The organism is Colwellia sp. TT2012, from assembly GCF_001440345.1.
In the GTDB taxonomy this organism is placed as follows: Bacteria; Pseudomonadota; Gammaproteobacteria; order Enterobacterales; family Alteromonadaceae; genus Colwellia.
This window is the reverse complement of sequence record NZ_LJYX01000017.1, coordinates 230685-346027: the sequence shown is the minus strand read 5'-3', so window position 1 is coordinate 346027 and position 115343 is coordinate 230685. Positions and strand designations below refer to the sequence as shown.

Sequence of the window (115343 nt, the reverse complement as noted above, 5' to 3'; positions counted from 1 at the left end):
ACGTTCACGCATGCTGTTGCTAAATTTTTCCTACCTTATCTATGCGATGTTATATCCGGCATTGTTTCAAACCGTGCTTTGTGCCAAATCGCCTAATGTAGTGGGAAAATCAAGTGAAAAACATATTAAAGAGGGTGAACGCTTAGACGTTAAGTTAATGACTTCAATTAACGGCATTGTCGAAGATGCCCTAAACGATGGCAGTTTAGTACTGCCTTTGAATATGGATGTACAACAAATATGTTTTAGCAATTGGTCTATGGCTTATGGCGCCATCTCATTGCTTTCAGGCGAAGTTGAACAGTGTAGTGGCAGAACAAGTTTGATTGTAGAACGTGAATTATTTAATCACAGTAATTTACTTCATGACGGTATGGGCTGGCAGCCTTTAACAAAAGACAGCAGCCACTGTAACGAACTAAAAATCGCCTTGGATAAATTATTTCCACAAGAGTTGGCGAAAATTAAAGCCAAAGGGCGCGAGCTGAATTTTGATAGTTTTAGCTCGCCGGCTTAGGCAACTAAATACGAATAATGTGCGGTGCATAACCGCATTTTTTTGAACTGTAAGGTGACGATTCGTCATCTAAAAGAATCTTCTTTAATGAAGATAAATTAAGAATATAAGGAGCGTAACAATGAGAGATAAACTCTATAATTTTGTCGGTAAGAATCCATTCTGGGTGATACTTGTTTGTATTACTTTCTCGATAGTAGCAGGCCTAGGAGTACAAAAGTTAGAATTTAAAAGTGACTACCGGGTGTTCTTTAGTGAAGAAAATCCACAGTTAACGGCTTTTGAAACGATGCAAAAGGTCTATGCCAAAAGTGATAATGTTTCTTTTGTCGTGGTACCTAAAGATGGTAATGTTTTTACCAAAGAACATTTAGCTGCATTAAAAAAATTAACCAAAGCCAGCTGGCAAATACCTTATTCAACACGGGTTGATTCTGTCACTAATTTTCAATATAGCTATGCTGAAGAAGATGACATGATCGTTGAAGATTTAGTCATGTCTACTAAAAACTTGACCAGCGAGAAGCTTGAAAAAATAAAGGGAATTGCCATTAATGAGCCTTTGCTGGTTAATAAAATCATCTCAAAAACCGGCCATGTTTCTGTCGTTAACGTTACCGTGCAATTGCCAGGTATTGACCCTATGGCGGAAACACCTGAAATTGCTGCCAGTGTCCGTGCTATTAAAGCGCAGTTCTTAGCTGAGCATCCTGAAGTAGACGTGTATCTGTCGGGTATGATTATGATGAACACCTCATTTGGTGAAGCTTCAATCAATGATGGTACAACACTTATTCCGTTGATGTTTCTTGTGGTTATTGTCACCATAGGGGTATTGCTAAGAACCATTACCGGTACTATCGCCACGGTACTTGTTATCATTATGAGTATTGTTACCACCATGGGACTTGCCGGTTGGTTAGGCTTTTATCTTACTGGACCATCTTCATCAGCGCCAACGATGATAATGACCTTAGCGGTAGCTGATTGTATTCATATTTTAACCTCGATGTTTTATGAAATGCGGCAAGGCGCTGATAAACGTACCGCCATTGCCCGTAGTATAAAAATCAATTTACAACCTATTTTCTTAACCAGTGTTACCACAGCGATTGGCTTTTTAAGCATGAACTTCTCTGACTCACCGCCGTTTAGAGACTTAGGTAATTTAGTCGCTATTGGCGTAATGTTAGCCTTTGTTTTTTCTGTCACAATTTTTCCGGCGTTACTTACCGTACTACCGATACGCGTTAAAATGCACAAAGAAGGTAAAAAAGACATTATGGCGAAATTGGCAGACTTTGTTATTGCCAAGCGAAAACTATTATTACCTTTAACCAGTGTATTTATTATCGTTTCAATAATGTTTATTCCTAACAATGAACTCAATGATGATTTTGTTAAGTATTTTGACGAAACAGTGCCATATCGCGTGGCTACTGATTTTATGCAAGATAACTTATCGGGCATGATGGTTGTTGAAATCTCAGTGAAAACAGGTAAGCCAAGTGGTATTAACGATCCTAAATATTTGCAGAGTGTAAGTGACTTTACTGATTGGTTACGTGATCGTCCTGAAACGGATCATGTCAATACGATTACCGATACCTTAAAGCGTCTCAATAAGAATATGCATGGTGATGATCCTAGTTGGTATAAATTACCCGATAGTCAGGAAATGTCGGCGCAATATTTATTATTGTATGAAATGTCTCTACCTTATGGCTTAGATTTAAATAACCAATTAGATGTTGATAAATCATCCTCAAGAATCGTGGTGACCTTTAAAAATATGACCAGCAACGAGCTGATTAATGTTGAGCAAGACATGATTGCCTGGTTTGCTAAACATGCACCTCAATATGAGGTTGATTTTTCTAGCCCAAGTCTAATGTTCGCCCATATTGGTCAACGTAATATTATTAGCATGCTTATCGGTACCACACTGGCACTTATCTTAATTTCAATTCTATTAGGGGTAGCCTTAAAAAGCTGGCGCTTTGGTTTGATCAGTTTATTACCTAACTTAGCACCGGCGGCGATAGGTTTTGGTATTTGGGGATTATATAGTGGGCAAGTAGGCCTTGGTTTATCGGTTGTTATTGGTATGACTTTAGGCATTGTTGTTGACGATACCGTGCACTTTTTAAGTAAGTATCTTCATGCTAGACGTGATAAAAATGCCAGTCCGCAAGAAGCAGTACATTATGCTTTTGATAATGTCGGACGTGCACTATGGATAACTACTTTTGTACTCGTGGCCGGTTTTACTGTCTTGGCACAATCATCATTTAAAATGAATGCAGATATGGGTTTCCTAACCGCATTGACCATTTTTGTCGCACTTGTGGTTGATTTCTTATTCTTGCCGCCATTACTTATGCTGCTTGATAAAGATAAGAAAAAAGTAACACAAAACGTGGCTGCAGTAGTTGATACACCGATTAAAGCGGCTTAATTACGCCATTCTAAGTAAGTTTATAAGGATTAACTATGTTAACTAAGAAAATATTAATTAGCGCCATCTCAGCGCTAAGTTTAACCCTAGCCTCTAATGCTGCTTTTGCTTTATCGGCAGAAGAGCAAAAAGGCTTAGATATCTCCATGGAAGCCAAAAAACGCGATCTAGGCTGGCAAGACAGTACCGCTGATATGCGGATGTTATTACGTAATAAACAAGGCCAAGAAAGTATTCGCGAGATCAAGATTAAGTCGTTAGAAATTCATGGTGATGGTGATAAAAGCTTAACTATTTTTAATAAACCTCGTGATATTAAAGGCACTGCTTTTTTAAGTTTCTCACATCCGGTTGCTGCCGATGAGCAATGGTTGTTTTTACCAGCATTAAAACGTGTTAAACGTATTTCCTCGCGTAATAAATCAGGGCCTTTTATGGGCTCAGAGTTTGCTTTTGAAGATTTAAGTTCTTTTGAAGTAGAAAAGTACAGCTACAAATATTTAGGTGTTGAAGAGCTTAATGGCTTTACCAACTTCAAAGTTGAGCAATACCCTGTTGATGAAAACTCAGGTTATACTCGTCGTATCGTTTGGCTTGATACTCTAGAGTATCGCATTCATAAAATTGATTTTTATGATCGTAAAAACTCATTACTTAAAACCTTAACCTTTAGTGGCTATAAGCAATATTTAGCCAAACATTGGCGTGCAGATAGCCAAGAAATGATCAATCACCAAAATGGTAAAAGCACCGAGTTAAAATGGAGTAATTATAATTTTAAAACGGGCTTAAGTGACAGTGATTTTAACCGCAATTCATTAAAGCGTGCGCGTTAAGTTGATGTCATTCTCTGTAAATAAAGCGTTTAAAAAACCTTTAAATAAGTCGTCAAGTAAAAAACTTACCTGCTCACTAACGGCGATGGCAGTAGGCGCAAGCTTACTGCTTAGTAACCCTGTTTTTGCTAGTGAGGGAGCGAGTGACGTCGAGTTTGAAGCATCAAGTAATATTGCCATAGAGCAGCGCTACTTTTTTAAAGAGGCGCTTTATCCTGAGCAGTTGCATCATAGTCAAACGTCGCTATCAATAGAGACTGAGCTCTACTGGCAATGGAATGGTGGCAACGATAGCATTATCTTTACGCCTTTTTATCGGCTGGATAGCCAAGACTCGCAACGTACTCATGGTGATATTCGTGAACTGGCTTATGTACACGCCAGTGATAATTGGGAACTGCGTGTTGGCATTCGTAAAGAGTTTTGGGGCGTTACTGAGTTTCAACATCTTGTTGATGTGATTAACCAAACTGATGGTGTTGAAGACTTTGACGGTGAAGATAAACTTGGTCAACAAATGCTTAACTTATCTGTGGTCAATGACTGGGGCATTGTTGATGTGTTTTTACTGCCAGGTTTTCGAGAAAGAACTTATGCTGGTGCAGAAGGGCGTTTACGTGGGCCATTAGTGGTTGATGACGAGAATGTCAGTTATGAATCTTCTGCAGGACAACAACACCTTGATGTGGCTCTACGTTGGGCACATAGCGTCGGCGATTTTGACTTAGGTGCGTATTGGTTTCATGGCACTAACCGAGCCGCGTATTTGAGTCCATCAGCACTAGAGCCCAGCTCGACATTAGTGCAATATTACTCGCAAATGGACCAGCTAGGTGTAGACGTGCAAGCCACCTTAGGTGACTGGTTATGGAAATTTGAGGGCATACATCGCAGCACCAGCTTGGAAGATTTTTGGGCAACACAAGCTGGTTTTGAATACAGTTTCATTGGTGTCTTTGCCTCGAATATCGACTTAGGTTTATTGATGGAACACAGTTGGGATTCACGCGGTGAAGTGGCTCTTGGCGCGCAAGGTTCATTGCTGCAAAATGACTTGTTTTTAGGAGCAAGATTAGCTTTTAATGATATGCAAAGTAGCGAGTTATTAATGGGCATAGGCAGTGATTTAGATCACAATGCCTTTAGTTTCCTTATTGAAGCAAACCGTCGCTTTGGTGCTAATGTTATTGTCAGTGTTGATGTCAGACTGCTACACAGTAATGATGAAAATGACTTACTTTATAGCTTAAGTAATGATGACCATGCGCAAGTATCTGTGGCGTGGTATTTCTAAGCCTCGCTTTATCCTTAACGGAAAGCGCGAATGAATTCCCGCCTACGGTAGGCGGGATTTTAATCGCGCGATTTCTTAATATTTAATCACGCGGTTGCTTAATATTTAATCACGATCAATTACCAATCAAACCATTAATATGTGCAACAACACTTCGCCCTAGTGCACTGGGGGCATAACCGCCTTCAAGCACAGAAACAATTTTTCCTCCACCGTATTTATTGGCGATAACTTTAAGTTCATCGGTGATCCAGCGATAATCCGACTCCGTTAAGCTCACTTGTGAGATATCATCTTCGATGTGGGCATCAAAGCCTGCCGAGATAATGATCAACTCGGGTTTAAACTGGTGTAATGCCGGTAACCAGTGTGCAGTTAACTTTTCTCTGAACTGCTCACCCTTTGTTGTTGCCGCTAACGGGGTATTGATAATTGGTGCGGTATTACTTTCTTCAACTTCAAAGGGGTACAGTGGGTCTTGGTAGCTTGAGCAAAACAGGTAACCTTTGTCATCCTTGGCTGTGGCCATAAAGTGATTCTTAATAATATCTTCGGTGCCATTACCGTGATGGACATCAAAATCGACTATGGCGACGCGTTTTAAACCATACTTTTGTTTAGCGTAAGCGGCAGCAATGGCAACATTATTAAAAAAGCAAAAACCCATGCCTTTATCATGTTCTGCGTGATGACCTGGCGGCCTAGTGGCACAAAATGCCGCGCTTAGGGTGCCCTCCATGACGAGATCAACCGCATCAACCGCAGCCCCAGCGGAATACAAAATAGCGGTCAGTGATTTTGTATTCATTACTGCGTCTGCACCGACGATAAAATTTTCTTCGCCTTTAGCTTCATTGGGCGCATTATCAAAAACAAAATCAATATACTCTTGCGTGTGCGCTAGGGTTAGCAAGCTTTTATCGATAGGCTTTGAGTCAAATTGACGGACGACGTAATCTAAGCCACTACGAATTAATTGGTCTGAAATAGCGGTTAAGCGTTTAGCATTTTCAGGGTGGTGTTCACCCATGTCATGTTCGCCACAGTGGTAGTGGCCTATTATTCCAACTGGCATAACTTTCTCATAATTGTTAGTGACTATTCATCTTGTTGCGCTATGACGCAATTAAGGCGTCAAAAGTACTCATTGACTAACGTCAACTCCGTGCCTTTTCCTTTTACTTGCACCATAGTGCTTAAAGCTGAACAGTCACGGGATATTTAAGTCGTTTAAATTTATATATCAAATAGAGATTAACTTTCTACTGTCTCTTCATTCAGGGTCAGCTTTAAACTCACTTCATCATAATCATCACTGGCTTGACGGACAAAGCCGGAACGTTCAAAGACTTTTAACATAGAGCCATTATCACTGCGTACACAAGCCACTAGGCTATCTAGTTTACGCATCTTGGCGATGGTAATCATTTCACCGAGTAAGGTAGTTGCCATACCGCGGCCACGCAAACTTTCTTTAATAACAAAGGCCACCTCACCACTATTAATACTTTCAATGTAATAATATCGAGCCACGGCCTCAATCGCTTCACCTAAAGAATCTTTCTTGGTAAAGCACAAGGCAAGATCTACATGTTGGTTAACGCTGACCAAGTTACAGGACTTCTCCCGGGTCATCTGGGTAATGTGATGGTTGTAGCGCATCATCAAGGTTTCTTTATTATGGGAATAGAAAAACTCTTGTAACTTTCGCTCATCTGCTGGCGCAAGTGGCCTTAAGATATAATTAATATCGGCAAAATTAAAGCGCTTCATTTCAATTGAGCCTAGTTCAGGTACCGAACTCGGAGAGCTTTCTTGATATTCTGGTACCCAATAATGTTTACGCACATCGGCAAGTAATTTATCCCTAAATTTAGGGTGAGCAATTCTGATCAGCTCTAAGGCACGCTCTCTAATACTCTTACCGCGCAAGGAGGCAATACCAAACTCGGTCACCACATAGGACACATGGCCGCGCGAAGTTACTACGCCGCCACCTTCAGTGATATGGGCAACAATACGAGATATTTTGCCATCTCGGGTAGTTGAGGGCAGGGCAATAATAGGCATACCGCCTTTACTCAGTGATGAGCCACGAATAAAATCAACTTGTCCACCAATGCCGCTGTAAAATTGATAACCAATAGAGTCTGAAACTACCTGACCGGTTAAATCGACTTCAATGGCACTATTAATAGACACCATATTGTCATTTTTAGCAATTTTTACCGGTGAGTTGATATGCTCTGACGGATAAAATTCTATGTGTGGGTTGCCATCAACAAAATCATAAACTTTTTGCGTGCCAATACAAAAAGTCGCTACCGCTTTGCCTTTGTGGTAGGTTTTTTTGCGGTTATTAATCACGCCTTTTAACATCAAATCAACCACTCCATCGGATATCATCTCACTGTGAATACCTAAGTCTTTGTGATTACCTAAATAACGCAATACCGCTTCGGGAATTTTACCTATGCCTATTTGTAAGGTAGCGCCATTTTCAACCAACATAGCAACATATTGACCTATTTGCTCGTTGCGGCGATCCACTTTCGGTGGTTTTATTTGTGGTAGGTCTTGTGCAACGTTTATCCAGGCATGAATTTGATTTACATGAACAAAACTATGGCCATTGGTACGTGGCATTTTCGGGTTTATCTGGGCAATAACATATTTAGCTGCTTTTACTGCGGAAGATACGATATCAACACTCACACCTAATGAACAGTAACCATATTCATCTGGCGGGCTGACCATAATAAGTGCTACGTCGAGGGGTAAAATATTTTCAAGAAATAAGCGTGGCACATCGGAAATAAAACACGGGGTATAGTCACCACGCCCTTCGGCAATAGCTTCGCGAATATTTTTACCACCAATAAATAAACTATTTACTTTAAATAAATCTTTATGTTCGCGCTTGGCCCAAACATTTTCAGAAAGGGTTAAAATATGGACGGTCTCAATATCATGCAAACCCTGACTATTGGCTATTAGGTCATCTATCAAGGCATTCGGTACCGCGGCATTGGAGCCGATAAAGATACGATTACCGGACTTTAAGTAATCACTCCAGTTGACACTATCACGCTGCTCATCTTGTGCTGTCATGAAATTTCCTTGGCTACTTCTTTGCTATAAATGGACTAGGCATTGCTTAGTCTTTGTTTAGGTATTTACCTAGTATGCTCTGATCAATAAGGTATTTATTGATCACTGTCAATTGTGCGTTTGTTAAATGATGAAATAAGTTATAATCAGCTATTTTTTAATTTAATTAATTTTAAATTTTCTTTTTAATATAAAGGCTTAGTTTAGTGTCTGACGGAAAAATTTTTATCATAGGTTTACCCAGAACAGCAACGACCAGTGTTTGTTTAGCCATGTTAGAGCAAGGCTTTAAAACCGCGCATAATGCCTATACTCAAGAATCTTTTTCTCAAGCACAAGTATTAGCCGATACGCCGATTTTTTGTGATTATCAAAAACTGGATAAACACTTCGCCAATAGTAAGTTTATTTACCTCACTCGGTCACCAGAACAATGGTTGCCATCAATCAAGCAGTTATTACAGCGCATGATAGTGAATTTGCAGCGCAGCGATGGCGGCTTTAATCCGCATTTAAAACGTTGTTATCATGAAGTTTTTGCACCATTAACGGCCAATAATATTAACAGTGATGAATTCTTTCTTAGCTGTTATAGCCGTCATCAACAGGGCATTAACGATTACTTTAAAGACAGATCTCAAGACCTATTGACCATAGATGTCAGTGATAAAAACAGTTATATGAAAATGTTAGCTTTTGTTAATATTGATAGTGACAAGGCCAGAGAGGGCGGTTTTAAACAAATTAACCTTGGCGGTAAAGTAAAAGCCTGGCAAGGCCTTAATAACACGTTAAAAGTAGAATCTACTAATAACGGCAAAATTGATAAGCTGCTTTACTAGTAAAAGGTTAATGACTAGCGCGGGATTTATAAAGGTTTTATAGGTAAAGTTTTTTATTAAGCCTTTCTGAGAACATATTTTATTCAGCCAAGTTAGCTTAGCTATTGTAGAGTGAAAAGTTCACAGGTAAAATCACGCCAATTGTATTGAGTAATTTCCATTAAGTAAATATTGTCTTAGAGAGTAGTAAATATGTTTGAATTAAAACACCACACTGGCCAAGATTGGGTTGATGCCGTTATGGCTGACTTTAACTTGTTTTTGCAAGACCATGCTGCAGCCGAGAAGAAAGCTTCAGGTATGGCAATGGCAATGCTGTCTCATTATCCAGACAAAGCTAAATTGGTTCGCGCTATGACTGATTTAGCCATTGAAGAGCTTATTCATTTTAAACAAGTATTAAAGTTACTTGTCGCCCGCGATGTCACCTTAGGTCAAGATAAAAAAGACCCTTACATTAACCAGCTCCGCGCCTTGTTCCGTAATGGCACCAGTTATTTTATGATGGATAGATTACTGGTTGCCGCCGTTATTGAAGCGCGTGGTTATGAGAAGTTTTGGTTAGTTTCACAAGCACTTCCTGAAGGTAAAGATAAAGATTTTTATGTCGCCATTGCTAAGTCAGAAGAAAAGCATAAAAACTTATTTGTTGAGCTGGCGTACGAGTATTGTGACAAAGGCGAAGTTGACCAGCGCTTAGAAGAAATTTTAATTGCTGAAGCTAAAATTTGTGCGGCTCTACCTATTCGCGCAATTCTCCACTAATAGTATTTTATCTTATTTGTGTATCGCCCAATTAAGGCATCTATACCCGTAACCATTCAAAGTGCAGGATTTCAGTGGGAGTTAAAATGACTTTAGGCTAGGTAAATTATTTAAGCATAGTCATTCTATGGTTTGATTATTTAACGCTGAATAAAGTCATTTTAAACCCATCGCAGAAGTGCTTGGGCAACATCACTACGTCGTTACACCTCTTAGTAAGGGAATAACCATTACTACAAAGCTGCGCCTTGTAGTGAAATTGCTCAAGCACTCTGAAACTTGCATCTTGATTGATTACGGGTATTAGATACTCATTGACTCACGTCAACTCCGTGCATTTGCCTTTTAATTGAGCAATACACTTTTAAGCTAAGCCACTATATATGTCTATTAGATTACCGTTTCTTTTGGTTAAATAAAATTGGCTAGGGGTAACTAAGTGCACTAAAAGGAAGTGAATGATAATAAGGGAAACTTCCATAGTTAACTTGATATTAGCGATAAAAGTATAGCTTGCTGATAAGACAATTTGAGCGGTCTTAATTGCGATTATCTGTTTTAGTCGGGTAATACTAGGATCCCTAAGCTCTCTAGTAATTGCTCTTGTTGCCAATGACAAAATTTTACGCCATCAAGGTCCACTCGCCTGATGTTGAGACCATTTAATTCTGTATGTGTTAAGTCGCAACCTTGCATTTGGAACTGCTCCCAAGCATCTTCTGAAAATTCACTGCGGCTTAAATCTGAATTTTTCAGTGACGCACTTTGCAAGTTAGCGCCATGCCAGCGATTTTCAAATAAGTCACACTTCTCAATACGCACACCAGAAAAGTTTGCATAAGATAAATTACATCCGGTGATATAGGCCAAACAAAAATATGACTGACGTGAAATTGTATTTTCAAAACTCGCTTTAACAAAGTTAGCCCCTTTCAAGTCACAAGACCTAAACTCTATGCCTAAGCAATTCGCTCCGATAAAGCTAGCCATAGATAATCTACACTGCTTAAAGCTAGTATCACGTAAGTCCGCATAATCAAATCGGCAGCCCTCAATGCTACCTTGCTCGATAAAGCTACATTCAATAAATTCAACATCGCTTAAATCAGACCTATTAAAATTACATCGATAGAAATTACATTGTTCAAAGCGCATGCCTTGCAAGTCTTGGTTAGAGAAGTCGTGCTCAATAAAGTCTTTTTTAGTTGTCGGCATCATAGCCCTCCAAGTGATAGTGCGTGAAGATTACCACCTAGGTAGTTAAAATAGCCACCAATTTAATACGAGTAAAAACAATGAGTTAAAAGGCACTGAAATAGCCTTTTAAAGGGGGCAAAATGCCATTTTTAGTGCGGTAAAATTATTTTCAGAGATGTGTGATAGATGAAGAAAGTTTACCGATGAAAATAAAGGTATAGGAGCTGAAAAGTGTATGTTAGTTAATTACCTTATCAGAGTGAAAATTATTAACTTCAGAACTTTGTGTTGAAGAGCTCCTTTATATCAAGGTGAAGGAGGTATAACACAGCTGCTAATATAATAGGACTGGTTGTAGAGAGCGATGTAGGCACGATTATTTGCAAAACTGTGGTCAAATAAACTAACATCTAGTTTACTTAACACTAAATTACCTTTTGTGTTTTTGTAAGTTATTGAATTTATGTCTTTATATTTGTGGCGTAACATTTGCTTTATTTGATAGTTAATTATAACTCGTTAACTAATTACCTTTAGTTTACGTTTAGGTTCAAGCTTAGTTAAAACAAGGAAGAGATATGTCAGTAAATCTTGAAGATAGACCCATTGAAACTGTTCGCAGTGAAGTGATTGATCAATTAATCATGAATTATAGTCATGGTGAAATCTCTTATGAAGCATTTGATCGTCGTTTAGACCAAGCGATGGAGTTGGCTAATCATCAAGCACTTGTTGAACTGACCAGTGATTTACCACTTGCTGTTGATAAAGCCTTTGTTGAAAGCAAAAAGCAAGACCTAGCGCCTAATTTTGTTGCTGGTGAAGCAGAAGAAGTGGATACCATGATAAATATATTTAGTAGCAGCAATCGTGGTGGTGCGTTTCGAGTTGCTAATGAGATACGTTATTTTAGTCTTTTTAGTAGCACTAAAATCGACTTTACTGATGCAGTATTTAGTCAGCAAGAAGTGCGTATAAAAATTTTTAGCCTCTTTAGTAGTGATACTATTTATGTGCCGGAAAATATTAATGTTGCTTCTAAAGCTTTTTGTATTTTTGCCAGTATTGATAACTCAGCGCCTAATAATGGCGTTAGCCAGGTAAGGTCAACGACACCAACCCCCACCATTATTATTGAAGGCTTTTCGATATTTAGTAGTGTCAATATCGATTTAAAGCGCTCGATGAAAGAAAAGTTCATCAAGATGGCGGACAGTTTTAAAAAAATGTTTTCGTAATTAGCTAACTGGTTTAGCGAGTGATCATTAATGTGGTTACTGCCTTAATTCATCGGTTTATTGCGAACATATCGGCCATTTTCTAACGTAGAAAAATAGTGTGTTAGTTTTGGATGGCTGATGTCGGTCAAAATATCATCAGGGGCTAAGTTTTGTTCGGCTACATACGTTGAATGTGAACTGCCATGAACTAATACACTATACCAAGGCTTATCTTTTGGCGGTCGAGACTTAGCTACTTGATCATACCAATCATCAGTGAGTTGAAAATTCACATCAACATCGACTATAACGCCACGATATGCAAAAAGTCGGTGTTGAATTAAGTCGCCAATGGAAAACTTTACCTTGGTTATATTTGTTACTTTTCCCATACACTCTTCTCCATGAATGAATTGAGTCGGCTTATGCCAACCTTTAAGGTAATTAATCTATATGAAATATAATCTTTGCCACAGCAAAAAAATTCCATACGGATAAGTTCACGCATTCACAAGTATAGCTAGCATTTATTCGCTTATTCTTTGGCGGTTACTGGCTAAACGGTAGATCTTTATTGCGCCATTCGGTAGCTCCGCCAGTGAGTGAATAAACTTTATTAAGGCCCATTTTTGCTAATGATTGAGCGGCTAAGATTGAACGTGCGTCACTTTGGCAATATAAATAAATATTTTGCTGGGCAAGAGCCTGTAATGGCTCAGCAGTATCAGCAACCCTAGCTAAGGAAGTGATACGCATTTCTAATACACCTCTTGGCATATGAATAGCACCGGGTAACAGACCATTTTCTAATTCGACAGCTTCACGTAAATCAATAATCAGGGGTTGGGTTGGCAACTGTGCATACAGCTCATCACACGTTATTTCCATAATCTCTTTTTTTGCTAGACGTACTAGCTCTTTAACATTAATAAGCATTGTTATTTCCTAAAGGTTAAAACCAGTTAAAAATTGAGTAAGGTTTGTATTAAAATAAAACTCGACATAAGTAGTAGTATTAATGCAAACAACTGACGAATTGTTTTCTGTGGTAATTTCGTAGCTATTTTTTGACCTATTAAGCTGCCAATTGAACCAATGACACTGATCAAGCCGATAACTTGCCAATCAAGGCTTTGGTTAATACCCACCAGTAACTGCTGATATTTTAAAAAACCAACAACAGCATTTAGGCTAATATCACCAAGCTGGTAGCCACCGTACTGGGTAAACCAAACAGCAATACTATCGACCAATTAATCTGTTTCTTGGCCAAGTTCACTATGACGGTAAACAAACTAATAGTACCAACAATAACCAAAGAGCTCGTAATTGCTACTATTTGGCTTTGCTCTAAGCCATAGATGAGCACAGGTATGGTTAAAATGGCACCACCGGAGCCTAGAACGCCTAAACTCAGGCCAATTAATAAAGCATAAATAATAATGAACATTTTTTCTTGCCTTTTAATATCGTATATTGCTAATATACGATATATCATAGTAAGAATACAAGAGAAAATAATCATAATGGTCAATATTAAATCTTTTTATCATGCTTACAGTTCAACAATCAGTTATATCGTTTTCGATAAGCTTGGCGGCCATGCCATTATTATTGATAGTGTCTTAGACTTCTCATTGTCGTCTGGTAAAATCTGGAGTGAATTTGCCGATAATCAAATTGCCTTTCTCAAAAAAAATAAACTCACTCTCGATTGGATTTTAGAAACGCATGCTCATGCTGATCATCTCAGTGCAGCACATTATCTAAAATCTGAACTTGGCGGTCAAACAGCAGTGAGTGCTGGTATTACCAAGGTTCAGCAAACTTTTAAACAAATTTTTAATATTTCAGACCAAGAGCTTTTGGCAACGGGTGATGTTTTTGATGTGCTACTTAGCTCCGAACAGGTGATTAATTTTGGTCAACTAAGTGTATTAGTATTGGCAACTCCCGGACATACCAATGACGGCCTAACTTATTTAGTTGAAGATAATGCCTTTATTGGCGACACACTATTTATGCCAGATGGCGGCACCGCACGTTGTGACTTTCCTGGTGGTGATGCCAGTACTTTATTTGACAGTATTAAGCTTATTCATAACCTACCAGAGGAAACTAAATTATGGGTCTGCCATGATTATCAACCCAATGGTCGGCAGCTAAATTATACCACCACAGTGGCCGAGAGTAAGCGCGATAATATTCATATTAATGGTAAAACATCAAAGGCAGAATTTATTCAGCTACGCCAAAGTCGCGATGAAAATTTAGCCGTACCCGAGCTGCTCTATCCAGCTCTTCAAGTAAATATTCGCGGTGGAAAATTACCAAGTGCGGAGCCGAGTGAACAAGTATTTTTAAAAATCCCCATTAAGCAGAACTTATTCTACCCAGAGAAATAGCGGGAAAAAGTTGACGTGTTATACATTACTATTATTGACTATACAGCGTTATTTAAGCTACTAAAGAGAGACATATGACAGAATTCACCCCCTTAACCGCCTTGTTTGGTGGTGCATTAATTGGTGTTTCGGCACTATTACTATTAATTTTTAATGGCCGAATAGCCGGAATATCCGGCATATTGTACAGCGCAATACAACCGGCTGATAATGACCGATTATGGCGCTGGCTATTTTTGCTTGGCTTAATGCTTGGAGTGTTTTTTGCGATGAACCCGACAACACCATTACCTAGCGATATAGAGGCAAGTTGGCCACTGCTTATTATTGCCGGCCTATTGGTTGGTTTTGGCAGTAAAATTGGCAATGGTTGTACTAGTGGCCATGCTATCTGTGGACTTGGCCGGTTATCACCTCGTTCGATAGTTGCGACAATAATCTTTATGATCACCGCCGCCTTAACGGTATTTATTACTCGTCATATTCTTGGAGCTTAAACGATGAAATTAATGATAGCGTTAATCTCCGGGGTATTATTTGGTGCTGGCTTGACCATTGCACAAATGGTTAATCCAGAAAAAGTACTTAATTTTTTAGATATAACCGGTCAATGGGATGCCAGTTTAGCCTTGGTGATGGCCAGTGCTTTAACCATTTTTGGCAGTGGCTATTTTTTACTGGTACGAACTAAAGACAAACCTTTGCTCGATAAAGAATTTATTGTCTCAAACAACAATAAAATAGATAATCCTTTAATCGTTGGTGCTACCATATTCGGCTTAGGTTGGGGCTTAATAGGAATTTGTCCTGGACCCGCTCTAGCTACTTTACTGACAGGTAACATCAAGTTTTTCGGATTTTTCATTGCAATGCTCATTGGCATGCAAGTCGCCCAAAAAATATCTAAGACCATTGCTAACGAATAACATGAGAAGACAATGACCGATTATAGCCAATTAGAAGCCAATGCTGAAAAAGCAACCAAGCTATTAAAAACAATGAGCAACCAGCATAGATTAATGATTTTATGTGCATTACAGCAAGGTGAATTATCGGTCAGTCAATTAAACGAATTATTCCCTATTGCTCAATCAACACTATCACAACATCTGGCTTGGTTACGCCGTGAAAGTTATGTAAAAACTCGTCGAGACGCGCAAACGATTTATTATGCTTTAGATAGTCAAGCCGTGATCGAAATCATTAGTGTTTTACATAAGCTATATTGTGACTAAGTCAAATAGATATTCATTACTCGATTTTAGCCTTCACTGCACGAACTCTACCTTGGCTAAGCCTAACTCAAGGGGGAACTATTCTGGCTTTTTAAGTCATATGAGGATCGTCATAAATAATGAGAATCTTGTTCAATGGTTTTCTGAGCTGTAGTCAAATTGGGATAATTTTATTGAAGATTTTTCGTCAAGAGTCGTGAGAAAATCACAAAATACTTCACAAATCGCTAGAAAATAATGGCAACTTTGTGGTAACAGTGAGCCTTAGCTGGTAATCAATGACCAATAAAAACAGGTCGCCGCTAAGGACTTCTTGGTGCGCTTTGTTGACATGCCGTAGCGGAGGATCTTAACGACAACTGATAGCCATAAGTTGACATTAGCTTTTGTGAAGTTATGAACATATTTGGGACAATTTCAACCAATATTTACTGCATGTTTGAGGGACTGGTGTAAGCTCAAAGCTGCCTGTAAAAATTCGTATAGGAAGGCTCACTGTTTACTATTTTTCGGTGAAGTTTACGAGTAAAAATCATTCCACCTAACATTCACTTAGATACGAAAATAGACGTTTCATTACCTAGCGGTAATAACTCTAACGGAAGTGAATAGTATTTAAGTTTAACGTCCTCTGTAAGCCTCAAACGAAGCCATTATAGTTTAGGTTTACAAAGCGATAATACACTTGATAATTCAAACCAAATAGGGTTGAATAGCCTATTTTAATAGATTTCCTCTTTATAAAACTATGTAGTGTAGCTGTACGGTTTTTGAGTACTGGGCTAGCTATTGGTTACCTCTTCACTGTATTAATTAGCCGTATCAAAATAAGGAAACTCTCTGCTGTCGTTACAACTCCCCCCTAATTGCTACATTTTGTTACAGATGATGGATCTTGTTACGCCAATATCCCTTGCACATCGACATAATGTAATGACTTTCAACAACGCAGATAAAACCAATGAATAATCTAAAAATAAAAAAACCTCTTATCTCATATTTTCCTTTGGCAGCAATAATTATTGCTGGAGCTAGTTTGTCTAGTGCCAGTTTTGCCAACGATATTAGCTACAGTATCAGAAGTGATACTGAGCAAACAGGTATTACAGAAAACTATTTCGAACTAGGCCTAGTGTATGTTGTGGGCAGTAGCCCATCTTTTGGTGAGGAAAGTAATTGGGCTAATCTCGGTCTGATTATTAATGGCAGTTACACTTGGAACAATTTTTTCATTGAGTCCTATAGTGAAAGTGGCAACGGGCTGGTCGTTGGTTATAACGCAATTAATAATGATAATTGGTCGCTCGATTTAACGGTGACCACTGACTGGTTCCAATCAAACTATGAAAATACCGGCCGCTACCCTGACCTTAACAACAAGGATTATAGTGACCCGTTAACTGTTGGTGGTCGACTAACTGGCTATTTAGGCAATAATATTGTGCAATTTTCTGTCAACCAAGACGCAACAGGTGATCATAATGGCACGACGGTTTCAGCGTTAATTGGGCGAAATTGGCAAGTTAGAAATTGGAATTTCCACGGTATTGTTGGCGTTGAATATGCCTCGGCTAAACTGAATGACTTTTATATTGGCGTGTCAGAGACAAGAGCTGCATCGACTCGTTTCGATTTCTTTGATGAGGGGGCTAGTAGCTATGAAGCAGGCGACAGTGTTAGTTTTAGTACTGAATTTGGAGTAACTTATCCTATTACTGAAGACTGGGTCTTCAGAGTAACCGGCCGAGTTGTTACTATATCAGATGAAATTACCGACAGTCCTTATTATGTCAACAAAGATTCGGTCGCGACATCATTTCGTACCAGTCTTAGTTTTGTATTTTAGGCAGGAACAATAATATGCCTTTTTTTAAAATAACCGTAAAAACGACAGTAAATACAATTGAAATGTCTAAGCTGACACCATGGATACAACTAGCTTTATTGCTGTGCGTTGCATGCTTGTTTATCCCTGGCTCTGCTAATGCCGCAGCAACCCAAGCTAATACTTCAGCAAATAATTCCAGCCAATTAGCTCAGCTAAAAGTAACACCTAAACCTTGTGTTGCACTGCATAAAGGGCAAAAATGTTACCTTGAAGTGACCTTTAGCTGGCAGCATCCAAAAATTAGCAATTATTGTCTGGTAAATACCACCCGCAATCAAATACTTAAGTGCTGGCAGCAACAGGCAACAGGTGAGTTTGACTTTGATTTTCAATCGACCTTAACTAATGACTTTTCTTTACGTAAGCATGACTCAACAGTAGATTTAGCCCAAGCAACAATACCTGTGGCCTGGGTATACAAGTCATCTAAACGGGCAAAATCTACTTGGAGATTATTTTGACGGAAAGAGCTTTGACGGAAACTATTTTTAACGATAATAATTTGTCGCCATCAATTACCGGCAAACATATTATGTTAGTAGAGGACGATATGTCGCTAGCAGAATGGTTTAGCGACTATCTTAGCGAACAAGGTTACTTGGTGACTTTGGCTACCCGAGGTGATATTGCCATTGAACTGATTGAAGCAGATCAGCCTGACTTGGTGATATTAGACATCATGTTACCGGTAAAAGATGGCTTTGAAGTGTGCCAAGCTATTCGGCCTTTTTACCGTGGGCCTATTTTAATGATGACGGCACGAGATCATGAAACTGACGAAGTATTAGGACTAGAGTTAGGTGCTGATGACTATGTGGTAAAACCAGTCAAACCAAGAGTATTACTATCGCGGATAAAAGCGCTGTTACGTCGTGTTTCTTCGCAAGAAACTGTGTCGACAGTCGCACCAGCGGTTACCTCTGAGACGGATGAAAATATACTAAGTTTTGCTAAGCTCACCATCGATGCCAATTCTAGAACAACCACTCTGGCAGGCGCGAAAGTTGCAATTTCTTCGAACGAATTTGATGTCTTGTGGCAACTCGCTCAATCAGCAGATAAGCTTGTTAGTCGCAAAGAACTAGTGATTCAACGCAGAGGTATTGATTACGATGGTTTTGATCGTTCAATTGATATTCTTATTTCAAGAATACGAAAAAAACTGGGTGATGATGCTAGCAATCCGTATCGAATAAAAACCGTCTGGGGTAAAGGGTATTTATTTGTTAAAGGTGCTTGGGAGTAACTTATGCCTAGGAATATACCATGCCAAAACTAACCTTATCGCTATTATTGGTGATATTAGTGGCCGTAATAGGCATGGGCGGAGTATTAGATAACTTATTTAGCCAATATCAGAGCCAAGCAAGCAATCAGTTCGATGAATTATCACCCTATCGCCAATTAGGAAAATCCTTGGCGTTAACCTTGGACAAACAACAAGAGCCTGAGCAATTCATTGCTAATTGGCAACAACAAGATGAGCTTACAGTTACGCTAGATCAACTCGATGATTTCTTTTTACCTGATTCATTAAAACAATCCTTTTACGGTGGCAAACCGCTGGTATTTGAGACTGACAGCAACATATCGATGCACTTTATTGTGCCTTCACAGCAAAAGGTACTGATCTTTAATATTCCTCCTGTTGTAAAAGAAAGTCAAAATAGCGCATTGCAGCTACTGTTAACCGCTGTATTTTATCTGGGTATTTTACTGGTGGTGCTTATTTGGCTCTATCCCTTGATTAAACAATTGAGAAAATTGAGACAAACCACTAAAGCTTTTGGCGAAGGCCATCTACAACAGCGAATTAATGTTAATTCAACGTCTTATATCGCCAGTATTGAAAATGAATTTAATCACATGGCACAGCGCATAGAAACGCTGGTAAGTGATAACAAGCTGCTCAGTGATGCCGTTGCCCATGATTTACGCACACCTTTGGCCAGGTTACGCTTTGGTATTGAGATGCTGCAGGAAACTGACAAAGCAGAGACTAGGGAAAAGTACCAAAACCATCTATCTCGTGATATTGATGAAATGGAACGATTAGTCAGTGTATTACTTAATTATGCGCGCATAGAGCAAGCGATGATGGCGATCGAGCCACAGAGTATTGACCTTAATGTCCTGATCAGCCAGTGCGTTGCTGCAGTATCTGATAGCAATAAGGTCATTAATTGGCATGCTCAAGGCATTGCCATGGTTAACGGTGATGCTAATTACCTGAGCATGTTAATCAATAATTTGCTTGGTAATGCCCAGCAATATGCAAGTAATGAAATTACCCTGAAAATTACCAACACGGCTTCAGCACTGCAGTTTATTATTAGTGATGATGGTCCCGGCATTGCCAAAGAAAAACGCGATGAGTTATTGAAACCCTTTATGCGCGGTGAGCAGGCTCACGAAAAACCAGGTTACGGTATGGGCTTGGCTATTGTCTCAAGAATAGCTCAATTGCATGATGCCAAACTGGTCATTTCTGACTCAGTAGAGCTCGGCGGTGCTGAATTCTGTGTGACTTTCCATGGATAAAAATCTGTAATAAATCCTGTAAAAAAACTAAACTTTACAAAATCCCCTTATGTATTATGCCGTAAGGGACTTTTTTACATTTAATTTTACTAAAAATGACCTATTAACCCTATTAGGCCACCTTTATCTTCATTGGTCTTTTATTATTCTAAACACTTTGTTACAGATGATGGAACTTGTTACGTCTTTCAACTACGCCATTGCTTATAGTTTACTTCTTTAAAAAACTAAAGGAATAAGCATGCAACCGTTCAACAACCTATTTATCGAATTTTTTTGTTTGGTATTGCTGTCTGTAGTTGCACAGTGAATTTGTGCCACCAAATTCGAGGCAAAAACTTACTTTGTATTATATGATGAACGGCGGCTTTGGTGGCTTAGTTGTCTGTCAGGGCAAAGGTAAATCTACTGGCTCTGAACACGGGAAATAGCTCTAAAAGCTATTGATGTTAATGGCCGCTTATGTATCAATAGCGCACCTAATTTTGAGTGATTTCAGCTAATAGATATAGTCCGTTGTGTGGTACTTACCGCCCTTAGCATCTCATTTTAAAAAATTAAAAAATTAAAAAATTAAAAAATTAGTAAATTTCAAATGAAGTAGCCCTTTTGTTAAGGACTTCTTGGTGCGCGTTGAAGACGTTAGCATTTGATCTTTTGCCATATTTTTTCTAATTAATATTTCATGTCATGTTAATTAATCGGCTCAGTAACATCCTATCTTTTATTAAATAATTAGTTGTAGTTGTTTCTAATGCTTTGAATTTGTGGGATATTAATGTAAATTAAATTTTAATTATGGGACGGTCATTATTGAGCCGATTCCATAATAGGCTGTTAGGCGCTTAGTCTGGACAAGGAGTCATTTTGAATATTGGTATTCTTGGTGGAGGTATTGGTGGATTAAGTACCGCTATTGCATTAAAACAAGAAGGGTTCGATGTGTCTGTTTATGAACGACATAGTAAACCCACTGAAATAGGAGCTGGTATTGTATGTTGGCCTAATGCTTCTTTCGTACTTGAACAACTTGGTATTTTGGGTGAAGTTGCCAAGGTGTCAGGTTCGCTTAATTATATGAATCGATTTTCGAATACAGGAGAATCTATAGGCTCATTAAATATAAATGAGCTTAATCGTTTAATGAAATATCCTAGTTATTCTATTATTCGAAAAGATTTGATGAGGATACTGATTCGACGGACGATTGAATTAAACATCAATGTACATTACCAGCATGATGTTACCGGATTATCGGATAATCATGGAAGTACATCTGTTAAATTTAGTAATGGTAAAAGTATTAAACCCGATATCATTATTGGCGCAGATGGTCGTATGAGATCTCTTTCTAGAAAATACGTCAATGGTAGCAATACACCTATCTACCAAGGTTTCATTAATTGGGTTGGTGTCTTTGAAAGTAAATCTGTTAATTTCTCGGATTTATCTGTTTCTGATTATTGGGGGACTGGAGAACGTTTCGGAATTGTTCCAATATCAAACAATAAAGCTTATTGGGCTGGTGGTGTTGTTTCAGAGAAGATGTCTGAAGTAAATCCAAGTAAATATAAATCAGAACTCAATTCACTATTTAGTAGTTGGCCAGATATAATTACTAGAATCATCAATGAAACTCCCGAGTCTAGTATTAATAAAATTTATGTACACGATCATGATCCAATCGATAAATGGCATAAGAATAATGTCATATTATTAGGTGATGCGGCACATTCCCCTTTACCAACATCGGGCCAAGGTGCTTGTCAGGCACTAGAAGATGCATGGCACATTACTAGATGTTTAAAAGAAAATATCAACAATATATCTAAGGCATTTGAACAATTTACTGAATTGAGAAAATCTAAAACATCAGGTATTACCATGGGAGGACGTCAATTGGCATCCTCTATTTTCAATCAAGATGTCGAGTTTTGTAAGCACAGAAACTTAGCGAGTAAAAACACCAATTATCAAGGTGCAGTAATAGGTATGGCAAAGGGATGGTCTAGCGGTTTACCTATCAGCGCTTAACAAGAAAATAAACAGGGACACGTAACGCTTGCTCGGTTCCACTTCGTTTCACATTTTAGCAAGTATTACTTAGCCCGTTATTTTGGTGTTATCGATACAAAATATAATCCGAAACACTGTTTGGCGCTAACTACCTAATGTCCGTTGTGTGGTACTTACCGCCCTTAGCATCTAATTTTAAAAAATTAGTAAATTTCAAAGGAAGTAGCCCTTTTGTTAAGGGCAACTTGGTGGTAAAAGTGATCATTAGAAGTTAATTTCATTTGCGGATTGATAAACTCAAACATAATGCGCAGTCACAAATCATTGTAAATTAATTGTTAAATTTTCTCATCGCATGACGCATTTCTCATTATTTGTGACGATCCACACATAGCCCAGAGCTAGTCTAGGAAAAGTTAACAGCACTTTTATTAGAGTTAATACTCAGTACGTGCTAATAAAAGTGCTATAATAGGTCATACCAGTTGAACCTACATTAGCTTAAGGCTTATTATGCATTTCCTTTCCCGTCGTCTTGTTATGCCCAATGATTTAAATTACGCCAACTCTTTATTTGGCGGTCGAGCCCTTGAATGGATTGATGAAGAGGCCGCTATTTATGCTATCTGTCAATTAGAAACTAATTGTTTAGTGACCAAGCATATTGGCGCAATTAGTTTTGAGTCTGCTGCTATGCAGGGTGATGTGGTTGAGTTTGGCTTAGAGACTAAGAAGGTCGGTCGTACTTCTATTACGGTCACTTGTTTGGTGCGTAATAAAGCCACTAAAAAAACCATTTGTTTGGCTGATGATATTGTTTTTGTACAAGTTGATCCGAAAACACGTTTACCTATTCCTCACGGTAAAACGCTGGAACTATTAGAGCAGCAAACAAAAATAGAAATTAATACCCTTAATATGTAGCATTAGCTTATACATCTCTATTGCTAAGCCCTCAGTCTTGCTAAGTAAGGTGCTTAGCAATACACTAGCCTTATTGTTTACTTTATTATGTCCTGAAATCCTATGTCCTCAGATCGTTTTGGCACCAGTGCCAACTACAAACAACAAGAAAAAGGTTATCGTGACCGAGCATTAAAATTGTTTCCTTGGGTATGCGGTCGTTGTGCGCGCGCTTTTGAATTCTCTAACTTAAAAGAATTAACCGTACATCATGTCGACCACGATCATAGCAACAATCCTAATGACGGTAGCAACTGGGAATTATTATGCATCTATTGCCATGATAACGAACATGATAAATATACTGATCAAGCTAGGTATCAAAGGGAAGTTAAAGCGGGCGATACCAATCAAGATACTGCCACCTATAATCCCTTCGCCGATTTAAAGTCTCTGTTGAAGAAGTAGCACACTAGTTCAACATAGCTTGTTAGCTAAGGTACTGCTCATAGCCTGAAATGCCAAAATAACGAATAGATTTATGCTGTTTGATTTTTTTGGCAATCAACAAGTCACCATAATAAATTTTTACTACTTGTTTATCACCATTGCTGTTAGTTTCATAATCATGTTTACTGTTGAGTCTAAGGTTATCAAACTCAGTTTTCATAATAAGTTTCATCGTAAGTATTCACCTTAACAAGAGAAACAAAGAGTGATGCAGAGCGTTAAAGGTTATTGATATCCTTTTGCACCTGGTAGCCTTCGTCGGTTACTATTTTTTCAAGAATTTGTACTCGTTCATTAAGCGCTTGTATTTCTTTTTTTAACTCATCATTCTTGTCGTCAGTATTGTCATTGTGAGCAATGGTTTTGGCTTTGAATTCAAGATGTTTGTTATACATCTTATATAAAATACCAAAGACCACACAGACAATAACGACCACCATAGTTGTACCACTCATAATCACTTCCTTCTTTATTTATTATTGTTAATGGCTGACGTATTGCTCAGCCGTTATCTTTTTCATCTTAGCAAGTTAATGCTTTACTTGCTCTTGCGCCGATAGCGTTTGCTGATGTTTATGATAAAACGCTAGTACTGCAAAAAGTACCAGGATAAAAGGAATGCTAGTTATCACTACCCAATGCCAGCCGGCATTAAATAACACCCAGCCCGCTAATAGCGAAGCCGCCGCTTGAAAGCCAAATAAAATAAAGTCATTGGTTGCTTGTACCTTATGACGCTCGCTGGCGTGATAACTTTGTGGCAATAAAGAGGTACCAGTTAAAAATAAGAAATTCCACCCAATGCCGAGTAAAATTAGTGCCCACCAATAATGCATCACCTCCTGGCCTGACAATGCTATAAAGGCGACTATGGCATAAATTAATATACCGATAAACATAAGGCCTTTTAACTGCAGGTGTTTGATTAACCAAGGGGTAAACAATGACGGTAGGTACATGGCGGCAATATGGCTTTGAATAACCCATTTTGTCTCTTGTAAGCTGTGTTCTTGCATATGATGCATGCTTATAGGTGTGGCAGTCATTAAATAACTCATCAGGGCAAAGCCGATAGTCGCGGTACAAATGGCAATTAAAAAAATGGGTTGCTTGGTGATTACCTTTAACGGCCTGGCATCACCCACTATTTCATCTTCATTCACTGGCGGGTTTTTGAAGCCTATCATCATCAGCATTGCGCAAAGGATAAGGCTGGCCAGTAATAAAAAAGAGCCAGCATAACCATATGGAGAGCTTAATAAATCTTTACCAACTAATGCCACCTCAGGGCCTAAAAAGGCAGCGAAGACGCCGCTGAGCATTAATATCGATAATATTTTAGGCACATCGTCAGCATGTAAACTACTTTCAATCGCGGCAAAACGTAGCTGTTGAGTGAAGGCACCACCAACGCCAATTAATAAGCTAGCAAAACAAAACAGCTCAAACAGGGCGGTTATCGCAGCAAACATGGCAATAATTGCCGCCATTAAAGAGCAGCTTAAACCGGTATATACGGCAAACTTTCGACCTTTATTTTTAGCTAACATAGCCGCAGGAATAGAGCCTGCGGCAACACCGAGAATCATTAAGGTTAATGGCAGTGTCGCCAGCGAAGGATCGCTGGCCATTTTACTCGATAAAATACCACCAATAAAAACGATAATAGACGACGCTGACATCACTAAGGGTTGAGAGACAAATAACAACCAGATGTTTCTCGGTAGGGTAAATATTCGAGAAAGTATCAAGGCCGTTAACAACAAAAATGCGATAGTGATAAGGATATTCGTTGGCATGTTCTTATCCGTTTAATGTAGGTCCGTTCAATTTGAGTTCAGCTTAAGTTGATATTAGTTTAGTGTAAATCAGCCTAACCAGATTGCAGGGCAAGCAGGGCTTTTATGTCGATTGCTTCGCTATAACGAATCATCGTTTCTTGGTGTTGTTTTCTTGCTAATACCGCCATTCTATCGGCCAGTTCATTACCCTCTATATTGGCATGGGCTTTAACATGGCGAATAGTGATTTTAGTGTGCATGGTTTTATAGAGCGCATAACATTGTTGTACCAGCGCTAAATTTTTGACTTCTTCGCCTTTACCGCGAGTCCAGCCTTTTGCTTGCCAGCCTTTTGCCCACTTAGTGATACAGTCAATTGAATACTTTGAATCAGAGAGGATACAAATGCTTTGCTCTTTATCTTTATCAATAAAGTGCTGTGCTAATTGAAAGGAAGAAAGTAAGCCGTTTAATTCAGCAGTATTATTGGTGCCATTTTTTTCATACAAGCCATAATATAACGAGGTTACTTTACCTTGTTCATAAACGGCAATGCCGGTGCCTGATTTACCTGGATTAGGTGAGCAGGCACCATCACAATAAATTTCAACATCGCTGGGACCATTAGGGCTGATGGTCGCCGTTTTAGTGCTAGTACCTTTGCTGCTACTGGCTTTACGGCTAGAGTTAGGTGCTGTACTGGCAGTCCCCTTGTTATTTAAGGAGCGCTGCATTAACGCTTTGGTATAAGTTGCGGCAAATGCTTGCTCCGCGGCACTTTTCGATTCAAAGCCCATATATTGTGCATCTGAGCGACCAGCAGTATGTTGCTGTACTTCAGGCCAAGTAGTGAAAATGCCGGTTTTTGCACCTTTCCAGATAACGTAGAATTTTTTACTCATAGATTATTTGCTAATTTTTATAAAGGATAAAGACAATTAATGATTAGCATTATCAACAATATGTCAATGCTTAGCTACTAAAAAGTAGAGAGAAGTAGCAAAGGCGGCATCAGCGCCCGACAATATAAAGAGCGTTATGTAAATAGTTAACTTATAAATATTAGTTTCGCTAGCCAGCTAAGCTAAAAACTTGTTAAAATTAGCGCATTATTATTAGCTAAATTAGGATTTTCATGGCGATTAACTGGTTTCCAGGCCACATGCATAAAGCACAAAAAGAAATAAAAGAGATATTACCGCAAATAGATGTGGTGATTGAAGTGTGTGATGCGCGTTTACCCTTTAGTAGTGAAAACCCTATGATCACTGAGATCCGAGGTGATAAACCACTGATAAAGATCCTTAATAAAAGTGATTTAGCCGATCCGGCAATCACCAAAATTTGGTTAGATTATTTAGAATCTCAGCATAATGTAAAAGCGATTGCTTTAACCACGGAACAGCCGAGTGTAGCAAGAAACCTGATCAAATTAATTCGAAAAATGGTGCCGAATAAAGATCAAGAAGGTAAACAAATTAACGCCATGATAATGGGTATACCCAATGTTGGTAAATCCACATTACTCAATACCTTAGTAGGTAAAGCAAAAGCTAAAGTGGGTAATGAACCCGCAGTAACTAAAGGCCAGCAGCGTATTCGTCTTGAAGAAGGTTTATACCTTTTCGATACACCTGGCATGTTGTGGCCTAAAATTTACAATGAAAACTCTGGCTATCGTTTAGCGGTATCGGGTGCGGTGAAAGATACAGCCTTTGAACATGACGATATTGCCTACTTTGCCGCAGAGTACTTACTGAAGAATTATCCTCAACGGCTAATGGATCGCTATAAGCTTGACGAATTACCTGAGCATGAAGAAGACCTCATTGAAGCCATTGGCAGAATACGCGGTTGTGTTAAAAGTGGTGGTCGGGTGGATTTATATAAAGCGTCGGTCATTCTGATCAATGAAATTCGTGATAAAACCCTAGGGCCTATTTCTTTTGAGTTACCAGATATGGTAGTGGCAGAGAATCTGCACTTTGCCGAATTAGAAGAGAAACGCATTGCGGCGCGAGAAGCTAAAAAAACGGCGCGTGGTCGTGGTCGTAAAAACAAACGTTAATATTTTTATATGATGACTTAGTGTTAATGTTTGCACTATCTAGATAGAGTGATTGCAGGGAATACCGCTCTCATTGTTCACTCAATTAGAAGATAAACGCATTGCGTCACGCACACATAGAAGCTAAAAAAACGGCTTGTGGTCGTGGTGGTAAAAACAAACGTTAATATTTTTATTTATAATATTTTGATTCATAAGGTTTTGATATGAGCGAAGAGATACTTTTTACCCTACATCCACAGTTGGCAAAAGATGGTATTGAGTTGGCCGATTTTCCTTTGTCTAAGTTGCTACTGTGTAATGATAGTGCTTACCCCTGGTTTATTTTAGTGCCAAAAGTAGCTGATATCAGTGAAGTGTATCAACTAGATTGGCAACAGCAGCAACAATTACTCAATGAGTCGAGTTTGCTCAGTGAGTTACTTATGCAAGTATTTAGCGGCGATAAAATGAATGTGGCAGCGCTCGGTAATGTGGTTGAGCAACTGCATGTCCATCATGTGGTGCGCTTTAAAGACGATGCTCAATGGCCAAAACCTATTTGGGGGCAACAAGCATTAACGCCTTATACCGATGAAGAATTAACGGCATTAAAAGATAAGTTATTACCACAGTTAGCGGTGATTTTTGCGGAGAAGTAGTTTTACCGGTAAGTCACTTGATTAGATAAGTCATTCTTTTGAGCAGTAAATGTTATTTGTATTCATTAAAACCTCAATAGGCTCAGCGCCTATTGAGGTTTTTTATTAGCAGAAATTAGGTTAATCACTGATGACATCCATGTACTTAAAGCACAGATGTCATGAATGCCAGTTATGCAGCATTGGATGTTTTAGTGATAGGGGTAACATTATCGGCTTTACCTTTAGTCACCTGTGCTAAGGCTTGCGATAAATCGGCAATAAGATCGTCGACATGTTCTAAGCCAACTGAAATTCTGATCAAGCTATCGCTAATGCCAGCTTCTGCTCGCTCTTCTGGTGTGTAAGGTGAGTGGGTCATGGACGCTGGGTGTTGGATCAATGACTCTGCATCACCTAAACTCACCGCAATGGAGAAAAGCTCCATGGCATCAATAAAGGTTGTGCCACCGGTTAGGTCGGTATTTAATTCAAAAGCAATGACACCACCAGCGGCTTTCATTTGTTTACCAATGAACTTGTACCCGGAGTGGCTTTTAAGACCTGGGTAATAAACTTCTTTCACCATTGGGTGTTGTTCTAAAAACTCAGCGACGGTTTGAGCATTGCTGCAATGTCTATCCATGCGAATAGGTAATGTTTTCAGACCTCGGATGATCAACCAAGCATCATGAGGACTGATTGTTGCGCCTATATCTTTCAACGTGGTCATTTTGATTTCGTTAATCATCTCAAAACTAGCACAGACTATACCCGCAACAACATCGCCATGACCATTAAGGTATTTAGTGGCGCTATGGACAACAATATCGGCGCCAAATTTTGCTGGCTGCTGTAATACTGGGGTAAGGAAGGTGTTATCTACTATTGACAATAATTTATACTCTTTGGCAATGGCGCAGATTTTTTCTAAATCTAATACAACTAAGTTGGGGTTAATGGGCGTTTCAAGAAAGATCAACTTGGTATTTTCTTTAATGGCCGCTTTGATATTTTCCGGCTCAGTCATATCGACAAAAGTCACTTCAATGTTGAATTTTTTTAGCATATGACTCATTAAGGCAAAAGAACAACCATAAACCGCTTTCGATGAAATCATATGATCGCCAGCTTGCAAATTGGTCAATAAGGCAGCAGAAACTGCCGCCATACCTGTTGCGGTTGCAGCAGCATCTTCCATGCATTCCATGGCAGCAACACGTTGCTCTAATTGACGGGTGGTAGGGTTGCCTAAACGGGTGTAAATATAACCCTCGCTTTGACCCGAAAATCGATCGCCACCTTGCTTAGCATTATCAAAAATAAAGGTTGAAGTTTGATATAACGGCGTGGCAAGTGAGCCAAATTGTGTATCATCTATTCTGCCCGCATGAATGGCTTTAGTTTCTATATTGCTGCTCTTAAACTTGGTCATAGCTTCTCTTCCTAAATGAGGTGTAATTATTATTATTTTGTTTTGTTTTTTTGTCTGGTTTTATTCTCTTTCAAGGTGAGCAGGGCAAACACAGGTTTGCGAAGTAAGCGGAGTGAATGTTTCACCGTTATAACGCTAACCTAGTCTTGCTCAATGGCACCTAATACTCGTTTACTATTGCCATTAGCCTTGCAACTATACTGCCAACAAATAAAGTCCTTATTTTTCAATGAGATATATTCAGTGCAAGGATAAATAGGTTTTATTTGTAATATTATCATTACAAATAAACTTATTTTTAACGATAATTTTTGGAAATTATTGCTTCAGGCCTTTATTAATAAGGGAATTATGATTTGTACTATTTTTATTACTGTGTCATATTTATAGTACATTCTATTTGTTAACCTGTTTTTTATGCGTATTGTTATTGAATCAAGCGACAGGATTGGTATTTCACAAGAAATATTAGCGGTGTTCGCCCAACAAGCTTGGAATTTAAAAGCGGTAGAAATCACCAGTTGTTTTACCTATCTTTATCTTGAATATGATGAACTAAGTTTGACGCAAATTAAGCGTTGTTTAGCGCATGTTGCGGGAGTGATAAGTGTCGAGTTAATTAACTTGCTTCCTAGCGAGCAGCGAGCCAATCACTTACAAGCATTATTAGACAAGATGCCAGAGCCTATCATTGATGTTGATAGTCAGGGGCTTATTTTAGCGATGAATAAGGCCAGCCATAAACTTATGCCACCAGCCACGGGCGTTAAGCATGATTTTATGGCTACGGATTACTTAGGCAAACCTATTAACACCTATATAGAGCAAATTAGTAGCGCCATGCTGACGAATACCGCAACGAGCCAGGCCATTACTATTCAAGGAAAAGCCTACATTCTTGATATAAGCCCAGTGTTATCGAATTCCGCCACTGACTCGACAGCTAATAAAGGCAAAGAAGTCAACGGCTCGGTATTACTGCTGCGCTCTATGAATACCGTAGGACGACAAATATCTTTCATGCAAAGCCATCAAGAGCATAGTTTTGATAATATTATTGGTCAATCAAAAAGTATTCGTTTAATTAAGGCCCAAGGAGAGCGTTTTGCTGCTTTAGATTTACCGGTATTAATCAGTGGTGAAACAGGTACAGGCAAGGAATTAATTGCTCGGGCTTTACATCAGGCAAGTTCAAGAGCTAAAGCGCCTTTTTTAGCGATTAATTGTTCGGCCTTACCTGAACATTTATTAGAAAGTGAACTGTTTGGTTATGAAAGTGGTGCCTTTACGGGCGCACAAAAAGGCGGTAAACCAGGCTTAGTTGAGTTGGCGGAAGGCGGCTGTTTATTTTTAGATGAAATTGCTGAAATGTCACCCTATTTACAAGCTAAGCTATTACGTTTTTTACAAGATCTGACTTATCGTCGTGTGGGCGGTACTAAGGAGCTGATTGCCAATATTCGTATTATCAGTGCTACTCACCAAAATTTAGCCAAGTTAATTAGTCAAAAAACCTTTCGAGAAGATCTCTATTATCGGTTAAATGTACTCAGTATTGAACTGCCCCCGCTGCGAGAGCGTATTACTGATATGAGCCTATTAGCCAACTTATTTATTGACAATGCCGCCAAACAAGTCAGTCATAGTCAACAAACCAAGCGTGCTAAACCTAAACTTACCGCTTCGGCACTGGCCTTATTACAGAGCTTTGCTTGGCCAGGTAATATCAGGCAATTGCAAAATGTTTTATTTAGCGTGGTAGCCTTAAGTAATGGTGGTGATATTTGTGTTGAGGAATTGTTACCTGTACTCAAAAAACATGCAGGTCATAGTCATGCAGGTAATAGCGAACAAGGCGGTGAGCTAGCTATGGAAGATGTTAAAGATTGGTCAAGTGCACAAGCAGATTTTGAAGCTAAATTACTCGGGCATTTATACCCCTTATTTCCAACGACACGTAAACTAGCAGAGCGTTTAAAAGTATCACACAATAAAATTGCGATGAAGTTAAGGCAGCATGATATTCGATGATCGCTGAGCGAGCTTGATAAACGGTCAACCAATCAAGAGGTATCTGTACTTGTTATTTAGTAACGCCCCCCTTTAAGCAGATAAATTCTTGTAGTTAATAATAAGTAGTAAATATAAATGGCAAAAAAAAGTGACTAATAAAAAATTACAGCATTTCTACATTGCTCAAGAGCAATCCATTTACTTACTCAGCCATAAAGACGCGACTAAGTTAAAACAATGGGTGGAACTTTGTCAGCAGCAATTAAAAGAACTCGGCTTTGAGGACGTTGCTCTGTTAGGTAAAGGGGCGTATGGCTTTGTTTTTTCGGCTATTAAGCGTAAAGGCTCTGTTGAGCAAACACAGCCGGTTGTCTTTAAATTCTCGCGGATTAATTTGCCTCAACATGTGCAAGACCGTTTAGCTGAAGAAGCCGATATTCAAGGTCAACTTAAACACCCACAAATCCCTCATGTGATTGACTACCAAAAAATTAAACGCCAATCTATTTTGCAGATGACTCGGGCCCCAGGCATAGATTTAGAACAATTATCTTTACAAGTTGGCCCTTTATCGCCTGAGTTGGTGGTAAGTATTGCCTTACAATTGGCCGATATATTGCTGTATTTACGTGCAGAAAATAATCATAGGCAGCTAAAACCCATTGTTCATGGCGATATCAAGCCTTCTAACTTGGTTTATGATGAAAATACCGGCAAGGTACAACTCATTGATTGGGGCTCATCAGTGAGTGCACAACTTGATTGTCATCAGCAAAGTACTAGCACTAACGTGATGGAGCTGATGAGCAGTGATTTACAACATAGTAACGCCCGTTTAGGCGATGTCTATTTTATTGGGCCAGAGCAACTTAAGGGCGGATTATCTAGCCCTCGTTTTGATGAGCAAGGCTTAGCGGCAACCTTGTATGCTCTAGCGTCGGGGCAATCATGCCGATATGGTATCAAGGTAATACCGCCAAATGCCTTAGGTTTACCTAAGTTATTGGCGCAAGTGTTAACGGGTATGTTAAGTGACGATAAAAAACTGCGCAACCAAGCCGGGGATTACTTTTTTAATAACCTCAACTACCTCAAACAAGTTGTCTTGGCAGATACACCGACAAAAATTGCCGCCATTGCCCAGATACCTATTTGGGTAAAACCTCAAAGAGAGCACATTGATACGGTAGTGTATGGCTCGCGCAAGTCATTTTTACGAGAGCAAAGCGGTCATGGTAGTTTAGCGGGGATTGATGATGCTCAATTGGATAAATACTATAAAAATTACCTTATGGGTATGGGCGATAATGAAAAAGCTTTTATCGCGGCGTTAAGTCGGCTAGGTAATTTTCCTGTGGTTGGTGGCATTGCCATTCGTTGGGCCAAAGAGGGGGTTTACATTGACTCTAATTTAACCTTATTTGATGAAACACTGAAAGCTTCATTTACCAGTGCGGTAAACAATATTATTTATTTGGCGCAAGGTATATTTCGTATCGGGATCTTTAAAAGTTGTTTATTTAATGCCCGTAATACTTTGCATGTTGAGCGGCTGAGTGAAAGTCAGCCTTTTATTGCGGACAGTAGCCAAGAACTACCCTTTGAAGTAAGTGATGTTGCCGATGTTGATGATATAACCCGATTACACTCCTATTTTGAGGATGGTAAAGATCCCGATGAATACTTATATCTACCCGATGAGTTAATGACGGTTTTAGCCAAGTTGAACTTAATTCATCATACCGGTTGTATTATCTTTGAAATTCTGCCAAAACATTTAAAAATTCATAGTTATTTAATGCTGCTAAACCATGAAAAAGAAGCTGAATTTAAAGCCTGTTTGGCGAAAATTTTAACGTTATTACCTACTATCGATGGTCTTGGTATTTCGGGATTTATGAAATTACCCTATAAAGACACCCGGTTTTTTGAACATATTAGTAGTATGCCAGATAAATTTTATCCAAAAAATCCTAAGCTAAGCAGTAATACTAGTGAGCAACACTGATGTTGAAATACGGTGATCTGCCAGCATGGCTCCTTATCTGGTGATAAAACCGACATCGCAGATTGTGCGGCTTGGCATCAAGATAATTTATCTATTATCAAATTACCCCTATTCAGCAGAGCGGAACCCAGTTGAGCAAGTTGCATGTTATCAGGCATGGAATAGCTTTATACCGGAGGTGTTCAGAGTGATGGAATTATGATCTGTAGACTGGATGAAAATGGGACTTAATTAATGTAATTGGTATAACAGCCCGACGAGCTTATACTTGGAGTTTGATACTGAGGGAATTTGAATTGGTTGCGGGAGCCCTTATCTTATGAAGAGGGAACTAAAACCTGATTTTATACTTATCTCTTTAAAGAAACAAGTTGGTTGCGGGAGCCAGATTTGAGTAGAAAAAGACGACTTTCGGCTATTTACTTATGTTGATAGAGAATACAGCCCGACGTGCTTATGCTTGGAGTAAATACTAAGGATATATATATGAATTGGTTGCTGGAGCCCTTATCTTATGAAGAGGGAACTGACGACCTTCGGCTATTTACTTATGTTGATAGAGAATACAGCCCAACGAGCTTATGCTTGGAGTAAAATACTAAGGATATATATGAATTGGTTGCGGGAGCCAGATTTGAACTGACGACCTTCGGGTTATGAGCCCGACGAGCTACCAGGCTGCTCCATCCCGCGTCCGAATGAACTTCTTAAGATATTAAGAAGAAAGCCTCAAATTGTTTTAATTCTATCTGAAAAGAATTGGTTGCGGGAGCCAGATTTGAACTGACGACCTTCGGGTTATGAGCCCGACGAGCTACCAGGCTGCTCCATCCCGCGTCCGAATGACCTACGTTAAGTAGGAAGCCAAGTTGTTTTAATTCAAACTTAAGAATTTACTTTTTATACTTATCTCTTCAAAAGACAAGTTGGTTGCGGGAGCCAGATTTGAACTGACGACCTTCGGGTTATGAGCCCGACGAGCTACCAGGCTGCTCCATCCCGCGTCCGAATGACCTACGTTAAGTAGGAAGCCAAGTTGTTTTAATTCAAACTTAAGAATTTACTTTTTATACTTATCTCTTCAAAAGACAAGTTGGTTGCGGGAGCCAGATTTGAACTGACGACCTTCGGGTTATGAGCCCGACGAGCTACCAGGCTGCTCCATCCCGCGTCCGAATGACCTACGTTAAGTAGGAAGCCAAGTTGTTTTAATTCAAACTTAAGAATTTACTTTTTATACTTATCTCTTCAAAAGACAAGTTGGTTGCGGGAGCCAGATTTGAACTGACGACCTTCGGGTTATGAGCCCGACGAGCTACCAGGCTGCTCCATCCCGCGTCCGAATGACCTACGTTAAGTAGGAAGCCAAGTTGTTTTAATTCAAACTTAAGAATTTACTTTTTATACTTATCTCTTCAAAAGACAAGTTGGTTGCGGGAGCCAGATTTGAACTGACGACCTTCGGGTTATGAGCCCGACGAGCTACCAGGCTGCTCCATCCCGCGTCCGAATGGTTTAAGTATTACTATTGCTAGCGACACTTAAACAAGCCACAATATTTTACTTCTTATTGCGAGAAGTTTCTTTTAAAGAGGTTACTCCCTGAAAGCGAGGCGTATAGTAAGGATAGTGCATCGATAAAGCAAGCGCTTTTATTAAAATAATACTGTTCGGTTGAATGTTATGCGTTACGAGTAAAAAACAGGCGGTTTAGGCTGGTTAAGGTTAACTTTTGTTTATGTGCTTTGTGTTTGTGTATATAATCGCGCCCATAGTTTACTCTGCCGCTTACTCCGGAAATTCACCATGAAAGAATCCATGCACCAATTTTTAGCTTTAACCTCTCCAGGTATTGAAGTTTTACTGTTTGATGAAATAAAAAACCTCGGCGCCGATCGCGTTGTACAAAAACCGGAAGGGGTTTATTTTCAAGCTTCTTTAGCCTTAGGATATAAAATATCTCTTTGGACGCGCCTTGCTACCCGTATCATGCTTAAACTGGGAGACGGTGAAGCGAAAGATAAAGACGAATTATTCAAAGCGGCCAGTAGTATTAATTGGCCAGATATTTTTGACTCAACAACTACCTTTGCTATTGACTTTGTGGGTTACAGTGAAGAAATTCGAAATAGCCAGTTTGGCGGTTTAACGATTAAAGATGCGATAGTCGATCAATTTAGAGAGCAAGGTTTTGAGCGTCCAAATGTCGATAAAAAATCCCCACAAATTAGTTTCCAAGCTCGACTATTAAGAGACCACATTCACATATATCTTGATTTTTCTGGTCGAGGTTTATTCCAACGAGGCTATCGTGAACATAGTGGCGCGGCACCGTTAAAAGAAAACCTAGCTGCTGCCCTTATCATACGTTCGGGTTGGTTAGCTGATACCAGCAAGCCATTAGTTGACCCTATGTGTGGCTCAGGCACAATTCTAATTGAAGCAGTTTCAATGGCCGCTAAGCAAGCACCAGCACTTAATAGAGCGTCATGGGGCTTTGAATCTTGGTTAACCCATGATAATGACATCTGGGAAGAGCAATTAGCGCAAGCCATAGCAAGTTCGGAACAATCACTCTCTACGCTTAAAAGCGTTAAAGTATTTGGTATTGATATGGATTCACGGGTATTAAAAACGGCACAACAAAATGCCCGTAATGCGCATTTACAGCAGTATATTGAGTTCTCCTGTAAAAACACTAACGACATGAATAACACCTTTGGCGGGCCGGGTACGGTGTTATTTAACCCGCCTTATGGTGAACGTATTGGTGAATTACCTGAGCTAGTAGAAAACTTTGTTTTATTTGGTCAAAAACTTAAAGCGCAGTTTATGGATTGGCGTGTGGCAATATTAACGGCGAACATCGATTTACTCGCCATGTTGAAACTGTCGAGCTTTAAACGTTACAAATTTAAAAACGGCCCGTTAGATTGTCAATTAGCCTTATATAATGTTGATGAAAGGCAAATGGCCAAAGATGCGGTAAACCCGCAATCTGATTTTTCCGAGCAAGACAGCGCTTTTGCTAACCGCCTCAAGAAAAACCGTAAAAACTTAAAGGGCTGGTTAAAATCCGGTGACATTGAAGCCTATCGTATATATGACGGTGATATCCCTGAATATAATGTTGCTATCGATATTTATGGCGAGTATTTAGTGATACAAGAATATGCCGCGCCAAAAACTATTGAAGAACAAAAAGCCAAGAAACGTCTACAAGAAGTTATTTATTGGGCGCCTAAGGTCCTAGGTATTCCTACCGATAAAGTGGTATTGAAAACCCGATCTAAGCAAAAGGGCAGCAATCAATATCAACGCTTAGACAAATCGAAACAATCTCTTACTATTAATGAACATGGTGCCCAGTTTAAAATTAACTTATGGGATTACCTCGATACGGGTTTGTTTTTAGATCATCGAAAAACACGGCAAATTATCGCCAAAAAATCTCAAGGTAAGACATTGCTGAACTTATTTGCCTATACCGGCTCGGTTTCAGTACAAGCTGCTTTGCATGGTGCGTTATCCGTTACCACGGTTGATATGTCAAATACCTACCTTAACTGGGCACAAGATAATTTTGCCTTAAATAAGTTGAGCGGACATAAATATCAATTTATTCAAGCAGACTGTTTAGATTGGTTGAAAAAGAATACCAATAAATATGATGTGATTTTTATTGACCCACCAACATTCTCTAATTCAAAACGTATGGAAGATAGCTTTGATGTGCAACGAGATCATATCGCATTATTAACCGATGCACTGAAGTCACTCAATAGAGGAGGCGAAATATTTTTCACTAATAACAAGCGTAATTTCAAAATTGATTTTGATGCGTTAGATAAGCTGGGCTTAAGTGCAGAGGCGATGTCAGATGTTACTCGTGATAAAGATTTCGCCCGTAATAAACATATTCATAATAGCTGGTCTATTACTAGAAAAAAAACCTAGTAGCAATTATGAATAAATATAATTTATATGGCAGCGAAGGCTGTCATTTATGTGAGCAAGCTTTGGCTCTCTGTTTGGCGGTACTGCCGAGAGAGCAGCTAACAGAAATTGATATTATCGAACAAGATAGTGTTGCTCATGAAACGCAAACCCTGATCGAGTTGTATGGGGTACATATTCCCGTACTCGAAAAGCTAGCGCAAGACAGCAGTAAAAATATTAAGTTGTTTTGGCCTTTTACCCAAGCACAAGTTGAACAATTAAGCCTGTAGCAATTATTAGCAAGTTATTAGAACTTATTAAAAGTTAAGAAGAATTATGGAATTATTAAGAATAGCCAATGGTGAACTAGCCTTTGGCGAAGATAAAATATTAGATAAAGCAGAATTAAGTATACATACCGGTGAACGTATTTGTTTAGTGGGTCGCAATGGTGCGGGTAAGTCTACTTTAATGAAAGTATTAATGGGCTTTCAAAATCTAGATGATGGTCAAATATTAAAGTCTAGCACCATGCAAATGTCGATGTTGCAGCAAGATCCGCCAGAATCATCTGAAATCAGTGTCTTTGATTTTGTCGCTGAGGGGGTAAAAGAAAACGCCGAACTAATTCGCCGTTATCACGCCATAATTCACTTGATTGGTGAAGATCCAAGTGAAAAAAACCTTAACAAGCTAGCCAGGGTGCAAGACAGTCTTGAGCAAGCCAATGCTTGGCAAGATGAACAACGTATTGAGCAAGCCATGAGTACGTTATCGTTAGATCCAGATGCAAGAATTTGCGATTTATCGGGTGGTTGGTTACGTAAAGTTGCCTTGGCTAAAGCCTTAGTCATTAACCCCGATATTTTATTACTGGATGAACCTACCAACCACTTGGATATTGAAAGTGTATTATGGCTGGAGAAATTTTTAAAAGATTTCGGCGGCACTATCATCTTTATTAGCCATGACCGGGCGTTTATTCGTGGTTTATCTACCCGTATTTTAGATCTTGATCGCGGTAAATTGAAAAGCTACCCAGGTGATTATGATTTATATATCGAACAAAAGCAGCATGATTTACAAGTAGAAATGCAGCAAAACTCCTTATTTGATAAAAAATTAGCTGAAGAAGAAGTGTGGATTCGTCAAGGTGTTAAAGCAAGACGTACCCGTAATGAAGGTCGTGTTCGCTCCCTAGAAAAATTGCGAAAAGAACGTACCGATCGTCGTGATGTGCGTAACCAAAATACCATGAATATTACTCAAGGTGAGCGTTCAGGCAAGTTGGTCTTTGAAGCTGAAGACGTCACAGTCGCCTTTGGTGATAACGTTGTTATTGAAAACCTCAATCTACTTATTTCTCGTAATGATAGGTTAGCGTTTATAGGTGCCAACGGTACGGGTAAATCAACTTTGATTAAACTGATCATGGAAACTCAAGCGGCAACCAGTGGTAAAATGCGTTCGGGTGTTAATTTAGAAATCGCTTATTTTGATCAGCATAGAGAAGCTCTTGATTTAAACCTAACCGTGCAAGAAATTGTTGGCGAAGGTAAACAAGAGGTTATGGTAAACGGTAAATCTCGCCATGTATTGGGTTATTTACAAGACTTCTTATTTAGTCCTAAACGTGCTCGTACACCAGTTCGTGCCTTATCTGGTGGTGAGAAGAATAGACTATTACTTGCGCGCTTGTTTTTACGACCTAGTAATTTACTTATTCTCGATGAGCCGACCAATGATCTTGATATTGAAACACTAGAGCTACTTGAAGAAGTTGTTGCAAATTATGCTGGAACCGTTATTTTAGTGAGCCATGATCGTGATTTTGTTAATAACTGTGTCAATACCTGCCTTTATTTTGATGGTACCGGACAGGTAAATCAAATTGTGGGTGGTTATGATGATGTTGATAGTTATCTCGCTTTAAAAGAAGAACAACGCCAAAATATGGCCGATGGCGCGCAACAAAAAACAAAATCAGTAGATGATAAAAGTAAGCAAGAACAAAGTTCGTTGCAAGCCGCGGTTGCTAAGAAAAAACTATCCTTTAAAGATGCTCGTGAACTTGACGCCTTACCCGAAAAAATTGATGAGTTAGAAAAGTTAATTGATTCATTGCAAGCACAAGTGAATGATGCGGATTTTTTTAGTCAAGATGACGATATAACGAAAAAAGTTTTGAACCAGCTGAATGATTGTGAGTCCAACCTCGAGATTGTCTATGCCAGATGGCAAGAGCTTGATGATCAGTAACTTACAATAGGACATCAATTTACTTTAGGGCACGCCTTAAATTTTAGATTTTAACTCGCCTTAACTTAATATAAGTTAAGGCGAGTTAAATAGAACAACCAAAAAGAGTTAATAAGTAGTATGAAGCAATATTCAAAAAATATATTGGTGTTAGCGGTAGCAAGTGTTTTAAGTTTGAGTGCCCTTAGCAATAGCCAGGCAGCTATTTATGAAGTAGTTGAAGTTGATAAAAATGCTGAAGCATACACTGACGGTGGCAAGCTAAATATCAATGGAGAAATGGCTATTTCGGGGAGTAATTCTTATAACTTTCCGGTGCAGTTTGACTACTTAGATGATAATGATTTTAATGATATTGTTTATTTAGCACTTACCCGACATGATTATTACTTTGGTCTTGAAGTAATTGAAGATCTTGATGCCATGAAAGCAGGTGAACCAACGGCCAATGACCTAGCATGGGCTAAGATGTACCTGCAAGAAAGGAATACATCTACTACAAATCCAAATTTCGAATACCAATTTGTTGCCGATGCTGCCGCTATGATTAACCTAGATTCAGCAGATGAAAACATTTCGTCTATTGAAATATGTATATTTGATACCGGATTTGATGGTACTCCATGTGCGGATGTAGTCACACGCTCAACCGTCAATGTTATACAAGGTATTACCGACAGTGGCTTTATCTTTGGTACTGGGTCTGCGCCATATTTACCTATAGAAGGACCCGCCACGGAAAGTGACGGAACTTTTAAAACCCACTGGGTACGTGAACATGGTCAACGTGCTTTCTACATTGACACGACAGGCGAAATAATTGCCGTGGAACCCGATACCACAGAGTATGGTGGTGGTATTTCTGCTCTTTTTGATATGAATGATAATGGTATTGCAGTTGGTTATACTAGTTATAAGTTAAGTGATGCTCGGGTAGAATATATAAATGATACCAGTGGTGGTTGTGCCGACCCCAGTGTGTTAGCTATTATCCCTGAAGAAATTTGTATACAAAAAATTCAAAGTGGTATGTACTATATTCAGGCATTTAAGGCGACAATATCAGCTACAGGAAAGCCGGAAACAGAGCAGTTGGGCTTATTGATTACCCCGCATGCCGATGATGAGCGAGCCTTTTCTAGCCAAGCGTTGGCGATAAATAATCACGATATTGCCGTCGGTTATGCCCATGGTTGGGATGATAGCGATGTCGTAACGCCTGCATCAAATGAGCGTATGACTGGCTCCTATGCGGTACTGTATAAAGATGGCAAGGTGTTAGACTTTAATCAAAAGCATTACTATTTTACTTACGGTAATACTTATCCTTTTTCACGCGCCTATGATATTAACGATAACGGTTTAGTAGTTGGTTATACTCGCGACCCAGATACGTTTGTTAAAAAACTATTTTATGTTGATACTAATGTCGCAGAAAATGAAATGGAAATTATTATCCCAAAAGATTTCTTTACTACCTCAGTAAGTACAGCTTTTTCGGTAAATTCTGCCGGTGTTATCGTCGGTGAAGGGCAAATTGAAACTCATAATGACAGTTCGCAAAATCCGCGTCGAACAGCTGGTTTTATTTACGATACCGCCAGTGACTCGCCAGTGCTAATTGATGTCAATACTCTATTAGCATGTAACTCTAAGTATAACATTCTTAAAGCCAGTGACATTAATGATGCTGGCCAGATCTCAGCTACCGCTATAGTAAAATCTAAAAGTTATGATGCTAAGGGCGTAGCAATACTTGATGACAGCGGGAATCCGGTGATGATAGATGTCGCCCGAGCAGTTTTGCTTAACCCCATAGCGGGTGGTGAAGTTGAAGATTGTGGTTTATTTGAAGATAAAGTTGAAAGACAAGGCGCGAGTTTTGGAGGGATGGTGTTATTTTCACTGTTAGCCGTATTTGGACTTCGTCGGAGGAAGTTCAACAGCTAACGCCTACTAATTATGCTACCGCTAAGTACTGATCTTTAAGTATAAAAAAGCACTCTTTGAGTGCTTTTTTTATGCCGGACGTTTATTCATTTAATCCATTGTATTTTGATTTTTTTGAACTATGCTTAAAGAAGTTGTGCAATATCAGTGAGCGAATGATGTTTACTAGTAAGCAATTATTTATCGCCACTGCTATTGGTATTTCTATTAAGAAGAACCAAGGAGCGTGTATTTATGATGAAGCGGCAAAAACGCGATCGTCAAGATAGGGCACATACAAGAGGTTACCAAGCAGGTATATCTGGTCGTTCTAAGGAACATTGCCCGTACCAAAATGATGCAATAAAGTCACAATGGCTTGGTGGATGGCGAGAAGCCATAGAAGATAAACATCAAGGGCTGTTTAAATAAACAATTGCTTGTTTTATCAATAGCAGTTCAACTGAAATTGAAGTAAATGAATTGAATTGAAAAGTTAAAAAGCCCAGCAAGTTGCGGGGCTTTTTTTAATTTTAATGAGTGTTAAATTATAATTAATATATTACTAAAGCTAGCACTAGCTTGCTCTAAAATTTACTGGTATCAGTAAATAAACCTACTTTAAGATCTTTGGCGGTATAAATTTCACGACCGTCAACACTGACAGTACCGTTAGCAATACCCATGTAAAGTCTACGTTTAATCACGCGTGTGAAATCTATCCTAAAGGTAACTTTTTTATCGGTTGGTAGTATTTGACCGGTAAACTTCACTTCACCGACACCTAAAGCTCTGCCTTTACCTGGACCACCCCCCCAAGACAAGAAAAAGCCAACTAATTGCCACATAGCATCTAAACCTAAACAGCCAGGCATTACCGGATCACCTTTAAAATGGCAATCAAAAAACCATAAGTCTGGCGTTATATCTAATTCGGCTATTATATAGCCTTTACCGTTTTCACCACCTTCTTCAGAAATGGTAACAATGCGATCCATCATTAGCATATTGCCTGAAGGAAGTTTTGAGTTACCTTCCCCAAATAATTCTCCTGTTCCTGCCTTTACTAAATCTTCTTTACTGTATGAGTTTTGTTGTGGCATCGCCATAATAAGCTGAAATCCGATAATATATTTTAGGGAGCTACTTTAGCTTACACTTGTACACTAAACAACTGCGAACAGTTAAAAGAAAAAATTAATTTGTTAGGGTCAAATTAATTAGCTTCCTTGATTACACACTCGTTATGCGTGATTATAGGCTTCTATAGCTAGAGATAAATTGAAACGACATGAAAGAATCTGAGCAAGTGAGTGAACAACCTTTAAAGAAAGTTGCTATGAGTAATGCCGAAAAACAAAAACGTTACCGTGAGCGGCAAAAAGCCCGCGGTTTGCAGGAAATGCGCGGTTATATGTCACCCGAGGCAAAACATTGTTATGAGTTAATCAGTGAACAAACTAATTGGTCTGACAGTGTTATTTTGAGCAATGCCGTTCGATTAACCTATGCCGCTTATAAAAATGGCCAAATAGGCCTGTTAAATAGCTGGCTGAAAAATAATAAGCTCTAAAGCTCGCTAATTTTGTTATGCACCTAGTTGTTAGGCTATCGCGGCAAGTGGTTGGTAAGTGCATTAAAGTACATTTGATGCCTGATCAAGTTGTGCCTCAGTTTGAGCTGATAATAAATTTAATCACATAATTATTCGGTAATATTCAATTGAATAGTCAGCGTTTTCGCTATATTCTTGCTACTTCTCATCTTTAACTAAGGTTGTCTTGCGTGATAAATGTTTTATTGGTTGATGATCATCACCTTGTTCGTGTCGGTATTAGTAAAATTTTAGGCTGCGTTAAGGGATTAAGTGTTATCGGCGAATGTGAAACATGTGAAGATGCAATTAAGTTCTGTCGACAAAAAGAACCTGATGTATTACTCATGGATATGGATATGCCAGGTATGGGCGGTCTTGAAGCGACCAAAAAAATATTACGTTTTGCGCCCGATGTCAAAATTATAGTGTTAACTGCGCATACCGAAGACCCGTTCCCAAGTAAAGTGATGCAAATGGGTGCTGCCGGGTATTTAACAAAAGATGCTGGCCCTGATGAAATGGTTAATGCTATTCGTGCCGTTAATAGTGGCCAACGTTATTTACCTTCTGCTATTGCGCAAAAGATGGCGTTAAGCCAATTTAAATCGGTTGACGATAACCCTTTTAGTTCCTTATCCGATAGAGAGTTACAGATTATGATTATGATAACTCGTGGTGATAAAGTCCCAAATATTTCAGAACATCTGAATTTAAGTACTAAAACGATTAATAGCTATCGTTATCGAATGTTTGACAAGCTTGCTGTTAGCAATGATGTTGAGTTAACGCATTTAGCTATCCGCTATGGCATGATAAAAACAGAAAAGCTATAGATATCCTTAAGAAGCTTAAACTTAATGTCGCCAAAGAATACCGAAAAATTAGCCAGTAAACCACTAGGTCAAAACCCAGCAGCCTCAACTTTTGATAGTGAGGCTTTTTTGCGTGTAGTGACCGAACAAGCGGGTGTCTATCGAATGTATAATAGTCAGCAAGTGATTATTTATGTCGGTAAAGCCAAACAGCTTAAAAAGCGTCTAACAAGTTATTTTCGCAAAGATGTTGGCTCAGTTAAAACACAAGTATTAGTGCAGCAAATTGCCGCCATTGAAGTCACCGTTACCCATACCGAAGGTGAGGCGCTGATACTTGAAAATAACTATATCAAAAAGTATCAACCTAAATACAATATTTTATTACGGGATGATAAGTCATACCCTTATTTACTTATTACCGATCATAAGCACCCTAAGCTAGGCCTACACCGTGGTGGTAAAAAAGTAAAAGGTGAATATTTTGGCCCATTCCCGACGGTTGGCGCCGTTTGGGAAAGCTTACGCTTAATGCAAAAAATATTTCCTATTAGACAATGTGAAGATAGCTATTATCGAGCACGGTCAAGACCCTGTTTACAATACCAGTTAGGCCGCTGCTCAGCCCCCTGCGTTAATAAAATATCGGTTGATGATTATCAAGTGCAAGTGAATTTAGCCAAGCTTTTTCTACAGGGGAAAAGCTCTGCTGTGATTGAACAGTTAGTGACAAAAATGGAATTAGCCAGTAATGAGTTACACTTTGAGCTTGCAGCAAAATATCGCGATCAAATAGCAACATTACGTAAAGTTCAGCAACAACAACATGTCAGCGGTCATATCGCCGAGCTTGATGTTGTCGGCTTATATCGTGATAAATCACAAGTGTGCATACATTTACTCTTTATTAGACAACATAAAATATTAGGCAGTAAAAGCTATTTCCCTACAGTGCCAAATGAAAGTAGTGACAGTGACATATTACAGGCATTTATTGCTCAGCATTACTTAACAAATGATTCACAAAGTCATGGCAAAATCCAAGGTAATATTCCCAAAGAGATAGTCATCAAAGAATCAATTGAACAGGTAGCCGAGTTAGCAGCACTACTGAGTGAACAAGCAGAGTATGATGTTAAAATATCAACAAATACCCGCAGTGAACGAGCTCAATATTTAAAGTTAGCGAGTACTAATGCACAAACGGCCCTTGTTACTCAAACTAGTCATAAAGAGTCTATGCAAGCACGTTTTGTGGCGTTAAATGAAGTATTTGAGTTGGAAAATGGTATTCATCGTATTGAATGTTTTGATATTAGTCATACCATGGGCCAACAAACAGTAGCCTCAAATGTGGTCTTTAACCAAGATGGTCCACTCAAAACTGATTATCGCAGATATAATGTGCATGGCATCACACCTGGCGATGATTATGCTGCCATGGCCTTTGCTTTAAACAAGCGCTATGGCAAATTAAAAGCGAACCCGAGCAACCAGATCGAGCATAATGCTTTAGAAAAATTGCCTGATATTGTCTTTATTGATGGTGGAAAAGGCCAATTGGCTAAAGCCGAAGAGTTTTTTAGTCAGCTGGCATTAACTAGAACGCCACTACTTGTGGGTGTTGCGAAAGGGGAGTCACGTAAACCGGGCTTAGAAACCTTAATTTTGGCAGGTAGCCATCAGCTACTTTCCTTACCCGCGACATCACCCGCTTTACATCTGGTGCAACATATTCGCGATGAATCACACCGTTTTGCTATAACAGGGCACAGAGCAAAAAGGCAAAAGGTCAGTAAAAAGTCTCGTTTAGAGTCAATTGAAGGTATAGGCGCGAAAAAGCGGCAAAGCTTATTAAAATTTTTGGGTGGTTTACAAGAAGTCATACAAGCTGATGTTACCGCTTTAGCGAAAGTACCCGGCATAAGCCATGTATTAGCAGATAAAATCCATGATGCTTTACATGAAAAGTAATAAATCATAGCACCATATTTATTTCCCCCCTCGAAAAATCAAATGAGCTTTTGCTAAGTAAGCCTTTAACCCCTGCTTTTACCTTAACTTGTCATATTCAGCCGTAGCACTGCTATAGCAACTTGTGTAAACTAGAGAAAAATACTTGTAGTGAAAAGTAAATGTGGACAATACCTAACCAAATAACCTTATTTCGGATCATATTGATCCCTATTTTCTTGATAATTTTCTATTTACCACTTTCGTGGAGCCACTTTGGCGCATTTGCTGTTTTTTGGTTAGCTGCGGTTAGTGACATCTTAGATGGCTATCTTGCTCGTAAGCTCAACCAATCTTCTGCGTTTGGCGCATTTTTAGACCCAGTAGCCGATAAACTAATGGTCGTTGTTGCCTTGGTGATGATTGCTCAAGACTACAGCTCATGGCTGGTTTCTGTTGCGGCGATTATTATGATAGCGCGAGAAGTCTTTATTAGCGCCTTGCGTGAGTTTATGTCTTCTATAGGAAAGCGTGATGTTATTGCCGTCTCTAATATGGGTAAATATAAAACTGCCGCGCAAATGCTTGGTATTATGGGGCTCATTTGGCAACCTGATTATGATATTCCGTTAATATTATTTTCCTTGCCTCATGAAGTCATTAATTACCTTTCTTATGGTTTTTATTTTATTGCTACCGTGCTAACGGTTACTACCTGGGTAAGTTACTTTAAAGCAGCTTGGCCTGAGTTAAAGCAGCAATAAACTTTTTTCAAAGACTCGTTTATAACTAAGGGGACGATTAATAAGCCATTTAGTTAAAAATGGAACAAACAACTCGCTTTTTAAGCAGTTAGGATAAAAAGTTAATTTAATAGTTGACTGGAAAATATTTAGATGTAGAATGCGTTTTCGTTGACAGGGAGTCAGCAAGTAAAGTGAAGTTGGCTAAGTTGATGTTACATTCTCTTGTCATTTCTTTTACTGGAATTTGTAATTATTGATTTTTAAATGAAGCGGCTGTAGCTCAGCTGGTAGAGCATCACGTTGCCAACGTGAATGTCACGAGTTCGAGTCTCGTTAGCCGCTCCAATTTAAGTTGAAAAGCAAAATCCATTGATAATGATATCATGGATACATCGTTGACAAAATGGCGGGTTGGCAGAGTGGTTATGCAGCGGATTGCAAATCCGTGTACACCAGTTCGATTCTGGTATCCGCCTCCATTTTGCCCGGGTGGTGGAATTGGTAGACACAAGGGATTTAAAATCCCTCGCCGAAAAGCGTGCCGGTTCAAGTCCGGCTCCGGGTACCATATCATCAACGATAGTTGGGAAGTAAAAAGTAAAGCTCTCATGAAGCGGCTGTAGCTCAGCTGGTAGAGCATCACGTTGCCAACGTGAATGTCACGAGTTCGAGTCTCGTTAGCCGCTCCAATTTTAGCTGTAACGCTGAAAGAAGTTTTACCTAGTATAAGTAAAAGTAAAGCTCTAATGAAGCGGCTGGTGTCAGCTGGTAGAGCATCACGTTGCCAAAAGCGAAGTGAATGCCACGACTTATGTTGATGAGAGTAGTCTCGTTAGCCGCTCCAGAAAACCTGTAAAAGTAAAGCTCTAATGAAGCGGCTGTAGCTCAGCTGGTAGAGCATCACGTTGCCAACGTGAATGTCACGAGTTCGAGTCTCGTTAGCCGCTCCAAATTTTTATAAGTTTATGACAGTTGTCAGTCATGTTTTTTACCAAATATGATAAATAAATTTATAAAGAGTAGGTACCAACCTACTATAAAAAACTCCCTTTATCTTTTAGATAACTATGCCCGGGTGGTGGAATTGGTAGACACAAGGGATTTAAAATCCCTCGCCGAAAAGCGTGCCGGTTCAAGTCCGGCTCCGGGTACCATTTTTTAAAAGATTAAGTAGTAAAAGTAAAGCTCTAATGAAGCGGCTGGTGTCAGCTGGTAGAGCATCACGTTGCCAAAAGCGAAGTGAATGCCACGACTTATGTTGATGAGAGTAGTCTCGTTAGCCGCTCCAGAAAACCTGTAAAAGTAAAGCTCTAATGAAGCGGCTGTAGCTCAGCTGGTAGAGCATCACGTTGCCAACGTGAATGTCACGAGTTCGAGTCTCGTTAGCCGCTCCAAATTTTTATAAGTTTATGACAGTGTCAGTCATGTTTTTTTACAAAATATGATAAATAAATTTATAAAGAGTAGGTACCAACCTACTATAAAAATACTCCCTTATCGAAAGATACAATGCCCGGGTGGTGGAATTGGTAGACACAAGGGATTTAAAATCCCTCGCCGAAAAGCGTGCCGGTTCAAGTCCGGCTCCGGGTACCATTTTAGTCATATCTTCTTGCTAGTTATAATGAAAATATTATAGGTTAGTACTATTCATTTTCTTCTTGATCTAATTTTTAATCATACGTTTCACCTTCTTCTTATTATTATAAATGTCTTTTGTTGCACCACCATAAAGTTTTTAATCTAAAAATTTGGTTTTAAATCTGCATGGATATAAGCTAAAATATTTAGTAAGTGGTCAATAGCACTGGCATGGTGCTATCTTTATATTTTTAGCCGTATATTTTACTAAACAGCATTATTAATCTGTTAAAGTGATAACTTCACTATAATGAATAAGACAAGTATGTCATTAATTAATAAAAGGATACGTGATGTTTTTTAGTAAATATGTATTTTCATCTTTATATTTTTCCTGCCTTATCTTACTCACTACTTATACAGCAGAGGTTCATGCTCAGCAAAAATATACTATTTATCTTGATGCTGATTTTAGTGGTGCTAGAGCTTCGAGTTTAGCTATACAGCAAGGTATCAATACTGCATTGGCTGAGGTTGATTATCAACTTCAGGGAATTCATTTTGATGTTATTACTAAAGATCACCGGGCTAACTCATTAAGAAGTAGACGTAATTTAGAAGATTTTTTGCTAGATAAACAAGCATTAATGGTGTTTTCTGGTCTCCATTCGCCGCCCCTCTTAGCGAATAAAGACTTCATTAATGAAAATAAAATTCTTCTTTTAGATCCCTGGGCAGCCGCTGGGCCAATCACTCGCAGCAGCTCAGCGCAAAACTGGATATTTCGCTTGTCGATTGATGACAGTAATGCCGGTAGCTTTATTAGCAAAAAAGCCATTGAGCAAGGTTTTCGTAAACCTTACTTATTATTGGAGGACACCGGTTGGGGTCGCTCAAATGAAAAAACAATGACACAAGCCCTTAATGAAGCATCGATAACACCTGTGGGTTTGTCTTGGTTTAATTGGGGCACAGGGAAAAATCATGCCAAAGTCTTACTTCGAGATATTAAAGCCAGTGGTGCTGATGTAATATTTTTTGTGGGTAACTCTGCTGAAGGCGCTACCTTCACTCATGCCATGGTTGAATTACCACAAAACATTCGTTTACCTATTAGGAGCCATTGGGGGATAACTGGCGGGGATTTTACTGAAAAAGTGTCCGCTAGTCAGCGGGGAAAAATAGATTTACAGTTTATCCAAACCAATTTTTCATTTCTAAATGAAGATTTATCAATGTTTGCTAAAAACGTGTTAGCGTTAGCCATTAAGTCAAATAAGGAGCTAAAGCACAAAGGGGACATTAAGGCACAAACAGGCTTTATTCACGCTTATGATCTGACTAAAATTGTCATATCTGCCATCAAGCAAGTTAAATTAACTGGGGATAAAGATAAAGATAAAATACTGATTCATCATGCCTTAGAGCATTTAGCCAAGCCGGTGCTAGGACTGTTGAAAAACTATCAGCGACCATTTTCCCCTTATAATAAGCAACACTTTAATGCTCATGAAGCACTAACTATTGACGATTACTCTATGGGGAAATTTAACCATAAAGATGAAATTGTCTTACTTAACTAGTAAATAACACCTAATCGGCATAGTGAAAATTATATTGATGAAACTAATAATAATGAAAATATTGGGTGAAATAAATGGTTAAGACTGGTGTATCTTTTGCTTTAGCACGATTTGTCTTTATAAGTTGCTTAGCTTTAGCGGTAATAATTACCAGCTTAGTGGTCAATCATGTGGTTGAATCAGTGAACACTGAATATGAAAAAATAGCCCATAGAGAAATTAATACATTAAGTAATAATTACCGAGTGTTTATTAATCATCATTTAATTTTATTAGAAGAGCAAGCTCGTGCTTCGCTGTTTATACAAGCATTGATGCAACCAAAAAGTAACCTTGGCAAGATACAAGATTACATGGCAGGGTTAACATTATTAGGTCAAAAATATGATGAAACCTTACTCGACTTTGAAGGTAGTACTTTATATTCCACCTCGCAATCTGGTATTAATTATAGAGAATACCCCTGGCTTAAAAGTATCCTGAGTGGCGACGTTTCTAGCTCTATTAAAATCTTAAATATTGATGGGCAATACTTTTGGTGTTTAGCTTATCCTGTTGTTTATAATCAGCATGTTGAAGGTGTTTTGTTAGCCAATATACCGTTAAAAGCTATTCACGCTAGGCAAGGTGATGTTGAATTACTTGATGGTTTAATGATTGAAGTGGTGCAGGCTGGGCAAACTATTGCGACTTTTGGCAAGCAAGTCATTGGCACTAAGCAAGTGATGCAATGGCAAGATGCTGGAGTGAGCTTTGCCTTTACTATCGATGAATCCTATCGAAATGAAGCCTTGTCAAAATTAGTTATTCAGCTAGCCAGCCTTATTATTGTTGCCATTGTATTGACGACACTCTTGGCTTATTTCTATGGTTATCGCTATTTTGTTAAACCTATACTGGCCCTTTCTCAGTTAACGTCAAGCCTTGAACAAGGCAATGAGCCGCAAGCCTTGCAAGAAGATCTAAGGTTCAAGGAATTTGCCGATTTATTTAAACAGTTTAATCATATGAGTGAAAAAGTAGCCAAACGTGAGCGCGCGTTAAGGCAAAGTTATGAAAAAATTTCAAATACCAATGAGGAATTAAAACAGAGTGAATCACAATTGGTTCACTCTGAAAAAATGGCCAGCATTGGTGTACTAGCCGCAGGTGTTGCTCATGAAATTAACAACCCCATTGGTTTTATTCGCAGTAATTTAGAGGTATTAGCCGATTATTTTAGTGATATTGAAAAATACTACCATGAATTTAACGAAACGCTTGCTAGTGACGAAGAAAAAGAAAACCATAAGAGATTAGCAAAGAAATATGAGCTTGAATTTCTTTTTAAGGACTCACCGCCTTTAATCAAGAGTAGTATTTCTGGCGTAGATAGAGTGACCGAAATAGTAAAAAGCTTAAAGACTTTTGCGCGTGTTGATCATTCAGAAAAAGTACTGATCGATGTCAATGAAGGGTTAAGGGCTACCTTAAATATGGTTCACAATGAACTTAAATACTGTTGTCAGGTACATGTCGACTTACAGCCTTTGCCAGCCATACGTGTTTTTCCGGGAAAATTAAATCAAGTATTTATGAACTTATTGATTAATGCGGGCCAAGCTATAACGGATAAAGGCGATATCTATGTCAGGAGTTTTGTTGAGGAGAGCAGTATTATTATTGAAATTGAAGACACTGGCATGGGTATAGACGCCGATAACATAGCACAAATATTTACTCCTTTTTACACCAGTAAACCTGTTGGAGAGGGAACTGGTTTAGGTTTGTCCATTAGCCATCAAATCATTGAACAACATGATGGTAAAATTATGGTCAAGTCCGAAATAGGTAAGGGCAGTTGTTTTTCTGTGCACCTACCGATAAATTGACCAGTACTAGCTATTGGCATTGAGCGCAACCGGTGTTGGTAAACTCGTTACTGTTGATTTTAGCAAACCATAGTGGCCGCATATTTATGCAGACTGGTAGTCAATACAAATTCAACGTTTGTAGCTTTCCTAGCACATTACTAGGTAACGTTGCACATCCCTTGCTCTATTCTCCCAAGATTCATCTTTTACGCATGCCTTTCGACATTGTTTTACTTGAGTCAGGGCAAGTAGGTCATTTATATCCTCTAGCTTATCAAAGTTAACTACTGGAGTTATCTCAGCATTTGCTAGCAGTATCGCCTGATAAAATGGCTTCACCGAACTCGATATTTGCAGATACTTTCGATAACCATTTAAAGCATTAAAATCAGTGGTGACAATGGGGGTGCCGCTAGCTATATACTCTCTTAACTTTAACGGGTTACACATTTGAATTTGCTTATTGTTTACAAAAGGTAAGATGGCAACATTCCAATTTTGAATATACTTAGGTAATTCTGTATGGGGTTTTTCCCCAAGAAAATATACATTAGGAAAGTGCTTTAATTTATCTACATTACAGCTTAGCTCGCCAATAAAAACAAAACTCCAATGGGGTAGTGCTGTGATCGTTTGCACTAATAAATTTTGATCTAACCAGGTTGAAATACTGCCATAAAATCCGGCTATAGGCTTACCTTTTGGTAAATCACTCGGGGTAATATTAACCTGCTCACTAAAGAGTGAAAAGTTTACCCCATGAGGAATATTGACTACTTTATCACGAGGAAATTTCTCTTGCAGCTTTTCACTGGCGGTAAAAATGTAGTTTGATTTTTCAATTAACTCAAGCTCTTTTTTTGCCACAAATCCGTGATCTACCCCGGCAAGACTACTAAAGTCATCCCCACAATAATACACACAAGGAGCATTGCCAAATAGTTCTAAATAGTCGACCGAAGTGGGTAACGATGTCCAAATAATAGGATTGCTAATAGCTAATTTTTTGCAAGCTATGCGGTATTGATACTGTAAAATATATTTACTCACTTTCAAAGCAAGCCAGCTATCTGCACAAGGGATCACCAAAGGATTAATAATAACGAAATGACTACTATTGTGCACATTGACTTCATCAGGCTTGTTTTGAGCCAATAAAAAAGATTTCACTTTATTATAAAGTCTCAACAAGTCATGCCGAGTAAATTTTGGCTTTCTTAAGCCAATAGAATTAAACCATATAATGGATCGAGTTTGTCCAAGTACCTTAATTAAATGTTGAGTAGAGCTGGGATGTGCACCCCAATCTTCACCAAAAACCACAATAGGTCTATTTTTATCGGCAGATACTAAAGACGTTGAATTAATCATGATTATCCGCCTCAATTGACTTTATAACTTTTGCTGGTACACCCGCAGCGAGGACAAAACTGGGCAAATCTTTGGTGACCACACTGCCTGCAGCTACTATGGTACCGCGGCCTATAGTCACGCCGGGCATCACTTTTACCCCGGTGGCTAACCAGACATCATCTTGTAAAGTAATATCGCCTACTTGCGATTCATGGTCTGGTTTGCCTAGCGCCCGTAACTTAGCATTAATAGGGTGACCAGGATAACCCGCTAAGTAGCAATCACCAGCAATTCGGACGTTATTACCAAGGGTTATTTTATTGCCCACGGATATTGAGGTCCGCCAGGCAATACCAACATTATCGCCAATAACTAATAGCGGGATAGTATTACCAACGGCTCGACCACTTATTGTGGTCATAGCCGCTAACCTGACTTTGTCGCCCATAATTATGTCTAGACTGCCGATAACAACGGGTAAACCACCATACAGATAAAGCTGTTTAGGCTGGTTTTTTAGCCTAGATTTAAATAAAGGTGTGTAATAAAAAATGCGTAGTACATCCGCTATAATCTGCTTTAAAACTATATGAATGATATAAAGCAGCTTAAATATAACGGGAATGTTTGGCATTTCTATGGCCTTGATGGTGAACCAAAGTTTTTTTATCAATTGAGCTGAGACACTATCACTCGTTTTAGCCCACTGTTTTGCGTGGTTAATGTTAAAAGTAATCATTCTACTGTCACCGATTTAGCTAAATTTCTGGGTTGGTCAACATTTTTTCCTAGCGTTTGAGCACAGTATAATGCGAGCAATTGCATTGGGATAACAGTGATAATGGGCTGTATGGACTCTGGCGCTGGGGGTAACTCAAAAAATTCATCTTCTTTTAAGTTGATATAATCCCTGATAGAAGCATCGCCAATAATAAATAATGGCGCGTTACGAGCTTGTACCTCTTGAATGTTTGACAGTAATTTATCGGTCAAACTGTCCTTAGGTGCTATGACGACCACAGGCATTTGCTCATCAAGCAAGGCTATTGGTCCATGCTTTAATTCCCCTGCCGCGTAAGCTTCGGCATGAATATAACTAATTTCTTTCAGTTTTAACGCTCCTTCATGTACTATGGGCGTTTGTATACCGCGACCGATAAATAGTATATTTGAGTATCTGCTGAGTTTTATCGCCAGTAATTTTATTTCTGTACAGCGTTGTAAAATTTTTTCAATTAAGTAAGGTAGTTGGAGAAAGTTTTGTTGTAATTGTTTTAACTCATCTAACTTTATAAAGGCTCTTTGTTGTGCTGCTTCAAGACACATTTTATAAAATATGGCTAACTGACAAGTAAAAGCCTTGGTTGAGGCTACGCCAATTTCTGGACCGGCATAAATTTCAAAGGTAAAATGGGCTTCTCTCGCTATGCTACTATTCGCGACGTTGACTAACGCTAATGTTTGTACTTTATTCGCTTTGGCATACTTTAATGCCGCTAAGGTGTCTGCTGTTTCTCCCGATTGAGAAACAAAAATGGCTAACTCTTTATGGGTCATTACCGGCGAACGATAGCGATATTCAGAGGCTATATCGACTTCAACTAAAATATTAGCGTACTTTTCAAACCAAAATTTTGCCACCGAGGCTGCGTAATATGAAGAGCCACAGGCAATGATAGTAATTTTATTGAAGTCGTTAAAATTTATCGTTGAATAGTCGGTGGCGTGACGATCTACTGACCAGCTATTAAGTAGATCAACTTGTTCAAAAATTTCCTTTTCCATAAAGGAGCTATGTTCACCTTTGGATACTATCTTTGAGCAATAGCTATTGTTTACATAATGGATTTTTCTATTGGCGCTTGGGTTGCAAAGCTTGATGCCGTGACTCGTTAGCTTGATTAATTCATTGTCTTTAGGATAATAGATTTTACTGCTATCCGGCCCTAAAGCCATGGCGTCTGATGCCAGATAAGCGCCGTTAATCCCCTGTGAGATAACTAAGGGGCTGCCTTGCTTGATGGCATAAATGTTATTACTGTCACCATTGATTAGTACACCCAAGGCATAACTGCCTTTTAATTGTAAAATGGCTTTCTCTATGGCATCTTCTTCAGACAGGTGTTGCGATAAATAATGATTTATTAAGTGGGGAATCACTTCACTGTCGGTTGAACTGTTAAAATGGTGGCCCCATTGCAGTAACTTTTCTTTTAAGTGTAAGTGGTTTTCAATGATGCCATTATGGACAACAGCCACTCGCCCACATTGATGTGGATGGGCGTTGCTTACCGTGGCTTTTCCGTGTGTAGCCCAACGGGTATGACCGATACAACATTTACCCTCTAAAGGCTGTTCTGATAGTAAACGTTTTAACTGATTAAGTTTACCCTGTACTTTTCGTGTTTTAATTTCGTTATCGGCTAAAATTGAAATACCAGAAGAGTCATAACCGCGATATTCAAGCCGACTTAAACCCTCTAATACTGGTTTTATTGCTGAGTCTGCTACTGCCCCAATAATGCCACACATAACAAATACCTCTTTACATTGTTATCCTACTATTGATTACTCAGCATTTATTATGCCAATGAATATATTCAATAAAATCAAAGTAATATATTGGGACATATTGTCTTTTTGCACTTTGACAAGGCTATTTTGTTAATTGCGAATGCTTTTGAGAATGTGTGCATAACAACTACGATGGGAATAGTGTTGGACCCTAAGCTTAGCTTGCTGAGCAATGTTCAATAATAAAGTGGGATCATTTATTAGTCGGGTTAACACTTGCACTAAACTTTCCATGTTATTAGGACTATATTTTAGGCAATCGTAGTTATTTGTTAGCTGTTGATCCCAATAAGCATTATCAGCGGGAATTACGATGGCTAGTCCAGCAGCCATGGATTCTAAAATTGATAGGCCAAAAGGCTCATGTTCAGCAGTAGAGATAAATACCGATGAGTTTGCTCTAATTTCATTTAAATTGTTAGGGTCCGCATACCAGTGAATATTATCAACCTTAGCAAAGTCAGCTATATCTAAATAGCTGTCATTTTTTGGCTTAATATAGCAAACGCTGGCAAAATATTTATTAACATCTTCATAGCTACTATTTAGCTTGGTTATAGCCGCGATAAAAAGCTCTATATGCTTCCATTTTAATAAAGAGGCAGCCCATAAAAAGCCAATTTTATCGCTACTTTTATTATTAGTAGCCTTTACTTTGATGGTTGAGCAGTTAATACCATTCACAAAAGGGATATACTTATTGTTCGCTATATTTTCCTTATTACTATGGCATTTTAAGGCCTGTAAAATGGAGGCATAAGTGGATGGTAAGTAAAACACCTGTTTTGCTCGCGTTAAACCAAAACCAGCAACTTTAGAGTTAGCAATATCACCTTGAATAAGTTGAATAATATCTATGTTAATTATCTCAGTGAGCAGATATAGTGAAAAATCAACGTTTGGCCCGGAAAAGCCGATTATTTTGCTAAATCTTTTCAGTTTCATCATCTTGGCGATTAAAGAAAACAAATAAACAAAGTGCTTTAGAAAGTAAAGCATGCCAGTGGTTTTATTCTGCAGGTAAAGAGGAGAAAACAACGGAACGAAGTGCACATTAGCGCAGCAACCATCGCACCAAGAGTCGCTGTCATTGGAAATAACCCATACCTCAATATTGCTAGGTAATTCAGCGATTATTGTTTTCATCACTATTTTAGAGCCCCCCTTAAAAGGCACAGGATCATAAATTAACACGCGTTTAATCATGACTCTTCCCCGATGAAAGCTTTAACAGTATGTGGGTATAGCCTTTAGTTAAAAATGCTATTAGCAAGGTCTTAGTGTGTAAAAATATAAGTTTTGTCATACTGTGCTTGCTGTCACGCTGTAACAAAGATTGATAAACAAGATTGAAGGCAATGAACTGTTGCTTTAAAGAGAACGTTTTTATTATATGTTTTTGTGCATTGCTAGCGAGATTCTTTCTTAAAAGTGGCCTGTCAATTAAGGACTTTATTGCGTTAACGAGCTCCTCAGTATTGTTGGGTGAGACTAATAGCGCATTTTCCTGGTCGGTATATATTTCATCAATGCCAGGGATATTACTGGTGATGATGGGCAGTTTAGCAAGACTTGCTTCGGCCAGCGTTAGGCCAAAAACCTCTTCCAACGGCACTGAAATAAAACAATCGGCATTGCTTGAGTATATTTCAGCGACCTTATCGCTAGCTGAAAAGAATTTAACGTTATGAGTTAAATTTAACTGAGTAACTAAATGAGTTAACTTGGCTGCTTCACTGCCAGAGCCAACAATGGCAAGTTTTACTTGGTAGTGTTTTTTTAATTTAGCTAGTGCATACAGTAATTGCTCTACTGATTTTCTAGGAATTAATGAGCCTAGGTATAATATGACAAAGTCAGTATCTTTTGCCGATAACTCAGCTCTAATATTCCTCGGGCAGGGGCTTAATATTCGCTGTGGGTTAATGCCATTATAGATAACTGCCACTGGTTGGCTGTTAAACTCATTATACTTAAATATGTCAATGACTGATTGGCTAACACCTATGATGCTATCGGCCCCGTGAAATAATAACGTTAGCCTGTCTCTATACATATACCTAGCATGTAAATGCAGGAGTAAGGGCATAGCCATAAATTTGCAAACAGGTACCATCCATTGGCAAGGTGCACCATTATTGCAGTGTACCAACGAAATTTTATAGTGCTGCAATAACTTTTTCGCTTTAAAAAGTAATTTAAAATACTGATGGAAGTTCCACCTTGGTGTGGTCCAATAACCAAGGCAAACGAAGTTATCAATAATTACCTCAATACCTAGTTTTGTCGCCTGCTTTGCTAACACCTCACTATTGCACCACAATACGGGTGAATAGTGATGCTGTTTCGCTGCTTTAAGTAAATCTAACAGGACAATTTCACTGCCTCTGAGCCAGTTTTCACCATAGTGAACGTATAAAATTCGGCTATTTACCCTGTTATTTTGTCTACTAAAATCTGTCATGTTTATTTCCTCAGATGTGTTGAACATCACAGCTATTGCCAAGCTAATTTCAGTTGAACTCTGCCTCTTCAGGTCGTTCGGCTGCCACTCATCGACTGCAGATAACGATTTAAAGCGATGACTAAAGCAACTTGTAAATATATTGGCCAGATAAAGCCTTGAGTTAAGAAGGTACCAGAAACGATAAAGCCAATAATACCAGCAGGAGCAGCATTGAGTGCTACGCGTATGCCAGGAGTATGCTCTTCAACCTTGATTGTTTTCAACATTTTTAAAGACATGAGTAAAGTGCTGACAATTAAAGTAACAAATAGTATTAGCCCAACAAAGCCAGACTCGGCCAGTACACCAAACCAAGTAGAATGAACGGCATGGTTTAAACCGTCCCAATGGCTGCTATAAAAAAAATAGTTGTAATAAAAATTATTAATGCCTACTCCTAGAACCGGATTATCCAGCGCCATATTCCATGCCGCTTCCCAGGCGTAGAGTCGTCCCATGGCCGACTCGTCTATCCCGGCTTCAGCAGCTCCACCTGATGCTCTTTCACTGATCTTTGCGACGGTAAATAAAACAGCTAGGGCCATTGCGCCCCCGGAAAATAATAATACTTTCGAACGTATGCGCTTATAGGCAAATAGACTTATTACCGCTAAAAAGCCCAGTAAGCCGCCACGACTTTGCGTCGCTAATAGGGCATAGAGTAAAATGCAAAAAGTAGTAAAGCTAAATAACCGTTCAAATTTAGATAATGATTTCTCTAAAAAAGTGGCTATAGCGAAGGCCATAGGATACAAAAGCACCAGGGCTAAATCATTTGGATCGCCCAGTAAAGACCCTATATCTCGGCCAATAGTGACCCGCGTTCCCTCCACTAAGCCGATACCGTTGAATTTGTTATATAGGGCAACAAGTCCAACAACAGCACCAGCAAAGATAAAGACACGGCTTGCGCTAATAAAGTGACTCTCCTTACGCATCATCCAAGCAATAATAAAGGTAATTAATATAATTTTGCTGTAAACCCCTGTCCATGCCTTTGTTGCCACAGCGACATTACTGGCAAAGGGGACAGCAATAGTTACCAACAAAGAAAAGAGTATTAAATAGGTAAATTGAGGGCACCAATAAGCATGAAGGTTCTGCATGATGCTGGCTCGTAAAAAAATGATAAATATCGCTGACAATGCCAATAGTAAGGGTAGTTTCAACGGTTCTAAAATAGGAAAAACTTCATGAATTCGAAAAAATGAAAAAATAATAAAAGCTAAGACAATCGCAAAAGAGAAGTTGACCATGCCCCACAAGACAAAGGGAGCTAGCCCGATAATAATTAGGATAATAGGGTGTGGAAATAAGTATAATGTCAAGGTTGACAGCATTAATAAAATTGCCAGGCCGGTAATATTTAAGGGGGTATAAGTCATAAGTCACCTTAGTTTATTTGACCAATGCAAGTCACAACAAAAGCGGCACTGATTGCTGAAAATAAATAACCCAATTTATAGGGTAGATAGACTTGTCGTTGACTGAAATAATAGAAAAGTGCCATACGTATAGCATTAGCTATAATGAGCGCTGCAAGTGCGCCTTTAATCATAAATAAGGGCACTAAAATAATAAGCAATAGCCCACCAAAGCCACTGGCCACTAAGTTAATATTCATTTGCACTTTAGAACTTTTTTCGACAAAACAACCAAGGTTTAATAAGTCGGCTAACATTTTCAATAGGGTGCATAGCAATAGCCAAGGTAATATGCCTATGGCAGCGTGATAGCTAACCGGGGTTAACCATTGAATTAATACCGGGCCTAATAAGCCAATGACACCACAAATGAGTACCGAAATAATGGCACCAAGTACGGCAAAGTGAGCATTTAAGGCCTTACCATTATGCTCTTTTAGTAGCGAAAATCGTTTAGGAAACCACCAGAGGGTAAAAGGTTGAATAAGCAGAGTTGGTACTAAGGCGAATTTTATCGCTATAGCATAGGTGGCAATTTCTGTGGCACCAAAATGATCTGCCAATAACCATCTATCCATACCTGATAAAGTAAATGTGGCGACACCACCAATAAAAATAGGCCCCGCATAGGATAGTATGTTGCTCATTTGCTGCAGTGAAAAACTGATTTTTGTTTCCTTTAATTGAATAACAGATAAAATAAGCGCGACAATCACAGCAGACACTGCTCCTGCGGCTAAAATACTGGTGATGCCCCAACCATTGACTAACCAATAAAAAGTGAGTGTGACTTGCAGCACTACCTTCAACATGGAGATACAAAAGAATAGCCCAGCTCGATCCGTGATCCGTAACCAAGCCAAAGGAATATTGATTAAACCACCGACACAAAGCGCAATGCCTAATAAATAGAGTTCATTTTCGGTAATGATGCCAGGTAAAAACAAGGCCAAGTCTTTAGAGTAAAAGTGAAAAAAGGCATATGAAAGAATCGCTATAATGCCGGCAATAAATAAACATTCAGCGGCATGGCGTTGCTTTTTTTCGATGCCATCGGCTAAGCCAACAAATCGATATAATGCTTCTACTAAGCCAAAACCTAATATAATCGAGACCACATTAGAAAATACTACTAACACTTCGAGTCGGCCATAATCTTCGGGCGTCAGGTAATGGGTATATACAGGCAGCATGAGCAAGGAAATACCTTTCATCAGAAAAATACTTAAGCCATAAAGTGCCGATTGGTTTAATAGGTTTTTATAGCGACTAATGTTCATGTGAACCACCTATTAATGCTTTACGGTAAACCTTGAAAATTTGAGGAATAATGGCGTGAGAAGAAAAATTGTTTTTAATATGTTGATAAGCAGACCAGGACATTTTTTTTCGTTGCTCACTTGACAACATTTGTCCCTGTTTAACGGCGTCAATAAAGGCTACTTCGTTTAATGGCGGTATTAGCCAGCCATTGATATTATTGATAACAACCGCTGAGATGCCACCAATATCATAACTAATTACGGGAATCCCTCTCACCAACGCTTCAAGGGCAACCAGCGGTAAACCTTCTTCACGGCTGGTAATACACAACAAGTTTATCTTGCACCAGTGTTGCTGCATGGAATTGACGTGCCCCATTAACATCACGTTATTTGTTGCCGCCATGCTGATTTCTTTTAACATAGGGCCGTTGCCATATATTGAAAATTGGTACTGTGGTAATTGCTTGGCGAGGCGTAAAAATAAATCAGGACCTTTTTCATAGCTTAATCGCCCAACAAAGGCTATCTGGCTAGCGAGTGTTGTTTCTGTTAATTTTTTCTCTGGTAATTCGACAAAATTTTCAATCACCTCGGCGGTTAAATTGGCCGACTTTTTGATTTGTTTAGAGACACAAATACAAGGGCTATAATGGGCTGTCATACGGTCAAGCCAGCGGTACAGCCTAATTTTAATACTGCCTTTCTCGCCTGAGTGGAAAGTTGAAACGACCGTTTTATTCGCTAATTTGCCAGTAAGTCGACCAATAATTCCCGCTTTGTAACCATGGGTGTGTACTAAATTAATGGCTGAATATTTAATTAATTTATAAAGTGTCGCTGGGTTACCGTCTAGTTTTACCAATATTGAACGCAGGAATTTATCTGACTCAAATACCGGATGTTTACCATAATTGTTTAGTAAAATAATTTGCACATTATGACCTGATTTATGCAGGCCTCTAGCAAGATTGACTACATGAGTTTCTATGCCACCATAGTTTCTACTATCCAGCAGTAGAGCTATGGTTAGGGTTTTAGCGGCCATATTAAACCTAAAATTCAAAGTGTCATAACTTTAAAATGCATAAAATAGGCCAGTTGAATATATAGCTTACTAGCATAGTTAGTGGCTAAAAGTACGGCTTTAATCGCAATATGCATAGCCAGTTAGAGCTTTGCAAAGCAAATTAGTAATTTGACTCTATTGTTCGCTTTAAATTAGCAGCGGGTGAGCTATCCAGTGAAGTATGGTATTTTGCGCTAACATTTAAGGATGAAAGTCACAATTATTCAGTCAAAAGGGCAAGTATCTATGGAGATAACGCTAGTTATTGCGTCAATACTCATATTTTTGCCAAGCATTATTTGGTACTTATTGAAACAGGCGCACTCACCTTGGTGGCTTGAGAATACTTTTACAACGCCTTTTATTGTCTTGCCAATATACATTGTCCTAATGTTCGTGCTTATTAGCTTGCTCTCCTGGCAAGATTGTCTGGGCTATTTATTGATTAATTTCATTGTTGCACTTTGTTTAAATAGCAACGGCAGCTTTAATAATAAAACCTGTGTTGATCCCGTTAGTTTTTTTCAATTTAACATCAAGTACCATGAGGGGGAAAATGAGCTAGCTGAGTTAATCGCTCACCTGATAGCGGAACACTATCATTTAATTACCTTACAAGGTGTTAGCCAGCAAGCAAAGAGGCAATTGATAGTGCAGTTAACGCCGTATTTTCCTTATTTTGTCAGTGGTGAAAGTCAGCGACAGCAGATTTTTAGCGATCAGCTATTGTTTAGTCGCTACCCATTTACGCATATTAAATATTATAAAAGTGGCCATAGTGCCTTTTTAATCACTAGCCGATGGCAACTGCCTTTTAACGAAATTAACTTGCTTACTTTGCATCCGCCTTCGCCACGTAATGAAAAATTATGGCAAACTAGGAATAAAACTTTATACCAATTAAAGCAATCACTTAAAACCACCCCATTGACAAAGTCGTTAGTGATAGGGGATTTGAATTTATCAAAACATTCAAGACGAATGGATAAACTGATGGAGGGCATGAAGACGGAATTTGTTAATTCATGGCCTAATATACCTTACAGTTTGCCCGTTTTTGGTTTAGCCATTGATCACTTTTGGCTTTCAGCACCGGAAAGTATTTGCTCTCGACAGCGTATTAGTCAGTTTAGTTGGTCAGATCATTATGCGGTTAAAACTCAGGTTGATTTTAGCAAAGAATAATAGCCAGTATATTAAGTTAGTAGTCAATCATAGCTTGTCAGCGGCTTGATAATAAGTATGTTTTTTTGTACTTAGTCATTCTATACTTAATAGATTTTGGACGATGAACGATGCGCTGACAAGGCTCTAAATGACGATTTTATCAGGCTTAGCGTCTAGGTTGTTATTTTGAACTGGGAGTAACCATTCACATTAAGCAATGCTTAACTTTAATATTTTTACCCCGTCGCTGAGTGGCAATAAAGGTATTATAATTACTCTGATATCTTTAAATTGGTAGGGATAAAAATAGTCTCTCTTTAGATCGAGACATTGAGTAAAACGGTGGACGCTAATTTTTTTCTTAGCTTGCTCATCAATACCGGGCATAGCCAGTTAAGTCGATGGCTTTCTCGTTGCAACTCGACTAATAACGAAGGGTTACTTTTATCATTCAATACGGAACCGATTAAATTAACTTTTTTATTTTTAAGTTTTTCAATGCTCTCTTGTATTGAACTTGCGGGGGTTCTGCCCGCTTCTATGACCAATATAGTACCCTGACAAACTTCACTAATGATCTCTGCGGCTATATTACTTTGATTTAATGATGTTAATGCTGAAGTATCAAAAATAATACAGTCAAAATCTACCAACCAACGCTTGATCGCGTCAAGCAGAAATTTGCTTTCCCTATACTGTAATACATCGCGGATATTTTGCGGGGCTGGCAGCAAGCTATAACCTTTACTTTCGATGGCAATAATTTCATTTTCAGCGACGTGGTTGTTCATCGACATCAATAATTTTTCAGACAATGCTGGATTAAAAGTGTTCATTTCAACGAGTAATACTTTTTTACCAACAACTTGCGCGCGTTCAACAATCGCTTGCGCTATGGTGGTTTTTCCTTCGCCTGCTATAGCAGAAGTGACTGCTAAGGTTTTATAGCCTGAGCCGATTGTTTGATTATAGATAGCTTCAACTTCAGCATAATGAATAGGTAGCACGGACATGTTATAGCCCTCCCACAATGGCCACGAGTGAAACGATACTAACGATGTCTTTGACATTAGCCATAAATATATTCCAGTTGCTTTGCGATAAATCGGGGACAAAAACAGTATCGCCAGCACGCACTAAGGGTAAAGTGTTAAAATCTGGATGTTCAATAAATTCTTCTAAGTTAAATATATGACTAACATTCTCTTGTGTTTGACTGCGAGATATATTAACCACCATTATTTTTTCTAAATAGGCCGTTTTTGTCGGACCGCCTGATTCAGCCAGTAAGTCTAACAATGTCATATCAGGGCTAAATAAATAACGGCCAGGTTTTGCCACTGCACCTATGATGCGCACCGTTTGTTCTTTTTTATAATCTAACCAGGGTCGGTCCCTTTCTGGCACATAGATACTGTCCCCTGATTTGACTATGGGTAATAAGGTCTCATCACCTGTTTCAAAGTACAAGGCTAAATCAAGCGTTGTTACTTTGCTTTGCACGCTATTGCGGTGGGTAATTTTAATATTATGAATATCTGCTCGTTGATTTGGCCCATCAGCGGCGGAAAGTATATCTAAAAAATGCATTTTATTATTAAAAGCATATCGACCGGGTTGTCCTACTTGGCCAAAAACATAAATAGACGATGCTTGAGATTGGCGCAACCATCGTGCCTTGTTATCAATAACATCACGAGGCCGCTCACTGACATAAATAGTGTCTCCTGCGCCTACTTTAGGCAAAAGAGAAAAGTCGCCACCTTCAGTGAAGAAGTGTTCCAAGTCGAAGGGCTTCATTCGTTTACTTTGGCCTTTTTTTATTATTCTAATTTGTGACATATCGGCATCTTGCGTTGGGCCGCCAGCATGAGCTAGGATATCAAGAAAACTCATTTCGTCGCCCCATTCATATCGGCCGGGTTTGTTCACCGCTCCCATTACTCTTATGGCTCTATCAGGGGTGATTTTAAGCCATGACTTTTCATTCATATCCGTTTTTTCAGGTACAAAGATAGCGTCACCTGGGTACACTTTTGGTATAGCTGCTTGTGTTAACCCTTCGGTAAATGCCTGTAAATCGAAAGCATCCACTTGACCCGTAGCGCGTATTATTCTGATTTTTCTTGAGTCTGCGAAACGAGTGGGCCCACCCGCATTGGCTAAAATATCAAAAAACTCAGTGCCGGCTGGCGCTTCATATGCTCCAGGCTTGAACACCTCCCCCATAACATAGACGGTTCGTAAGCCACGTTTAACTTCTTCTTCCCGTATGGGCACAAATAAAGTTGCGCCCGCGGTGATTTTTGGTATATGAGATGCATCACCCGTATCTAAATATCTCTTTAGGTCAAACAGTTGCGGAGTGCCATTATTAATGACTCTGATATGTTCAACGCCGGCATAGCGAGTGACGCCGCCAGCTCTCATCAGCATGTCAACAATGGTATTGCCTTCTTTATATGAAAATATGCCGGGCTTGAGCACTTCACCAAACACCTTGATTGCCGTTTCTGCGGCTGAGCCATCGCCACTGGCGGATAATGTCGCGGCATCAAAATCCATTTGCACATTACCAATCAAGGGGGATGCTGGGACAAAAATAATATCTAATGGGCTTATATCCGGTAAAATTGAAAAGTCGCCGGTGTCTAAATATTTTTTATAATCAAAAATGGTGATTACACCCTGGCGATTTAATTGTAATCGGTCTAACTGGGCACCTGAACTGGCGCCACCTGCTTTTTGTAGCGCCATTTGTACATTCGCCCCCTCAGGTAAATCGACCATGCCGGGATTATTAACAAAACCTAATACTTGGATAGGTATGCGTCTTTCAATTAAGTACAGTTGAAAGTTGTTGATGGCCCGATATTCTTCACCTAATAGGTGAGCTAGGTCTAGGCTTGCTTGCTTTAGTGTTTTACCGGCAATGGATATTTTACCTATTTCAGGTAAGTTTAAAGTACCATCTCTTTTCACTTGGAAGGGGTTTTCAAATTCTATTTCACCAGGGATTTCAATTTGTAGTACGTCGCCAGGGCGAATAGTAATGTCACTTGCTTGCGCATAACTTGTCATAACAAATAAGCAGGTTAAAAGAAACATTAATAATTTACCCATGGTCAATCTCCTAGATTGTGCGTTTATCGCTAACATCTTAAAAAACTAAGGAAATAGAAGTAAAGCGATTAAACACTCGGGCAACATCACTACGCTCTAATTCCCTGAGGCTCTGCTCTCCTTGGCTTTCAATAACTATTTTTGCTGCCTCAATACCATGGTCAGTAAAAAATTTAGCCACAGTATCGGCCCGTTTTTGACTTAATTTCCTGTTATATGCTGTGCTTCCTTTGCTATCTGTATGGCCAATAATATGTAATTTTGCACTAGGGTAGCTTTTAATTAAATCAATAAGCCTATTGAGGGCTTGATAATATATCGGTTTAATTTTGTCTTGGTCAAAGTCATGCAGTGTTTCGGTGATAAAAGTGTGCTTTATATCAATGCTGCTTTTAGCCATCGATGGTTTTTTACATTGCTTAAAATCACCTTCACGATACCAGCGTTTAAGCACGGTACTTTTATTGGTATAACCGCAGCCTCTGCGGCCATTAATATATTGATTGATACAACGAATCTTTCGTATTTGCCGGTCGAGTGCAACTAAGGTTATAAAAGCATCCTTCTCCATCTCTGCATTATGTTCTTGTCTCGCTAGCGCTAGCAATGATTCGGCTATGGTTAATTGTCCCAATATACAATTTTTAGAACCTTGTTGTTCTAATGCCAAGAGCTGAGACTCAGCGCTAACAATATAGCTATGCATACGCGCTTTCTCACTGCTCTTTGAATTAGTAACCTCAAAAAGTAACGTGCTGTTGTTATCAAGTGTTGTTGAGGAACTACAAGCTAACACTGCTATGGCAGTGCTGAGTGACAATAAAAGAGGCCGAATCAGCATTAGCTGGCAACTAGCATATTTGTTGTACTCGCTAGGTAATCGTCGAGATTTTGATAGCAATTTATCGTTTTATCTAGAAACAACATTTGAAAGAGCTCCAAGGGTTGTTGTGCTAAGCCAATAACATATACGCTATAACCTTTAGTGATCATTCTTTTATATAAAAAGACAATGGCGCCAATGCCTGAGGAGTCAATAAAGTTTACATGCTCAAGATCAAATATGATGTTAGTCGCGAATTTACTGTACCTTTCTATATCATCTTTCATGATCTTTACTGCCTCAGCATCAAAGTTATCATGTAGTTTAATAATAAAATCGTTATTGAATTCATAGGTTTTATTTAACATAACTAATCTCACAAATTAAGTTAACACACCTATATAATGGCAATGTTCATGCCATGTATTTTTAGCCTAAAATACAATGGGTTATGTTTTATAGCTAGGTGTGTTTGTCTTGAGTCGCAAATTAAATTGCAAATTGCAACCGAAAAAATTTCAGGAGAAATACTAGGGTTTTAGTAAGGCAAGTAACTGGTTTCTGTAGAATCTATATTGGTGTTTACCATGTATATCGGCAGGCAGTTCGGCGATTGTGTATGGCTGACATAATTCGATAGACTTAGGTACTCTATGGCGAGGAATCAAGCAATGGATTTCTTTGACAAGTCCAAGCTTTCGAATAAATTCAAGATGATAATGTATTTCATCGTATTTATTGTTAAATTCATCTTTAACATTGGCGATAAAATATACGGTTAAATTATTATTGCGGTTAATGACATCAACTACGGCGGTCATTAATAGGCTTGGTAAAGTGCTGGTATAGAAACTGCCAGGACCAAGAAATAAAACATCGGCATTTTTTAAATTTTGTAATACTTCTTTACTTGGTTTTACCATAGGGGTTAAACCAAGTTTATTGATCTCTTGACTAACATTATCATCAATCTCTACTTCACCAATATAGCAATGTTCGGATGAATGACTCACTAGTTGGGTTATGGCATCGGACATAGGTAAAATATTTGCTTTAATACCTAAATACTCTCGCATTACTTGTACCGTTTCTGTTGGTCTAATGCATAAAGAATCAACGGCGCAAAACATCAAATTACCTAAGCTATGTCCTGATAAGTCACCTAGGTTATCGAAGCGATATTCAAATAACAGTGATTTAGTGGATGCCTGCTTGGTTAATCTGGATAAACAATAACGAATATCCCCCCAGGAAATTGTTGCGCCGCTATCCCTTAAACGGCCGGTAGAACCGCCATTGTCGGTAGTACTGACAATGCCGGTTAAATTGACAAAGTCAAAATCATCAATAATCTCTAAAAGGTGGCCTAAGCCGTGGCCGCCACCAATGCAAGTCACATTAATATTTGTCATAGGCTTAACAAGCTCTTTTATTGTTGTGGCTAGATTATTGTCCACGTCCCAGTACCATTATAAGCAAGGTTTTGAAAAGTATCCTTATATCCATCAATAACCAACTACCTAGTTTAGTGAGTGATAGCGAGTAGGCAAAGTCATAAGCTATTTTAGTTTTAACGTCGTCAATACAGGTATCATACCCCTGAGAAACTTGTGCTAAGCCGGTAATTCCAGGAGTGATCTGATAAGTTCTCTCAGAATAAAAGGGGATTTGTTTTTCTAGGTTTTTGACTATTTCAGGCCTTTCTGGTCGAGGACCGATCAGTGACATTTCACCTTTAATAACATTAATAAATTGCGGTAGTTCATCTAGTCGGGTTTTTCTCAGTAACTTGCCTACATAGGTAAGCCTTTTATCGTTAGCGAGAGCCCAAACCGCACCCGTTTCTGCCTCGGCATCATTAATCATGGTGCGAAACTTGATCATGTAGAAATGTTCTACTTTTCTTGATTTAACTTTACCTACCCTTAATTGGCAATAAAAAATTGGACCTGGCGTTGATAGTTTTATCATCAGGGCTATAACCACAGCCAAGGGGCAGGTGAGTACCAAGCATATTATGGCAAAAACTATGTCGATACTTCGTTTGAGAAAAGAAATTCTGGGGTGAATAAAACTCGTTTGTTTCATGGTAGCTCCTAAATTTTAGTCCAAACTTTTTCTTGTCGGCCAAAGATAAACTTTAAACAACCTTTAAGGGCGACCCAATAGCCAGTGATTAAATAACAGAGTAGTTTTAATACTTTTAACTTGGGTGCTAGGTGAAAGACATTCATTAACCAGACCATACCGTATAACAATACTTGGCAGACAAATAGCGCCAGAAAAAAGCTGTAAAAGGCAGCTAGGTACATATTACTGATAAAGATAAGCACTAAAATAAAAGGCGTTATTGCTCTTAACGCCTTGCCTGAAGCAAAGTTTATTGCATTCCAGCCATACTTTGGTGATAACAAGGGCAGTAAATAGATGAGTTGTTGGAAGTTACCCGCCGCTATTCTTAAACGTCGGGTCATATCTTGTTCTAAATTGACTTGCTCTAATTCAATAGCCACGACTCGAGGTTCGTAAATCACTCGATAGCCCTGCTTAATAACATTCATGGGGATCAAAAAATCATCATTAATAGTGTCCGCTGGAATGTCTTCATAACATGACTTCCTTAGTGCATAAAAAGCACCGTGAGCACCCAATACACTAGCAAGAGAGCTTTCTCTTGTTTTGACCATGGATTGATATCGCCAGTAATATTGCTCACCTTCCGTGCCTTTCTTGATGAATTTATAGCCACCAGAGACCGCACCCACTAGGGTATTGGTAAAGTGGCTATCTAACATAAGTAAACAATTCACTGGCAATAATGCTGAAACATCACTAAAGACAATGTTATCAAACTTTGCTTTTTTTACCCCCTCTTTGAGCACCGCCACTTTTCCTCGATTGTCTTTAAAATTTATCAATTGGCAGTTCAAATCTTGGCAAGCAAGCTCAGATAGGGTTTGCTTGGCAATGTTATAAGTTTCATCATGGCAGCCATCGCATAATAAAATTAGTTCATATTTGTCACTTGGATAGTCAATAACGCTTAAGTTTCTAATTTTCTCAGCAATGAATTTAGCCTCATTAAATGCGGGGATAACAATTGAAAAACTATTCAGTTTTTGGTCCTCGGCACTAAAAATGTAACGACGTTTTTTTATGCTAGGAGGGGCTACTTTATTATTTCTAGTGGCTAATTTGAGCAGCACCGGATAAAGGAGGTGGTGATAAATCACTAAAAACATTGCCATTGCGAAGATAGTTATCATTATCATGTCTAACATAGCTTGCACCTTAACTCTAGTTGGATTAATGAAAGGTATTGCTTGATCATATTATTGATAGAACGGTGGTTTTGGATAAATTTTCTGGGTGAATGATTATTTTTTTGGTTTAGTGAGCGTATTAACGCTTGTGCTAATAAAGTGGGATTATTGGCTTTAACCATAATGCCGGTTTTGCGACAAACGGCCTCCTTGCAGCCACCAACATCAGTTAATACCACTGGCACTCCACACGCCTGAGCTTCCATAGGAGATAAAGGTAAACCTTCGTTATTCGACGATAAACAAAAAACATCAAGTAACGGATAGAATGAGGTCATATCACTAATATGACCTAAGAAGAAAACTCTATTTTCTAAATGTAATTGCAACACTAATTGCTCTAATTGTGCTTTTAAACTACCTGTACCAGCAAGTAATAACGCAATATTATTGGGCAGTTTAGCCAATGCTTTAATAAGAACTTCATGTGATTTAACAGACTCTAACCTTGCTGCGCAACCAATAAACTTGAACTGGCTTGGTAAGCCAGCCTGTTGCAGTAGTTTGTTTTTATTGATCACTGAGGGTTTAAATTTATCAGTATCTACGCCGTTGGTAATGACGATAGGATTTAATGACGGCATTAACCGCTTAACTTGTTTAGCAACAAAGTAGGCATCAGCGACATAAATAGGGCGAACCAAGGTGATAATAAGTTGTTGCAGCAACCTAGGTCGAAACTCTGCTAGGTGCCAGGCATCATGTTCGGTATGAATAATATGACTAATGTTGGCTAATCTTGCCGCGATACCACCATAAATCAGTGGACCTATATGATGAGTATGCACATAGATAGGCTTAACCTTTTCAAAAAATGTTTTTAGTTGCATGAAAATATTAGCTTGCCAACCCGGCTTTTTGTCTAATACATGGATAAATTTTTTACCACTGTCAATATTATGCCAATAATCTTTAACGTGGTGATTTTCTAGAGAAATAATATGGACATCAAAAAAGGGTTGCGCGGCACGTTGAAATTCTAGCGCAAAACTTTCTATACCACCGGGTTTTAAGTGTTGTACTACATGAACAATGACAGGTTTCATCGGGCTTCTCCTATACTTTGTTGACGCCAATATGGGGTAATCGTGTTATGACGGGAGCTGAGGTTATTAATTCCAGTTGATATTTCCCGCGGATTGAGGTGTCAGCTATTTCAGCAAATAGCACTAAGCCACCACCTAAACTAATGCCACCGATAATGCCGGCTAAGAGAAAAATAGACAGCGGGAAGTTGGTCGGAGAGCTAGGTCTATAGGGTTCATCGATTATTTTGATTCTCTCAGGCTGTTCAAACCGGCCGAGGGCACCCGTTATTTTTGCCTTTTCAAAGCGGTATAGTAAATCACTGTACAGATTCCGTTTTACCGTAAGGTTTCTTTCAAGCTCTAACAGTTGTCTTTCCATTTCCCCGGTACCGGCAAGAGACGCTTTTAACCGTTGTGTTTGTCTTTCGATGGAATGTATTTCTTCTTTTATCTGCTCTACGTGACCATCGGCGAGTTGCAGTTCTTGCAGTTGTGACACCAGTAATAAATGGTGATTATTATCAACCTTGCCATCCTGCATATTGCTGGCTATTTCCCATAAACGATTTAGGTCGACCTCGTTTATTTTGTATGATGCTTTACTTTGAATTACCCGTTCATTTTCCAGTTGGGTTAATTTTCTCAGTGCTATTTCTACTCGGCTATGGCGGTCAGTGTAACGCGACCTCAATATGGCCAATTCACTTTTTGTATTGACTATGCTTTGTTCTATCTCACTCATTACGGGGTCAACCTGAGCGAGTCTGGTACGAATGGTTCTTTTGGCGGCAATGGCTCCCGATAAGGCGATTCTTCGTTGCTCAAGCAAATCACTTAATTGGCCAAAACGGCTGCTATTTGTATTATAAAGTCGAGGTAAATGCTCAGCATTAAATTGTTTAAACTCAGCTAAACGATATTCTGCTGCTTGTAAGTCAATTATTTTTATTTTTAGTTGGCCAGTTAAAAATGTTTCTGATGCGTCTAGTGCCGATAATTCGGGCGCTAAAAGGGTCTCTAAGAATCGTTTCCTCACCATAAGTAAAACATTGACTATATTTTCAGGTGAATCGGTAAGGTAAATAATTTTAACCAGATCTTTGCCGATAAGTTTTACCTTAAGCGCCGCAGACAACTCCTTCACTAAGTTCTCTTTTTGTAAGTCACTTGAGTCTTCATCAATCAGTCCTAAATCTAGCGCAACATTGATCAACATATGTCGACTATGAAGTAGGGTATCTAATGTGGTTATTCTATTTTCTAAATCTGTTGATACCGATAAGTCTTTAAGGAATGGATTCATTTTGGCACTTTCTTGCACCAATATTGTGGTGTGCGCTTGCCAATTTCTTGGGGTAATGAAGCAGGCGATGACGGCAATAAGTGGTAATGTTATTATCGGAAAAATAACCAAATAACGATGACGCCATATCGCCGCTAAAATCAGGTGAATATTTATAATTATAGATGTCTGCATCTTAGGCACCAATACTTAAATGAATAGTGTCAGTTGATAGGTCAGGGGCAAAGATGATAGTTACCCCTTTATTCAAGCGTTCAACGTATTGACGAAGTATTGTCGCGCGTTTCATCGCAAGGCTTAATTGTTGTAGTTGACTTTCTCCTTTAGCGGGGGCGATATTAATGATGATAGGGTGTTTGTTTTGTACTAGTATTTTGGCCAGTTTGATTCTATTGCGGTAGTTTAATTCTTTATCATGCAATTCATAAGTGAAAGTATAGGTGGTGGTATGAGTGTGCTGGGCCATTTTTTGCGCTGCTCGTAAGGTTTGAATACTCATTAAAACTTTCGTGTTAACCACTTGGCTATTTTCTCGGTTTTCCTCGCGCTCAATTAAGGCTAATGAATCACTGATGAACGTTGAAGTACAGCCAGTACAGGTGAGTAAGCTAAGCGAAAAAATGTAGTTTAAGAAAGATTTATTCATGTGCTATCACCTTATATATGCAACCATACCTTCAGATATACAAGTTACGAGCCATGTTTTAAGTGGTTGTTAATTATTGTTTTTGTTGGGTGCATTGTTTTTTTGTCGTGATTACTGAATCGTTTTTGCGTTTTGCTTTTTAAAATGCAATTAGGCTCGGTAAATACCTTAGTGGCAATAAAGTAAATCCTTTGCAAGTGCGACTAATTTCCCAGTTATTGCCTGATGCAGCGATATGCCAATAGGTATTTATGGCTTGGGCGCCATTTTCAATGGGCTAAATCTGGGTGATTAACGATTGCTCGGTCACGCTTAAAGACAAAGTAAATTGTTGCTGTTGTCTGGTGAGGAGTGCTCTTAACTTACAACTAAGGTGCCCCATTCGTAGCCCCAGCCGTAAATGTAATTATCGTGAAAGTTTAAAGCCAATGGCGTTTATTTTATCCGTGGTACCTAAATCATCGGATAGCAGTGAGTAATTGCCTGTTACTAGGTTTACCCCATAAAGTGTCGCAACTTGCTGTTGCATTAAAAACGCTTTAGAAGGACAACTTTCAAAAGGAGCGGGTTTAATGATAAGTGAAATATCATTAAACCAGCGAAAGATAAAATTCGAATTTTTTCAGATACATCATGAAAAACTCCCTCGACCCTGTTTATGAACAATTAAGCAAGGGGTGATCCATTTGTTGTTTTATTTTCAAATTTTAAACTATATCTTAGGGGAAAGCCCCGTCTTTAACTGTTTTAGTCAGCTAGATTTTTTGTTCTAAGCGCTCAGCCAGCGTTAAAATCACTAGTGTATTTAGTTTATTGCAATAAAGGATTATTTTGCAAAATAGTTCCTTATTTGCCATGTACAAAATACCAATAAATCGTAACCAATTGATTTATTGGTATTATAATTTTGGCATGTAGTTTGCTTTTTAAACAGTAAGGCTGTTGGTTATGGCGGCGTTAGTTATGAGAATAACCAGAGAGGACCTTGTCAACGCCGCCATCATAGAGTGTCAGCTCCATTGTACGTTAGTGTTAACCAACAGCCTTACTTAATGCAAGTGAGCAAAGCCAGCTATTTGTCTCGGTTTCATCATCGCTTGGCAAAGAGGCTTGAACGTTGATTTTATTGGCAGAGTCATTATTTACCAGTTAAGCTTTTTCCTATAAATAGTTGAAGGGCTGACTTCTAATAAGGCCGCAGCTTTGGGGATATTGCCCTGGCAATGCAATATAGCCGCTTCGATAGCTTGTTTTTCAACTTGCCAAAGTGGCTGAATAGCGGTGTTTTGGCTTACTTGTGGCCTAGCCGCACTGTAGGAATTTTTTATATTTTCAATGGCAGAAGTCGGTTGAATGGCACTATAGCTCCTTACCGTCGTTGATAACGACTTAATGATCATTTCGGAGGTTATTTGCTCACCACTGTTGAGGATGACCATGCCATGAATTACATTTTCTAATTGACGTATATTTCCCGGCCAGTCATAAGAGCAGATAATTTGAATAGCATTACGAGAGAATTTTTTAAAATGCTTATATTCTGCTTTGTTGTATTTTTTTAAAAAAAAGCTGGCAATATGGACAAGGTCACCGCCTCGTTCTCTTAACGGAGGTAAAGCCATGGTAATAACGTTTAAGCGATAATATAAATCCTCTCTAAAATCGCCATTTATTACCGATTGTCCAATAGAGTTCGAGGAGGCAGATATAATTTGCGCATGAAATTTTATTACTTCATTTGTGCCTAGCGGGGAAAACTCTCTTTCTTGCACAACTCGTAACAGTTTTGCTTGCAGCGGCTTTGATAAGGTGGTTATCTCATCTAAAAACAAGCTGCCTTGCTTGGCGGCAGAAAATAAGCCTTCTTGATTCGATATTGCGCCGGTAAAGGCGCCTTTAGTATGACCAAAAAGTTGCGACTCCATTAAGTTTTCACTGAAATTTGCGCAGTTCACCGCAATAAACGGTTGATCTTTATGATAACTCTCATTATGACAAGCTTTAGCAACTAACTCCTTACCCGTACCGGTTTCACCGGTAATAAAAATGGGCGCATTAGTACTTGAAGCATGTCTAATACTGTCAAATAGTTCATGCATGCTTTCATCTTCTGCAACCATGCCGTGAAAGTTAATTAAGCCAGTCACGGGTCTATTTCCGTCATTAGTAGCAGTCACACTAATATTTTTTTTTCTACTAAGGGCTTTATCGACGACAAACTTTAGTTCTTTATTTACCCAAGGTTTGCAAATGTACTTTTCGACCACGCCAGAGCTAAAAGCAGCGGAAATAAGGTCAAAGTCTTGATAGGCAGATAAAATAATACGCTGGGAGTTAGGCCAGCGTTTTTTAATATGCTCTAATAGTTCGCAACCATTCATTTCCGGCATATGTTGATCTGAAATAATGACATCAGGCTGATTTACTTGGCAATACTCTAGTGCGGCAAGTGGTGAGTTAAAGTCAATGATAGTAGCCTGAACACTGTGTAAAGCTCTTTTTAATGCTTGTAATATATTGATGTCATCATCAACAAGCAATAAAGTTGGTAGCGGGGAAGTGTTATTGTCATTTTCCATAATAAATGCCCGATTAAAAAAGTTTATCTTTTAATCATAGAAGATATTTGCAATATCATAGGTGTTATTTGCAATTTGCATCTTTTTTTAAAATGCTTAAACTATAGTTATAATTTTAAGGCCATGATAAAGACGGTAGCGCTTTTAATACCGTACTTAGCTGTTAGGGAAGAATAAATGGAAAAACCTTCATTACTGATACTTGATGATGAAAAGGAAGTGCTTAACGCGTTAAACCGTGTGTTACGTAAACATTTTCAATTGTATTTGTTTTCAGATGCGAATGAAGCTGTTGGCTTTTACCGAGATAATCCTAATATTCCGCTCATACTTACCGATATGCGAATGCCGATTATGGACGGTGCCACATTTTTAGGGAAAATCATTGATATAAACCCTCACTGTAAGCGATTTTTACTCACCGGACATGCCGATATTAATTTAACGGTAACCGCCGTTAATGAAGGAAAAATATGCCATTATTTTTCAAAGCCATGGAACAATGAAGAATTGATCAGTGAGCTGACAAGTGCTTATGAACTGTACTTAAATGAAAGGAAAACTAAGCAGTTATTAACAATAAATTTGGCTAAAAATGCCGAGTTGTCGCTTATTAATAGCTCTCTGGAATTAGAAACCAATAAAAGCAAAAAAAAATTACTGCTTGTTTCCGCGCGAGAAGCTAATGGTTTTGTTCGGCTTAAAAAAACTTTTTCGACCTTTATTGATATTTATGCTGAAACCATTTGTTTGCATACTCAAGATGTTACTCGCCATAATTTTCGTGTTGCCGCCCATGCTAGGTTAATCGCAGAAAGTCAATCTTGCGATAAACTCACCACGTTTCAAATTTATATTGCTGGCTTGTTGTATGAAACGGGAAAATTAGCACTCGAGCAAAGTTTGCTGAAAAAGCCTATTGATACTATGTCGCAACATGAAAAAAATCTCTACAGTGGCTTTTATCAAAAAAGTTATGACTTACTCAATAAGGTTGATGAGCTTTCGTTTGTTGCCGACATCATAAAACACATTCCGGAAAACTTTAATGGCAGCACTGCACCTGAACATTTAGCGGCTGACGAAATTCCGTTAGGCTCGCGTATTATTGCTATCGTTTCAATGTACGATAATTTAGTCAATGGTCGTCAATCACCGGCCAAAATGACAACAGTACAGGCTAAACATCGTGTTAAAGAATTAGCGGAAACTATGTTTGACCCAAGGTTGCTTGACCATTACTTGACCCTTTTAGATGAACAGCCAAATTCAACGGAAGGGCAAGTAGAGTATTTATTAAATAGTAGCGATTTACGTGTCGGCATGGTGTTAACCCAGGATATTGTTAATACCGATAAAAATCCTATGTTGACTAAAGGCACAAAAATAGAGCAATACCATATTGATAAGCTACTTGCCATTGAAAAAGAGCAAGTAGAAAGTTTTTTGATTTATGCACATTAATATAGCCACTAACCTTGCTCAGAATAGCATGGTTTGCGGCTATATTTAGGGCGTTTTTACCTAGTTAATAGGCACCTAGTACCACAGAATATCAGCAGGTGAATATTACCGCCCCTAGGCAATATACTCTTATCTAACGCTATTCTCCCTAGTAAACACTTGCTATAATGCGGCTATCTTGGTGCGCAAAATGCACTTTATATAGTAAATAGATGAGTAAATTTGTCTGTTTGCTATTCGTTTTTTCAGAGGTTTATTTTCATGTCGGATGCCGAAAACCGCCCAACAAACTTTATTCGTAATATCATTGATGCTGATTTGGCTAGCGGTAAACACACCAGTGTGCAAACACGCTTTCCACCAGAGCCAAATGGCTTTTTACATATTGGCCATGCAAAAGCTATTTGTTTGAGTTTTGGTATCGCCCAAGATTATAACGGAAAATGTAATTTGCGTTTTGATGATACCAACCCTGAAAAAGAAGATATTGATTATGTGCATGCCATTCAAAAAGATGTTCTGTGGTTAGGATTTGAGTGGGCCGGAGAGGTTCGCTATTCCTCTAATTATTTTGAGCAGTTACATGGTTTTGCCGTTGAGCTTATTGAAAAAGGCTTAGCGTATGTGTGTTTCTTAACTGCGGATGAAACCCGTGAATATCGCGGCACTTTAACTAAGCCGGGTAAAAATAGTCCTTACCGTGAAACGTCTATCGCAGAGAATTTAGCCTTATTTGCCAAAATGAAAAATGGCGAAGTCAAAGAAGGTGAATGTGCACTACGTGCTAAAATCGATATGAGCTCAAGCTTTATCTGTTTACGTGACCCTATTATTTATCGAGTACGTTTTGCTCATCATCATCAAACGGGAGATAAGTGGTGCATTTACCCTATGTACGATTTCACTCATTGTTTATCTGATGCTTTAGAAGGCATTACCCATTCTATTTGTACCTTAGAGTTTCAAGATAACCGCCGTTTATATGATTGGGTTATTGAAAACGTCTCCGTACCGTCTACACCACATCAATACGAATTTTCTCGCTTAAACCTTGAATATACTTTGATGAGCAAACGTAAGCTAAATACCTTGGTCGAAGAAAACTTGGTTGAAGGCTGGGATGATCCTCGCATGCCAACGATTGCAGGCTTTCGACGTCGTGGTTATACCGCAGCTTCAATTCGTGAGTTTACTAAGCGAATTGGTGTGACTAAAATGGAAAACACCATTGAAATGAGTGTTTTAGAAGCTTGTATTCGTGAAGATTTAAATGATAATGCCTCACGTGCTATGGCTGTTTTAGATCCAATTAAATTAGTGATTGAGAACTACCCAGAAGATAAAAATGAAGATCTTGTTGTTAAGAATCACCCCAGTGATGAAGCGCAGGGCACACGAATAGTACCTTTTAGTAAAGAACTTTACATAGAAGCGGAAGACTTTAGAGAAGAAGCCAATAAGAAATATAAACGTTTAGTCATTGATAAAGCGGTGCGTTTACGTGGCGCCTATGTAGTCACAGCAACACGCTGTGATAAAGATGAGCAAGGTAATGTTACTACCGTTTACTGTACTTACAATGAAGATACTTTAGGTAAAAACCCAACGGATGGTACTAAACCTAAAGGGGTCATTCACTGGGTTGATGCGGCTAAGTCTCTTGATGCTACGGTGCGTTTATACGATAGATTATTTACCGTGGCAAACCCAGCCGCAGAAGATGACTTTCATGCGGTAATTAACCCTGATTCTCTAATCGAGATTACCGGGGTAAAAGTTGAGCCTTCATTAGCGGATGCCAAAGCTGAAATTGCTGTTCAGTTTGAGCGTCAGGGGTATTTTTGTTTAGATAATGATATTAAAGAGCCAGGGGCGCTAATTTTTAACCGTACGGTTGGTCTGCGAGATACCTGGGCTAAAATCAGTAAATAGCCTGAAAGTATTGTTAAAAGCATAAGCCAAAGTACGGTAAAGCAATTGCGCGCATTGAGTGTTATTGAGCTGAGTTCTTTTTACCTAAAGCCAGTAGTAAGTTATTTAAACTTACTACTGGCTTTTTTTTTGTTAAAGCTGTTAACCTTATATAAATAATTATACTCCATTAATTAGGGCTTATTTAATGAATAACCAGTTAGCTGCAACAGTATTTTTAGGCGTTTTTTTGCTACTTACCTTAGCCGGCTGTCAAGAGCCGCCCTCAGCAGCCGCAGATGCTAAAACAGCGCTAAATAGCCAAGATAGCCCGAATGCTAGCAAAGACGAGTTAAACTTACTGGCTCAAAAAGTCGCAAAAAAAAGTATAACCGCTAGGTCCTGGTCCAAAATCAAAGCCTCAGGTTACATTAATGCGGTAAAACTTGATTGGCAGTTAGAATCGGCATTACCTCGCGCAGGCTCGACCAGTGCCTATCATTCTATCTTATTGCAGCGTTTTGCCGATGAGCGCGGCTTAAAGATTAACTGGCTACGAGTGAGTAACTTAGCCGCTATGTTTAGCAAACTAGCCACTTTTGACGTTGACATTATTCCTCGGCATTTAACCATAACCGCGGCACGTTTAGAAAAATTTAGTTTTTCCTATCCCTTGTTACGTGATAGAGAAGTGGTGATCGCTAAAGCGGGTAACGATAGCTTTAATAGCAAAGACGATATTACTATTACTCTACCTATCGGCTCAGCTTATATCGACAGTGTCAGTAAACAGTTCCCCCATTGGCACATTAATATTGTTGAGGAGAAAGTCAGCTCACAAGAAATGGCTGACACTATTGTCGATGGAGCAATGAAATATACCCTGATTGATGGTTTTGCTTTAGAAACATTGCAGCAATATCGTGATGATATTCAAAGTGTCTTTATCCTACCGAAAGCAATCACTCTCGCTTGGGCGGTTAATTTAGATAATGATAGTTTTTTACATGAATTAAATGACTTCATCTCGGTTCATCATGTTATGCAGGTAGTTGAGCCAGAACGTAAAATTGACTTTGATCAGTTAAAAAAAGACAAGCTTACTTTACGGGTTATCACACGAAATAGTCCGGAAACATATTTTTTATGGCGTGGCGAATTACTCGGTTTTGAATATGAATTGATGCGTAAATTTGCTGATATCAACAAGGTGAAATTGGTTATTGTTGTGGCCGATACTTATGAAGAAATGCTGACATTATTAGCCGAGGGTAAAGGCGATATCATTGCCGCCGGTCTGTCTCGAACACAAGCTCGAACAAAAAAAATAGCTCAAGCCGGCTTAGCCATTAGTATTCGTTATAACCGGGTAAAAGAACAATTAGTGGCTCATCAAGATAGTTTAGCTATCAATGAGCTAGCTGATCTTAACGGTCGCACTATCACCATAAGGAAAAGCAGTAGTTTTTGGACAACGGCGCAAAGGTTAGCGCAAGACTTTGGCGCTAACATTGTTATCGCCAACGAAAATATCGCCACAGAGATATTAATCAGTCAGGTGGCCGATAAAGAAATTGATTTAACCATAGCCGATAGTAATTTAATCGCTATTGAGAGCAGCTTTCGAACAGAAATTATTACTCCGTTAACGTTTAAAGAAGATGTGCCTTATGCTTATTTGGTTAGGAAAAACAATCCGCAATTACTTGCCAATTTAAATGAGTTTGTTAGAAAACACTACCGCGGTACTTTTTACAATGTCGTCAAAAACAAATATTTCCACAATAAAAAATCACAAAAAAGTCATAAAAAACACCGTTTAGTCTCAGGTTCAACCTTGTCGCCCTATGATGATATTGTCCGCTCTTATGTCAAACCCTATAACTTCGATTGGCGTCTGATTGTTTCACAAATGTATCAAGAAAGCCGCTTTGATCCACTCGCCAGTAATGCCACTGGTGCTTTTGGTTTAATGCAAATGTTGCCTCGCACTGCCGCAGAGCTCGGTGTGGCAGATTTAAAAGACCCAGAGCAAGCCATAGCGTCTGGTGTGCAATATTTAAACTGGACCCGTGACCGGTTTTCTAAGGACTTACCGGTACAAGAGCAAATATTTTTCTCCTTGGCATCCTATAATGCGGGTTATGGGCATGTAAAAGATGCACAGCGCTTGGCAAGACAGCTCGGTTTAAGAGGTGATCGGTGGTTTAACAATGTTGAAAAAGCCATGTTACTCCTGCAGCGCCGCGAGTATTATCAAAAGGCCAGATTTGGCTACGTTAGAGGCCGAGAGCCAGTAAATTACGTACGTGATATTCATCAACGTTATTTAAGCTACATTCGCATTACGGGTTAGCATTCTTACTGTATTAGGCACTACTTTTGCAAGCTTTATTACTTATGAAATACAGACTATTTACCTTTATCTTGCTATTTTTTAGCTCAACTCTCCCTGTTAATGCTAACGAACTAGAGCCGGTGCATTATGCCTATGCTAATTATTTGGGCAGTGGTATCTATCGAACCACAGGGCAGAATGCTAGCTTGATCAGTATGCCGTTTTCTTATGAGCTTGGGCATAATGGCAATATAAGCTATGGCTTACGCTTACCGGTTTCAATTGGTTTTTTTGACTTTGATTTTGACTTTTCCAATATACCTAACCTAGATTTACCCGATGAAGTCGGCACGATAACCTTTACTCCCGGCATTGCCTTTAACTATCAATACAGCCAGAATTGGCTGATAGAAAGCTATATTGATGTCGGTTATGGCCGAAACCTAACTACCAATAGAGGCGTTAATGTTCATTCTTCAGGTATTTCAGCGCTTTATAATTTTGAACTGAAAAACTATGACTCTATTTGGGCGAATAGAATTTACTATGCCAGTTATGACGGCAATGGTTATGATGCTCAAGATTCTTATGCCGCAGTACAAATGGGCATAGATATCGGTTTGCCGTTACAATATAAAGTATTTGGTTATCAATTTCAGCCAAGAGTTTTTGCTACGGCGTTTTGGTACTTTAGTGAAGTGGACTTTTTAATGCCGCGAACTCAAAGCTTTGATGAAGAAAAGAATGTCACTTTGACTAATAGTTTAGAGTTTGGTTTTACCTTGGCATTTGCCAATCCTCTCGGCTATTCTTGGGCGGGCATTGATAGACTCGGCTTGAGTTATCGTTACAGCAAAAACTTTAGTGCCTTGCGTCTGTTGTTTAGTTTTCCTATATAAAGTGCCGGCTTACGCCGGGGAAATGCAGCTAAATTCATAAAAAATCCATTGTCAATGAATGAGTAATGGATTTTACAAGATGTTAAGCATAGCTGAACGGCTCAGGTTCTTAATTGAGCAGCATTAGCCATAAAGGCTCTTTTAAGTGAGTAACTTTATCGGTTATATACGTAGTGCTTTATCACCACGTGCCATACCGACACAACCTGAACGAGCTGTTTCAATTATTTCCGTCTCATTTTTAAGGGCATCAATAAAGGCATTGAGCTTGTCAGCATTACCGGTAAGTTGTACGGTATAAACCTGCTTGCCAAGGTCAATAATATTGCCACGAAAGATATCCGTTATGCGTTTTACTTCAGTGCGAGTTTTATCATTCATGGCACCGACTTTTACTAGCAGTAATTCACGTTCAATATGTTTTCTGTCGGTAATGTCAGTGATTTTAATGACATCAATAAGCTTATTAACTTGTTTAACAATTTGCTCTAATACCTTGTCATCGCCCTTAGTGGCAATGGTCATACGGGATAAACTATTATCATCAGTTGGGGCAACCGTTAAGCTTTCAATATTAAAAGCACGTTGAGAGAATAAGCCAACGATACGTGATAATGAGCCAGGCTCGTTTTCCATCAAAATAGCTAAAATTCTACGCATTAAGATTTACTCCTTTATTTGCTGGCTTTTGATTGAACAAAAGGAAGTGGCTACAACTGTGGGATAGTAAACAAAGTTTGTTTTCCACTAACATAAGCAACATAGCTAAAATTCTAGGCATTAAGATTTACTCCTTTATTCGCTCGCTTTTGATTGAACAAAAGGACGTGGCTACAACTGTGGGATAGTAAACAAAGTTTGTTTTCCACTAACATAAGCAACATAGCTAAAATTCTAGGCATTAAGATTTACTCCTTTATTCGCTCGCTTTTGATTGAACAAAAGGACGTGGTTACAACTGAGGGATAGTGAACAAACTTTATTTTCCACTAACATAAGCAACATAGCTAAAATTCTAGGCATTAAGATTTACTCCTTTATTCGCTCGCTTTTGATTGAACAAAAGGACGTGGTTACAACTGAGGGATAGTGAACAAACTTTATTTTCCACTAACATAAGCAACATAGCTAAAACTCTATGCATTATGCTTTTACTCCTTTTTTAAGCCACATTTCATCAATAGCACCCGTGCGAATTTGCATAGGGTAAACATGCTCATTCTCATCAATCATGACATCGACAAAAACTAAGCGATTTTTAATACTAAAGGCTTGGCTTAGTTTTTCATCCAACTCATCTAAAGTATTTATTTTAATACCCACATGACCATAAGCCTCGGCAATTTTAACAAAGTCAGGTAGAGATTCCATATAAGAAGATGAGTGACGGCCGCCATAAACCATGTCTTGCCATTGACGTACCATACCGAGTGAGCGGTTATTTAAAGTTATAATGACCACGGATAAGTTATATTGTGAGCAGGTAGAAAGCTCTTGGATATTCATTTGAATAGAGCCATCACCGGTGATGCAAATAACATCTTTATCTGGAAAAGCGAGTTTTACTCCCATAGCCGCCGGCAAGCCAAAGCCCATTGTGCCTAAACCACCTGAATTGATCCATTGGCGAGGTTTGGCAAAGGGATAGTATTGCGCGGCAAACATTTGATGTTGGCCTACATCAGAGCATACATAAGCTTCGCCCTTGGTTATCTTATACATGGCTTCTATCACACGTTGTGGTTTTATTTTTTCACCGGCAATTTGCTCGTAACTATTACTTTTGACCGCACGCCATAAGTTAATTTGTTGCCACCATTGGTTTAATGCGCTTTCATCTGGGGTGAATTTAATTTCATTGAGTTCATCGAGCAGTTGCTGCATAACTATTTCCACTAAACCAACCACAGGGATATGGGCATTAATGGTTTTAGAGATAGACGTTGGATCAATATCTACATGAATGATGGTTGCGTTGGGGCAGAATTTTTCGACATTGTTAGTCACTCTATCATCAAAACGAGCACCTAGCGCTAAAATAACATCAGCATTTGCCATGGTTTTATTTGCTTCAAGACTGCCGTGTAGGCCCAGCATACCAACAAACTGTTTATGTGTACCTGATATACCACCCAGTCCCATTAAGGTATTTGTTATAGGAGCTTTAAGTGTTTCTACCAGCGTAGTTAGTAATTCGGAGGCATCAGCTATGATAATGCCGCCACCAGAATAGACCACCAATTTTTTTGCCTTAGCAATGGTTTGCGCCGCTTTTCTAATTTGCTTAGGATGGCCCTTAATATTTGGGTTATAAGAGCGCATTTTAATCTCAGTATTGATATTAAAAGGTGCCTTGTTTTGTGGGGTTAATATATCTTTAGGTAGCTCTATTACTACGGGCCCGGGTCTACCTGTGCTTGCGATATAGAAGGCCTTAGCGATAGCCTCAGGTATATCAGTTAGGCTTCGACAGTTAAAACTGTGTTTAATTATAGGGCGAGTACAGCCAACGATATCCGTTTCTTGAAAAGCATCATTACCTATCAGCGAAGTAGCAACTTGTCCAGCAAGAATAACCATAGGGATAGAGTCCATATAAGCCGTTGCTATGCCAGTAATACAGTTAGTTGCCCCTGGACCTGAAGTGGCTAACACCACACCGACTTCTCCCGTAGCTCTAGTATAGCCATCAGCCATATGAGTGGCCGCTTGTTCATGACGTACAAGAATATGTTCAATCTCATCTTGTTGAAATATAGCGTCATATATATCTAAAACGGAGCCGCCGGGGTAGCCAAAAATGTACTTAACTTTTAGTGCTGATAGTGATTTAACTACCATTTCTGCACCGGTAAAAAGCTCTGTTGTCATACCATCACCTTGATTGTTTTCATTTATCTGATTAAAAAGGAAGTTTATTGTTTAGGTTGAATAAAAAATATTGAGCAAATAAAAAACCCCCGGTCTTATAAAGAGCGAGGGTTTGTTAATATGCTTGCTTAATCGTTGTTGTTAAGCACAAGATATCCCCGCTAGTGATGAGAGCACCACTACGACTAAGAGGACGACATTGAGGACTGTTGTGTTAATAATCATACTAATTGAGCAAAAACGTAAATATTTGAATGATACTATTCTTAAAGATTTTACTGGCTGGTGTCAACCAATAATTACAAAATAACAGAAAAGTGTCTTTTATTTTTTTGTGCTACATTTTGACTGTTACTTTATTTATTCAACTTTCTTTGCAACTTGTAGTAATTGAAAACAATTTAAATCACTGTTTTAGCTATATTAGTCATACATTTTGATTTATATTAACGGTCAGATTATCCCGCAGACCGATTGACTTAAAAACCGGTTTCACTACAAAATGGAACAGATATGACTCCACTTAAATTATTAATTCTTGCCAGCTTAATTGCTTTTACCGCAGGTTGTGCAACACATTCAGCTAAAGTTGATTTTGACCGAAATACTGACATTGAAACCATGCACTATAAAACCTTTGCTTGGTTAACCAAAGGGAAAATTATGGCGCCGGCTGTTGATATCAACCCTGTGATGAAAGAAAGAGTTGATAAAAGCATAGAGCAAGCTTTTATTGCTAAAGGTTATCAGTTAGTGGCTAATGCTGAAAATGCAGATTTTACAATTTCTTATACGGTTGGTAGTCGCGATAAAATTAAAGTGAATAGTTATCCAGCGACTTATAATACCGGCTTTGGCTGGGGTCGTGGCTATTACGGTGGTCGTGGCTATTACGGTAGTATGTCTATGGGCACTGAAACCAGTGTTAGACAATATACAGAAGGCAAGTTAGCGATTGATATCTATGATGTTAAAACTCACCAGCCAGTATGGCATGGTTGGGCGACCAAGCGCTTAACCTCAGATGATAAAGAAGCACCATCAGCAATGTTGAATGATATTGTTGTGAAAGTAGTGAGTCAGTTTCACTAAAATAATAACTTACTCTATCTAGTATGAAAACGGCGCGAAGCCGTTTTTTTTGTTTAAAATAAGTAATTTAAATCTAGGTAAAGTTACGCTAATAAAGCGACTTTTTGGTAATCTTCCTAGTAATATAGCTGTTCTGAATTACACTCATATTATGGTCTCCCCAACATAATAGACATCAATGAGTAACTTTATTTTTCAAGACGAAATTGAAGATGAAATTAACGATAAACCACATAAAACCGATAAATTTTGGCGTATTTTAGTCATTGATGATGATGAATCTGTTCACCAAGTAACTAAACTGGTACTTGCTGATGCTGAAATTGAGCATAGAAAGTTACAAATAGTCTCCGCTTTTTCCAGTAAACAAGCAAAAGAAATCATGTTAAATGATAATTCTTTTTGCATGGCTTTTGTTGATGTAGTGATGGAAACTGACCATGCTGGTTTAGAGCTGGTCGAATGGATTAGAAAAGATCTTAAAAATCAAGCTATTCGTTTGGTGTTACGTACTGGTCAAGCGGGCTCGGCCCCAGAGGCAAAAGTCATTAAAGAGTTTGATATAAATGACTATAAAGAAAAAACTGACTTTACCGCCAATAAAATGATCACCACAGTGTATGCAAGTATTCGTGCCTATCGTGACATTATGACTATTCAGCGCAGTCTTGATGCCTTTAAAAAGCTTATTGCCACGACTCATGATTTATTAAAAATCAATCAATTAAAGAATTTTGGCTCTGCAGCACTTGCTCACTTACTTACCTTGATGAATGTTGAAAGCTCTGCCCTCTATATTGCTAGAACCCAAATTGATTTTGCCAAAAAATCCACCAGTTCAATTATTGCTTGTACGGGGAAATATGTTTGTGAGTCAGATTCACTAGAAAGCTCGAATATTGATAAGCAAGTTAAAGCTAGAATTCAGCAAGTATTTATTGATAAAAATCATTATCGAGATGAGAGCTGTTTTGTTGGTTATTATCAGGCGTCGAGTCATTCTGCCTCCGTACTCTATATTGAATTTGAAGATGATAATGAGCACTTTAAAGCCAGCTTAGCTGAGCTATTTGCCACCAATGTAGCCCTTGTTTTTGAAAGCATAACTAAGCAACAAGAAATAGAAAAAACCCAAAGAGAGTTACTCTTTATTGTTGGTGAAGCGGTGGAAGCTCGAAGTAAAGAAACCGGCGCCCATGTGCGCCGTGTTGCTATTATTTGCGAGATACTGGCAACAAAATTCGGTTTAGAAAAAAGCTTTGTTGAAGCGATCCGCTTAGCTGCGCCATTACATGATTTAGGCAAGATAGCCATTCCGGAACATATTTTACATAACCCTGGCAAGTTAGAGGGTAAAGACTGGGAAATAATGAAATCTCATGCGCAAATTGGTGCTGATATGTTAGAAAAATCTACGGTAAGTATTTCTAAATTAGCCGCTCGACTGGCAAATTATCATCATGAAAATTGGGATGGCAGTGGTTACCCCAAAGGCTTAAAAGGAGAAGATATACCTGTTGAGGCTCGAATCATGGCGGTAGCAGATGTCTTTGATGCCTTGGGTTCAAAGCGTTGTTATAAAGAGCCTTGGTCAGCTGAAAAAATAAAAGAATTCTTATTATCACAAAGCGGTATAAAATTTGAGGCGAAATTGGTCAATATAATGGTTGAGGATTTTGATGAGTTTTTACAAGTAAGGCTAGATTACCCTGACTATGCAGATCCAGAACATTAATTAGTGCTCGTTAATTTGTACTCGCTTATTAGTCAATCATGCGCCTTGTCGAAAAAAATTAAGCCATGCTAAAACTCACGCATTAACAATGGTCACGGGGCTAAATAAATGTTGCATTAGCACTCGTTATTATAATAACGAGTGCTAAAAAGCTATGACTTATTTAGCTATGTGGTAACTTGTTTGTAAGTAGAAAAAAAGTTTTTTATTTTCTCAATGGCTGGAATTAACTCATCAACATGAGGCAAAAACACTAAGCGGAAGTAGTTCTGCTCTTTAATGTTAAAGGCGCTGCCGTGAACCAGTAATATCTTTTCTTGTTTGAGCAAGTCTAAAATCATTTGCTCATCATTTTCAATATTAAATTTTTCTTGGTCAACTTTAACAAAAAGATATAAAGCGCCCATGGCGGGCTGACAAGATAAACCATCAATGTCGTTGATCATCTTGGTGGCAATATTTCGCTGCTTTAATAAACGACCATCACCTTTAATAAGTTCATTAATACTTTGGTAGCCACCCAGTGCGGTTTGAATAGCATGCTGGCAAGGGACATTGGCACAAAGACGCATAGAAGAAAGCATGGATAGTCCTTCAATATAATCTTCGGCATGAATTTTTGGCCCTGATATCACCAACCAACCGGCTCTAAAACCAGCAATACGATAGTTTTTGGACAGACCGCCCATGGTAATGATTAACACATCTTGAGCCAGACTTGCGGTGGGAATATGTTTGGCTTGATCATATAAAATTTTATCGTAAATTTCATCACTGAAAATGATTAAATCATGTTGACGAGCCAGGGAAATAATTCCCTGTAAAACCTCTTCGGGGTAAACCGCACCAGTTGGGTTGTTTGGGTTAATCAATACAATGGCTTTGGTCTTTTTAGTGATCTTTGCCGCCATATCTTTAAGGTTTGGATACCAGAAATTTTCATCATCACAATGATAATGTACCGGGCTACCACCGGAAAGTGACACTGCAGCTGTCCATAAGGGATAGTCTGGCGCTGGAATTAATACTTCATCGTCATTATTTAGTAAGGCTTGCATAGCCATAACAATTAACTCACTGACACCGTTGCCCAGATAAATATCATCAACACTGACATCTTTAATGCCTTGTTGTTGAAAATACTGCATCACGGCAACTCGTGCTGAATAGATTCCCTGAGACTCGGCATAACCTTGAGAGTTTGGTAGGTTGTGAATAACATCTTTTAAAATATCATCAGGTGCTTCAAAACCAAATGGGGCAGGATTACCAATATTGAGTTTAAGAATTTTATGACCTTCATCTTCAAGGCGCTTCGCCGCCGCTGCTATTTGTCCTCTAATTTGGTAACGGACATTATTGAGTTTAGAGGACTTGGTAATAGCTTTCATCAGTAGGGTACTTCTTAAGTAAAGGGAGAAAAAGAGAACATGTCATTGTTGCCAATAATTAGCTGTTTTGAAAGCCTTAATTTGGCTTTTTTTTATGCTAAATTGTCAGATTTTATCTCTAAATGGCATATTGCCATGATTATACGCCCTTTAGATAAGTTCACTGGCCGATAAGGTTACAACTGTATTAACTATTTAACTGGCTTGTTGAGCCGATAGTGGCGAGGGTGAAATTGCTAGTGTTTTATGAGTAAAAAATTGATGATGATTTTAAGGTTGGCCGACAATGTTCATTAGGTGAGTAGTTGAACTGTTTTTCATTTAATATTGGGCGTAAGCGACATTATTGTAGTCAATGCGACTCAGCCGTCACGAATAGGAATATGTTTAGGCCGCATTGATAGCGATATTGAAGAAAGGCGATTTCCGATCCCCTTGTTTGCTCGACCGCGAACTGGCAAGATCTTAACGTTAACGTATCGTACTATGATGCTTTTCAACCAAACTGTCAGTAAGGCTTATGTGATAGCTCTTGCAATGGTGACATATAATCCTAGTTACTTTTATTAGGTAGCAACGAAGCTATAATCACTGTCTATTCACCGATAGTGCGCTAAGTAACTCGTTTGAAAAAAAAAGGGGCCTAAGCCCCTTATTATCAATATTACTCGTTATTTAATGCCACTAATTTAGTTATCTTAACTTAGTTAAATAAAGCCATAACGTCATCAATAGCGATTAATGATTTTTCACCAGTAAGACGGTTTTTAAGCTCTACTTGTTGAGCATCTAGATTCCGTTCACCAATGATAACTAATAAGGGTGTACCTATTAATTCGTGGTCAGCAAACATAACACCTGGGCGCTCTTTTCTGTCATCAAACAATACTTCAATACCAGCCTGAAGCATAGACTCATATAAGGCTTCCGCCGTTTCTTTTACTCGAGCTGATTTAGCCATATTCATTGGCACAATCGCTACTTGAAATGGTGCAATGGCCTTAGGCCATTTAATGCCGTATTTATCGTGGTTTTGTTCGATAGCGGCCGCAACAATACGTGAAACACCAATACCGTAACAACCCATGGTTAAGGTTTGGTTTTTACCATTTTCATTGAGTACCGAACACTTCATCGACTCAGCATATTTTCGACCTAATTGGAAAATATGACCCACTTCAATACCGCGTTTTATTTCGATAGTCCCTTGACCACATGGGCTAGGGTCGCCAGCAACAACATTACGGATATCTTGTATATTAATTTCTCCACAATCACGTTGCCAGTTAACACCCGTAAAAGAGCGACCATTCTCGTTGGCACCACAGACAAAATCGCTTAAGTGAGCGGCACTACGATCAACAATCACCTCAATAGTTAAGCCTTTAGGTCCTAATGAGCTGCTATGGCAGTTAGCAATAGCGGATACTTGTTCGTCCGTCGCGAATGTTAACGGTGAAGCAATTCCTGCTAAATTCTCAACTTTAACTTCATTGAGTTGATGATCGCCTCGTAGCACTAGAGCAACTATTTTTATCGGTTCACCTTCTGCCGTTGCGCCAATAACTAACAAAGTCTTCACGGTGGTTTTTACATCTAGCTCTAAGGTTTTTATTAAACGCTCAAGTTTTAACTCTACTGTTTCGATTTTTTGACTCGGCTCGGCACGTTCACCTTTTGGTGCTAATGCTTCGGCTTTTTCAATGTTTGCGGCGAAATCGCTGGCATCACTAAAAGCAATGTCATCTTCACCTGAGTCAGCAAGTACATGGAATTCATGTGATTTTTCACCGCCAATTGAACCAGCATCCGCTATAACCGGACGGAAGTCTAGTTCAAGACGTTCAAATATACGGCAATAAGCATCAAACATAATTTGATAGGTTTTTTCTAAACACTCGTCTTCTAAATGAAAAGAATAAGCATCTTTCATTAAGAATTCACGGCCACGCATCACACCAAAACGAGGACGAATTTCATCGCGGAATTTTGTTTGAATTTGAAAAACAGTTAAAGGTAATTGCTTGTAACTACTAAGTTCGTTAGCGACTAGCTTAGTGACCACTTCTTCATGGGTTGGCCCCAAAACAAAATCACGTTGATGACGATCTTTTAACCGTAATAACTCCGGGCCATAATCGTCTAAACGACCAGACTCTTGCCATAAATCTGCAGGTTGCACCATAGGCATTAATATTTCGTTAGCGCCTGCACGTTGCATTTCTTCACGGACAATGTTCTCCACTTTTTTCAACACGCGTAAACCTGTTGGTAACCAAGTATATAACCCTGAAGCAAGGTTACGAACAAGACCTGCTCGTAACATCAATTGATGACTGATAACTTCTGCACTGGCAGGGGTTTCTTTAAGGGTAGACAGTAAATATTGACTGGTACGCATGGCTTATGATTTCCGTAAGAATAGGGGGGGAATATAAAATTGCCGTTATTCTATCAGGGGGTCAGCCTATGAAAAAGTAATAAATGTATTATTTATGACTTAGTGACTATATTAGGCGTGATAACAACGGCTAAAAGCTTAGCGGGTCATTTTCTTAACAAAAACCACCACAAACAGGGCGATAGTAAAACTGCCGGTAAACGCTTCTAGCGCTGCAATGGCGCGGGATATGCCCACAGGGGTAAAGTCGCCATAACCTAAGGTGGTAAAGGTCACCACCGAATAGTAAAGCGAAGAAAAGAAGAAGGCTACATTTTCTTCCATTAACTGTTCGCTGCTGACCGCTTGAATCTCACCGTTATAACTTAGGCCAGTAAAAGCATAAATGATGGCGCAAAGTAAAATAATCGCCATGGATAAACCTATGATGCGTAGTGGCGCTTCCCCATAGCCGCAAAAAATATCGACCAGTTTTGAAATAGTACGCTTGATACTATAACGCGGTAATTGCAAACGGCGCATGGTCAGCTCTTTTTGAATAAAATAGCCAGATAAGGTGAAAATACCTTGGTGTTCAGCATGTTTGCGTAAATCGCGATATATTTCTTCTGCCTGTTCGAGAAAATCGATATTTGCTTGTTTATCTTTGGCTAACAAAGCGGCTCTGGCGGCAAGTTCTTGCTTGATTTTATCGCCTATTTTGACATTTTCAAATTTACTGCCGATCCATTTTACCCCGAGCAGATTTGCGCTCGATAAATTGGCACAATTGAGGTTGGCATCACGCAAATCAGCTTTCATCACACTGGCATGTTGTAAGTTAATATTAAATAAGTGGCCACTTCGTAGGTTAGCGTGATAAAAATCGGCGTAGGAAAAATCATAGCCCAATCTTTTATCATGGTTGACTAAATCTATGCCTTGGAGTTGAGCACGAGTTAGTATGATGCCGCGCAACATGCCACCTTCTTGCGCGTATTTCTCTAAACGCTGTTTTACCTCTGCGCCGGTTTTATCGATCGCCTGATCATGCCAGTAACAAAAGCCAGAGCCATTGGCTTCACCCTGGCAGCAGTAGGCTTGTTGCTCGGTGCTATCGGGGTCTTGATATTGGCACAATAACTTTATTTTATTCATTTAAAGAGTATAGTGCGCTCCATCAAAAAGTAAAAATAGGAACTGGTGTGCAAATAACATTAATTCAAGCAAATTATCATAATGAGCAACACGGCAAAGATTTAGTGATGCTGTTAAATGCCTATGCCCTCGACCCTATGGGCGGAGGGGAAGCACTCACTGATGAGGTTCAACAAAACTTGGTTGCTACTTTAGCCGCGCGCAATGATTTTTTAACCTTACTTTGTTATGTTGATGGCAAACCCGCAGGTATACTTAATTGTGTTGAAGGTTTCTCAACGTTTAAATGTAAACCTTTACTGAATATCCATGATTGTGGCGTGTTAAAAGAATACCGAGGCTTAGGTCTAAGTCAAAAGCTGTTTGTTGAGGCCGAAAAAATATCGCGGGCACGTGGTTACTGTAAACTAACCCTTGAAGTGTTAGAGGGGAATGTTATCGCGCAAAATGCCTATAAAAAATTAGGTTTTACCGGCTATGAACTCGATGAAAAAACGGGTAAAGCGATGTTCTGGGAAAAAGTGTTATAACTCTATTTTTATCAGTAAATTTTTTATAAATAAAGAGTAAAGGTTAATGAGTACTTAGTCACCTTTGTACAAAATTCTCATTAACCATAGTTGAATAATTATTAAGCTAAGTTCTTCACTTAAGTTATTAAAAGGAAATAGGCCGTCTTTTTTTCGGTATCATTTCTTGTTCATTATTCGTTTTAACCTGAGCTGGAGTATTATTTTTACTCGCTTGTTTTGCCGGTTTCTTTTTAGCGGGCTTATTTTTGGAATGTGCCTTTTTCTTTGGCAATGGATGAGCAGCAACTTCGCTTGCTTGGGCAAGTGTATCTTCTGCAAGGTGCTCGTTTTCAGTCGAAGTTTCAGTTAATTCTTCATTGATGATTAACTGTACCACTTCGCCATTAAACTCAATGACATCTTGATGATAAACTTTTTTACGTTTTTGGTATTCCACTTCACCATTAAGTAAAACATATCCTTCGCTGATCACGACTTTTGCTTCACCGCCACCACTGACCAAGTTAGCTATTTTAAGTAACTTACATAGCTCAATGGGTTGCTGATTTAATTCAATAACTAAGTAACTTTCTGACATAGATTTCTCGTAAACTCATTGATTACTTACTTAGTTAGTTGCGTTAATAGCTCAGTGATTTCAGTTTTCAACTCTTCGCTATCAATGTTTTGGGCAGCATCATTCGCTTTATTAGCAAAAACCAGTGCCTTGTCTTTTTCTTCAAATTCAACTTGACGTTGTGCCATTGCTAAATAAACTGAGGCGCTAAAAGTAGCTAAACTTAACTTCTCTGCTATTGCTAAAGCAACTTGATAAATATCCATGGCTTGCTCGCCATCTTCGGTAAAGTCAGCAAGTGCTTCCCATTGTAGCGGATGATCTTTTGGCGAGCCTTGGTTGGTCGCACAAAGTACTTGTAATTTTTTACAGCTAGCAAGTCTTAATTCTTCATTGTCAGTTGCGGATGCGTCAGCGATTTCTTGGCAAATGGCTAGAATGTCATCGTATAAAGGGGCTTTCATATTAGGTACCTAAGTGCAGTTAACTAGGTTAAACGGAGGAGGATTATTTGCCGATAATATCGCATAAATCGAGACTTTTAGATACAGGAAAACTAAATAATGTCGTATAAATTACTTGTTGAAATAAAGGCTGATGCGTGAATTAATTCTGGTTTAGCTGGTTTAGGTACGGAGTATTTAGCCGCTTTAAAATTGATTGCTACCTATCCATGTAATATGTTGTTTTTATTTGTAATATAAGTACAATACTTTCATCAAATTAACATTGTAATCAGATGGTTTTATATTATAAAGCTGCCTATTTCAAAGGAATAATATGCTTAAAAAACTCTCCTTGCTTGCGGGTCTTTTTGCCCTGCCAATTATGGCTGAAGAAGGCGGCAGCGGTCATTATATGCCTGGTTCGATGTCTTCATTTATTGATGGTGTGCCCCCAGAACCAACCTTTATTACCCGGTTAAACGTGCTGGAATATAATGGTAGTTATCAAAAAAGCATTCTTTTTGCTGGACTTGATGCGGCCAATATTGATGTTAGTTCAAAAGCCGTAGCGTTAACCTTGCTGTATCGGCCAGACATTGATTTAACTTCCTTAGGCTTTGGTGAAAACTGGAGTTATGCCTTTAGCACCACTATTCCCTTTCTTGATATGCAAGTCAGTGCCGATGTTTCAACAGGTGATGATGCTAGTTTTCGTAAAACCGATCGTGATAATGCCCTAGGTGATATTATTTTCATGCCGATCATGCTTAATCAAAATATTAATGCTGATTTGAATATTAATTATCGACTGGCGTTATACGCACCCACCGGCAGTTATCAAGTGGGTGACTTGGCTAATACCGGCAAAAACTTCTGGACGGTGGAACCGACCATAGCTGCGGTATATTTTGGCCAAAAAAATGGTATAGAAGCCAGTGTATTTGCCGGTATAGACTTTAATGCCGAAAATGACGACACCCAATATAAATCAGGTGTTCAGGCTCATATTGATGCTACTTTAGCGCAACACTTTCCTTTGTGGGGCGGTTTGGCTGGCGTGGGTGTTACCGGATTTTATTATAAACAAATCACTGGCGATAGTGGCGATGGTGCTACTTATGGCGACTTTAAATCACACTCAGTCGGCGCTGGTCCCACCATTTCCTTTATCAACAAGGTGGGCAATACCGATATCTTGGCCGAATTGAAATGGTTACACGAATTTGATACCACTAGGCGGGTTAAAGGCGATACCATTTTTTTAAAAGTGGTCGCTAAATTTTAATAATAATCAACAATAGTCTTTAGCTTGAGGTGATTTTTAACCGACCAACAATAATAAAGCCAGCAAATATTTGCTGGCTTTATCTTAACCTCAACAGCTTAATTTAATCTGCCGTGTGGTTTTTCATCGATTCGGCCACCAGTTTCTCAATGGAGAGCGTGGTCGGTTTTTTGGCTGGGTGGAAACTCTATCAGTGTTTGAATATGGGCGCCCATTTTTGCGGCCACTATATTGAACATCCAAGACTTGTGTTGCAAAAAATTTGCTGGTGGTCTGGGATCCTGTCCGTATGATTCAAACGGGTCTTGCCGTAAACTATAGACCCAAGGCAGTTCAATTTTCGTAGTCGTGCCGTAATAGCCGTCACGTACAGCAAAATGTGCTTTCCATTGATTAACACGAATAGCATTTGGACTGGATTCGGCCCAATAGATACAGTAATTATGTTCTGATTTATCACTTTTTCCTGTCCAGTAATCCAGATTTTTCACACCATCTAAGTAAACTTTTTTAACGGTATCAGTGCCAACTTTATCGCCTTTTTTAAGACGTTCTGCCAAGTCATCAGTATCAATCCCTGCAGCAGCTAAGGTGGTGAAGATATCCATATGTGCTTGAATGCCGTTAATTTCAGAACCCGCTTTGATATGACCAGGCCAACGAATTAACATTGGCATCCGGACGCGCCTTCCCAGGTAGTCATTTTTTCACCACGAAATGGTGTGGTACCGCCTTCAGGATAGGTGTTATGTTCAGGACCGTTATCCGTGGTATAAACAATAATGGTATTGTTGAGAAAACCAAGTTCTTCCAACTTGGCTAACAAGCGACCAATATCTTCATCATGCTGTAACATACCCGCACCATGATTGTCATCGTAGCTAGTAAACTGACGAACTTGTTCATGATGTTTTTTTTGCTCGCGATTAAATACATGTATCCGCGCTGGATTTAACCACATAAAGAAGGTTTTTTTATTTTTTTCGCTTTTTACAAAAATTTAAAAGCGACATCGAAATATTCGGTATCTAGTTGCTCTAAACGTGCTTCATCAGGCAGGCAAGTATCGATGATTTTTTGTTTACCGATTTCGCCGAATCTAACATCAGGTATTGACCTATCATAGGTGTCGCTGGCCCAAGTATGTAGGATACCGCGCGGACCATATTTTTTTGAAAAACTTATTGCCCTTAGGGTAGTCATTATCTAAGGGTTCTTGCAGCACATTTAAGTGGTACAAGTGACCATAAAATTCATCAAAACCATGTAAAATCGGTAAATGTTTATTGAGATCACCTAAATGGTTTTTACCAAATTGGCCGGTCATATAGCCTAGCTATTTCAGTACTTCGGCCAGAGTGACATCAACGGCTTGCATGCCTAAATGGCTGCCAACCATACCAACAGTGTTCATGCCTGAGCGGATTGGGTAAGTGCCCATAATAAAAGAGGCTAGGCCTGCGGTACAACTGGGTTGGGCATAATGATCGGTGAATAGTACCCATTCATTGGCAATTCGGTCAATATTTGGCGTGCGATAGCCCATTACACCAGGGCTATAGGCGCTAATATTGTTCGAGCCAATGTCCTCGCCCATGATCACTAGAATGTTAGGTTTTTTTGCGGCTTGTCCATAGGGCATACCCAGGATAAAACTGGCAACGGCTATTAGGGGTAACAGCAGTAACGCGCTCTTTTTAACACTTATCATACTTATATTTCCCTTATTTTTAGTAAAATAATTAACTTAGAATTGTTCGTTATTTATTGAGTTTTATGTGATGTCTAATTTTTTAGTTAAACGAATATATTTTTCGCCAATCTTTTTTCATATCAATTAACAATTGCAGCCAGTCTAGGCCCATCTCCGTCAGTAACCCCAAGCCAGCATTTCAAAATCGGCATCGGAATTACCAAAAGCGGCGATAGGGCGACGGCCAATATGGCGATGTATGCCAACGGGTTTGCCAGCATGATCATCATTAAAGAATAAACTTGCTTTACGTACTAGCTGATATTTACCCTTATATAACTCATAACTTGTGCCTAAATCACTGCCGATAATATTTTATGGTGGCACAGCATAAACTTCTTGGGCAACTGAGCGCATAAATTCCAAACCGCCAGCAGAAGCAATATATACATGGAAGTCATTGGCTCGTAGATAATTCATCAGTTCAATCATAGGCAGATACGCTAGTTTGTATAAGGCTGATTAAAACGTGGATGTTTACCATTATGGAGCCAGTTTTTAGCTATCTGGTTAAATTCGTTTACGCTGATATTGGCGTGAGTGGCCATCACTATTTTTATTAGATCGTCTTCGGTTAGGCTGGCAAGCACTTCTCTGTCACTTGATAGAATACCCTTGAAGGCTTGGGTGTGTTGCTATTCAGGATGGTCTTTTGCCAACGTCTTTAGTCGTTCAAGAGCAAAGGTAAGTTGAAAGTATAAGGTCTGCTCAGTCCATAAGGTGCCGTCGTTATCAAAGGTGGCAATTCGCTCGACCGGAGGTACGTAATCTGGGTGTTTTGCATCTGTGATTCGGCTAACAAAATCTATGATGGTGGCTTTTGTTGAGGTGTTTTGCCACGATGACATTAACGTATCTTACTTTGCAGCAAAAGCAAACTGACTTTGCCACACCAGCAATATGGCTAAAGTGATGCTTTTGGCCAACTTTACATTATACAGCATTTCCTATTTTCTTATGATTTTTGCCTAATTCTCTTATTATTAAAGCAATAAAAGACCTGCTTATGCTGATTGTTGGGGTTATGACAAAAATAATGTGAAATGTATTATTTATCAGTTGGTTGTGAAATTGTTACTTTTTTGTATGAATTATGAAATTTTTGTTAAATGTTTTTAAAATCAAGTTGTTTGCTTTTATAATAGGGTATATTATCAGTGTTATTTTTCAATTGATGGGATGCAAACACACTTGTAATGGAACACAAAATTAACACTCTTAAAAAAATAGCTACTATTTTTTTAACTATTGGCATATCTCAATCGGCCATGGCCGCAGAAGAAAACTCTGTTACTGACAAACAGCCAGCAACAGAAAAAGTAGCGGTGAACTCTGGCCTAGAAGCCAACAAACTTTATCTTACCCCTATCCCTGTTATTGGTTATAACCCCGCCAATGGTACTATTTATGGCGTTGGTGCCTCGGCCAGTTATTATTTTGGTGACCCGAAAACCACCAAGGTATCTAACATGATTGCAGGACTAGCAAAAACTTCGTTAGGGCAAAGCATCTTCTTATTTAAAAGTACGGGTTTTACCGCCAATAACGACTGGGCGCTGTTAGGTGATTGGCGCTATCTTGATACGTCACAACCAACCTATGGTTTAGGTACCGGTCCGGATTCATCCAAGCTAGTCACCAGTGGCCAAGAATTTGAATTTGATGGTGATATATTTTCGGGTACTTACGATAAAACCCAAATGATGGAATTTAAATATTACCGCTTTTATGAAACCGCATTAAAACGCATTCATGGTGATTGGTATGTGGGTCTTGGTTATCATCTTGATTTATATAAAGACATTCAAGATAATATGCTTGACTTAAACGCAGAAGAGAAAGTAATTACCTCACACTATAGCTATAGTCAGCTTAATGGTTTTGACCCAACGGGTTACACCTTGTCGGGGCTGTCACTGAATGTGATGTTCGATAGTCGTGATAACGCCATTAATCCTGCAAAAGGCCAATATGCGCTAGCCACTTATCGATACAATGCCGAATTTTTAGGCTCAGATCAAAAGTCCAGCAGCTTGTGGTTAGAATATCGTAAGTTTCATAACCTTACCCCAGGGAAAAAATACCCAGATGTTTTAGCCTTTTGGGCTTATGGTAATTTTATCACCAGTGGTGATGTACCTTATATGACGTTACCTGCTACCGGTTATGATCAATATGCTCGCAGTGGTACCGGTTACGTACAAGGGCGGTTTCGCGGCCAAGATTATGCCTACGTTGGTGTAGAATATCGTAAACATTTATTTAATATGTGGTGGGATGTTCCCGTTGGCGGCGTGGTACAAGTAAATGCCTCAACAGCTAGTGCTACCGGCCTTAATGATATTAACTTGGGTCAATACATTAAGCCGGGTTATGGTATAGGTCTTAGATTTATGTTGGACAAGAAAACGGGTACTAATGTTGGTATTGATTTTGGCCGAGGTGCAGATGGTGCTAGTGCTATGTATGTACGTTTGAACGAGAACTTCTAACGGTAACAATTTAGCAATATCGGAATTACTAAAAATATAGGGATAAGTTATGAATACTAAAATTTCGCTAATCGCCGTTACGGTTTTATTAGCATTAGGCGGCTGCTCTGAGCCGCAAACAGACTCACAAAAAGATCAAACTCATGTTAAAGATGTGAGTCAAAACAACACAACTAAAAATAAAGATAAATCTGTCGCCGCGAGAGCACAAACCATTAAAGAGCAAGAAGATAATGCGCCCTCCAATCCACTAAAAAACGCCTATTTTGGTGAAACCCATATGCATACTAAGTTTTCTTTAGATGCCTATATTGGGGGTAATCGTATGAGCCCGCTTGATTCTTTGCAATTTGCTCAAGGGCAAGAAAAAATGATCAATGGGGAAATGCATAAGTTGAATAGACCATTAGATTTTGCTGCCACTACCGATCACGCTGAATATATCGGTGAAATGTATACTACTTTTGATGAAGAAGCCGTTGGCCATAACCAAGCGCAATTAAAAGAATTGCGTGACTTAACTGAGTATAAAGATCAATTACGCTGGTTTATTAAATACGTTATCTCAGTGAACCGAGGAGATGCCAAACCAGCCCATCCACCATTTTATACTGGCATTGAAAGCACTAAGAGTGCTTGGCAAATTATTTTACAAGCAACAAAAGATGAATATAAACCGGGTGTATTTACTACCTTGGCGGCATTTGAATGGAGTGGCGCGCCAAAAGGCGGCAACTTACATCGTAATGTATTGTTTAGAGATATGGTAGTACCAGAGTATCCTGTTGGTTACGCCGACTACAACCGAGAAGAGGGTTTATGGAATTGGATGGCTCAGCAAGAAAAACTAGGTAGCACTTTACTTGCCATTCCACATAATTCCAATGCCTCTAAGTTGATGATGTTTAACCCGAATGACTCTACCGGCAAGCCTATTACTAAAGAGTATGCCGAGCTGCGTAGTCACTTTGAACGTACTATCGAAATGATGCAAATTAAAGGCAACTCGGAAGTGCATCGTAAATTTTGGCCAGCAGATGAATTTGCTGATTTTGAAAATGCCGACTCGATAGCAAAATTTAGTAATCGTGAATTTGATAAACGTAACTTTGTCCGCTGGGGCGTGATTGAAGGCTTAAAGCATTATCAAAATTTAGGCGTAAATCCCTATAAATTAGGCTTCAATGGTGGTACCGATAGCCACAATGGCTTAATGGCTAATGTGGACGAAGACAACTACATCGGTGGCCATGGTGCGGCCGATAATACCCCAGAGTTACGCAGAACAGGGCAAGTACCTGAATGGCTCGATGCTAAAGATGAAAGCATAGGTTCAATTACTGGTGTGTGGGCAGAGAAAAATACTCGTGGCGCTATTTGGGATGCCATGTATAACCGCGAGGTGTACGGCACTTCTGGACCAAGAATTCAGGTTAGGATTTTTGCGGGCGAGCACTTAACCACTAATCATAATGACATCAATGCCATGGTCAAAGAAGGCTACGACAAAGGTGTGCCTATGGGCGGTACCATTGAAGGTGCTAAAAGTGCTCCGGTCTTCAATGTTTGGGCGGTCAAAGATAGTATTGGCGCTAACTTAGATCGTATTCAAATCATCAAAGGTTGGGTAGATCTACAGGGCGAGCAACATGAAAAAATTATCAATGTTGTTTGGTCTGACAATCGTAAAGCTGACGCTCAAGGTAATTTACCTAAAGTGGGTAATACCGTTGATTTAACCACCGCTAAATATACCAATGCCATTGGTGCAGCGATGTTAATGGGTAGCTTTACCGATAATGAATTTAAGCCAGAGTTACCGACACTGTATTATGCGCGTGTTATTGAGATACCGACGCCGCGTTGGTCAACTTATGATGCAGTGCGTAATAATTTACCACTATTAACCGATGTGCAAGCCACTATTCAAGAGCGTGCTTGGAGTTCGCCGATTTGGTTTACCCCAGCACAAGACGCTGCCCATTAGTTTATGATGTTTTTCAGTGATAAAAAAACAATAAAAGGAATATCCCGCTTTGGGATATTCCTTTTTATTTTGTTACTTGTTGTTATTAATAGTAATGTAGCAAAAGCAAATAAAATTCAACTGGCTTATTTACAAATTGAAGCTGTCACTTGTAGTGATACAACTATAGTGAGCAATAGTTGTTATCAGGGCATGTGGAAACAACCAGCTGCTACGGGCAATGCGCCACTTAGTTTACAATTTAGTCAGGGGGTGAAATTCAGTAAAAAAGCAGCGCCAGCTTTGCTCAATGGCGCTAATATTCAATCTTTTACGCTAATAACTTCGCAAAGTTTGGCTGATAAAACGCTGACTATCTTCAACTTAGAAAAAACTGATGTCGAAGTGATGCTTAACTATAAAAGTATTGATAATGATTATTCAGTACGATTAACACCTGCTCGGCCAAGCTATACCTTTGTTGCCAGTCCATCGTCATGGCAAACTATACAAAGCTACGTCGTTTTTGGTATCGAACATATTCTTGCCGGCTACGACCACTTACTGTTTGTTTTATGTTTGTTATTGATTGCCTCTACCGTTAAAAAACTTTTGTGGGCGATCACAGGTTTCACCTTAGCGCATTCCATCACTTTGGTATTGAGCACCTTGAACCTAGTGCAGTTACCCATACTGGTGGTTGAGGCGGTGATCGCTTTGAGCATTGTTTTTCTAGCCACTGAAATAGTGAAAAATACCGTTAAAAAAACGCCAGAAGAGTCCTTAACATATCGTTATCCTGTTGCGGTATCGAGCAGCTTTGGTTTGCTGCACGGTTTTGGTTTTGCTTCGGTGTTATTAGAGTTAGGACTACCAAAAAACGATCAGTTTTTGGCCTTGGCATTTTTCAATGTCGGGGTCGAGATAGGGCAGCTGTTGTTTATTGCTAGTGTAATATTGGTGATTTTTTCAGTGAAAAGACTAACCGATATCAGCAAAGCTGGCATGAAAAAAGTAGAAAAAATTAATGCCTATTTGATCGGCTCTATTGCCAGTATGTGGCTGATCGAGCGAGTGATGTTGTTTTAAAAAATTCGATAGCTAGCCTAATTAAGAGTTATGCGACAAAAACTAAAACTAAATATAGTAACGATAAACATAAGGAACTGTGATGTATAAAAAATCAATTTTAGCACTGTGTATCGCCAGTTTAAGCCTAGCGGCCTGCGGCGAACAAAACCAAACTAAGGCTAGTGTTACAGCTTCACCGATTAAAAAAGTTAAACTCATTGAAGAAAAACCAAATAAAGCCAGCCAAGTAAAGGTGAGTAAAGCTAATTTTTCACCCTATGCCGATCGAGACTACCCAACCCAATTACTTTTTGGTGAAACTCATATTCATTCAGCACTTTCTGCCGATGCCGGTGGCGGGGGCACCACGTTAATGCCACGCGATCTATATCGTTTTGCCCGGGGGGAAGAAGTATTAAGTAATACCAATCAGCCAGTAAAATTAGACCGACCATTAGATTTTATTTGTTTAACTGAACATACCGATGGCATGGGTGTGATCACCGATATCTTAAAAGGCACTGAAAATATCATGGCCGATGAACAAGGTGCTGAATTTCATCGACGCTTTAGTAAAGGTGGTGCCGACGCTAAACAAGCTTCTTTTGATTTAATCTCGGCCTTTGCCAATGGTGAACTTTCTAGTGCTTTAGTGTATCAGCCGGGCAATCCAGGTTATAGCCGTACTTGGCAAGATTTGGTACAAGCGGCGGAAGAATTTAATGAACCCCATCGATTTACTACTATGATTTCCTACGAATGGACCTCCATGGTTAAGGGTAATAATCTGCATCGTAATATTATTTTACGTGATGGACCAGACCGTGCCTTGCAAGTATTGCCTTTTACTATGACCGCGCCCATTGGTAGCCCAAACCCGCAAGATTTGTGGCAGTGGTTAGCAGACTATGAAGCAAATACCGGTGGTAAAGCCATTGCCATTCCGCACAATGGTAACTTATCCAATGGTTGGTTATTTGCTCTGCAAGATGATTTTAACAATGGCGCAAAATTTGATTTAGCCTATGTCACCGAGCGCGCCAAATGGGAAAAACTGGTAGAAGTGGGGCAAACTAAAGGTGATAGTGAAACTCATCCAATATTATCACCTGATGATGAATTTGCTGATTATGAAACGTGGGACTTTGGCAATCTTGATTTAACCACAAAAAAAACCGATGCCATGTTAGCCACTGAATATACTCGAGCCGCGTTAAAAAATGGTTTGTTATTAGAAACTGAATTGGGTATTAATCCATTCAAATTAGGTTTTGTTGGTGGTGGTGATCTGCATACTTCCTTAGTGACTCAAAGTGACGATAACTTTTTTGGTGCCTTTGCCTGGATGGAGCCGTCGAAAAAACGTCTTAACCAACCGGGCAAGTATAACAAGAAACTTGATATAGGTTATGACGCTTGGCGTTATGCGACACCTGGGCCAACAGCAGTTTGGGCAACATCAAATACCCGAGCGGCTATCTTTGATGCGATGAAGCGCAAAGAGGTGTATGCCACTACCGGACCACGTATTCGCTTACGTGTTTTTGCCGGTTATGATTTTGACCAGGACGATCTTAAACAGCGCGATATTGCCAGTGTCGGTTATGACAAAGGTGTACCCATGGGCGGTGATTTAGCCAGTGCTAAAAAAGGACAAACACCGAGTTTATTAATTCGTGCCTTGCGCGATCCTGACGGTGCTAATTTAGACCGAGTACAAGTGATCAAAGGTTGGGTTGACAACAAGGGTAAAGCCCATGAAAAAGTATACGATGTTGCTTGGTCAGGTAAAGACTCAGGAAAGCGTAAGGTCAATGCTAAAGGTAAATTGCCGGCAGTAGGTGATACGGTAGATTTGTCCATTCCCACTTGGACCAATACCATTGGCGCCGCTCAACTGGAAACCCTATGGCAAGATCCAGACTTTGATGCTAGCGAAAAAGCGTTTTATTATGTCCGCGCGATAGAAATTCCAACACCACGTTGGACTGCTTATGACGCCGTGCGTTATCAGGTAACTTCTATGCCTGAAGGCATTAAGTTAAAAACCCAAGAACGCGCTTATACTTCGCCTATTTGGTATAACTCTAAGGGCTAAATTAATCAGCACTTTAGGATAATAGAATAAAAGGAAAAATATGAAAACTTTATTAAAAGAGCCGTTACTGCATTTTTTACTGTTGGGCGCGGCGCTTTTTTATTTTTATGCCTTGGTCAGTGATAACCAAGCAAGTGATCATGAAATAACACTTTCAGCCGCTAAAATAGCGCAACTTAACTACAGTTTTGAAAAAACCCGACAACGACCACCAAGCAAGGAAGAATTTGACGCCTTAGTGAACAACTACTTTAAAGAGCAGGTGGCTTATCAGAAGGGTAAAGAACTAGGTCTACTTGATGGCGACTCTATCATTCAAAAACGTATCCAACAAAAATTAGAGTTTATTGTTGAAGATACCGTGGCAAGTTTAACACCTAGTGAAGAGCAGCTAACGGTGTTTTTGACAAAGCACAGTGAAGAATACCGTAAAGAGCAGTTATTTAGTTTTGTGCAATTATATTTTAATCTTCAAAAGCATGACGATATTGACGGCGAGATGCAGACCATTGTCGCGAAAATAAAGTCATTAACCGTTAGTGAACAGACTAAAGAAAATTTATTAAGCTTATCCGACAATATCTATTTGGAATATGAATACCACAATATGTCGTTTTCTCAAGTTGCACGCTATTTTGGTAGTGATTTTGCTAATGCTTTAGTGGCTATGGAACTTGGTAAATGGTTGCCAGATATCAAGTCTGGTTATGGTGTGCATATTGTTAAGTTGAACGCTAAACAAGGCGGAGAACTGCAATCTTTAGCGGCGGTGCGAGGGCAAGTAAAACAAGCTTGGTTTAATCAACAACGCCAACAAACCTTAGCTAAATTTTATCAACGTTTGTTTGTTGAGTACCAAGTTAAGCAGATTTAATACCAAACGGATTAATCAATTTAGAACTATGTTAATGAAAAGGCTGCTAAATATTACTATTTAGCAGCCTTTGTTTTATCAACCTTTAAGCGTTTACTGATTTAAAGCCCACTGACCTCCTCAAAATCGGCATCTATGACATCGCTATCGTTAGCTGCGTTTGGTTGCTCAGACGGGGCACTTTCAGTGTTAGCCTGCGCTTGAGCTTGCATTGCTATGTTATAAGTATCATTTAATGCCTCGTGACGCACTTCAATCGCTTGTTTATCATTACCATTAACTGCCATTTTTAATTGCTCAATTAAGGTATTAAAACTTGCTTGTTGCCCATCACTAAAGTCGCTCATTGCTGCCGTTACTGTATGAATTAAATGATCTGCTTGATTACGCTGTTCAATGAGTTCACGCTTCGTTTTATCCTGAGCTGAATATTGCTCCGCTTCATTAACCATGCGATTTACGTCATCTTCCGATAAACCACTCGACGCTGTGATAGTAATGGCTTGCTCTTTACCTGTGACCTTGTCCGTTGCGGTCACATTTAAAATACCATTGGCATCTATATCAAAGCTAACCTCTACTTGTGCACTGCCGCGAGGGCCTGCTTTAATATCGGTTAAGTTAAATTGTCCCAATGACTTATTATCGCTGGCCATGTCACGCTCACCTTGTAATACATGAACAGTTACCACGCTTTGGTTATCTTCTGCAGTCGAAAACACCTCACTTGCCCGTGTTGGGATAGTGGTATTTTTACTGATTAACTTAGTAACAATACCGCCTAGGGTTTCAATGCCTAAAGACAAGGGCGTGACATCAAGTAATAACACGTCATTTACCGTACCCGATAATACCCCTGATTGAATTGATGCACCTAGGGCGACTGCTTCATCTGGGTTAATATCTTTACGCGGCTCTTTTTTAAATAAGCTTTGTACCGCCTCTTGTACTTTCGGCATACGGCTTTGACCGCCTACTAAAATAACATCGTTGATATCGCTAATGCTTAAACCGGCATCTTTTAGTGCTTGTTTACACGGTGCAATGGTGCGTTTAATTAAGTCATCTACTAAAGACTCTAATTTAGCCCGAGTTATTTTAATATTCATATGCTTAGGTCCACTGGCATCGGCGGTAACATAAGGTAAATTAATATCAGTTTGCTTGGTCGATGATAACTCGATTTTAGCATTTTCAGCGGCTTCTTTGACCCTTTGCATCGCTAACGCATCGCTGGTCAGATCAATGCCTTGCTCTTTTTTAAACTCTGCCACAAGATAGTTGATCAGTGCGCTATCAAAATCTTCACCCCCTAAATAGGTATCGCCATTAGTGGCCAATACTTCAAACTGCTTTTCGCCCTCTAGGTTGGATATTTCAATAATAGAAACATCAAAGGTACCGCCACCTAAATCGTAAACCACAATTTTTTGTTCACCTTCTTCACTTTTATCGACGCCGTAAGCCAATGCTGCCGCTGTCGGCTCGTTGATAATACGTTTAACATTTAAACCGGCAATTTTACCTGCATCTTTAGTGGCCTGGCGTTGTGAGTCATTAAAATATGCCGGTACGGTTATTACCGCTTCGGTAACTTTTTCGCCTAAATAGGCTTCGGCATCTTTTTTCAATTTCATTAATATTTGAGCAGAAATTTGCTGTGGCGATATCGCTTTACCATCAATTTCTACCCAGGCATCACCATTGTCAGCTTTTACAATTTTGTAGGGTGATAATTCAATGTTTTTTTGCAGTAATTCATCATCAAACTTGCGGCCAATTAAACGTTTAATAGCGAACAAGGTGTTTTTTGAATTACTCACCGCTTGTCTTTTTGCCGGATGCCCCGCTAATATTTCATTGTTGCCATAGGCGATAATCGAGGGGGTGGTACGATTACCCTCGCTGTTTTCAATGATGGTTGCTTTGCCACTTTCCATTACTGCGACACATGAATTTGTTGTACCTAAGTCAATACCAATAATTTTAGTCATTATAATTTTCCTTTTATCATTTTAGAAAAGCAGCACCTTGAGTTTGTTTTTCAGTTGTATTAAGTTCGCGCTGCTAGCTGTACCAATAGAATTAATTAACCCGTTTGGTCTTAGTGGGGCCATCATACGGCCTTAACCAAAGTGCTACTGTCAGATAAGTGACAGTTTGAAGCAATATATTAAATTAATTGTACTTTGACGTTATCTAGGTAGAATATTGTTAATATTTCATTAGGTTATTAATATCGTGAGCAGATCATGAACAAGGCCCTAGTACCAGTAAATCATCAAGCCAGTGCGACTTTAGTAAAACAAGCAAAGTTGTTTGCCGAATTACCGCAAGTCTTATTGGAAAAAATACAGCGAGACTTTCAGGTCATCACTTGGCATAAGGGTCAGTACATTAGTGCTGAAATATTAACAAAGCAGTTCTTTGTGTTGCTTGATGGCCAAGTTGAACTGAAAAAAGTTCATCCGGAAACGGCTCGTGAGGCCACAGTAGATATTTTTTACCCAGGTGATAGTTTCGATGTGATGGTGTTACTTGATGGCAAACCCCATGAGGTGATTATTGCGCCGTTAAATACTGTACGCTTGTTAAGCATACCTATTGAAACCATGCGTCAATGGATTTGGACCTACCCGGAAGTCAATAATCAATTTTTACCTTATTTGGCACAGAAAATGCGCGAGCATGAGCAGCGTGCGACAAGTTTAGTGCTACATGATACTAGTACCCGTTTAAGTCGTTTGATCTTGAAACATATCGAAAAAATTAACAGTTATAACGGCGCACCTGATTGTGAGCATAAGCAACATTTGGTTAACGGTTTAAATGATGAAACCTTAGCGCGTATGGTGGGTTCAGTCAGGCAAGTAGTCAACAAACAACTCAGGTATTGGCAAGCGCAAGGGATTTTAGATAAAAAGCGTAATCAGTTAATTATTAAGGATTTACAGGCGTTAGAGCAAGAGGCACATTATAGTGATAACTTAGCTAATGCTAGGACACTACCTACTTAAACACGTTAAACGTAAGTAATAATATAAGGCTCTGTTGTAGAACACTGTTGTCTATAATGTAACACGCTGATTTGAAAAAAGGTGTTGAGGATGTGATAAAAACGAGCTGCACAAGCATGGATGCTTGTGCAGAGCCCCATGGAAGGGTTTATGCGTCTCGTTTGTTTACTCAGCAACACCAAACTACAACAGAGCCTAATATAAGGACATACAGATGGAGAATAAGCGAACTATGGACTTGAGCCATTGATGGTTAATCTTGTTGATCTCAATCAAATTGCTATTAGTGCCTATAAATTTCATCATCACATTGGCGGTAAAAATATTTTATTTGCCTTAGTGTCGGTATTATTTGAAAATTTTTATGGTAAGTGGCAACAAATGCCATGCTAATAACCCTATTATTAGTTTTTCATCTTTTTGGACTTATCAGCGCGATTAATGCCGTGATGACAGTACGAACGTCACAAGGCGCGATCGCTTGGGCAGTAGTGTTGCTAACATTTCCTTATGTGGCTGTAGTTGCTTATTGGGTTTTTGGTCGCAGTAAATTTGCTGGTTATCGCAGTGAACGACTAGTATCCGATGCCATCATCCAGAAAAAACACCATTATTTATTGGCAAACTTTGCTGATTTTCGTGTGCCGGCAGGTGAATTAACTGCGCGTGAACAAGCAGCAGAAAAATTAGTGAAACTGCCTTATCTAGCAAACAATGCCGTTGAGCTGTTGATTGATGGTGAGGCGACTTTTGCCAGTATTATTACCGGTATAAGCCAGGCGAAACACTACATACTGTTTCAATTTTTTATTGTTCATGATGATGGCTTAGGGCAAAGAATTAAAGCAGCACTGTTGGATAAAGCCAAACAAGGTATTAAAATTCATTTTTTATATGATGAAATAGGCAGTTATCAGCTTAGCCAGCATTATAAAAATGAGTTAAGAGTGGCTGGCATTGAACTCTTTAATTTTCATAGTCAAAAAGGCATTAAAAATCGTTTCCAAGTGAACTTTCGCAACCATAGAAAAGTGGTGGTGGTTGATGGTAAGGTCGCTTGGTTAGGTGGACATAATGTTGGTGATGAATATTTGGGTTTGTCGAAAAAATTTGGTGCTTGGCGTGATACTCATATTAAAATAACCGGACCGGCGGTACTGACAGTGCAAATTGCTTTTATTGAAGACTGGTATTGGGCCGCTGAACAACAGCTAAGCCATTTACTTTGGCAGGCAGAGGCCGCAGCCACTGCCAATATCAAGGTATTAATTTTACCATCAAGTCCAGCAGAGTCATTAGAAACCGCTAGTTTAATGTTTTTGCAAACCATTAACTCGGCCAAAAAACGTCTATGGCTCACTAGCCCTTATTTTGTTCCCGATGAGGCCATTATTAAAGCTTTGCAACTTGCTGGTTTACGGGGTGTTGATGTACGTATTATTTTACCCGATATGGCCGACCATTGGGCTGTCTATTTAGCCTCTTTTACTTATATTAAAGCCGCGAGTTGTACCGGTGTTAAATTTTTTCGTTATCAGCAAGGTTTTATGCACAGCAAGGTAATGTTAGTTGATGACAGTCATGCTGGTGTTGGCAGTGCCAATCTCGATAATCGCTCATTGCGCTTAAATTTTGAAATTACCGCGCTCATTGCTGATAGCTGTTTTAATGCTCAGGTAGCACGAATGTTTGCTGACGATTTCAATCATTGCCGTGAAATAATGGCAAATGAACTGAGCGACAAACCGGTATTGTTTCGCATTGCGGCCAGAATCGCGCGTTTAATGGCGCCAATACTCTAATGTTTACGCCTAAAATTTCCCCTCAGCTGCTTTTCCATCAAAGTAGGGCATTAAAGGCAAATTTTTCCCTGCTGTGTTGGAATATTCATAAAGAAAATAATCAACTGCGTTTTGACAATAAATTACAACAATTACTGCAGTTATATCCCAGTGATCTTTTAGTTTTTCAGGAAGTTAAACAGCTTAAAAACTCATCTTGCTCGTTCGCAGATTATTCTTATGCGATGGCCACTAATATGGAAAGTCCCCAGCATGTTTTTGGTGTGTTAACTGCGGCTAAAACAAGTTTTGAACAGATAAACCCCTTGTTAAGTCAGCATAAAGAGCTGAATTTTTTCACCCATAAAAGTTTATTAATTAGTTATCATCGCCAAGCAAACCAGCAATTACTGTGTTTGGTTAATATTCATGCCATTAATTTTGTCTCATTAGCGAGCTTTAGCCAAGAGTTAGACTATTTAACTCGGCAATTGTTGGGCTTTACTGGCGCGATAGTCATAGCAGGTGATTTTAATAGCTGGAGTGCTGGTCGAATGAAAGCGCTGGCAAGTTTTCAGCAGGTGCTAAAGTTACAGCGCGTTGATTTTAAACAACCTCAGCACATTAAACGTTTTTTTTATAAACCCTTAGATCATGTTTTTTATCGTGGCCTGACCCTTGAATATGCACAAGCGATCAACAGTGCTGAGGTTTCAGATCACAACCCTATTTATGTGCGCTTTAAAGCGGCAAGTATCGACTTGCCACTTTAATCTCAAGGGGGAGTTATTGTTAGGCTTGGTTCTTTTCTCGGCAATGTGTATATTGAGTTTATTGCAATCAAGGAACGAGTTGTTACATAGATATAGGGCTGTTGATTACCGCGGTTATGGTGAAGTTTATGCTCCAGTCATTGCCCCATTGTCCATTACTTTTAAGGTAATATCTTGGCGTGATACCCAAGCGCCAAGGACTGTCGGCAATTTTCAAGGTTTTAAACAAGCCTAAGCCGATGGGCATAGTATATTTTTGTCCGCCAACGTTATCCCAGTCAGCACTCCACTGCGGATTATCACCAATCTGCCAACCACCGCCGAGCTGTGTATAATAAATAAACTGTAACATGCTGCGATTAATATCTTGGCGTTGTTCATTACCAGCAAATGACCACTCATGGGCAGCAACAAGGCCAAAGGTCATATTTTCAGTGAAGCCTACTAACATTGCAGAAGGACCCGCAGCATACTTTTCTGAACCCAGCTTATCATCACTGGCAGTGGGTAAGGTTAAACTTAAGCCTGTGCCCCACATATAAGAACCCCAAGAGGTTTTAGGCATTTTTCCTAAGGAGCTTTGCAGGGTTAAATCACCAATACCGGATACTCGGTCAAAGTTATTGCTCTGGTTTAACTCGTTATTCATTGGCATGGGTTTATTTAAAAATACGGGTAATGAAGGGCGGTTCATTAAAGTAAATCCACTGCCATTGTTGAGCATTATTGGCATAACGGGTTGAATATTCCATACCGTAGAACTTTTTTTATCCTTACTGGCAGCGCCACTCATTTGTGCTATTTCAATGTAATTGTTTAATTTCCATTTCATGCCTATCGGATTAACTAATTCTTTACTCAAGGCATCCATGTCATCGGCCAGGCAACTGCCTGTCAATAAAAGTGCGATGATTGCTAAAAAGCTATTACGTTTAAGGTCCATTTATTATTTCTCCTGTTTTGCTTTCTTCATTTATTGGTAATAGTTACCAAGTAGAACCAGCTTGAATGTAAATTACCGTATCCTCAGGCCCTTTCGCTAAATCGGTGCCCATGGTAAAACCATAACGTTTAGCAATTAAATAACGAAAACCAACACCGTAGTTATGTACCGATTCAGCACTGCTTAATTCACTAAAACTCTGTGCTGCTCTACCTACACCGGTAAAGACATTAAACTTCCACCGATAGTTATATTTGTAAGTGAATTCAATCTCAGAAACCGCAACCTTATTACCTTGATATCTCATCGCGGGTACACCTCTTAAATCAACACTTGGCGGCACGTAAGAAGGCAAGTTTACATCATCATTGGCATTGACACCGTCGTATTGCAGCCTTAAGGCAAAAAGAAAATTTTTCGATAATTGCCAGTAATTCAACCCTTCAAAATGATAACTCATGTAGTCAACATCACTGCCTATGGTGTCATCAAAGCGAGTAATATGCAGTTGATAATCATAACCGTACTCAGGGTTCATCGGGTTATTTCTTGAGTCATACTCAGCCAGTAGACCTAAACCCGAGGTTGTCACTGATTGAGATAAATGTTGGTCAAGAAAATTATTGACCGTATCATTCAAAGAATCAGTAGGAAGTAAACTGACATTTTTAACGTTAGCTAAACTCGTTTCTACGCTTCTATAGACCTGACGACCGCCAAGAAACCATTTACTTTCTCCAAGGCGCATTTTCAATTCTTGTAATACTATCGGGCCATTGATATTTAGCTCAATTGGCCGCTTTAGATCGGTACCACCTAATGAATAAAAGTCTAAATTAAAATCGCTGTACAGCAGATAACCTTTGTAACGCACGGTATCTTTAAGCCAAAAACCCATGTGACCAAAACCAAAACCTTTACTGCCGTTAGCGGTAGCACCAGCGCCCACTAAAGAAATATTACTGGGCAAGACAAAATGTTTACTGCTGCTGTGCGTAATTCGTTGTTTTTTTTGTTCATCAGATTCATGAAAAAACACCCCTAACAATGCTAAACCATTACCAGTTGCTGGCTCTGTTATTATGGTTGGTACAGGTAGAAATCCTAAGGGTACTTCAGAAAGGTAGCGACTTGCATCTAACATACCGTCATCGGGGTCGAACATATACTTATCAATAAATGAAGTTGCATGAGTATTTGTTGTTGTCATGGCTAAGAAAAGTATTGGTACAAAAACCGATAACATGAATGCGCTATTTAATTTCACCTTGATGTCCTTATTTATTTTGTTTTGAGATTAAGTGTGACCCTTATTCAATACCTTAATCGGGTCAATTCATTTTTATTACTAACATATTGAAACTACAAACCTAAAGCAGGTTTTAGTAGCAGCGTTCGAACGGTTATATTCCGCCCTGCCAGAGCCAAGCTAGATTAATTCATCATCTAGGATAAAGCCAGAAAAATTGGCTGAAAAGTAGCTTGCAGATATCACTTTTTTAATAGAGAATACAGCTGGTTATGTTTTTTTGTTAACTTAAATGTTACAGAACATATGCATCAAAGGATATTTACCGCATGAGCGACATTATGGATAACTCAGTTCAACCTGATCAATCAGTCAACTTAACCCATCTTAATCAAGTCATAGCAAAGAATGCAAAAACTACCGGCATAGTGATGATCATCATTGGCGTGTTGGCTATGTTAGCGCCTAATGTCATTGGCATGACCTTTAATAGCTTTGTTGGCGGCATTTTTTTATTAGCAAGCCTAGTATTAGCGCATAATGCTTGGCAAAGTCGAACACAGCAAAAAAACCAAGTCTTGACGTTATGGCTGCAACCTTTTGTGCTGGCGATGTTAGGTTTTATTATTTTGCTAAACCCCGCAATAGTATTGTCGATGCTGGGCCTGTTAATCGCCATTTATTTTATCTTTAGTGGTTTTAGCGCTATTGCTTGGTCTTTTGAACTTAAATCTTCGGCTAAGTGGTTTAGTTTGTTTAACGGCATATTATCTTTTGTGCTTGGCGTATTAGTCTTTGATAGCTGGCCTTTTGGCTCTGCCTGGATTATTGGTTTACTTATTGGCATCAGCTTTCTTTTCGATGGCTTTGCTTTGCTAAGCATTGCTCGTCAACTTGAAAATAATCAGGAATAAACAATGAATAAGTTATCAATGAGTACCCTAATAGTTAGCTTGCTTTCGGCACCTTGCCTATTACAAGCTCAACAAGAACAAAAATCTCACCAATCGGTGGATATATCTGATCCCATGGCGGTATATACCGGTGGCGCCATAACCGGTGGTAACGATGGTTTAGGTGGGGCCTTTCAATTTGGTATTAATAAAGGCGATTGGGGGTTTTTAGGGAAGATTGAGGCAAAAAAGAATCTTGATGCTTATAGAATCAGGCTA

At 39.1% G+C, this 115343-nt stretch carries 101 protein-coding genes and 14 tRNA genes (2 of these 115 cut by a window edge); 61 read left to right on the top strand and 54 right to left on the bottom strand.

From position 1 onward, the window contains the following. The 4 genes from ASU03_RS11245 to ASU03_RS11230 all read left to right on the top strand — a co-directional run. A protein-coding gene (locus ASU03_RS11245) for a TetR/AcrR family transcriptional regulator (protein WP_057831893.1) crosses the window boundary here: on the top strand, positions 1 to 517 show its 3' portion. The gene continues 260 nt to the left of window position 1, outside the view; only the last 517 of its 777 coding nucleotides appear in the window; the start codon falls outside the window, past its left edge; it ends in the stop codon at positions 515 to 517. A gap of 121 nt (positions 518 to 638) precedes the next feature. Next, complete coding sequence (locus ASU03_RS11240) at positions 639 to 2975, top strand: efflux RND transporter permease subunit (RefSeq protein ID WP_057831892.1); 2337 nt, start codon at positions 639 to 641, stop codon at positions 2973 to 2975. Positions 2976 to 3010: 35 nt separating this feature from the next. Further along, complete coding sequence (locus ASU03_RS11235; RefSeq protein ID WP_057831891.1) at positions 3011 to 3811, top strand: outer membrane lipoprotein-sorting protein; 801 nt, start codon at positions 3011 to 3013, stop codon at positions 3809 to 3811. A 4-nt stretch (positions 3812 to 3815) separates the two neighbouring features. After that, positions 3816 to 5105: a hypothetical protein gene (locus ASU03_RS11230; RefSeq protein ID WP_057831890.1), complete on the top strand. Its 1290-nt coding sequence runs from the start codon at positions 3816 to 3818 to the stop codon at positions 5103 to 5105. A 115-nt stretch (positions 5106 to 5220) separates the two neighbouring features. On the opposite strand, the gene ASU03_RS11225 is transcribed toward ASU03_RS11230, so the two are convergent. Continuing rightward, positions 5221 to 6180 carry a histone deacetylase family protein gene (locus ASU03_RS11225; RefSeq protein ID WP_057831889.1) on the bottom strand — a complete coding sequence of 320 codons (960 nt, stop codon included), beginning with the start codon at positions 6178 to 6180 and terminating at the stop codon, positions 5221 to 5223. Positions 6181 to 6359: 179 nt separating this feature from the next. Further along, positions 6360 to 8216, bottom strand: a complete 1857-nt coding sequence (locus ASU03_RS11220; protein WP_057831888.1) for a GNAT family N-acetyltransferase — start codon at positions 8214 to 8216, stop codon at positions 6360 to 6362. Positions 8217 to 8422: 206 nt separating this feature from the next. Here ASU03_RS11220 and ASU03_RS11215 point away from each other — a divergent pair, with 206 nt between their 5' ends. Beyond that, positions 8423 to 9058, top strand: coding sequence for a sulfotransferase (locus ASU03_RS11215; RefSeq protein ID WP_057831887.1), 636 nt, complete (start codon positions 8423 to 8425; stop codon positions 9056 to 9058). A 192-nt stretch (positions 9059 to 9250) separates the two neighbouring features. Next, positions 9251 to 9823: a tRNA-(ms[2]io[6]A)-hydroxylase gene (locus ASU03_RS11210; RefSeq protein WP_057831886.1), complete on the top strand. Its 573-nt coding sequence runs from the start codon at positions 9251 to 9253 to the stop codon at positions 9821 to 9823. 558 nt (positions 9824 to 10381) lie between these two features. On the opposite strand, the gene ASU03_RS11205 is transcribed toward ASU03_RS11210, so the two are convergent. Then, positions 10382 to 11038 carry a Qnr family pentapeptide repeat protein gene (locus tag ASU03_RS11205; RefSeq protein WP_057831885.1) on the bottom strand — a complete coding sequence of 219 codons (657 nt, stop codon included), beginning with the start codon at positions 11036 to 11038 and terminating at the stop codon, positions 10382 to 10384. Positions 11039 to 11598: 560 nt separating this feature from the next. Here ASU03_RS11205 and ASU03_RS11200 point away from each other — a divergent pair. Continuing rightward, positions 11599 to 12258, top strand: a complete 660-nt coding sequence (locus ASU03_RS11200) for a LiaF domain-containing protein (protein ID WP_057831884.1) — start codon at positions 11599 to 11601, stop codon at positions 12256 to 12258. A 44-nt stretch (positions 12259 to 12302) separates the two neighbouring features. On the opposite strand, the gene hspQ is transcribed toward ASU03_RS11200, so the two are convergent. From hspQ to ASU03_RS11180, 4 genes are all read right to left on the bottom strand, one after another. Beyond that, positions 12303 to 12632 carry a heat shock protein HspQ gene (gene hspQ / locus ASU03_RS11195; RefSeq protein ID WP_057831883.1) on the bottom strand — a complete coding sequence of 110 codons (330 nt, stop codon included), beginning with the start codon at positions 12630 to 12632 and terminating at the stop codon, positions 12303 to 12305. Positions 12633 to 12789: 157 nt separating this feature from the next. Next, positions 12790 to 13176, bottom strand: coding sequence for a rhodanese-like domain-containing protein (locus ASU03_RS11190; protein WP_057831882.1), 387 nt, complete (start codon positions 13174 to 13176; stop codon positions 12790 to 12792). Positions 13177 to 13202: 26 nt separating this feature from the next. Then, positions 13203 to 13493, bottom strand: a complete 291-nt coding sequence (locus ASU03_RS19935) for a TSUP family transporter (RefSeq protein WP_082627252.1) — start codon at positions 13491 to 13493, stop codon at positions 13203 to 13205. Beyond that, positions 13427 to 13690, bottom strand: a complete 264-nt coding sequence (locus ASU03_RS11180; protein WP_057831880.1) for a TSUP family transporter — start codon at positions 13688 to 13690, stop codon at positions 13427 to 13429. Before ASU03_RS11180 ends, ASU03_RS19935 begins: the two co-directional genes overlap by 67 nt. A 76-nt stretch (positions 13691 to 13766) precedes the next feature. Between ASU03_RS11180 and ASU03_RS11175 the strand changes: the two genes are divergently transcribed. From ASU03_RS11175 to ASU03_RS11125, 11 genes are all read left to right on the top strand, one after another. After that, complete coding sequence (locus ASU03_RS11175) at positions 13767 to 14645, top strand: MBL fold metallo-hydrolase (protein WP_057831879.1); 879 nt, start codon at positions 13767 to 13769, stop codon at positions 14643 to 14645. A gap of 74 nt (positions 14646 to 14719) precedes the next feature. Continuing rightward, positions 14720 to 15142 carry a YeeE/YedE family protein gene (locus ASU03_RS11170; RefSeq protein WP_057831878.1) on the top strand — a complete coding sequence of 141 codons (423 nt, stop codon included), beginning with the start codon at positions 14720 to 14722 and terminating at the stop codon, positions 15140 to 15142. A gap of 3 nt (positions 15143 to 15145) precedes the next feature. Further along, entirely contained in the window at positions 15146 to 15571 is a 426-nt protein-coding gene (locus tag ASU03_RS11165) for a YeeE/YedE family protein (protein ID WP_057831877.1), read from the top strand. A gap of 12 nt (positions 15572 to 15583) precedes the next feature. Next, positions 15584 to 15880: an ArsR/SmtB family transcription factor gene (locus ASU03_RS11160; RefSeq protein ID WP_057181420.1), complete on the top strand. Its 297-nt coding sequence runs from the start codon at positions 15584 to 15586 to the stop codon at positions 15878 to 15880. 961 nt (positions 15881 to 16841) lie between these two features. Then, on the top strand, positions 16842 to 17726 hold the full coding sequence (locus ASU03_RS11155) for a MipA/OmpV family protein (protein ID WP_057831876.1): 885 nt from the start codon (positions 16842 to 16844) through the stop codon (positions 17724 to 17726). Positions 17727 to 17740: 14 nt separating this feature from the next. After that, positions 17741 to 18229: a DUF3019 domain-containing protein gene (locus ASU03_RS11150; protein ID WP_231731559.1), complete on the top strand. Its 489-nt coding sequence runs from the start codon at positions 17741 to 17743 to the stop codon at positions 18227 to 18229. A gap of 71 nt (positions 18230 to 18300) precedes the next feature. Beyond that, on the top strand, positions 18301 to 19014 hold the full coding sequence (locus tag ASU03_RS11145) for a response regulator (RefSeq protein WP_057832250.1): 714 nt from the start codon (positions 18301 to 18303) through the stop codon (positions 19012 to 19014). 20 nt (positions 19015 to 19034) lie between these two features. Further along, the gene (locus tag ASU03_RS11140; RefSeq protein ID WP_057831875.1) at positions 19035 to 20309 is read left to right on the top strand and encodes an ATP-binding protein; all 1275 of its coding nucleotides are present in this window, start codon (positions 19035 to 19037) and stop codon (positions 20307 to 20309) included. Positions 20310 to 21176: 867 nt separating this feature from the next. Further along, positions 21177 to 22343 carry an FAD-dependent monooxygenase gene (locus ASU03_RS11135; protein WP_057831874.1) on the top strand — a complete coding sequence of 389 codons (1167 nt, stop codon included), beginning with the start codon at positions 21177 to 21179 and terminating at the stop codon, positions 22341 to 22343. Positions 22344 to 22838: 495 nt separating this feature from the next. Further along, on the top strand, positions 22839 to 23249 hold the full coding sequence (locus ASU03_RS11130) for an acyl-CoA thioesterase (protein WP_057181411.1): 411 nt from the start codon (positions 22839 to 22841) through the stop codon (positions 23247 to 23249). 102 nt (positions 23250 to 23351) lie between these two features. Then, positions 23352 to 23696: a YajD family HNH nuclease gene (locus ASU03_RS11125; RefSeq protein WP_057831873.1), complete on the top strand. Its 345-nt coding sequence runs from the start codon at positions 23352 to 23354 to the stop codon at positions 23694 to 23696. A gap of 22 nt (positions 23697 to 23718) precedes the next feature. Here the strand turns inward: ASU03_RS11125 and ASU03_RS11120 are convergent, their stop codons facing one another. From ASU03_RS11120 to ASU03_RS11105, 4 genes are all read right to left on the bottom strand, one after another. Next, positions 23719 to 23910 carry a hypothetical protein gene (locus ASU03_RS11120; RefSeq protein WP_057831872.1) on the bottom strand — a complete coding sequence of 64 codons (192 nt, stop codon included), beginning with the start codon at positions 23908 to 23910 and terminating at the stop codon, positions 23719 to 23721. A gap of 46 nt (positions 23911 to 23956) precedes the next feature. Continuing rightward, entirely contained in the window at positions 23957 to 24193 is a 237-nt protein-coding gene (locus tag ASU03_RS11115; protein ID WP_057831871.1) for a hypothetical protein, read from the bottom strand. Between the two features lie 75 nt (positions 24194 to 24268). After that, positions 24269 to 25537, bottom strand: a complete 1269-nt coding sequence (locus tag ASU03_RS11110; protein ID WP_057831870.1) for an MFS transporter — start codon at positions 25535 to 25537, stop codon at positions 24269 to 24271. Positions 25538 to 25611: 74 nt separating this feature from the next. Beyond that, positions 25612 to 26421 (bottom strand): ribonuclease H family protein, encoded by an 810-nt coding sequence (locus tag ASU03_RS11105; protein WP_057831869.1) that lies wholly within the window; start codon positions 26419 to 26421, stop codon positions 25612 to 25614. A gap of 233 nt (positions 26422 to 26654) precedes the next feature. Here ASU03_RS11105 and ylqF point away from each other — a divergent pair, with 233 nt between their 5' ends. Both ylqF and ASU03_RS11095 read left to right on the top strand, forming a co-directional pair. Beyond that, the gene (gene ylqF / locus ASU03_RS11100) at positions 26655 to 27587 is read left to right on the top strand and encodes a ribosome biogenesis GTPase YlqF (protein WP_057831868.1); all 933 of its coding nucleotides are present in this window, start codon (positions 26655 to 26657) and stop codon (positions 27585 to 27587) included. Positions 27588 to 27793: 206 nt separating this feature from the next. After that, complete coding sequence (locus ASU03_RS11095) at positions 27794 to 28228, top strand: HIT domain-containing protein (RefSeq protein ID WP_057831867.1); 435 nt, start codon at positions 27794 to 27796, stop codon at positions 28226 to 28228. A 172-nt stretch (positions 28229 to 28400) separates the two neighbouring features. Here ASU03_RS11095 and megL read toward each other — a convergent pair whose 3' ends face one another. Next, entirely contained in the window at positions 28401 to 29642 is a 1242-nt protein-coding gene (gene megL / locus ASU03_RS11090) for a methionine gamma-lyase (RefSeq protein WP_057831866.1), read from the bottom strand. 417 nt (positions 29643 to 30059) lie between these two features. Here megL and ASU03_RS11085 point away from each other — a divergent pair, with 417 nt between their 5' ends. Both ASU03_RS11085 and ASU03_RS11080 read left to right on the top strand, forming a co-directional pair. Next, on the top strand, positions 30060 to 31673 hold the full coding sequence (locus ASU03_RS11085) for a sigma 54-interacting transcriptional regulator (RefSeq protein WP_057831865.1): 1614 nt from the start codon (positions 30060 to 30062) through the stop codon (positions 31671 to 31673). Between the two features lie 130 nt (positions 31674 to 31803). Further along, on the top strand, positions 31804 to 33663 hold the full coding sequence (locus tag ASU03_RS11080) for a protein kinase domain-containing protein (RefSeq protein ID WP_057831864.1): 1860 nt from the start codon (positions 31804 to 31806) through the stop codon (positions 33661 to 33663). 616 nt (positions 33664 to 34279) lie between these two features. On the opposite strand, the gene ASU03_RS11075 is transcribed toward ASU03_RS11080, so the two are convergent. From ASU03_RS11075 to ASU03_RS11050, 6 genes are all read right to left on the bottom strand, one after another. Then, a tRNA-Met gene (locus ASU03_RS11075) sits at positions 34280 to 34356 on the bottom strand. A gap of 67 nt (positions 34357 to 34423) precedes the next feature. Continuing rightward, positions 34424 to 34500 (bottom strand) — tRNA-Met (locus ASU03_RS11070). A gap of 90 nt (positions 34501 to 34590) precedes the next feature. Further along, positions 34591 to 34667: transfer RNA gene (locus ASU03_RS11065), tRNA-Met, on the bottom strand. A gap of 90 nt (positions 34668 to 34757) precedes the next feature. Beyond that, a tRNA-Met gene (locus tag ASU03_RS11060) sits at positions 34758 to 34834 on the bottom strand. A gap of 90 nt (positions 34835 to 34924) precedes the next feature. Next, positions 34925 to 35001, bottom strand: a tRNA-Met gene (locus tag ASU03_RS11055). A gap of 90 nt (positions 35002 to 35091) precedes the next feature. Beyond that, positions 35092 to 35168: transfer RNA gene (locus ASU03_RS11050), tRNA-Met, on the bottom strand. 301 nt (positions 35169 to 35469) lie between these two features. Between ASU03_RS11050 and rlmKL the strand changes: the two genes are divergently transcribed. The 5 genes from rlmKL to rmf all read left to right on the top strand — a co-directional run bounded on the left by rlmKL (position 35470) and on the right by rmf (position 42222). Continuing rightward, the gene (gene rlmKL, locus ASU03_RS11045) at positions 35470 to 37620 is read left to right on the top strand and encodes a bifunctional 23S rRNA (guanine(2069)-N(7))-methyltransferase RlmK/23S rRNA (guanine(2445)-N(2))-methyltransferase RlmL (RefSeq protein WP_057831863.1); all 2151 of its coding nucleotides are present in this window, start codon (positions 35470 to 35472) and stop codon (positions 37618 to 37620) included. A gap of 8 nt (positions 37621 to 37628) precedes the next feature. Further along, positions 37629 to 37892, top strand: a complete 264-nt coding sequence (locus tag ASU03_RS11040) for a glutaredoxin family protein (RefSeq protein WP_057831862.1) — start codon at positions 37629 to 37631, stop codon at positions 37890 to 37892. 46 nt (positions 37893 to 37938) lie between these two features. Then, positions 37939 to 39861 carry an ATP-binding cassette ATPase Uup gene (gene uup, locus ASU03_RS11035; RefSeq protein ID WP_057831861.1) on the top strand — a complete coding sequence of 641 codons (1923 nt, stop codon included), beginning with the start codon at positions 37939 to 37941 and terminating at the stop codon, positions 39859 to 39861. Positions 39862 to 39981: 120 nt separating this feature from the next. Continuing rightward, on the top strand, positions 39982 to 41811 hold the full coding sequence (locus tag ASU03_RS11030) for a DUF3466 family protein (protein WP_057831860.1): 1830 nt from the start codon (positions 39982 to 39984) through the stop codon (positions 41809 to 41811). A 237-nt stretch (positions 41812 to 42048) separates the two neighbouring features. Then, complete coding sequence (rmf, locus tag ASU03_RS11025) at positions 42049 to 42222, top strand: ribosome modulation factor (protein ID WP_057180525.1); 174 nt, start codon at positions 42049 to 42051, stop codon at positions 42220 to 42222. 155 nt (positions 42223 to 42377) lie between these two features. On the opposite strand, the gene fabA is transcribed toward rmf, so the two are convergent. Beyond that, positions 42378 to 42893 (bottom strand): bifunctional 3-hydroxydecanoyl-ACP dehydratase/trans-2-decenoyl-ACP isomerase, encoded by a 516-nt coding sequence (gene fabA, locus ASU03_RS11020; RefSeq protein ID WP_057832249.1) that lies wholly within the window; start codon positions 42891 to 42893, stop codon positions 42378 to 42380. Between the two features lie 188 nt (positions 42894 to 43081). Here fabA and ASU03_RS11015 point away from each other — a divergent pair, with 188 nt between their 5' ends. The 14 genes from ASU03_RS11015 (at position 43082) to ASU03_RS10950 (ending at position 51933) form a co-directional block, all read left to right on the top strand. After that, the gene (locus ASU03_RS11015; protein ID WP_197411244.1) at positions 43082 to 43363 is read left to right on the top strand and encodes a hypothetical protein; all 282 of its coding nucleotides are present in this window, start codon (positions 43082 to 43084) and stop codon (positions 43361 to 43363) included. Between the two features lie 212 nt (positions 43364 to 43575). Beyond that, a complete protein-coding gene (gene uvrY, locus ASU03_RS11010) occupies positions 43576 to 44220 on the top strand; it encodes a UvrY/SirA/GacA family response regulator transcription factor (protein WP_057831859.1) in 645 nt (214 codons plus the stop codon). Positions 44221 to 44244: 24 nt separating this feature from the next. Next, positions 44245 to 46173 carry an excinuclease ABC subunit UvrC gene (gene uvrC / locus ASU03_RS11005; RefSeq protein WP_057831858.1) on the top strand — a complete coding sequence of 643 codons (1929 nt, stop codon included), beginning with the start codon at positions 44245 to 44247 and terminating at the stop codon, positions 46171 to 46173. 161 nt (positions 46174 to 46334) lie between these two features. Continuing rightward, positions 46335 to 46916, top strand: coding sequence for a CDP-diacylglycerol--glycerol-3-phosphate 3-phosphatidyltransferase (gene pgsA / locus ASU03_RS11000; RefSeq protein ID WP_057180462.1), 582 nt, complete (start codon positions 46335 to 46337; stop codon positions 46914 to 46916). A gap of 251 nt (positions 46917 to 47167) precedes the next feature. After that, positions 47168 to 47243: transfer RNA gene (locus ASU03_RS10995), tRNA-Gly, on the top strand. A 60-nt stretch (positions 47244 to 47303) separates the two neighbouring features. Further along, a tRNA-Cys gene (locus ASU03_RS10990) sits at positions 47304 to 47377 on the top strand. Positions 47378 to 47381: 4 nt separating this feature from the next. Then, positions 47382 to 47466, top strand: a tRNA-Leu gene (locus ASU03_RS10985). Positions 47467 to 47511: 45 nt separating this feature from the next. After that, positions 47512 to 47587, top strand: a tRNA-Gly gene (locus ASU03_RS10980). A gap of 185 nt (positions 47588 to 47772) precedes the next feature. After that, positions 47773 to 47848 (top strand) — tRNA-Gly (locus tag ASU03_RS10975). A gap of 119 nt (positions 47849 to 47967) precedes the next feature. Next, positions 47968 to 48052, top strand: a tRNA-Leu gene (locus tag ASU03_RS10970). A 164-nt stretch (positions 48053 to 48216) separates the two neighbouring features. Then, a tRNA-Gly gene (locus tag ASU03_RS10965) sits at positions 48217 to 48292 on the top strand. 117 nt (positions 48293 to 48409) lie between these two features. Next, positions 48410 to 48494, top strand: a tRNA-Leu gene (locus ASU03_RS10960). 338 nt (positions 48495 to 48832) lie between these two features. Continuing rightward, positions 48833 to 50062, top strand: a complete 1230-nt coding sequence (locus ASU03_RS10955; protein WP_057831857.1) for an ABC transporter substrate-binding protein — start codon at positions 48833 to 48835, stop codon at positions 50060 to 50062. A gap of 74 nt (positions 50063 to 50136) precedes the next feature. Next, entirely contained in the window at positions 50137 to 51933 is a 1797-nt protein-coding gene (locus ASU03_RS10950) for a sensor histidine kinase (protein ID WP_057831856.1), read from the top strand. A gap of 129 nt (positions 51934 to 52062) precedes the next feature. On the opposite strand, the gene ASU03_RS10945 is transcribed toward ASU03_RS10950, so the two are convergent. The 8 genes from ASU03_RS10945 to ASU03_RS10910 all read right to left on the bottom strand — a co-directional run bounded on the left by ASU03_RS10945 (position 52063) and on the right by ASU03_RS10910 (position 62082). Beyond that, a complete protein-coding gene (locus ASU03_RS10945; protein WP_057831855.1) occupies positions 52063 to 53286 on the bottom strand; it encodes a glycosyltransferase in 1224 nt (407 codons plus the stop codon). After that, entirely contained in the window at positions 53279 to 54007 is a 729-nt protein-coding gene (locus ASU03_RS21780) for an acyltransferase (RefSeq protein ID WP_057831854.1), read from the bottom strand. Before ASU03_RS21780 ends, ASU03_RS10945 begins: the two co-directional genes overlap by 8 nt. Beyond that, entirely contained in the window at positions 54004 to 55800 is a 1797-nt protein-coding gene (gene glmS / locus ASU03_RS10935) for a glutamine--fructose-6-phosphate transaminase (isomerizing) (protein WP_057831853.1), read from the bottom strand. Before glmS ends, ASU03_RS21780 begins: the two co-directional genes overlap by 4 nt. 132 nt (positions 55801 to 55932) lie before the next feature. After that, positions 55933 to 57048: a glycosyltransferase family 4 protein gene (locus tag ASU03_RS10930; protein WP_057831852.1), complete on the bottom strand. Its 1116-nt coding sequence runs from the start codon at positions 57046 to 57048 to the stop codon at positions 55933 to 55935. Then, positions 57041 to 58306 carry a glycosyltransferase family 4 protein gene (locus ASU03_RS10925; protein ID WP_057831851.1) on the bottom strand — a complete coding sequence of 422 codons (1266 nt, stop codon included), beginning with the start codon at positions 58304 to 58306 and terminating at the stop codon, positions 57041 to 57043. Before ASU03_RS10925 ends, ASU03_RS10930 begins: the two co-directional genes overlap by 8 nt. 68 nt (positions 58307 to 58374) lie before the next feature. After that, positions 58375 to 59733 (bottom strand): O-antigen ligase family protein, encoded by a 1359-nt coding sequence (locus tag ASU03_RS10920; protein ID WP_057831850.1) that lies wholly within the window; start codon positions 59731 to 59733, stop codon positions 58375 to 58377. Positions 59734 to 59741: 8 nt separating this feature from the next. After that, the gene (locus ASU03_RS10915) at positions 59742 to 61052 is read right to left on the bottom strand and encodes a lipopolysaccharide biosynthesis protein (RefSeq protein ID WP_057831849.1); all 1311 of its coding nucleotides are present in this window, start codon (positions 61050 to 61052) and stop codon (positions 59742 to 59744) included. Next, a complete protein-coding gene (locus ASU03_RS10910; protein ID WP_057831848.1) occupies positions 61042 to 62082 on the bottom strand; it encodes a glycosyltransferase family 4 protein in 1041 nt (346 codons plus the stop codon). The genes ASU03_RS10915 and ASU03_RS10910 overlap by 11 nt, the downstream gene beginning before the upstream one ends. Before the next feature lie 228 nt (positions 62083 to 62310). Between ASU03_RS10910 and ASU03_RS10905 the strand changes: the two genes are divergently transcribed. After that, on the top strand, positions 62311 to 63288 hold the full coding sequence (locus tag ASU03_RS10905) for an endonuclease/exonuclease/phosphatase family protein (RefSeq protein ID WP_197411243.1): 978 nt from the start codon (positions 62311 to 62313) through the stop codon (positions 63286 to 63288). 299 nt (positions 63289 to 63587) lie between these two features. Here ASU03_RS10905 and ASU03_RS10900 read toward each other — a convergent pair whose 3' ends face one another. The 12 genes from ASU03_RS10900 to ASU03_RS10850 form a co-directional block, all read right to left on the bottom strand. Then, positions 63588 to 64283, bottom strand: coding sequence for a tyrosine-protein kinase family protein (locus ASU03_RS10900; protein WP_057831846.1), 696 nt, complete (start codon positions 64281 to 64283; stop codon positions 63588 to 63590). Position 64284: 1 nt separating this feature from the next. After that, on the bottom strand, positions 64285 to 66393 hold the full coding sequence (locus ASU03_RS10895; protein WP_057831845.1) for an SLBB domain-containing protein: 2109 nt from the start codon (positions 66391 to 66393) through the stop codon (positions 64285 to 64287). Between the two features lie 37 nt (positions 66394 to 66430). After that, the gene (locus ASU03_RS10890; RefSeq protein WP_057831844.1) at positions 66431 to 67234 is read right to left on the bottom strand and encodes an OmpA family protein; all 804 of its coding nucleotides are present in this window, start codon (positions 67232 to 67234) and stop codon (positions 66431 to 66433) included. Beyond that, complete coding sequence (locus ASU03_RS10885) at positions 67234 to 67584, bottom strand: STAS domain-containing protein (protein WP_057831843.1); 351 nt, start codon at positions 67582 to 67584, stop codon at positions 67234 to 67236. Before ASU03_RS10885 ends, ASU03_RS10890 begins: the two co-directional genes overlap by 1 nt. Before the next feature lie 162 nt (positions 67585 to 67746). Then, on the bottom strand, positions 67747 to 68628 hold the full coding sequence (locus ASU03_RS10880; protein ID WP_157465885.1) for a gluconeogenesis factor YvcK family protein: 882 nt from the start codon (positions 68626 to 68628) through the stop codon (positions 67747 to 67749). A gap of 34 nt (positions 68629 to 68662) precedes the next feature. Then, entirely contained in the window at positions 68663 to 69304 is a 642-nt protein-coding gene (locus ASU03_RS10875) for a sugar transferase (RefSeq protein WP_057831841.1), read from the bottom strand. An 8-nt stretch (positions 69305 to 69312) separates the two neighbouring features. Continuing rightward, complete coding sequence (locus ASU03_RS10870; protein ID WP_057831840.1) at positions 69313 to 70497, bottom strand: glycosyltransferase family 2 protein; 1185 nt, start codon at positions 70495 to 70497, stop codon at positions 69313 to 69315. Next, on the bottom strand, positions 70491 to 71585 hold the full coding sequence (locus ASU03_RS10865) for a glycosyltransferase (protein WP_057831839.1): 1095 nt from the start codon (positions 71583 to 71585) through the stop codon (positions 70491 to 70493). Before ASU03_RS10865 ends, ASU03_RS10870 begins: the two co-directional genes overlap by 7 nt. 10 nt (positions 71586 to 71595) lie before the next feature. Beyond that, positions 71596 to 73044: a GumC family protein gene (locus ASU03_RS10860; RefSeq protein WP_057831838.1), complete on the bottom strand. Its 1449-nt coding sequence runs from the start codon at positions 73042 to 73044 to the stop codon at positions 71596 to 71598. Position 73045: 1 nt separating this feature from the next. Further along, positions 73046 to 73516, bottom strand: coding sequence for a hypothetical protein (locus tag ASU03_RS10855; RefSeq protein WP_057831837.1), 471 nt, complete (start codon positions 73514 to 73516; stop codon positions 73046 to 73048). A gap of 406 nt (positions 73517 to 73922) precedes the next feature. Beyond that, a complete protein-coding gene (locus ASU03_RS21775; RefSeq protein ID WP_269433012.1) occupies positions 73923 to 74045 on the bottom strand; it encodes a hypothetical protein in 123 nt (40 codons plus the stop codon). A gap of 613 nt (positions 74046 to 74658) precedes the next feature. Next, positions 74659 to 76095 carry a sigma-54-dependent transcriptional regulator gene (locus ASU03_RS10850; protein WP_057831836.1) on the bottom strand — a complete coding sequence of 479 codons (1437 nt, stop codon included), beginning with the start codon at positions 76093 to 76095 and terminating at the stop codon, positions 74659 to 74661. A gap of 177 nt (positions 76096 to 76272) precedes the next feature. On the opposite strand from ASU03_RS10850, the gene ASU03_RS10845 reads away from it, so the two are divergent. The 4 genes from ASU03_RS10845 (at position 76273) to ASU03_RS10830 (ending at position 82707) form a co-directional block, all read left to right on the top strand. After that, a complete protein-coding gene (locus tag ASU03_RS10845; protein ID WP_057831835.1) occupies positions 76273 to 77559 on the top strand; it encodes an HD domain-containing phosphohydrolase in 1287 nt (428 codons plus the stop codon). A 261-nt stretch (positions 77560 to 77820) separates the two neighbouring features. Beyond that, positions 77821 to 79491, top strand: a complete 1671-nt coding sequence (gene glnS, locus ASU03_RS10840; RefSeq protein WP_057831834.1) for a glutamine--tRNA ligase — start codon at positions 77821 to 77823, stop codon at positions 79489 to 79491. A gap of 187 nt (positions 79492 to 79678) precedes the next feature. Next, positions 79679 to 81826, top strand: a complete 2148-nt coding sequence (locus ASU03_RS10835; RefSeq protein WP_057831833.1) for a transporter substrate-binding domain-containing protein — start codon at positions 79679 to 79681, stop codon at positions 81824 to 81826. A gap of 44 nt (positions 81827 to 81870) precedes the next feature. After that, on the top strand, positions 81871 to 82707 hold the full coding sequence (locus ASU03_RS10830; RefSeq protein WP_057832247.1) for a hypothetical protein: 837 nt from the start codon (positions 81871 to 81873) through the stop codon (positions 82705 to 82707). Positions 82708 to 82869: 162 nt separating this feature from the next. On the opposite strand, the gene ilvN is transcribed toward ASU03_RS10830, so the two are convergent. Continuing rightward, positions 82870 to 83367, bottom strand: coding sequence for an acetolactate synthase small subunit (gene ilvN, locus ASU03_RS10825; RefSeq protein ID WP_057831832.1), 498 nt, complete (start codon positions 83365 to 83367; stop codon positions 82870 to 82872). 483 nt (positions 83368 to 83850) lie between these two features. Further along, the gene (locus ASU03_RS10820) at positions 83851 to 85578 is read right to left on the bottom strand and encodes an acetolactate synthase 3 large subunit (protein WP_057831831.1); all 1728 of its coding nucleotides are present in this window, start codon (positions 85576 to 85578) and stop codon (positions 83851 to 83853) included. 513 nt (positions 85579 to 86091) lie between these two features. Between ASU03_RS10820 and ASU03_RS10815 the strand changes: the two genes are divergently transcribed. Continuing rightward, on the top strand, positions 86092 to 86670 hold the full coding sequence (locus ASU03_RS10815) for a DUF4136 domain-containing protein (RefSeq protein WP_057831830.1): 579 nt from the start codon (positions 86092 to 86094) through the stop codon (positions 86668 to 86670). Positions 86671 to 86848: 178 nt separating this feature from the next. Then, on the top strand, positions 86849 to 88405 hold the full coding sequence (locus ASU03_RS10810; RefSeq protein ID WP_057831829.1) for an HD domain-containing phosphohydrolase: 1557 nt from the start codon (positions 86849 to 86851) through the stop codon (positions 88403 to 88405). 167 nt (positions 88406 to 88572) lie between these two features. On the opposite strand, the gene ASU03_RS10805 is transcribed toward ASU03_RS10810, so the two are convergent. The 3 genes from ASU03_RS10805 to ASU03_RS10795 form a co-directional block, all read right to left on the bottom strand. Continuing rightward, on the bottom strand, positions 88573 to 89796 hold the full coding sequence (locus ASU03_RS10805; RefSeq protein WP_057831828.1) for a pyridoxal phosphate-dependent aminotransferase: 1224 nt from the start codon (positions 89794 to 89796) through the stop codon (positions 88573 to 88575). A gap of 703 nt (positions 89797 to 90499) precedes the next feature. After that, on the bottom strand, positions 90500 to 92197 hold the full coding sequence (locus ASU03_RS10800) for a proline--tRNA ligase (protein WP_057831827.1): 1698 nt from the start codon (positions 92195 to 92197) through the stop codon (positions 90500 to 90502). A gap of 138 nt (positions 92198 to 92335) precedes the next feature. Next, a complete protein-coding gene (locus ASU03_RS10795) occupies positions 92336 to 93334 on the bottom strand; it encodes an ion channel (protein WP_057831826.1) in 999 nt (332 codons plus the stop codon). A 47-nt stretch (positions 93335 to 93381) separates the two neighbouring features. Between ASU03_RS10795 and ASU03_RS10790 the strand changes: the two genes are divergently transcribed. Next, a complete protein-coding gene (locus tag ASU03_RS10790; RefSeq protein ID WP_057831825.1) occupies positions 93382 to 93864 on the top strand; it encodes a GNAT family N-acetyltransferase in 483 nt (160 codons plus the stop codon). A 127-nt stretch (positions 93865 to 93991) separates the two neighbouring features. Here the strand turns inward: ASU03_RS10790 and ASU03_RS10785 are convergent, their stop codons facing one another. Together ASU03_RS10785 and ASU03_RS10780 are read right to left on the bottom strand one after the other, a co-directional pair. Then, entirely contained in the window at positions 93992 to 94444 is a 453-nt protein-coding gene (locus tag ASU03_RS10785) for an RNA-binding S4 domain-containing protein (RefSeq protein ID WP_057831824.1), read from the bottom strand. Positions 94445 to 94470: 26 nt separating this feature from the next. Further along, positions 94471 to 94887 (bottom strand): hypothetical protein, encoded by a 417-nt coding sequence (locus tag ASU03_RS10780; RefSeq protein WP_057831823.1) that lies wholly within the window; start codon positions 94885 to 94887, stop codon positions 94471 to 94473. A gap of 316 nt (positions 94888 to 95203) precedes the next feature. Here ASU03_RS10780 and ASU03_RS10775 point away from each other — a divergent pair, with 316 nt between their 5' ends. Then, positions 95204 to 96154, top strand: a complete 951-nt coding sequence (locus tag ASU03_RS10775) for a SphA family protein (RefSeq protein ID WP_057831822.1) — start codon at positions 95204 to 95206, stop codon at positions 96152 to 96154. A 146-nt stretch (positions 96155 to 96300) separates the two neighbouring features. On the opposite strand, the gene ASU03_RS21125 is transcribed toward ASU03_RS10775, so the two are convergent. The 5 genes from ASU03_RS21125 to ASU03_RS10765 form a co-directional block, all read right to left on the bottom strand. Then, positions 96301 to 96831, bottom strand: coding sequence for a hypothetical protein (locus ASU03_RS21125; RefSeq protein WP_197411242.1), 531 nt, complete (start codon positions 96829 to 96831; stop codon positions 96301 to 96303). After that, a complete protein-coding gene (locus ASU03_RS21120; RefSeq protein ID WP_269433021.1) occupies positions 96819 to 97154 on the bottom strand; it encodes a sulfatase-like hydrolase/transferase in 336 nt (111 codons plus the stop codon). Before ASU03_RS21120 ends, ASU03_RS21125 begins: the two co-directional genes overlap by 13 nt. Further along, positions 97145 to 97357: a hypothetical protein gene (locus ASU03_RS21490; protein ID WP_231731558.1), complete on the bottom strand. Its 213-nt coding sequence runs from the start codon at positions 97355 to 97357 to the stop codon at positions 97145 to 97147. Before ASU03_RS21490 ends, ASU03_RS21120 begins: the two co-directional genes overlap by 10 nt. Positions 97358 to 97490: 133 nt before the next feature. Continuing rightward, positions 97491 to 97865, bottom strand: coding sequence for a sulfatase-like hydrolase/transferase (locus tag ASU03_RS21485; RefSeq protein WP_231731557.1), 375 nt, complete (start codon positions 97863 to 97865; stop codon positions 97491 to 97493). A gap of 677 nt (positions 97866 to 98542) precedes the next feature. Next, positions 98543 to 98755 carry a hypothetical protein gene (locus tag ASU03_RS10765; RefSeq protein WP_057831821.1) on the bottom strand — a complete coding sequence of 71 codons (213 nt, stop codon included), beginning with the start codon at positions 98753 to 98755 and terminating at the stop codon, positions 98543 to 98545. Positions 98756 to 99103: 348 nt separating this feature from the next. On the opposite strand from ASU03_RS10765, the gene ASU03_RS10760 reads away from it, so the two are divergent. The 5 genes from ASU03_RS10760 to ASU03_RS10740 all read left to right on the top strand — a co-directional run bounded on the left by ASU03_RS10760 (position 99104) and on the right by ASU03_RS10740 (position 106408). Further along, the gene (locus ASU03_RS10760; protein ID WP_057831820.1) at positions 99104 to 100399 is read left to right on the top strand and encodes a BamA/TamA family outer membrane protein; all 1296 of its coding nucleotides are present in this window, start codon (positions 99104 to 99106) and stop codon (positions 100397 to 100399) included. 49 nt (positions 100400 to 100448) lie between these two features. Further along, a complete protein-coding gene (locus ASU03_RS10755) occupies positions 100449 to 102386 on the top strand; it encodes a DUF3604 domain-containing protein (protein ID WP_057831819.1) in 1938 nt (645 codons plus the stop codon). Positions 102387 to 102455: 69 nt separating this feature from the next. Next, entirely contained in the window at positions 102456 to 103454 is a 999-nt protein-coding gene (locus ASU03_RS10750; RefSeq protein WP_057831818.1) for a HupE/UreJ family protein, read from the top strand. Between the two features lie 82 nt (positions 103455 to 103536). Beyond that, a complete protein-coding gene (locus ASU03_RS10745; protein WP_057831817.1) occupies positions 103537 to 105534 on the top strand; it encodes a DUF3604 domain-containing protein in 1998 nt (665 codons plus the stop codon). 40 nt (positions 105535 to 105574) lie between these two features. Next, the gene (locus ASU03_RS10740) at positions 105575 to 106408 is read left to right on the top strand and encodes a peptidylprolyl isomerase (protein WP_057831816.1); all 834 of its coding nucleotides are present in this window, start codon (positions 105575 to 105577) and stop codon (positions 106406 to 106408) included. Between the two features lie 101 nt (positions 106409 to 106509). On the opposite strand, the gene dnaK is transcribed toward ASU03_RS10740, so the two are convergent. Further along, positions 106510 to 108402 carry a molecular chaperone DnaK gene (gene dnaK, locus ASU03_RS10735; protein WP_057831815.1) on the bottom strand — a complete coding sequence of 631 codons (1893 nt, stop codon included), beginning with the start codon at positions 108400 to 108402 and terminating at the stop codon, positions 106510 to 106512. A gap of 258 nt (positions 108403 to 108660) precedes the next feature. On the opposite strand from dnaK, the gene ASU03_RS10730 reads away from it, so the two are divergent. The 4 genes from ASU03_RS10730 to ASU03_RS10720 all read left to right on the top strand — a co-directional run bounded on the left by ASU03_RS10730 (position 108661) and on the right by ASU03_RS10720 (position 111979). Continuing rightward, positions 108661 to 109425: a Crp/Fnr family transcriptional regulator gene (locus ASU03_RS10730; RefSeq protein WP_057831814.1), complete on the top strand. Its 765-nt coding sequence runs from the start codon at positions 108661 to 108663 to the stop codon at positions 109423 to 109425. Positions 109426 to 109671: 246 nt separating this feature from the next. Further along, positions 109672 to 109818, top strand: coding sequence for a hypothetical protein (locus ASU03_RS20740; RefSeq protein WP_157465884.1), 147 nt, complete (start codon positions 109672 to 109674; stop codon positions 109816 to 109818). Beyond that, the gene (cls, locus tag ASU03_RS10725; RefSeq protein ID WP_057831813.1) at positions 109812 to 111227 is read left to right on the top strand and encodes a cardiolipin synthase; all 1416 of its coding nucleotides are present in this window, start codon (positions 109812 to 109814) and stop codon (positions 111225 to 111227) included. Before ASU03_RS20740 ends, cls begins: the two co-directional genes overlap by 7 nt. Continuing rightward, positions 111227 to 111979, top strand: coding sequence for an endonuclease/exonuclease/phosphatase family protein (locus ASU03_RS10720; RefSeq protein WP_057831812.1), 753 nt, complete (start codon positions 111227 to 111229; stop codon positions 111977 to 111979). The genes cls and ASU03_RS10720 overlap by 1 nt, the downstream gene beginning before the upstream one ends. A gap of 82 nt (positions 111980 to 112061) precedes the next feature. Here the strand turns inward: ASU03_RS10720 and ASU03_RS10715 are convergent, their stop codons facing one another. Both ASU03_RS10715 and ASU03_RS10710 read right to left on the bottom strand, forming a co-directional pair. After that, entirely contained in the window at positions 112062 to 112922 is an 861-nt protein-coding gene (locus ASU03_RS10715; protein WP_057831811.1) for a hypothetical protein, read from the bottom strand. Positions 112923 to 112965: 43 nt separating this feature from the next. After that, positions 112966 to 114189: a BamA/TamA family outer membrane protein gene (locus tag ASU03_RS10710; protein WP_231731556.1), complete on the bottom strand. Its 1224-nt coding sequence runs from the start codon at positions 114187 to 114189 to the stop codon at positions 112966 to 112968. A 311-nt stretch (positions 114190 to 114500) separates the two neighbouring features. On the opposite strand from ASU03_RS10710, the gene ASU03_RS10705 reads away from it, so the two are divergent. Both ASU03_RS10705 and ASU03_RS10700 read left to right on the top strand, forming a co-directional pair. Further along, on the top strand, positions 114501 to 115085 hold the full coding sequence (locus ASU03_RS10705) for an HdeD family acid-resistance protein (protein WP_082627248.1): 585 nt from the start codon (positions 114501 to 114503) through the stop codon (positions 115083 to 115085). A gap of 3 nt (positions 115086 to 115088) precedes the next feature. Then, positions 115089 to 115343, top strand: the 5' end (the start) of a protein-coding gene (locus tag ASU03_RS10700) for a hypothetical protein (RefSeq protein WP_057831810.1). The gene runs 408 nt beyond the window's last position; the window shows 255 of its 663 coding nt (coding positions 1-255); the start codon lies at positions 115089 to 115091; its stop codon lies beyond the right edge, outside the window.

Coding starts and splice junctions, on each gene's coding strand:
- ASU03_RS11240 (WP_057831892.1), top strand. CDS start 639: ATGAGAGATAAACTCTATAATTTTGTCGGTAAGAATCCATTCTGGGTG.
- ASU03_RS11235 (WP_057831891.1), top strand. CDS start 3,011: ATGTTAACTAAGAAAATATTAATTAGCGCCATCTCAGCGCTAAGTTTA.
- ASU03_RS11230 (WP_057831890.1), top strand. CDS start 3,816: ATGTCATTCTCTGTAAATAAAGCGTTTAAAAAACCTTTAAATAAGTCG.
- ASU03_RS11225 (WP_057831889.1), bottom strand. CDS start 6,180: ATGCCAGTTGGAATAATAGGCCACTACCACTGTGGCGAACATGACATG.
- ASU03_RS11220 (WP_057831888.1), bottom strand. CDS start 8,216: ATGACAGCACAAGATGAGCAGCGTGATAGTGTCAACTGGAGTGATTAC.
- ASU03_RS11210 (WP_057831886.1), top strand. CDS start 9,251: ATGTTTGAATTAAAACACCACACTGGCCAAGATTGGGTTGATGCCGTT.
- ASU03_RS11205 (WP_057831885.1), bottom strand. CDS start 11,038: ATGCCGACAACTAAAAAAGACTTTATTGAGCACGACTTCTCTAACCAA.
- ASU03_RS11200 (WP_057831884.1), top strand. CDS start 11,599: ATGTCAGTAAATCTTGAAGATAGACCCATTGAAACTGTTCGCAGTGAA.
- hspQ (WP_057831883.1), bottom strand. CDS start 12,632: ATGGGAAAAGTAACAAATATAACCAAGGTAAAGTTTTCCATTGGCGAC.
- ASU03_RS11190 (WP_057831882.1), bottom strand. CDS start 13,176: ATGCTTATTAATGTTAAAGAGCTAGTACGTCTAGCAAAAAAAGAGATT.
- ASU03_RS11180 (WP_057831880.1), bottom strand. CDS start 13,690: ATGTTCATTATTATTTATGCTTTATTAATTGGCCTGAGTTTAGGCGTT.
- ASU03_RS11175 (WP_057831879.1), top strand. CDS start 13,767: ATGGTCAATATTAAATCTTTTTATCATGCTTACAGTTCAACAATCAGT.
- ASU03_RS11170 (WP_057831878.1), top strand. CDS start 14,720: ATGACAGAATTCACCCCCTTAACCGCCTTGTTTGGTGGTGCATTAATT.
- ASU03_RS11165 (WP_057831877.1), top strand. CDS start 15,146: ATGAAATTAATGATAGCGTTAATCTCCGGGGTATTATTTGGTGCTGGC.
- ASU03_RS11160 (WP_057181420.1), top strand. CDS start 15,584: ATGACCGATTATAGCCAATTAGAAGCCAATGCTGAAAAAGCAACCAAG.
- ASU03_RS11155 (WP_057831876.1), top strand. CDS start 16,842: ATGAATAATCTAAAAATAAAAAAACCTCTTATCTCATATTTTCCTTTG.
- ASU03_RS11150 (WP_231731559.1), top strand. CDS start 17,741: ATGCCTTTTTTTAAAATAACCGTAAAAACGACAGTAAATACAATTGAA.
- ASU03_RS11145 (WP_057832250.1), top strand. CDS start 18,301: ATGTTAGTAGAGGACGATATGTCGCTAGCAGAATGGTTTAGCGACTAT.
- ASU03_RS11140 (WP_057831875.1), top strand. CDS start 19,035: ATGCCAAAACTAACCTTATCGCTATTATTGGTGATATTAGTGGCCGTA.
- ASU03_RS11130 (WP_057181411.1), top strand. CDS start 22,839: ATGCATTTCCTTTCCCGTCGTCTTGTTATGCCCAATGATTTAAATTAC.
- ASU03_RS11125 (WP_057831873.1), top strand. CDS start 23,352: ATGTCCTCAGATCGTTTTGGCACCAGTGCCAACTACAAACAACAAGAA.
- ASU03_RS11120 (WP_057831872.1), bottom strand. CDS start 23,910: ATGAAACTTATTATGAAAACTGAGTTTGATAACCTTAGACTCAACAGT.
- ASU03_RS11115 (WP_057831871.1), bottom strand. CDS start 24,193: ATGAGTGGTACAACTATGGTGGTCGTTATTGTCTGTGTGGTCTTTGGT.
- ASU03_RS11110 (WP_057831870.1), bottom strand. CDS start 25,537: ATGCCAACGAATATCCTTATCACTATCGCATTTTTGTTGTTAACGGCC.
- ASU03_RS11105 (WP_057831869.1), bottom strand. CDS start 26,421: ATGAGTAAAAAATTCTACGTTATCTGGAAAGGTGCAAAAACCGGCATT.
- ylqF (WP_057831868.1), top strand. CDS start 26,655: ATGGCGATTAACTGGTTTCCAGGCCACATGCATAAAGCACAAAAAGAA.
- ASU03_RS11095 (WP_057831867.1), top strand. CDS start 27,794: ATGAGCGAAGAGATACTTTTTACCCTACATCCACAGTTGGCAAAAGAT.
- megL (WP_057831866.1), bottom strand. CDS start 29,642: ATGACCAAGTTTAAGAGCAGCAATATAGAAACTAAAGCCATTCATGCG.
- ASU03_RS11085 (WP_057831865.1), top strand. CDS start 30,060: ATGCGTATTGTTATTGAATCAAGCGACAGGATTGGTATTTCACAAGAA.
- rlmKL (WP_057831863.1), top strand. CDS start 35,470: ATGAAAGAATCCATGCACCAATTTTTAGCTTTAACCTCTCCAGGTATT.
- ASU03_RS11040 (WP_057831862.1), top strand. CDS start 37,629: ATGAATAAATATAATTTATATGGCAGCGAAGGCTGTCATTTATGTGAG.
- uup (WP_057831861.1), top strand. CDS start 37,939: ATGGAATTATTAAGAATAGCCAATGGTGAACTAGCCTTTGGCGAAGAT.
- ASU03_RS11030 (WP_057831860.1), top strand. CDS start 39,982: ATGAAGCAATATTCAAAAAATATATTGGTGTTAGCGGTAGCAAGTGTT.
- rmf (WP_057180525.1), top strand. CDS start 42,049: ATGAAGCGGCAAAAACGCGATCGTCAAGATAGGGCACATACAAGAGGT.
- fabA (WP_057832249.1), bottom strand. CDS start 42,893: ATGCCACAACAAAACTCATACAGTAAAGAAGATTTAGTAAAGGCAGGA.
- ASU03_RS11015 (WP_197411244.1), top strand. CDS start 43,082: ATGAAAGAATCTGAGCAAGTGAGTGAACAACCTTTAAAGAAAGTTGCT.
- uvrC (WP_057831858.1), top strand. CDS start 44,245: ATGTCGCCAAAGAATACCGAAAAATTAGCCAGTAAACCACTAGGTCAA.
- pgsA (WP_057180462.1), top strand. CDS start 46,335: ATGTGGACAATACCTAACCAAATAACCTTATTTCGGATCATATTGATC.
- ASU03_RS10955 (WP_057831857.1), top strand. CDS start 48,833: ATGTTTTTTAGTAAATATGTATTTTCATCTTTATATTTTTCCTGCCTT.
- ASU03_RS10950 (WP_057831856.1), top strand. CDS start 50,137: ATGGTTAAGACTGGTGTATCTTTTGCTTTAGCACGATTTGTCTTTATA.
- ASU03_RS10945 (WP_057831855.1), bottom strand. CDS start 53,286: ATGATTAATTCAACGTCTTTAGTATCTGCCGATAAAAATAGACCTATT.
- ASU03_RS21780 (WP_057831854.1), bottom strand. CDS start 54,007: ATGATTACTTTTAACATTAACCACGCAAAACAGTGGGCTAAAACGAGT.
- glmS (WP_057831853.1), bottom strand. CDS start 55,800: ATGTGTGGCATTATTGGGGCAGTAGCAGACTCAGCAATAAAACCAGTA.
- ASU03_RS10930 (WP_057831852.1), bottom strand. CDS start 57,048: ATGATTAAACGCGTGTTAATTTATGATCCTGTGCCTTTTAAGGGGGGC.
- ASU03_RS10925 (WP_057831851.1), bottom strand. CDS start 58,306: ATGACAGATTTTAGTAGACAAAATAACAGGGTAAATAGCCGAATTTTA.
- ASU03_RS10920 (WP_057831850.1), bottom strand. CDS start 59,733: ATGACTTATACCCCCTTAAATATTACCGGCCTGGCAATTTTATTAATG.
- ASU03_RS10915 (WP_057831849.1), bottom strand. CDS start 61,052: ATGAACATTAGTCGCTATAAAAACCTATTAAACCAATCGGCACTTTAT.
- ASU03_RS10910 (WP_057831848.1), bottom strand. CDS start 62,082: ATGGCCGCTAAAACCCTAACCATAGCTCTACTGCTGGATAGTAGAAAC.
- ASU03_RS10905 (WP_197411243.1), top strand. CDS start 62,311: ATGAAAGTCACAATTATTCAGTCAAAAGGGCAAGTATCTATGGAGATA.
- ASU03_RS10900 (WP_057831846.1), bottom strand. CDS start 64,283: ATGTCCGTGCTACCTATTCATTATGCTGAAGTTGAAGCTATCTATAAT.
- ASU03_RS10895 (WP_057831845.1), bottom strand. CDS start 66,393: ATGGGTAAATTATTAATGTTTCTTTTAACCTGCTTATTTGTTATGACA.
- ASU03_RS10890 (WP_057831844.1), bottom strand. CDS start 67,234: ATGCTGATTCGGCCTCTTTTATTGTCACTCAGCACTGCCATAGCAGTG.
- ASU03_RS10885 (WP_057831843.1), bottom strand. CDS start 67,584: ATGTTAAATAAAACCTATGAATTCAATAACGATTTTATTATTAAACTA.
- ASU03_RS10880 (WP_157465885.1), bottom strand. CDS start 68,628: ATGACAAATATTAATGTGACTTGCATTGGTGGCGGCCACGGCTTAGGC.
- ASU03_RS10875 (WP_057831841.1), bottom strand. CDS start 69,304: ATGAAACAAACGAGTTTTATTCACCCCAGAATTTCTTTTCTCAAACGA.
- ASU03_RS10870 (WP_057831840.1), bottom strand. CDS start 70,497: ATGTTAGACATGATAATGATAACTATCTTCGCAATGGCAATGTTTTTA.
- ASU03_RS10865 (WP_057831839.1), bottom strand. CDS start 71,585: ATGAAACCTGTCATTGTTCATGTAGTACAACACTTAAAACCCGGTGGT.
- ASU03_RS10860 (WP_057831838.1), bottom strand. CDS start 73,044: ATGCAGACATCTATAATTATAAATATTCACCTGATTTTAGCGGCGATA.
- ASU03_RS10855 (WP_057831837.1), bottom strand. CDS start 73,516: ATGAATAAATCTTTCTTAAACTACATTTTTTCGCTTAGCTTACTCACC.
- ASU03_RS21775 (WP_269433012.1), bottom strand. CDS start 74,045: ATGCAACAGCAAGTTGCGACACTTTATGGGGTAAACCTAGTAACAGGC.
- ASU03_RS10850 (WP_057831836.1), bottom strand. CDS start 76,095: ATGGAAAATGACAATAACACTTCCCCGCTACCAACTTTATTGCTTGTT.
- ASU03_RS10845 (WP_057831835.1), top strand. CDS start 76,273: ATGGAAAAACCTTCATTACTGATACTTGATGATGAAAAGGAAGTGCTT.
- glnS (WP_057831834.1), top strand. CDS start 77,821: ATGTCGGATGCCGAAAACCGCCCAACAAACTTTATTCGTAATATCATT.
- ASU03_RS10835 (WP_057831833.1), top strand. CDS start 79,679: ATGAATAACCAGTTAGCTGCAACAGTATTTTTAGGCGTTTTTTTGCTA.
- ASU03_RS10830 (WP_057832247.1), top strand. CDS start 81,871: ATGAAATACAGACTATTTACCTTTATCTTGCTATTTTTTAGCTCAACT.
- ilvN (WP_057831832.1), bottom strand. CDS start 83,367: ATGCGTAGAATTTTAGCTATTTTGATGGAAAACGAGCCTGGCTCATTA.
- ASU03_RS10820 (WP_057831831.1), bottom strand. CDS start 85,578: ATGACAACAGAGCTTTTTACCGGTGCAGAAATGGTAGTTAAATCACTA.
- ASU03_RS10815 (WP_057831830.1), top strand. CDS start 86,092: ATGACTCCACTTAAATTATTAATTCTTGCCAGCTTAATTGCTTTTACC.
- ASU03_RS10810 (WP_057831829.1), top strand. CDS start 86,849: ATGAGTAACTTTATTTTTCAAGACGAAATTGAAGATGAAATTAACGAT.
- ASU03_RS10805 (WP_057831828.1), bottom strand. CDS start 89,796: ATGAAAGCTATTACCAAGTCCTCTAAACTCAATAATGTCCGTTACCAA.
- ASU03_RS10800 (WP_057831827.1), bottom strand. CDS start 92,197: ATGCGTACCAGTCAATATTTACTGTCTACCCTTAAAGAAACCCCTGCC.
- ASU03_RS10795 (WP_057831826.1), bottom strand. CDS start 93,334: ATGAATAAAATAAAGTTATTGTGCCAATATCAAGACCCCGATAGCACC.
- ASU03_RS10785 (WP_057831824.1), bottom strand. CDS start 94,444: ATGTCAGAAAGTTACTTAGTTATTGAATTAAATCAGCAACCCATTGAG.
- ASU03_RS10780 (WP_057831823.1), bottom strand. CDS start 94,887: ATGAAAGCCCCTTTATACGATGACATTCTAGCCATTTGCCAAGAAATC.
- ASU03_RS10775 (WP_057831822.1), top strand. CDS start 95,204: ATGCTTAAAAAACTCTCCTTGCTTGCGGGTCTTTTTGCCCTGCCAATT.
- ASU03_RS21125 (WP_197411242.1), bottom strand. CDS start 96,831: ATGCCAATGTTAATTCGTTGGCCTGGTCATATCAAAGCGGGTTCTGAA.
- ASU03_RS21490 (WP_231731558.1), bottom strand. CDS start 97,357: ATGACTACCCTAAGGGCAATAAGTTTTTCAAAAAAATATGGTCCGCGC.
- ASU03_RS21485 (WP_231731557.1), bottom strand. CDS start 97,865: ATGATAAGTGTTAAAAAGAGCGCGTTACTGCTGTTACCCCTAATAGCC.
- ASU03_RS10765 (WP_057831821.1), bottom strand. CDS start 98,755: ATGTCATCGTGGCAAAACACCTCAACAAAAGCCACCATCATAGATTTT.
- ASU03_RS10760 (WP_057831820.1), top strand. CDS start 99,104: ATGGAACACAAAATTAACACTCTTAAAAAAATAGCTACTATTTTTTTA.
- ASU03_RS10755 (WP_057831819.1), top strand. CDS start 100,449: ATGAATACTAAAATTTCGCTAATCGCCGTTACGGTTTTATTAGCATTA.
- ASU03_RS10745 (WP_057831817.1), top strand. CDS start 103,537: ATGTATAAAAAATCAATTTTAGCACTGTGTATCGCCAGTTTAAGCCTA.
- ASU03_RS10740 (WP_057831816.1), top strand. CDS start 105,575: ATGAAAACTTTATTAAAAGAGCCGTTACTGCATTTTTTACTGTTGGGC.
- dnaK (WP_057831815.1), bottom strand. CDS start 108,402: ATGACTAAAATTATTGGTATTGACTTAGGTACAACAAATTCATGTGTC.
- ASU03_RS10730 (WP_057831814.1), top strand. CDS start 108,661: ATGAACAAGGCCCTAGTACCAGTAAATCATCAAGCCAGTGCGACTTTA.
- cls (WP_057831813.1), top strand. CDS start 109,812: ATGCTAATAACCCTATTATTAGTTTTTCATCTTTTTGGACTTATCAGC.
- ASU03_RS10720 (WP_057831812.1), top strand. CDS start 111,227: ATGTTTACGCCTAAAATTTCCCCTCAGCTGCTTTTCCATCAAAGTAGG.
- ASU03_RS10715 (WP_057831811.1), bottom strand. CDS start 112,922: ATGGACCTTAAACGTAATAGCTTTTTAGCAATCATCGCACTTTTATTG.
- ASU03_RS10705 (WP_082627248.1), top strand. CDS start 114,501: ATGAGCGACATTATGGATAACTCAGTTCAACCTGATCAATCAGTCAAC.